Raw genomic sequence first — 113,199 nt, 5'->3', positions numbered from 1 at the left:
GTCCGTTCGTCCGGAAACGAAGCGGGCAAGGTCGCCATAGGGCGCCTGGTCTTTTCGAACTACGAAAGCAGCATCTGACTTGAACCGGATACAGGAAGGCCAGATGGGCACCTGGCTACGAGGCTGCATTAACCATACCAACGCGGCAAGCTTGGCATATCCAGCCGAAAGTTAGCATATCTGATCGGCTTCGCAGCAAGCGCGAAGCGGATAAGCGGCTGCCGTCCGGTGCTGGAACACCAAACGACAGCCTGACCACAACCGACTAATGGAGAGTCGTTCATGGCTACCAGCCACTATAGCGCCGATTCGGCATCCTTGCCCCAAACCTACCTGCGGCCTGGGCCGCTACCTTCTGCCGTTGACAAGAGTGAACGCTTCCCGGACGGCGGCCTTGTGCCGGTGTTCGCGACGGTCTTCGAGAATTTCAACTCGTCGTTCACGGATTAGCGATCGTCAATTCGACGTCGCGCATCGCAAGGGGTGGCGAAAGGCCACCTCCTCGTTGGGACCGGCTGCTCTGCCTTCCATCCAAACGACCAACCTTTGCGATGCCTGGGTCTCCGTTGCTTCGGCTCACCTGGCGGCAACAACGATACTCAGTTCACGACGTCGGCCGGCGATCTCTCGCAACAGAGGGATTTCAGTCATGTCATTGTCATTCGACCTGCCATCGTCGCGGACCACCTGCACGTCCAAGATCTTCCGTCCCGGGGATGGCATCACCAGCCCTCGGCTGGTGCATCACGGCGCGAGCCGTGTTGGGGTCTGGGTCATCCCCCTCGCTGATCGCAACAGCACCGATCTGGCGCTGGCCGTCGGCCCCGCCGCCTACGTGCTGATGAACCGCGAGACGGCCTACTTCGGCGAGACCAAAAACATCAATATGCGTTTCTCGAAGCATTTTGCCGATCCGGCAAAGGCGTTTGCCCGCGTAGCCTACGTTGTCGTCGGATATCCCGAGCCCTGGTCCAACAAGGACCCAGCATTCTATCTTCAATATCACCTCTGGAGCATTGCTCAAGCAGCGCGCCACGTCGTCATCACCAACGAGTGGACCCCGACAATTCCCAGGGTCCGCGCCGATGAACGCGCCGAAATGGAGCGCATCCTCGAGGACGCGCGTCAGCAACTGTTTGACGCGGGTTGTCTGGCACTGGATTCCTACTTCGATCGCGTTCCCGTAGTTAGTTCAACTGAACGAGACGACGATCCGATCGGGCCGAACGACATGGAGCCGATGCTGATCGACATCGTCGCCACACCTCCCGCCGGAGGTGAGCTTGAGCTGAATTATGTAGGCCTCTGGGCACGGGGCTATCCCACATCCGATCGCGGGTTCGTGGTCATGCCCGGCGCCGAATTCCGTTGGCCCATCAACGGTAGCGCCCAGGGGATCGTCGACACCCGCCGCAGCGAATTGGAAGCGAAGCACGCCCTGGCCACGATCCCCGGGGCTGCCGACCGAAAGCGCCTTCTGGTCGCCGTCTGGTTTCCATCCGCCGCTATCGCGGCGAAGGTCATCACGGGCGCCCATATTGGTTCGAGAGTGTGGGTCCCCCGCCGCTACCCGCAACCGATCATCATTGCGAACTGAGGGGGCCGCGAATGTCTGCTTCGAACAATCCCACGAGCGATATCTGGCCGCTCTCCACGGACGACGGCCCTCCGCTGGCGTGGTGGCGGATGCTCTCGGTGCATCAGTTCCGATACACCGAACAGTCAATCATCGGTACCATGTTGCAACGAATCGCCGTCCTTCATGGCGGCGACAAACTCCGGGCCGCCCTGAGTGGCGATCCGGCAGCTGCGATCGCTGCCGCCCTCTCCTTGATGCCGATCCGCGACATTTCGCTGACCGTCGACATCACGATGACCGCCCTGCTTCACTCGGCCCTCAGCGATGACCCCGCGGCCATGCTCGTGCTGTCGCACGTTCTTGGTCGCCTCGAGTTCGATCTTCCTTTTAAGGTCGAACTCGCCACCCTGTGGCTTACCCATCACATCCGTTACGCTAAGGCTACCGGTCAGTCTGCCCGGACGGAGGCAATGGTCTCGCTGGCTCTTTGCGAGGAGGATCTCGCTTGAGCGCGAATGATGACGATGACAATTCCGATCATCTGGATCTACCGACAGCGGAGGACGCCGCCTCGACCGGCGCCGCTGCCGATTCGGCCGATTGGGACGAACGCCTCAAGGGCCTGCCCAGGCTTTTGCGCTATGCAATGCTGATTGTCGATGGCGCCGATCACGTTGAGGAGCGGCTCATCGCTGAAGTCGAAGAGCTCTGCCCGCAGTTGTCCCATAATCTCGCATGGGCTAAAGGCAGGTCGTTAGAGGGCGCAATGGCGCTGGCGGCTGAACTCGATCGCCGCGCGGTCGCTCATAGTGAGCCAGCTCTCAGGAGCCTTGCTGATAGTGTCCGGCTCGTGAGCTTGCCGACGCCACGTGATGACGAACACTTCCAGCAGCATCGCAGGGTCGCCAAGGCACTGGTCAAGGCCTTTCAGCTGAATTCGCTGATCGTCGAACAGAAGGTTCGCTGCGACCTTGAACGGTTCACCTATGGCTGGGCCGCGCTACAGGCCTGCACGCATTTTGTGCCAAAGAAGTTCTCTGCGGCAATGAACGCCTCCCTGGTCGGGCACCGCACGGCCGAGCATCGCATCTCCGCAGCCAAAGCGGCGTTGCGACTTCAGTTCAGGGAGGAGAATGACCGCCGAAAGCAACGGGAAGCCGACCGGACCGAAGCCGTCGAGCGACAAGCCGCCCCGATCCTCGAGGTCATTCCCGATCATCATCTCGTCGTTGCGCGTCTGTCCGAAAACGAGATGAAGAGCCCCAAGCTCAAGGAGATCATCGGGCCGCTGAAGGACGTCGTCAACGTCGCCTTACCGCTCGTTCAGGCACCGGCGTTGTACGAAGCGCGCAACACCCTGCTGTTCGAGTTCCCGTACGCCAGCGAGGTCGTCGACTTCGCCTTGGCAGATCTCGTTGGACGCGAGACAGTGCATTTGCGCCCCCTCCTGATCGTTGGCGAGCCCGGCGGTGGTAAGAGCCGGTTCGCCCGCCGACTGGGCGAGGTCTTGGGTGTCGCCGTATGGCGGAGCGATGCAAGCCGCTCCGATAGTGCTTCCTTCGGGGGCACGGACCGGCGCTGGTACTCAGCCGAGCCGTGTCACGCCTTCCTCGCAATTGCGCAGGCACGCATTGCCAATCCGCTCGTGCTGGTCGACGAGATCGAGAAGGCTGCGACGCGAAGCGACAATGGCCGACTTTGGGACGTGCTGCTCGCATTTCTCGAAGCGGAGACGAGCTCGCGCTATCCCGATCCCGCGCTTCAGACAAATCTTGATCTGTCGCAGGTAAGTTACGTCGCTACCGCAAACCGTCTCGATCCCCTGCCCGGTCCGATCCGGGACCGGTTCCGGGTCGTGAGCTTTCCCAAACCGACCTCCAAGGATCTCGACGCCCTGCTGCCGGCCGTGTTGACCGATCTCGCGAGGGAGCGCGGCCTCGATCAGAGTTGGGTGACGCCGCTCGATGGCATTGAGCACGAGGCGGTCGCGAGAAACTGGGCCGGTGGCTCGGTGCGCCGCCTGCGTCGTGTTGTCGAAGCCGTCCTGCGCGAGCGCGACATCCACGCATCGAGGAACTGATCATGGAGGAGAACGGCTCAGGAAGACCACGGCCGCTATTGCCTCGGCCGCCGCATTTGCGCGGGATAACCCGTCCCCAGGGCTTAAGTGGCGCACGCCCACCCGATACTATCACGGTCAATTCTCAGAGGACCGATGCCGTGACCGATCCCCAGATCGTCTGCCCCAACTGCCACACCGAAATCAAGCTGACGGAATCGCTCGCCGCTCCCCTCATCGCAGAGACGCGCCGCAAGTTCGATCAACAGCTTACTGCAAAGGAGGAAGACTTTGGCCGGCGCGAAGCGCTACTCAAGCAGGCCAGAGAAGAAATCGCGAAAGCTCGCGAGGCCGTTGACGAGCAGGTGGCGGCCAAGCTGAAGGCGGAGCGGGCGAACATCGCCGAAGCTGAAGCCAAGAGAGCGCGTCTGGCGGTCGCCGACGAGCTCAGCACCCGCGACTAGCAATTGGCCGATTTGCAGCAGATGCTCACGACCAATGGCGAAAAGCTGGCTGCAGCCCAAAAGATCCAGGCGGGCATGCTTCGCAAGGAGCGCGAGCTCGACGATGCCAGGCGGGAAGTCGAGCTCACGGTCGAGACGAAGGTGGCGTTTGCTGCCGTACGCGACAAGGCCAAGCTTGATGTCGAGGACTCGTTCAAGGCGGAGGTCGCCGAGAGCAGTTGTCATCTACTAGGATGACACTCTTCCGGAGCACAGGACGCAACTGCTGCACTAACTTCTCAACCTCGTAATGCCAGGCCGCGGCGAATACGAACACAAAATCATAAAGGCTTGCGCCAACAAGGACGTTCCGCAGGAATCCCCGTCGCTGCATAGCAAACGACGTTCCGGATCCTTGCGACATCATCGCGTCCAAGATCAATGCGCGCCGCGCTTCGGGAAGGCGAACAATGAAGCTCCGCTTCATCGGTGTGGTCAAAAGCCATCCAAACTCGTCTTCATCAGCGCGCGCGAGCACGACCTCGCCTCGCCTGCAGATGTTGCGGATCTCGAGTTCCCGGGCGACACGGTCTAATGACGAAGTCGAGTGTGCTCCACCCGGCCGCTTGGCACTCTTCCTGCATTTTTTCAGGAGCTCCCGAAGCTCCATAATCGTCAGCTTGCCCTCGCTGACATCTTCGAGCAATTTTCGACGGCGCTCCGGTTGCCTTGCGGCAATTCGAGCGACCCGCTCGACAGCAGCCACTGGCATCCTGACATCAGGTGCCAGCTCGGTGATGCCTTCTGCCTCCAGGAATTGTGCCGCAGCGATAAAGCGGCGGAGCGTGTTGTCGCTGAGCCTCACTTTCTTCGACAGCTTGGCGATGTAGTCGCCGCGTTCGCCGTGCTCTAAAGCTTCAAAGGGACGCAGATGCGGCCTGATATAGGCAAGCCAATCGTTTGCGATACGTCCGGGGCGCGCAGCCATAAAAAATCGTCGATTCGCGAAGGTCGTTTATTATAAGCCAGAGCTGTGGCTTTCCAAGCGAATGATGATGTTGACGGCAGGACGACTTCAGCTGACACTAAAGCTGGCAGACGAGATAGGCTGTCGTGCAATAGGATGCGATGAACGTGATTGTTGTGGGCGAAAAGCTGACTGAGAAAGGGGCCTGTCCTGCTCTGCGTTACATTCGGAGTAACGGGGGGGAAGCCGACCTTTGCTTCGGCAGCGCGCATCAATCGAACGTCATCCAAGCTGACAGAGATCGGTCTCCTGGAATGAAGCTGGACGGCATGAATGTCGGGCAGGAAGCGGGCCCCAGGTTGAGTAGCGCGCATCGCGCGGTCGCTAACCGAGTGGAAAGCAGCGGGGCATCCGGCATTGGACCGGACGGCATCAATGTCTGCGGTGAGGTTTCCAGCGCCACGGAGCGCCTTCGTGGAAATCTCGTGGAAATCATCTTTTCGCCGGCCAGCCGCAAGGCGGCTAAACCCTTGAAGAAGATGGTGGGCACGACAGGGATCGAACCTGTGACCCCTACCATGTCAAGGTAGTGCTCTCCCGCTGAGCTACGTGCCCTAGAGGTCATTTCATCGGTGGGGTCCCTATAACGGCTCAGGGGACCCGGCGCAAGGACGGAAGGAGGCCGATTTAGGCCGCCAGCATCTTGTTCACTTCGCTGACCAATTCGCGCAGATGCACGGGCTTGGACAGCACCTTGGCGTTCTTGGGGGCGTCCGAATCCGAGTTCAGGGCGACCGCGGCGAAGCCGGTGATGAACATGATCTTGATGTCGGGGTCGAGTTCCGAGGCCCGGCGGGCGAGCTCGATCCCGTCCATCTCCGGCATCACGATGTCGGTCAGCAGCATCTCGAACGGCTCTTCGCGGAGCCGCTGGTAGGCGGCCATGCCGTTGTCATGGGACGAGACCTGAAAACCGGCGTTTTCCAGCGCCTTGACCAGGAAACGGCGCATGTCGTTGTCGTCTTCGGCGAGCAGGATCTTTGGCATGGCAGGAAACGTCGAATCCCCAGAGGATATCAGCAGAGGTCACTAAGCCCGACAGAGGGTAAATTTGGGGTGAAAATCTTTACCCTGGACGGATCGCGCTGCCGGCTCCTTGTGAACCGGAATGCGGATCGAATCAATCGAAGCCGACCGGATGATCCCCGCCTCGCTGCCTGCACGGTTAAGACATGTTCCAGCGCAGATCACATCTTTTCGCTTGGCAGAATGGTTGCGATTCCGGACAATGACGACACATGAGAGCCGCTCGACCGGCCGAATCAATCCGTTCAAGCCTTTGCCGGGCCCTACAGGATCCCGCGGGGCCGGATCTTGTGGCGTGAAGGGACGAAGCCTGGGAATAAGGGACGAAGCCTGAGAAGATGACCCGGTTTGACGGCGAGATGTCGCCAGCATTCGAGATCGTCGAGCCCGCCGAATGGCGCGCGCCGGTCATCTTCAACTCGCCCCACTCCGGCTCGACCTATCCGGACGAATTCCTCAGCGCCTCCAGGATCGACCTGCCGACGCTGCGGCGGTCGGAAGATTCCTTCATGGACGAGCTGATCGGCCATCTCAGCGCCCGCGGCTTTCCGACCGTGCGGGTTAACTTTCCCCGCTCCTATGTCGACGTCAACCGCGAGCCCTACGAGCTCGACCCCCGCATGTTCACCGGCCGCCTGCCGAGCTTTGCCAATACCCGCTCGATGCGGGTCGCCGGCGGCCTCGGCACCATCCCGCGCGTGGTCGGCGATGGCCAGGAGATCTATCGCGACCGTATTCTGGTCGACGATGCGTTGGCGCGGATCGAGACGCTCTACAAGCCCTATCACCGCGCGCTGCGCCGGCTGATCAACAAGGTGCACCAGATGTTCGGCACGGTAGTGCTGGTCGACTGCCACTCGATGCCCTCGGTCGGCGTCAGCAGGGACGAGCCGCGCCGGCCCGACATCGTGATCGGCGACCGCTACGGTACGAGTTGCACCCCGCTGTTACCCGACCGGGTCGAAGAGACCATGGGCGGGCTCGGCTATTCGATCGGCCGCAACAAGCCCTATGCCGGCGGCTTCATCACCGAGCATTACGGCAACCCGGCGAGCGGGCTTCACGCGGTGCAGCTCGAGCTCAACCGCGCGATCTACATGGACGAGCGACGACGCGAGCGCAGTCCGCGCTTTGCGCAAGTGGCAACCGACTTCGGCGTGCTCGCCGACGTGCTGGCGGCCACGATCCCGTTCGGCGATCTCGGACCGTTCCAGGCCGCGGCGGAATAGGCGGCAAGCCTGCGACGCGCGACCACGTCGCGGATCAGGGACCAGACACAGCTGCGAGCGTATCGGGCGCCGGATCTTCACTTCGCGTTTTCGCACAGCCGAAGTGAAACAGGCGACCCAAAGAAAAAAGGGCCGCTCGCGAATGACGCAAGCGGCCCAAGTCTAGGGAGGAAACGCCCAAGGAGGGCAGCGGTAACGCAGAGCGCTACCGCACCGCAACAATATGCGGCCGCGCCGCACAAAGTGCAAGGGCTTTTGAGCCATTTCCCATGCAAAACACACATGGCTCTGTTGCTTCCAGAGAAACCCAGATTCAGTTCCTTTGATAAGGAAATTCAATGGGTTGATAGTCATTTGCATACGAACAAGGCATGTTCGGAACTAAGTTTTCAACTCAATGATCGATATTTGGCCAGCAGATGGCTCGGATGAGGCAACCGGCATCGGCATCCAAAATACCAGGGTGCAAATCAAGACAGCGCTGCACGCGAGAGGCGAATTGAGATAGGCAGATGCGAGCTTCACCCGACTTTCGTTTTGAGGATGCGCCGTGACGGTGATCGACTTCTCAGCCTTCATCGGAGGGCTCGCCACCGCCTCCGGCGAAACCATCCTGCCGTTCTTCCGCACCTCGCTGTCGATCGACGACAAGAGCAAGACCAAGGATTTCGATCCGGTGACCGAAGCCGACCGCGCCGCGGAGGCGGTGATGCGGCGGCTGATCAAGGCCAATTTCCCCCAGCACGGCATCGTCGGCGAGGAATTCGGCAATGAGCGCGAGGACGCCGACTATGTCTGGGTGCTCGATCCCATCGACGGCACGAAGTCCTTCATCGGCGGGTTCCCGATCTGGGGCACGCTGATCGCGCTGCTGCACAAGGGCGCGCCGGTGTTCGGCATGATGCACCAGCCCTTCATCGGCGAGCGTTTTTCCGGCGACAACGGCTCGGCCAACTATAAAGGCCCCTCCGGCGAGCGTCGGCTCCAGGTCCGCCGCTGCGCTTCGCTGTCGGAGGCGACGACCTACACCACGAGCCCGCTGCTCATGAACGAGCGCGACCGCGCCATTTTCGGCCGTATCGAGAAGGGCGCGCGGCTGTCGCGCTATGGCGGCGACTGCTACTCCTATTGCATGCTGGCGGCCGGCCACGTCGATCTCGTGGTCGAGACCGAGCTGAAGCCCTACGACATCGCGGCCCTGATCCCGATCGTGACCGGCGCCGGCGGCGTCGTCACCACCTGGGAAGGCAAGCCGGCCCAGGGCGGCGGCCGCATCATCGCGGCGGGCGATGCCAGGGTCCACGAAGAAGCAATGAAACTGCTCAACGGATAGCCGCCCCAAGAGGCTTGTATGAAAAACTGGCGTAAGCTCTTCCTCGCAAGCCTGCTTCTGTTTCCCGCCCTCGCCTCCGCCCAGAATTTTCCGGCCAAGCCGATCAAGCTGATCGTGCCGTTCCCGGCCGGCGGCCCCAACGACATCATCGCGCGCGTGATCGGCCAGCGCATGTCCGAGCTCTCGGGCCAGCCGGTGCTGATCGACAATCGCGGTGGCCAAGGCGGCGTGCTCGGCACCGACGCGGTCTCGAAGGCCGCGCCCGACGGCTACACCATCGCGATCTCCTCAGCCGGCGCGCTCGCGATCAGCCCGAGCATGGAGCGGGTCGCCTACGACGCATTGTCCGACCTCACGCCGGTGACGCTGGTTGCAACCGTGCCGGAAATGCTTGTCGTCGCCACCAACGTGCCTGCCAAGGACATCGGCGAACTGATCGCGCTCGCCAAGGCCCAGCCCGGAAAGCTCAACTTCGCCTCCTCCGGCCCCGGCAGCCTGCCGCACCTCGCCGGCGAATTGTTCAAGCTGACCGCGAAGATCGACATCGTGCACGTGCCCTATCGCGGCGCCGCACCCGCGGTGAACGACCTGCTGGGCCAGCAGGTGCAGATGACGTTCCTCGATCTTCCGGTGCTGCTGCCGCAGGTCAAGGCCGGCGCCTTACGGCCGATCGCGGTCGGTTCAGTCGAGCGCGCACCGACCGCGCCTAAGGTACCGACCACGGCGGAAGCGGGCTTTCCTGATCTGCGCATCGAGAACTGGTACGGCATGGTCGCGCCCAAGGGCACGCCGAAGGAGATCGTCGCAGCGCTGCATGGCCTGGCGATCAAGGCGATGGCGGATCCGGCCGTGAAGGAAAAGCTCGCCGCGCAAGGCGCGACGCTTGTTGGTGATGAGCCGGAGCATTTCCGCCAATTCATCGCGGACGAGACGAAGAAGTGGACGAAGGTGATCAAGGACGCCGGGGTGGAGACGGCGAAGTAGCGCTCGGTAAGCGAACGGCCTCACACCGCCTCGGCCCGCAAATGCTCCACCAGCATCTTGGCCGGGCGCGGCAGCGTCTTGAAGCTTCGCGCGCAGATCACGAGTTTGCGGTTGGCGAAGGCATCGCGCAGGCGGACCATGGCGAGCGGCATCAGCTTGGCGCAGCGGCGGGCAGCGGCTTCGGGCACCAGGGCGACGCCGACATCGGCGGCGACCATCTGGCAGATCGCATCGAAGTCGCGCAGGCGCGCGCGGTAATGCGGCCGCATGCCAAGCCGGGCCGCGTGCTTCGAAATATGAACCTGGAGCGCGGTGGCGCTGGTGAGCCCGACGAAGTCGCACGCACCCGCCTCCTGGAAATCGATCTGGCGGCGGCCGGCGAACGGGCCGCGCCGTGACGTCACCAACGTCAGGTGATCCTCGCTGAAGACGAAGCGCTCGATATGGTCGGGCAGCGCGTGCTCCGCGGCGAAGCCGAGGTCGGCGGCACCGGCGGTGATCGCCGCCGCGATGTCGGTGCTCTCGCGCTCCTCGATGTCGATGGCGACGTCGCGATGCTCGCGCAGGAAGCCGGCCAGCGCCTTCGGCAGATGCTCCGACAGGCCGGAGGTGTTGGCGAGAAAATGCACGCTGGCGCGCACGCCGCTGGCAAAACCGGCGAGATCGCCGCGCATGGCGTCGATCTGGTGGATGACGAGACGGGCATGATCGAGCAGGCTCTCGCCGGCCGCAGTCAACTCAACGCCGCGGCGGCCGCGCTTGAGCAGCGCGACGCCGAGCGCATCCTCCAGCCCCTTGATGCGCGCACTTGCCGAGGCCAGCGCCAGATTCGACCGCTCGGCGCCGCGGGTGATGCTGCGCTGGTCGGCGACTGCGATGAACAGCTGGAGATCGACGAGATCGAAACGCATTTGGTCTCCTCCAACCAAGCCTTCGTCCATAGCGAAGGCTGTCTCCGTAACCTCCAGATTGTGCCCGGGCGCGGCTTCGGTCAATGTGCAGGTCATGATCGACCCTTTCCTCATTGTCATCGCCGCCGTCTTCCTGGTCGCCGGATTCGTCAAGGGCGTGGTCGGGCTCGGCCTGCCGACCGTCTCCATGGGCCTGCTCGCGGTGAGCATGGCCCCGAGCCGCGCGATCGCCATCGTCATCGTGCCCGCCATCATCACCAACATCTGGCAGACTTTCGTCGGACCGTACTTGCGCGACATCCTCAGGCGGCTGTGGCCGCTGATGATCGGCACCGTGATCGGCTGCTGGCTCAATGCCGGCGCGCTGACCGGCCCGCATGCGCGCTACGGCACGATCGTGCTCGGCGCCCTGCTGGTGATCTACGCGGTGATAGGCCTGAACAAATTCCAGTTCCGCGTCGCGCCGCAGAACGAGAAATGGGTCGGTGGCGTGGTCGGCGTGGTCACCGGCGTGATCTCCGCCTCGACCGGCGTGCAGGTGATCCCCTCGATGCCGTTCATGCAGGCGATCGGCATGGAGAAGGACGAGCTGGTGCAGGCACTCGGCGTGTTCTTCACGACCGCGACGCTGGCGCTCGCCTTCAACCTCACCGCCGGCGGATTGCTGACGCCGGCCAATGCGGTGCCGGGCGCCGTGGGCCTCGCCATGGCCTTTGCCGGCATGCTCATCGGCCAGTCGGTGCGGGCGCGGATGCCGGCGGAGGCGTTTCGCCGCTGGTTCCTGATCGCGATGATCCTGCTCGGCCTTTATCTGGCCGGCAGCGCGCTTCTGAAGGAATTCGCCTGAGAAGAGGCTCACGCCTTCGGCGCGTAGCCCGGCACCCATTTATCGTATTGAGGCAGATCGTCCTGGATCGTCCACCACGGCGCGCGCGACGAGGTGAAGACGTGGAGGCGGGGCCTGACGTCAGGATCGTCATCGAGCAGGCCGGCGGGAATGCTGACGGTCGGCAAATAACTCGCCTTGCCCGGCGTCAGGCAGCCGCAGGTCTTGCAGCGATGGCGAAAACTGCCCGGCGCGGACTCGTAAGCCACCGTCATGTCCTCGCCCGCGACAAAGCGAAACTTGTCGGCTTCAACATGGGCATAGGTGGCGAATGCCGCGCCGGTCAGCTTGCGGCAATTGACGCAATGACAATGCGTCAGCGTGCGAACCTCGTCGATCTCGAAACGCACGGCGCCGCACAGACAGCTTCCACGAATCATCGAAACCTCCCGCGCGCGGCCTCTATCGGGCCGATTGCATGCCACACCAGTCATTCGTTCGAACGAGTTACCGCGTCTCCAGCATGGCGACGCGGACGCCGAGATAGATGAACAGGCCGCCGAGCGCGCGGTTGACCCAGGCGATCGCGCCCTCGGAGGCCCGCAAGCGGTGCGCGGCCTTTGCCGCGAACGCCGCCAGCACCAGGCACCACAGCGTTCCCGTGCAGATGAAAATCAGGCCGAGGGTCAGGAAGGCGAGCGGCTTGTGCGGAGAATCGGCTGCGACGAATTGCGGCAGGAAGGCCAGGAAGAACAGCGCGACCTTGGGATTGAGCGCGTTGGTGAAGACGCCCTGGAGGAACACCCGCCGCAGCGAGCTCCGCGCCGGCTCGTCGATCGCCGATGCCAGCGTCGGGCGCGACCACAGCATCTGAAGTCCCGTGACGACCAGATAGGCCGCGCCAACCAGCTTCAGGATCGAAAAAGCGGTAGATGAGGCCATCAGCAGGGCCGAAAGGCCGATTGCCGCGCCTGCGACGTGGAAAAAGCAGCCGCAACTGATGCCCAAGGCGGCGGCAGCCCCGCCCCGCCAGCCCATCTGCATGCTGCGGCCGATGACGTAGACGGAGTCCGGTCCCGGCGTGATGTTGAGCAGCACGCCCGACAGGATGAAGAGCCAGATTTCGTGAATGCCCAGCATGTGAGGTGCCCCGCCGCCCCGTCCGTCTCAAGGGATCGGGCTTAGTCGGTTCGGCGGCCGCCGTCCACCGCCGGGACTGCGTAGGATTTACCTTGAATTTGCAATGCGGATCATACTTTCCCGCGGCCTCATCTGCTCTATAAAGGCAGGGTTCTTGAAATGCGGGATTCGAGGCGACTGCCACGCCGTGGCCAGTCCTCCATCCTTTGGAGCTCCGAGAATATGGAAAGACGTCTGGCTGCCATTGTTTGCGCCGATGTCGCCGGCTATTCGCGCATGATGGGCAGCGACGAGGCTGGCACCCATGCCGCCTTCAAGGCGCATCGCAGCGCGATTCACCCCATCATCCTCAATCACGGCGGCCGCGTCGTGAAGAACACCGGCGACGGCTTCCTGCTGGAGTTCCCCTCGATCGTCGGCGCCACCGAAGCCGCGATCGCGATGCAGACGCTGATGGCGGAGCGCAACCACCATCTGCCGGCTGACCGCGCCATGCAGTTCAGGCTCGGCATCCACATGGGCGACGTCATCGCCGACGAGGACGAGGTGTTCGGTGACGATGTCAACATTGCCGTCCGCCTGGAATCGGTGGCGAGCCCCGGCGGCTTCGCCATCTCGGCCAAGGCCTACAGCGAGGCGAACAAGCATCTCACCGTGCCGCTGGTCGATGGCGGCAACCATCGCTTCAAGAACATCAAGGATGCGGTCGGGGTCTGGACCTGGAAGCCCGAGGGCGCACGGGCGATCGCCCCCGAGCTGAGGGAGGCCTCCGCACTCTCGCAGCAGTACCGCACCGCGATCGTCGGCGTGCTGCCCTTCGCCAATCTCAGCGACGCCCAGGACGAATACTTCTCCGACGGCCTGACCGAGGATCTGATCCACGCGCTGTCGCTGCAATCCTTCTATCGGGTGCTGAGCCGCAACTCGACCTTCGCCTTCAAGGGCAAGAACACGAGCACTCGGCTGATCGCGCGCGAGATCGACGCCACCTATCTGATCCAGGGCTCGGTGCGGCGCGCCGGAGCCAAGATCCGCGTCACCGCGGAGCTGATCGCGCCGGAGACCGGCGAGCAGCTCTGGACCGGGCGCTACGACCGCGACATCGGCGACTTCTTCGCGATGCAGGACGAGATCACCACCAACCTGTCCGCCGCCATCGCCACCGAGATCGTCCGCGCGGAGGCCTCGGCGCCCGCGCGGCTCTCGACCGACGTAACCGCGTGGGACCGCTTCCTCAAGGGGCTGTCGCATTACTACCGGCAGACCAAGGAGGACCTGGCCGCCGCCATCGACCTGTTCCGGGAGGCCATCGCGGTCGATCCCAAGCTGTCGATCGCGCACGCCTACCTTGCCACGATCCAGATCCAGAGCATCCAGTTCGGCTGGGTCAAGGGTACGCGGGAGATGTGGGCCGAGGCGATGAACCTCGCCGAAACCAGTGTCCGGCTCGACCCGCGCTCCTCCTTCGCGTTCTCGATCCTGTCCTGGGCCCATGCGATGGAAGGGCATTACGAGGCCGCGATGGACGCCGCCAAGCGCGCGGTCGCACTCAACCCCTACGACAACGGCGCGCGCGGCGTGCTCGGCATCTGCCATTTCGTGATCGGCGAGCACCGCGAGGCGATCGAGCTGTTTTCGATGGCCGCGCAGCGCGACAACAGCGACCCGCGCTACCAATGGGCCGCACTGAACGCGTTCAGCCATTATCTGTTGGGGCAGTATGACGCGACCCTGTCGTGGGCCCGCGAGCAGCTCTACATCAACCCGAACCACATGCAGGCGCTGGCGATCCGAGCCGCAGCGCTGGCGCAATTGGGGCGGACCGGCGAGGCCGTCGAGGCGACCCGCGTGCTCATGGGCAACTACCCGACCCTGAATGTCGACCGCCATTTGCGCAATTTCCACTGGAAGCGGCCCGAGGACCTCGCTCATTACCGCGAGGGGCTTCTGAAGGCGGGCGTGCCGCTCGGCAAGCTGACGCTGGTCCAGAGCGACGTCAAACGCGCCGCCGAGTCCTGACAGGCGGACTGCGGCCGCGCGACGATCTCTCGTCCGCTCTTGTTGACAGCACAGTGAATTCAGCCACACTTTGTCACACGCTGAAGTAGTATAGTCGGCGGCGGCCGCGCTGGCTGTTTGTTAGGACTTTCCGCGCTTGATCGGCGCGTCTGATTTTCACGATTCGCCGTTTTCAGGAATTGGGCCATGCATCACCCCGCCTCGAAGCCCCCCTTCGACCCCTCGATCGGGGTCTCGCCGAACAATCCCTGTCCATTCCTGCGCGGCCTCGTCGGCGAAGGCTTCGTCGACGGCGGGACCGTCCCGCTCAACACGCTGTCGCAGACCATCGCGAATGCGAGCGGCGAGACGGGGCTGATGAAGAGCTGGGCCCGGATCCAGGTCCGCGGCGTTGCGCTCATCGCCAACGGATTTAGCCACATCCTGAAAAGCATCCGGTCGGGCCCGCAGCTCGACGAACTGCGCGGTGGCCCTCTGGACAAGCGCGGCGCCGGCTCGCGCGTCCTCGGCGTCGACGGCAAGGTCAACGAGGACGAGATCGCGCGGCTCCAGAGCTTCGGCCGGACCTACACCGATCCGGACACCGGCAGCAGCGAGCCCGGCCTCAACGCTGCGGAAATCAAGACCTTCATGCACGAGAACCTCAAGCGCGCAGGCAGCGCCGTGCGCTGGTACTACCCCGTGCTGATGCAGTTCGAATGGCCCGTCCTGCTGAAGATCATGGGCAAGGGCACGGGTAAGGAGGATCGCTATCTCAGCGTCGCCGACGTGCGCACGCTGCTGAACGCGCGCCAATTCCCCGACCGCATCAACCAGCGGATTTTATCGCAGCCGCTGCTGTCATCCTGCGCGCTCAGGTTTCGCTGGGCTCTCGGGATCATAGCGTTCCTGTTCGCGGCCGCTCTTGTCGCGCTCGTGGCGGTCGCCGAATTCCCCGACCAGGTCCGCGCCATGCTGCCGCAGAAGGGAGTCCTCGCACAGCTGCTGCCGCCGCCCTTGCCAAAACTCCCGGAGACGACGGCGGCCTTCTGGCTCGAGCAGAACTGGTCGCTGGAGGACCGGCACTGGTTCCACCACACCAGCCAGGGCACCGCGACCTTTCCGGTTCCCTACACCTGGTTCATGGCGCTGGAGCAGCCGCGTCTTCGCCTGTTCTCACGCCCCGGCATGGTGAAGGACAGCGCCTATCTCGAGCGCTTCGGCTTCATCCAGAGCCCGCAATCCATCAAGACCGACGCAACCACGCTGCGGAGCTTCGGCTACGCCAACGTCTACGACACGACGCAGCCGAAGAGCCTGTCGACCGATTGGTCGCCGGTCGAGAATGTCGACGGCCTGCCGGTCGGCTTCGCGCGGATGACGGGTGTCGTCGATCCCGCGACCGGCCGCCGCGAGGAAGACAAGATCGGGCTGACCTGCGCCGCCTGCCACACCGGGCACGTGCGCTACAAGGGCGTGGACGTGCGCTTCGACGGCGGCCCGGCCATGACCGACCTGAAGAAGCTCGAGAGCGTGACCGGGCTCTCGATCGCCTACACGCTCTACGTGCCGTTCCGCTTCAAGCGGTTCGCCGACCGCGTACTCGGCCCCGATGCGAGCGACGCCGACCGCAATGCGCTCAAGCAGAGCCTCAAGGCGACCCTCACATTCCTGCTCGACTGGCAAAAGGGTTACGACAAGACGATCGCCGGCAAGAAGACCTGGGACGGCAAGCAGCAAAAGGACACGGAAGAAGGCTTCGGCCGTCTCGATGCGCTCAATCGCATCGGCAACCAGGTGTTCTCCCAGGATTTCGCGCTGAGCGGGGTCAAGGGATTCGAGAAGAACCTGCATGCCCAGGACGCGCCGGTCAGCTTCCCTCCGATCTGGACCGTGCCGTGGCTCAAATTCGCGCAGTACGATGCCTCGATCGAGCAGCCGCTGATCCGCAATGCCGGCGAGGCGCTCGGCGTGACGGCGCTGCTCAACCTGTCCGACGCCTATCCCAAGGACAGGCTTTACCGGTCCTCGGCCGATGTCACCAACCTGCACTGGATCGAGAGTCTGCTGGCGGGCCCCGATCCCTACGCGCAGAAGAAGCTCGGCGGACTGACCTCGCCGAGATGGCCTTCGCAGATTCTCGGCGACGACTGGAAGATCAATCCGGACCGCGTCAAGAGCGGCCGCAAGCTCTACGCCAAGATCTGCGTGGAGTGCCACCTCGGTCCCGTCAACGATCCCGAGTTCGACAAGGAGTTTCCGCAGGAGAGCGTGTGGTCGTCGTCGCGCTGGGAGCGCATCGGCGACGAGATGGTGCTCAACCCGATCCAGAAGAGCGTCACGGGCATGGGGACGGATTCCGCCCAGGCCAGAGTCCTGGAGAAGCGGACGGTCTCGGTGCCGGGCTTCCTCGATCTGAATCCGACACGCATCCTCGGCGACCAATGGAAATGCACCAACCTGCCGGAGACGACCTCGACCGAAATGCCCTATTCGGTTGGGCTGATGGCGATCGTCGACATCGTCAGCCGAAAGGCGATGAATGACGCTCAAATCCCGCCCGACGCGCAGAAGCGCTGGTGGGGCGCCCGCGCCAATTGTCCCAATCCCGGGCCGCAGCCGCCGGATCCCAAGGAGCCCGGTCCCTGGTATCGCGCGCGCCCGCTGAACGGGGTGTGGGCCACCGCGCCCTATCTCCACAACGGTTCAGTGCCCTCGCTGGACTGGATGCTGCGGCCTGCTGCCGAGCGACCCAAGAAATTCTGCATGGGCCAGCGCGACTACGATCCGAAGCTGGTCGGCTTCGCCGTCGTCGAGGGCGAGCGCTGCAAGACCGGAGAAACGCAGTTCTCGACCACCTGGCCCGACGGCACCGAGATCAACGGCAACAGCAATCTCGGCCATTCGTTCGAGGGCAAGGGGCCGCCGCACAAGGACGGCGTCGTCGGCCGCCTGCTGGAAGAAGAAGAGCGCAAGGACCTGATCGAGTATCTGAAGACGCTGTAGCGCGGTCCTTTCACCTCTCCCCGCATCCGCCTTCGTTGAAGCTTCAGCGGACAAGAGCGGGGCGAGGGAGCGCACCGTCACTGCCGCTCACTTGAACAGCGGCGTGCCCGGCACGAAGGCGTCGAAGGCGGCCCAGAACTGGGAGCGGTAGCGGTCCTGCTCCTGGAGGATCTCGTGCTTCGAGCCGGCGATCACGAGATGGGAGCCGGCGCGCAAATGGTAGGCGAACTCCTCGATCGCGGCGGTCGAAACCACGGTGTCGCTGGAGGCCGCCAGCATCAGGATCGGCTGGCGGATCTCGGAGGGGTAGTTCATGCCCTTGAAGGTGTGCATGGCGCGGAAGGCGCTATCGGCCCAGGCGACCGTCGGTGACGCCAGCCCGAGCGTCGGATCCTCCTCCAGGATCGCGGCGTTGCGCGCATAACGCACGGGATCGCTGGTCAGGGGATTGTTGATGAAGGGATCGAGCCCGGTGATGCGGTCGCTGCCGCCGGGAACATAGCGGCCGCCCATCCCCATCAGGCGCATCGTCTTCAGAAGCGCCCGCGACGGAAACGAGGTGGTGCGGCCTGGCAGGTCGATCATCGGCGCCGACAGCACCATGCGGTCGAACCAGCGCTTGCCCGCATGCGCAACGCGCAGCAACACCGTACCGCCCATGGAGTGGGCGAGCGCGAAGAAGGGCGGCGGGCAATCCGGCAGCACCACCTGCTGCACGAAGGTCTCGACGTCGATTTCGAAATCGGCGAAGTCGCGCACATAGCCCTTGCGCGGATCGCGCAGGCGGCGCGAGGAGTGGCCCTGCCCGCGCCAGTCGATCATCGCCACCGCAAAGCCGCGGTCGCGCAGGTCGCGCACGGTCTCGAAATATTTCTCGATCTGCTCGCTGCGTCCGGTGAAGACGCAGACCGTGCCCTTGCGGTTCGCCGGCGGCGCCCAGCGCGCAAAGCGCAGCTCGGCGCCATCGGGTGTCTTGATGGTGCCGCTGACGACGTCTTCGGGAACGGGATTGGACGGAATCGAGATCAGCGTCATTGGGCGAGAAATGCTGAAAATCAAGGGCGGGAGCGCCGAAAAGGCGCAAGTTGCCGCCCTCTTGAACGCCGTTCCCTTGAACCCATATCACCATGGTGCAGGCCGCTACCAGTGTTTCGGAACCGGAACATCAGGCTGCACACAGACTAAAGCCCGGCCCGATTGGCGGGCGGGTTACCAAACAGTCGCTCAATGGAGGACTTGACCATGCGTACCTACGATCTCACCCCCTTCTATCGTTCCACCGTCGGCTTCGACCGCCTCTTCAACCTGCTCGACCAGGCCGGTTCGGACGGCAGCCCCGGTTATCCCCCCTACAACATCGAGCGCACCGGCGAGAACGCCTACCGCATCACCGTTGCGGTCTCGGGCTTTGCCAAGGATGAGCTTTCGATCGTCGCGAAGGAAAACACGCTGACGATCAAGGGCGAGAAAGTCGCAAACGAGAACTCGAAGTCCGAAGTGATTTACCGCGGCATCGCCGCGCGTGCCTTCGAGCGCGCCTTCCAGCTTGCCGATTTCGTGCAGGTGAAGGACGCCTCGCTCGAGAACGGGCTGCTTCACGTCGATCTCGTCCGCGAGATTCCCGAAGCCAAGAAGCCGCGCCAGATCGCGATCAACGCCGGCGCGCCCAAGGCGCAGGTGATCGAGAACTCGGCCGCGCAAGTCGCCGCGTAAAACACGCACGCCACTTCCAGGTTGCGAAAACGCCCCGGTGCCCCGGGGCGTTTTTTTCGTTTGCACCGCATCACAGACTGGTGAGCCTCGTAACAGCGCGGCCTCTCCCTCCGTCCTTTGGGCATCGAACCCAAAACAAGACGGAGAACGATCATGACACTTTGGCGCAGCCTTTTCGTCGCCGCGAGCCTGCTGGCGGCTCCCCTCAGCCTCGCTCACGCACAGAGCCCGCAAGCCGTGAAGGCCAAGAACGTCGTGCTGGTGCACGGCGCCTGGGCCGACGGATCGAGCTGGTCCGAGGTGATCCCGATCCTCCAGGCCGCCGGCCTTCACGTGACCGCCGTGCAGAATCCGCTGTCGTCGCTTGCGGACTCGGTCGAGGCGACCAAGCGCGCGCTGGCCGAGCAGGACGGGCCGACCGTGCTGGTCGCGCATTCCTGGGGCGGCACCGTGATCAGCCAGGTCGGCACCGACCCGAAGGTCACCGGCCTCGTCTATGTCGCCGCACGCGCGCCCGATGCCAACGAGGATTTCGTCGCGCTGTCGAAGCAATTCCCGACCGGCCCGGTGCGCGCCGGCATCATCGAGCGCGACGGCTACACCAAGCTCTCGGAAGACGCCTTCCTGAAATATTTCGCCAATGGCGTGAAGCCGGAACGGGCCAAGGAGCTCTATGCCGTGCAATGGCCGACCGCGGCCTCGATCTTCGCCGGCCGCACCACGGAAGCTGCATGGCACGCCAAGCCGAGCTGGTACGCGGTGTCGAAGAACGACGACACCATCAATCCGGACTTCGAGCGCTTCCTCGCCAAGCGCATGAACGCAACGACGATCGAGCTCGATGCCGGCCACCTCTCGCTGGTGTCGCATCCGAAGGACGTGGCGAACCTGATCCTGGAAGCTGCGGGGTATCCGCGGAGCTGAGAGGCGATTCTCACGATGCAAAAAAGGCGCCTGAAATCTCAGGCGCCATTTATCTTTGCTCCAACATCGTCCTGGCGAAAGCCAGGACGACACCGAAAATGTCGTGAGCGCCGTCGCGCCAAACGAACTGCGCGCTAATCCAGTCCCTGCGCGGCCGGCATGTCCTGCGTCGGCAGAATCGTCGCGGCGGGCTTCGTCTGACCCACTGTCGGCGCAGCGGCCTGCGGCGCGGCCTCGGCGGGCTTGGCCTGCACGGCAGCGGTCTGCTGCGCGGGCTGTGCCTGCGGTGCTTGAGCTTGCGGCGCCTGGGCCTGCTGTACCGCAGGCTCGGCCGGCTTCGCTGCCGCGACCGGCGTCTCGCCGCGCTGCGGAGCCGCCTTGGGCAGCGGCACCGTGCGCCTTGCGACATGCGGGATCGAGGCCGGCGGGCGCGGCGGGCCGCTGCGGACCACGGTCGGCGGCGGCAGCGCGCTTTGCGGGCCGTAGGGCGCGACCGTGGGCTGCTCATAGGCCGGTGCCATGCCGTAGGCATCGGCGGCGGGCATGAAGCGGATGATCCGGCCGTCGCGGGCGTCGATCACGAGCCGGCCGTCGTCGCCGCGGCGGTCGATCACCGAGATGGTGTAGACGCTGCCGCGCAGCCGCGGGATGCCGAGCGGCGAGAAGCCGTTGTCGCGCAGCACCGCATAGACCTCGGTGGCCGGCAGCAGCGCCGGGCCGCGTTCCTCGTAGCCATAGCCATAGCCGTATCGCGGCGGCGGAGGCGGCGCGGCATCCGGTGGCGCATAGGGCCGGTCGAAATCCGACACGGCGATCGTGGCCCCTCCCGCAATACCGTTGGCCGGAACTTGCGCCCCTGCCGCGGTCACAGCCAGCGCCAGCGCGGCGGCGGCCACACATCCTGTGAAAAACTTCATGGTCGACACGCTCCTGTCAGCCCCCGGATGGATCGCGCTCTTTCGCTTCTTGCGGCGTGGCGCGCCTTCCGAAGGGTCGATCCGAAGCTTCATTTGGGATTTCGGCGTCCACAGGGCCGGATCAGGGCGCGTTTGCTTCAAAACCAGGGCTGCGCAACTTTCGGAAAGCGATTGATTGACAGATCGGGAATCGGGACTTTCGCGCGCTTGTGTGATAGACAAAAATTTGGCAAGGTGATGGTTAGGACAGGAAAGCTGTCTCAATTTTGCTTGCGGTTCCGGCATAGGGATTGCAACGAAAGTCGGTGCTTCCGAGCACCAAGAAGGCAACAGGCAAAGCCGTTCACGGGGACGTAGAACGCCTTGGCCTGAATTTAAGAAAATGCGGCTCGCAGCGGACGAGCGGTGACCCAGAGGCGGGTGCCGCGGAACGCCCAAGGTGCGCCGAAGATGGCGGTGAGACAGCTTGCCGCATGGAGAGGACGAGGACATGAACGGGTCGCAATTCGAGCGCGCAAACATCGTGGCAGAAGAACTGTCGGCGACGGTCGCCTCGAAAACGACCGATCCGATTCAGGAACACAATTCGCGCCCGCCCGCCGAAGGCCTCTACGATCCGAGCCTGGAAAAGGATTCCTGCGGCGTCGGCTTCATCGCCAACATCAAGGGCAAGAGGTCGCACAAGATCGTCTCGGACGCGCTGAGCATCCTCTGCAACCTCGAGCATCGCGGCGCTGTCGGCGCCGATCCGCGCGCCGGTGACGGTGCCGGCATCCTGGTGCAGATCCCGCACGCCTTCTTCAGCCGCAAGGCCAAGGAGCTCGGCTTCACGCTGCCGCAGCCCGGCGAATACGCCATCGGCGCGCTGTTCATGCCGCGCGACACCGCCTGGCGCAACGTCATCAAGAGCATCATCGCCGACCAGATCAAGGAAGAGGGCCTGACCCTGCTCGGCTGGCGCGACGTGCCGACCGACAACTCCTCGCTCGGCGTCACCGTGAAGCCGACCGAGCCCGCCTGCATGCAGGTGTTCATCGGCCGCAACGGCACCGCCAAGACCGAGGACGATTTCGAGCGCCGGCTCTACATCCTGCGCAAGTCGATCTCGCAGGCGATCTACCAGCGCCGCGACCGCGGCCTTGCGGGCTATTACCCCTGCTCGATGTCCTGCCGCACCGTGATCTACAAGGGCATGTTCCTCGCCGACCAGCTCGGCAAGTACTATCCCGACCTGCACGAGGCGGACTTCGAGAGTGCGCTGGCGCTGGTGCATCAGCGCTTCTCGACCAACACCTTCCCGGCCTGGTCGCTGGCGCATCCCTACCGCATGATCGCGCATAACGGCGAGATCAACACGCTGCGCGGCAACACCAACTGGATGGCGGCGCGCCAGGCCTCGGTGAGCTCCGAGCTCTACGGCAAGGACATCAACCGGCTCTGGCCGATCTCCTATGAAGGCCAGTCCGACACCGCCTGCTTCGACAACGCGCTCGAATTCCTGGTGCAGGGCGGCTACTCGCTGCCGCACGCCGTCATGATGATGATCCCGGAGGCGTGGGCCGGCAATCCGCTGATGGATGAGAAGCGCCGCGCCTTCTACGAATATCATGCCGCGCTGATGGAGCCGTGGGACGGCCCCGCCGCGATCGCCTTCACCGACGGCCGCCAGATCGGCGCCACGCTGGACCGCAACGGGTTGCGGCCGGCGCGCTATCTCGTGACCAAGGACGACCGCATCGTGATGGCGTCCGAGATGGGCGTGCTGACGATCCCCGAGGACCAGATCATCACCAAGTGGCGGCTCCAGCCCGGCAAGATGCTGCTGGTCGACCTCGAGCAGGGCCGCCTGATCCCCGACGACGAGATCAAGGCCGAGCTCGCCAAGAGCCATCCCTACAAGGAGTGGCTGGAGCGGACCCAGATCGTGCTGGAAGAGCTGCCGAAGGTTCCGACCACCGGCGTGCGCTCCAACCTGTCGCTGCTCGATCGCCAGCAGGCGTTCGGCTACAGCCAGGAAGACATCACCATCCTGATGACGCCGATGGCGGCGACGGGCGAGGAAGCCGCGGGCTCGATGGGCAACGACACGCCGATCTCGGCGCTGTCGGACAAGGCCAAGCCGCTGTTCACCTACTTCAAGCAGAACTTCGCGCAGGTCACCAACCCGCCGATCGACCCGATCCGCGAAGAGCTGGTGATGAGCCTCGTCTCGATCATCGGACCGCGGCCGAACCTGTTCGACCTGCAGGGCATGGCCACCACCAAGCGCCTCGAAGTGCGCCAGCCGATCCTGACCGACGCGGATCTCGAGAAGATCCGCTCGATCACCGACGTGGCCGACACCCACTTCAAGTCGCGCACGCTGGACACCACCTTCCACGCCGGGCTCGGCGCAGCCGGCATGGACCAGGTGCTGGACGAGCTCTGCGCGCGCGCCGAAAGCGCGGTGCGCGAGGGCGTCAACATCATCATCCTGTCCGACCGCATGGTCGGCACCGACCGGGTTCCGATCCCGGCACTGCTGGCCTGCGCTGCCGTGCATCATCATCTGATCCGCGTCGGACTGCGCACCTCGGTCGGCCTTGTCGTCGAATCCGGTGAGCCGCGCGAAGTGCATCACTTCGCCTGCCTTGCCGGCTACGGCGCCGAAGCGATCAATCCCTACCTCGCGTTCGAGACCATCATCGCGATGAAGGACCGCCTGCCCGGCTCGCTCGACGACTACGAGATCGTCAAGCGCTACATCAAGTCGATCGGCAAGGGTCTCTTGAAGGTGATGTCCAAGATGGGCATCTCGACCTACCAGTCCTATTGCGGCGCGCAGATCTTCGACGCGGTCGGCCTCAAGGCGGACTTCGTCGGAAAGTTCTTCGCCGGCACGCATACCCGCGTCGAAGGCGTGGGTCTGGCCGAGATCGCGGAAGAAGCCGTGCGCCGCCATGCCGACGCGTTCGGCGAGGCGCTGGTCTATAAGACCTCGCTCGACGTCGGCGGCGAATATGCCTATCGCAGCCGCGGCGAGGACCATGCCTGGACCGCCGAGTCGGTCGGGCTGCTTCAGCACGCTGCGCGCGGCAATTCGCTGGAGCGCTATCGCGCCTTCGCCAAGATCCTGAACGAGCAGTCGGAGCGCCTGCTGACGCTGCGCGGCCTGTTCCGGATCAAGAGCGCCGAGGAAGAGAAGCGCAAGCCGGTGCCGCTCGACCAGGTCGAGCCGGCCAAGGACATCGTCAAGCGTTTCGCCACGGGTGCGATGAGCTTCGGCTCGATCTCGCGCGAGGCGCACACCACGCTCGCGATCGCCATGAACCGGATCGGCGGCAAGTCGAACACCGGTGAAGGCGGCGAGGAAGCCGACCGCTTCAAGCCGCTGCCGAACGGCGATTCCATGCGCTCAGCGATCAAGCAGGTTGCCTCGGGCCGCTTCGGCGTCACCACGGAGTATCTCGTCAACTCCGACATGATGCAGATCAAGATGGCGCAGGGTGCCAAGCCCGGCGAAGGCGGCCAGCTGCCCGGCCACAAGGTCGACGCGACCATCGCCAAGGTCCGGCACTCGACGCCGGGCGTCGGCCTGATCTCGCCGCCGCCGCATCACGACATCTACTCGATCGAGGATCTGGCGCAGCTCATCTACGACCTCAAGAACGTCAACCCGACGGGCGACGTCTCGGTCAAGCTCGTCTCCGAGATCGGCGTCGGCACGGTCGCCGCGGGCGTCGCCAAGGCGCGCGCCGACCATGTCACCATCGCGGGCTTCGAGGGCGGCACCGGTGCATCGCCCCTGACCTCGATCAAGCACGCCGGCTCACCGTGGGAGATCGGCCTTGCCGAAACCCACCAGACGCTGGTGCGCGAGCGGCTGCGCAGCCGCATCGTGGTCCAGGTCGATGGCGGCTTCCGCACCGGCCGTGACGTCGTGATCGGCGCGCTGCTCGGCGCCGACGAGTTCGGTTTCGCCACCGCGCCGCTGATCGCTGCCGGCTGCATCATGATGCGCAAGTGCCATCTCAACACCTGCCCGGTCGGCGTCGCGACCCAGGACCCCGTCCTGCGCAAGCGCTTCACCGGCCAGCCCGAGCACGTGATCAACTACTTCTTCTTCGTTGCGGAAGAGGTCCGCGAGATCATGGCCTCGCTCGGCTTCCGCACCTTCAACGAGATGATCGGCCAGGTTCAGCTGCTCGACCAGACCAAGCTGGTCGCGCACTGGAAGGCCAAGGGGCTCGACTTCTCCAAGCTGTTCGTCAAGCAGAAGGAAGAGAAGGGCCAGAAGATCTATCACTCCGAGCGCCAGAACCATCATCTGGAAGCTGTGCTCGACCGCACGCTGATCGAGCAGGCGACGCCCGCGCTCGATCGCGGCGCGCCGGTGAAGATCGACGCTACGATCAACAGCACCAACCGTTCCGCCGGCGCCATGCTGTCGGGCGCGGTCGCCAAGATCTACGGCCATGCCGGCCTGCCGCATGACACCATCCATGTCAGCCTCAAGGGCACTGCCGGCCAGGCCTTCGGCGCGTGGCTCGCCCATGGCGTCACCTTCGAGCTCGAGGGTGAAGGCAACGACTATGTCGGCAAGGGCCTCTCGGGCGGCAAGATCATCGTCAAGCCGCCGAAGAACTCCGCGATCGTGCCGGAAGAAAGCATCATCGTCGGCAACACCGTGATGTACGGCGCGATCCAGGGCGAGTGCTACTTCCGCGGCATCGCCGGCGAACGCTTCGCCGTGCGCAACTCGGGCGCGATCGCCGTGGTCGAGGGCGCGGGCGATCATTGCTGCGAATACATGACCGGCGGCATCGTGGTCGTGCTCGGCAAGACCGGGCGCAACTTCGCGGCCGGCATGTCGGGCGGCATCGCCTACGTGCTCGACGAGACCGGCGACTTCGACAAGCTGTGCAACCTCAGCATGGTCGAACTCGAACCGGTCCTGTCGGAGGAGCTGATCAACGCCGGCACCTACAATCACACCGGTGACCTCGAGGCGCATGGCCGGGTCGACGTGTTCAAGGGCCTACTCGACTCCGACGTCGAGCGGCTGCACGTCCTGATCACGCGCCATGCGAAAGCGACCGGCTCCAAGCGCGCCGCCGACATCCTTGCCAATTGGAAGGACTGGCTGCCAAAATTCCGCAAGGTGATGCCGGTCGAGTACCGGCGTGCGCTGCGCGAAATGGCGGCCAACGCGGACGCCGAGCCGAAGATCGCGATCGGGGCGTAATTCTCAACTCGCGTCATTCCGGGGCGCGCAAAGCGCGAACCCGGAATCTCGCAAACCAACCTCCAGGTTCCGGGTCTGCGCGCGGCGCGCGCATCCCGGAACGACGGCAAACAAACCTAAGCGGCAGGGACTTCGGGTTTAATGGGCAAGATCACGGGTTTTCTGGAAATCGAACGGCACGACCGCAAGTACACCCCGGTCGCCGAGCGCGTGAAGCATTTTCACGAGTTCGTCGTTCCCTTGACCGAGAGGGAAACGCGCGACCAGGCCGCGCGCTGTATGAACTGCGGCATTCCCTATTGCCACGGCACAGGCTCGGTCGCGCCCGGCACGCCGGGCTGCCCGGTCAACAACCAGATCCCCGATTTCAACGACCTCGTCTATCAGGGCAACTGGGAAGAGGCCTCGCGCAACCTGCACTCGACCAACAATTTCCCGGAGTTCACCGGGCGCATCTGCCCCGCGCCGTGCGAAGCGTCCTGCACGCTCAACATCGACGACAACCCGGTCACCATCAAGACGATCGAATGCGCGATCGTCGACCGCGCCTGGGACAATGGCTGGCTGAAGCCGGAAGTCGCCTCCGTCAAGACCGGCAAGAAGGTCGCAGTGATCGGCTCTGGACCCGCCGGCATGGCCTGCGCGCAGCAGCTCGCGCGCGCCGGCCACGACGTGCACCTGTTCGAGAAGTTCGCCAAGGCCGGCGGCTTGCTCCGTTACGGCATCCCCGACTTCAAGATGGAGAAGGGCATCATCGACCGCCGCGTCAAGCAGATGGAAGGCGAAGGCGTCACCTTCCACTACAACAGCCATGTCGGCGCTGACGGCAATGTCGATCCGCGCGAGATGCTCAACGAGTATGACGCCGTGGCGCTGACCGGCGGCGCGGAAGCCCCGCGCGACCTGCCGATCCCCGGCCGCGATCTCCAAGGCATCCACTACGCCATGGACTTCCTGCCGCAGCAGAATCGCCGCGTCTCCGAGGAGCCGCTGAACGGCGTCACCGAGATTTTGGCCGGCGGCAAGCATGTCGTCGTCATCGGCGGCGGCGACACCGGAAGCGACTGCATCGGCACCTCGCTGCGCCAGGGCGCGCTGTCCGTGACCCAGCTCGAGATCATGCCCGCCCCGCCCGAGCGCGAGAACAAGGGCCTGACCTGGCCGAACTGGCCGCTGAAGATGCGCACCTCCTCCAGCCAGGCCGAAGGCGCGATCCGCGAATTCGCCGTGCTGACCCAGAAGTTTTCCGGCGAGAACGGCCAGGTCAAGAAGCTGCACTGCGTGCGCGTCGACGACAAGTTCAAGCCGATTGCCGGCACCGAGTTCGAGCTGGATGCCGAGCTCGTCCTGCTCGCCATGGGTTTCGTCCACCCCGTGCATGAGGGCCTGCTCAAGCTGCTCTCGGTCGAGCTCGACCCCCGCGGCAACGTCAAGGCCAACACGCTCGACTACCAGACCTCGCGTCCGAACGTGTTCACCGCCGGCGACATGCGGCGTGGGCAATCGCTGGTGGTCTGGGCGATCCGTGAGGGCCGGCTGTGTGCAAGGTCGATTGATACGTTCTTGATGGGGAAGACGGATCTGCCGCGGTAGGTTCGCCGCTCGCCGGTCATTCCGGGGCGCGCGAAGCGCGAGCCCGGAATCCATTTATCCACGCCCCCTGACGCCCGATGGATTCCGGGTTCGCGCCAAATGGCGCGCCCCGGAATGACGAGCGGAGAGAGCCGTGCTCTCGCGCCTCATCTCACTCCAGACGCGTGCTGACAGGCGTCAATTCTGCAGCCTCACCCCCAGCATCACCACCGTGCCCTGCGAGCTCGAGGTCGGCTGGTTCGAATCCAGGATGTCGTGGCGCAGCGTGCCCTTGATCCAGATGTTGCGATTGAGCTTGTAGATCAGGTTGCCTTCGAGCGAGTAGGTTTTGTCGTTACGACCCTGGTTCTGGTAATCGTAGGTGCCGTAGGTGAACTTGCCGACCGCGGTGAGCCAGCGGCGGAAGTCGTGATCGACTTCGACCCCGTAGGTGTGCACCAGCACGCCGGAGGAGCCGGGGACCGTGGTCTCCGCGATCTGCGTGTCGGTGGCGAATTTCACCGTGGTCAGGCCGCTCGCGTTCCAGATCAGCGAGCCCGAGGTGAGGAAGCCCGAGAGCTGACTGAGGCGCGGGTCGACATAGTTGCGCGCAGAATAGCCGACCGAGACCTCGCCGGTGAGGATGCGCGAGAACTCGAAGGACGAGCCGACCTTGGCATAGCCGCCGTTTGAATCGCGGAAGTAGCCGTTGCGGTCGGCGGCCTGGTCGTGGACGCGGGTGTCGCCCTGGATCTCGACGAACGGCTTCAGGCCCGGCTTGAGCTCGTAGGAGAAGCGGCCGACCCCGCCGTACTGGTTGAAGTCGCGATCGTTGTTGCTGAAGGTCGAGCCGTCGGTGAGCTTTGAATCCGTGTAGGCGGTGCGATCCACGGTGGCGCCGGCGGCGACCTGGAAGCGGTTGAAGGTCTGGTCGAAGCCGATGGTCGTGCCATAGGTCGCATAGACCGGATATTTCTGGAGGCCGGCCTGCACGTTCGGGCTGCCGGGATTGTCGGTGGCGAGCCGCAGGCGCAGTTGCGAGGTCAGCTTGAGATCGCGGTCGACGTCGATGCGGCCGTCGACATGACCGGTGAAATCGGGCCGGTCGATCTCGACCGGCGAGGGCGAGGCGAAGCCGTCGATCGTCGCCGGCATGTTGTTGGTGTAGCCCGAGAACGAGCCGCGCAAATCGGCGACCAGCGCGTGGCGCTCCCAGTCGGACGCCACGAGGAGGTCGGGCGCGACGACGTAGACCGGCGAGCCGACCGGCTTGTTCAGACGCGCCGGGTTGGTGTCATAGCCGGCGGAGAGCTCGAGCCCGCCCTTGATCAGGAAGCTGCCGGCATAATCGCCGACCGCGCCGAACGCGTCGTCATCGGCCTTGAGGCGGCGGCGCAGCGGCTGGCCGGGCACGCTGCCGGCCATCGCCGGCGGCACCGGCACCTTGTGCGCGGTCTCCGACGGCGGCGGCGCGATGCGCGGCGGGCCGAGCGTCCTGTCCGGCGTTGCCGGCGGCACCGGCGAGCCGGGTCCGACCGGGCGCTTCGGTTTCGGCTGCCCGGGATAGAGCTTGGGCTGCTGCCGCTTGCGGTTGAGCGAGTCGTAACCCGAGCCGCTGGCGCCGTTGGCGGCCGGCAGGCCGTAGGTCGGCACCTGGCCGACGCGCGAGGTCGCCGGCGTCTGCTGGCGCTTGCGCGGGTCGGCATTGGGATCGGGCAGCGCCGGCAGCGCGTCCGAGGGCGCCTGCGGCACGCCCGCCGTGCGGCGCGTCGGCAGTGTCTCAGGCGCGGCGAAGCCGCCGCGGTTGGGATTGAACAGGTCAGGCGTGAGGCTCTGGGCGGCGACTGGGCCGCTTTGCAGGGCCGTCAGCGCAAGACACGGCAAAGCCGCGCGCAGGAAATGCGCGCGTTTGCTCCGGCCCATGCCTGGAGACGACCCCACGATGGAATTACCCCAACGAAATCAAATACTTTCGCGACGGTTCCCGCCGGCTGGCAGAAACCATCGTTAATGGAGTTAAAACAATTATGGTTAATGACCCGTTGAGGGTCGGGGCGGCCGCGTCGCCTCATACGCCGAGGCGTGCTAAGCAGGCACCAACGGGCCATCGCCCCTCCTCCCTGGACCTGAACATGCCGAGTTCGAAACCGCTGATGACCCAATCATCCGGCCCCATTCCCGCCAGCGTCGAATCCGCGCTCCGCACCCTGGAGACAGAGAGCGGCGGCATCAACGCGCTCGCCGCCGCCCTGCGCGGCCCGCTGGGTGCGACCTTCGCCAAGGCGGTCGACATGATCCGGCAGGCCAAGGGTCGCGTCATCGTCACCGGGCTCGGCAAGTCAGGTCATATGGGGCGCAAGATCGCCGCGACGCTGGCCTCGACCGGCACGCCCGCCTTCTTCGTTCACACCGCTGAAGCCGCCCATGGCGACCTCGGCATGATCACCGCGGACGACGTCATCATGGCGCTGTCCTGGTCCGGCGAGCAGCCGGAGATGAAGACCCTCGTGAACTATTCGGCGCGCTTTGCGATCCCCATGATCGCGGTGACGTCGAACGCGGCGTCCTCGTTGGGGCAAGCCGCCGACCTCGTGATCGAGCTGCCGAAGGCGCGCGAGGCCTGCCCGCACAATCTGGCGCCGACCACCTCGACGCTGATGCAGGCTGCGATCGGCGATGCGCTCGCGATCGCGCTGCTCGAAGGCCGCGGCTTCACCGCGCTGGAGTTCGCGCATTTCCATCCCGGCGGCAAGCTCGGCGCGATGCTGAAATTCGTCCGCGACTACATGCGCACCGGCGCGGAGATCCCGGTCAAGCCTGAAGGCACCAAGATGTCGGAGGCCGTGGTCGAGATGTCGGCCAAGGGACTGGGCTGCGTCTGCATCGTCAACGACGCGAATGAGGCCGTCGGCATCATCACCGACGGCGATCTGCGCCGTCACATGCGTCCCGACCTGCTGACAGTGTCGGTCGACGACATCATGACCAGGCAGCCCAAGTCCGTGCCGCCCTCGATGCTCGCCACCGAGATGATCGAGGTGCTGAACACCCGCAAAATCACGACGCTGCTGGTGACCGAGGCGGGCAAGGTCGTGGGCATCGTGCATTTGCACGATCTGCTGCGCGCGGGCGTGGCGTAGCTTCAAGCACAGTCATTCCGGGGCGATGCGAAGCATCGAACCCGGAATCTCGAGATTCCGGGTTCACGCTTCGCGTGCCCCGGAATGACAGCGAGGGCTACGCCGGAAACTGCGCCGCCTTTTCCTCCAGCGGCAGCCGCAAGCCGTTCGCCAGATACGACACCGTGCGATAGAAGCCGCACAGCAGCATGATCTCCAGAATCTGCGCCTCGTCGTAATGCGCCGCGAGCGCGGCGAATTCCGCGTCGGTGAACGTCGAGCGGTGATGCAGCGCATCGACGGCGGCAATCAGCGCCTGCTCGTCCAGTGACCAGCAGGCTGATGTCGCATCGCCCTCTACGGTCGCGCGGACCTCCTCCTCCGTGAGGCGCGCCGGCCCGGCAAAGACCGCGACATGCACACCCCATTCGTATTCGCATTTGCTCAGCGCGCAGGTGCGGTCGATCACGATCTCGCGCTGGCGCAGGGACAGCGGCCCGGGATCGAGCAGCCCGCCGGCGCGAAACTTGTCCCAGGCGCGGCCGTGGCCCGCCATCACCCGGAACAGCACCAGCGGCGGCGCGCCGCGCATGATGCGGTCGAACTGCGCCTGGATCTCCGGGGGATAAGGCGGCGCGAGCGGCGCAATGCGCGGTGTGGCCCGGGACATCGGCCGTCTCCGTTGCTACAATTATCGTAGCGATACGCTACACTATCTGTAGCGCGACGCAAGAGGACGACGATGGCGAAACAGGCCGGTTCGACAACACGCAACGTCCGCGGCTCGCGCACCGGACGGCCGATCATGGCGCTGCTCGACCTGCTCGGCCGGCGCTGGACCTTGCGTATCCTGTGGGAGTTGCGCGAGGAGCCCCTCACCTCCCGCGCATTGCGCATGGCGTGCGACGAGGCTTCGCCCACGGTGCTGCAAGCGCGGCTGGACGATTTGCGCGAGGCGGGGTTCGTGGAGCTCGGCGAAGGCGGAGGCTATGGGCTGACGCCGCTCGGGCGGGACTTGTGCGAGACGTTCATGCCGCTGCACAGATTCGCGGAGAGGTGGAGGAGGTAGAATCGGAACATCTGCCGCGCGCTCCAATCTTCCTTCTCCCCTTGTGGGAGAAGGTGGCGCGAAGCGCCGGATGAGGGGTTTTCTCCGCAAACTCAGCGCTGCGTTGGAGGAGGGAGACCCCTCACCCGTCTCGCCGCTACGCGGCGAGCCCCCTCTCCCACAAGGGGAGAGGGGAAGAGAAAACTACGCCACCGCTACCGTCAGATTCACGCCGTCCACCTGCACCACCTTCACGCGCGTCCCGGCCGGCGTATCGGGACCTGCGACGCGCCAGACCGTGTCGCCGATGCGCATGGTGCCGTTGCCGTCGACGATCGGCTTCTCCAGCGTGAACTCACGGCCGAGCAGCGCCTCGGTGCGCTTGTTGAGGAAGGGGCTTGCGCTTGCATCGGGCCTCGGCCGGGCGAGCCGCCGCCACACCGGCACGGCGGCGGCAGCGAAGATCGCGAACATCACGAGCTGAGTCTGCCAGGACAGATGAACGGCGAACGAGATCAGGCCCACCAGCAAAGCGGCGAGCCCGAGCCAGAACAGGAATACGCCCGGTGCGATCGTCTCCAGCGCCATCAGGATGAAGGCAAAGATCAGCCAGTTCCAGGTGCCGAGCGATACGAACGTGTCGGTCATGATACGACCTCTGAATATTGACGCATGCCGTTTTCAAAAGAACCGCGTCATGCGCCGGTGACTATCCCTGCCGCGGCGGCACCGCCGGCGGCGTACTGCCGGTCGGAGGCACAGAGCCCGGGCGGCGAGCAGCGGCAGCCGCAGACGCCGCGCTTTCGCCGAACGTTGCTTTCGCGATCTCGCCGATGCCGGCGAGCGAGCCGAGCATGCTGGTGGCTTCGATCGGCAGCATGATGATCTTCTGGTTCGGCGAGTCCGCGAACTGGCCGAACGCCTTGATATATTTGTCGGCGATAAAATAGTTCAACGCCGCGACGTCGCCCTTGGCGATGGCTTCACTGACCATCTGCGTCGCCTTGGCCTCGGCCTCCGCGGACCGCTCGCGGGCCTCGGCGTCGCGGAACGCGGCTTCCTTGCGGCCCTCGGCCTGGAGGATCTGGCCCTGCTTGGCGCCTTCCGCGCGCAGGATCTCCGACTGTCGCTGGCCTTCGGCGGCCAGAATGTCGGCGCGCTTGACGCGCTCCGCCTTCATCTGGCGGCCCATCGCCTCGACGAGATCGGCGGGCGGCACGATGTCCTTGATCTCGATGCGGTTGACCTTCAGGCCCCAGGGCGAGACCGCCGCATCGACGACGCGCAACAGGCGCTCGTTGATCTCGTCGCGATGCGACAGCACCTGGTCGAGATCCATCGCGCCCATCACCGAGCGGATGTTGGTCATGGTCAGGACCGTGATGGCCTGGGTCAGGTTGGAGACCTCGTAGCTCGCCTTGGCGGCGTCGAACACCTGGTAGAAGGCGACGCCGTCCACCGTCACGGTGGCGTTGTCCTTGGTGATCACCTCCTGCTCGGGAATGTCGATCACCTGCTCCATCATGTTGATCTTGCGCCCGACGCGATCGAAATAGGGCACGATCAGGTTGAGCCCGGGGCTCAGCGTCTGGGTGTACTTGCCGAACCGCTCGATGGTCCAGTCATAGCCCTGCGGGACGGTCTTCACGCCGGCAATCAGCGTGACGATGACGAGCAAAACCAGAACAATCGCGAAAATGTCGAAACCGCTCATATTTCCTCCAAGGCGGGAAAAAGCCCTTTCCCGCGCTGTCATTGGTCGGGAACGCGACCTTACTGGTTCAGCGGTTACGATTCACGTCGGCATTCGGACGATTCTGCACAAGACGAACTCGGGGGGAAACGGTCATGATATGTATTTCCGAAAGGCTCTTGAAAGCGTCCGGGCGCAGACCTAACGGCGAAAGTTAACGAATCCGGACATGTCGTCCGTCACGGACGACTTTATTCGATGACGTCGTTCGCGGTTGCGAGCAAGCCTGGGGGAATGGTGACGCCAAGCGCCTTGGCGGCCTTGAGGTTGACCGCGAGCTCGAACTTGGTGGGGTTCTGCACCGGCAGGTCGGCTGCCTGCGCGCCCTTCAGGATGCGATCGATGTAGCCCGCGGCACGGCGGAGCTGCTCGGCGCTGTCGGTGCTGTAGGACATCAGCCCGCCCTCGTCGACGAAGGTGCGGCTCCAGAACACCGCAGGCACGCGCGCCTCTCTGACCGCCGCGAGCAGATGCGCGCGGTTGGCCATGGTGAAGAAGTCCGGCAGGATCAGCAGGCCGCCGTCTTTGCGCGAGGCCAGCGCCGCGATCGAGGCTGCGTCATGGACCGGCGCGGGCTCGACCGTCACGTGAAGCGTCCGTGCGGCGTCCTCGATCGTGCGCAGCATGAGGGCAGCGAACGGCGCGGTGGCGGGATTGTAGACGACGAAGACGCGGGACACTTTCGGCGTCACTTGCGTCAGCATCTCCAGCCATTTGCCGGCCAGCGGGCCGTCGTAATCGGTGAAGCCGGTGATGTTGCCGCCGGGATGGGCGAGGTTCTGGACGAAGCCCTGGCTGACGGGATCGGTGACCACGGCGAACACGATCGGGATCATCGCGGTGCGCCGGCGCAGCTCTTCGACCGAGGGCGTGCCGACCGCGAGCAGGATGTCGGGCTTGAGCGCGATCAGCTCGTCGGCGAGCCCGGCGATCCGCGCCCGGTCGCCGGCGCCGCTGCGCCAGTCGATCCTGAGATTGCCGTGCTCTTTCCAGCCATGGGCGGCGAGCGCCTCGACCAGGATGGCGCTGCGCGTCTGCCCGATCGCATCGTCGGCGGCCGTGACCGAGAGCACGCCGAGCCGCCGCGTCGCATTCGCCTGCTGCGCCTGTGCCGAAGCCGGCAGCACGACGATCGTCCCAAGAAGCGCCAGACACGCGCGGCGGTTCAAGGGGCGAACCATCAGATCCAGGCTCACTATATCCAGCCCTGGAGCTCGCGCAGCACCAGGGTGCGGATCACGTCCATGCCGGGTTCGCTGTCGTTGAGGCAGGGGATCGCGGAAAACTGCTCGCCGCCATTGTGCTTGAAGATCTCGGCATTCTCCTGCGCGATCTCCTCCAGCGTCTCCAGGCAGTCAGCGGCAAAACCCGGCGTCACCACCGCGATGCGGCGCACGCCCTCTTTCGCGAGCCGCTCCATCGTCTTGTCGGTGTAGGGCTGGAGCCACTCGTCATTGCCGAAGCGCGACTGGAAGGTCAGCAGCAATTTTGATGCGTCCACGCCGAGCCGGCGGCGCAGCGCCTCGGTCGTGGCGATGCAATGCTCCTGATAGGGATCGCCCTTGTCGACATAGGATTTCGGCATGCCGTGGAAGGAGGCGACGATCAGCTCCGGCTTGAACGGCAGGGTTGCCAGATGCGTCTCGATCGAGACGGCGAGCGCCTCGATATAGGCCTCGTCCTCGTAGTACGGCGGCGTCACCCGCAGCGTCGGCTGCGCACGCAGGCGGGCGAGCACGCGGAACACCTCGTCGCAGACGGTCGCCGAGGTCGAGGCGGAATATTGCGGATAAAGCGGGACCGCGAGGATGCGGTCGCATCCCTCCGCGATCAGCGCGTCGATGCCCGACTTGATCGAGGGATTGCCGTAGCGCATCGCCCAGTCCACCACGACATGATCGCGATCCGACAGCGCGGCGGCGAGCTTGTCGCTTTGCGACCGCGTGATGGTCTTCAGTGGCGACTCGTTCTTCTCGTTGTTCCAGATCTTCTGGTAGTCGAGCGCCTTGGTGCGGGGACGGCTGCGCAGGATGATCCCGTTCAGCACCACCTTCCAGACCAGGCCCTGGTCCTCGATGACCCGGGCGTCCGAGAGGAATTCCTTGAGATAGACCCGCACCCCCGGCGCATCGGCCGTATCGGGCGTGCCGAGATTGACCAGGAGCACGCCGACCCGCTTCTGGCCGGACTGGACGGTTGGCTGTGTGGTCTCGTTGGGAGCGGCGGTCGACATGATCAGTTGCGTCGCGCGTTGCACCGAACTTGTCAAGATGAGCCCGGTTTCGCTAGGGTCGCACCCAAGCGGGGGAGGGAAGATGACACTCGCGGAATGGTGCGTATTCGGAGCGCTGCTGCTCTACCTTGCGACGATCGCCTCGATCAAATGGATCCGGTTTCGCGGGTTCGACAATTCCCGGCCGCGCGATCCCGCCTTCTATGAGGACGCCATCGCGCAGCGCGCGCTCGGCGCCCACCAGAACGGCATCGAGACCTTTCCGTTCTTCGCCTTCGCGGTGCTGCTCGCCGAATTCAGGGACTCGCCGCAGCGGCTGATCGACGAGCTCGCGGTGCTGTTCCTGATCGTGCGGATCGCCTACGTGCTGACCTATCTCGGCAACCGCCCGACGCTGCGCTCGATCCTCTGGAGCATCGGCTTTGCGATCAATCTCGTGATCTTCTTCATGCCGATGCTGAAGCGGTTCTTGCCGGTGTGAGGGGCGCGCGCCCTTCAACCCGTCATCCTGAGGTGCGAGCCCCGCGGTGCAAAGCACCGTGAGGTGAGCCTCGAAGGATGACGGTGATAGTTGATCGTAGCCCGGATGGAGCGAAGTGCTCCGGTCAAAAACACGTCGTCCGTTCGGCGGCGATGTAGCCGAACAACAGGCCGACGCCGAACAGCAGCACGAGACCTGCGGCACCGAATTCGATGCCGCGCATGAACAGCGCGCCGCCGCCGTCACGCCCTGCGCTCAGGCGGGCGGCAATGTCCTTGGCGGAGACGGCGACGACGGCAATGGCCGCGACCGTGATCGCGGTGCCGAGCCCCATCAGGAAGGTCGCGGCGATGCCGGCCCAGAACAGGCCCTGGGCCAGCGCGAACACCAGCACCAGGATCGCACCCGAGCAAGGGCGGATGCCGACGGTCAGGATCGCGGCGAACCCGCGCCGCCAGCCACCGGGGCCGGCCAGCTCGCTCGGCGCCGGGCCGTGGGAATGGCCGCAATGCTCGTCGTGGACGTGGTCGTGCCCGTGATCGTGATGGGCGTGACCATGATCATGGTGATCGTGATCATGATGATCATGCGCCTCACGATGGTGGTGATGGCCGTGATCATGGTGCTGCGGCACGCCTGCGATCGCCGGCACCGGCTGGGTCGCCTGAAGCGCGCGGATGAAGGCGCCGCCTTTGACCCAGACCAGCCGCAGGCCGAACAGCGCGATCAGGCCATAGCTCGCGATCTCGATCATGCCTTCGGCCTTGCACATGGTCTTGGCCGTCGCATTCAGGATCCAGGCCGAGATGCCGACGATCAGGATCGCGACCACCGACTGCATCAGGGCCGAGGCAAACGAGAGCGCGATCCCGCGCCGCGCGGTCTCGCGGTTGGCGACGAGATAGGAGGCGATCACCGCCTTGCCGTGGCCGGGGCCGGCGGCATGGAAGATGCCATAGGCAAATGAGATGAAGAGCAGCGTCCACACCGCCGAACCGTCGGACTTGGCGGCGCGGATGGTCGCCGACATCTGGCGATAGAATTCCGACTGTTTTGCCAATAGCCAGCCTATGAGGCCGCTGGCCTCGGGCTCGGCCGCCGGCGCGGGTTTCGGTGCGCCGAACGGATTTTGCGCGAGGAGATCGTGAAGCGCGGCATCGGCCACGCCGAGCACGAGGACAACCGCAGCACCGGCGAGCAGCCCGCGGGCAAGCGGCGAATGCAGGCTACCGGTCAAGGGCAATCCACCGTGATCTTGTTGGCGAACATCATGCCGAAATTGCTGTTCTCGCCGTTCAGGAAGGTCTGCTCGTTGAGCTTCTGGGCGGTGGCCGAGCCGTCGTTCGGCCGGTCCAGCTTCATCTGGCAGCCGGCGGGCGCGCCGACCAGCTTGACCGGATTGTCCTTGGCCATCTGGAAGTCGATGAAGAAGGAACGGTCGAACACTTCGAGCACCAGTTGCTTGGGCTTGACCGGGTTCTTCAGCGGCAGCGTGAAGTGCAGGGTCAGCACCGTATCCTTGTAGTCGAGGAAGTAGTCGACCGGCTCCTGGAATCGCTCCTTCTTGCCGTCCGCTCGCGCGAAGGTGAAGTAGGCATATTCCTTCAGCGACTCGACATTGGTCTGCGCCAGCGGCCCGAGCTCCTCGCGCGTATAGGCGCCCTTGGTCTTGCTCTCGAGCCCCTGCACCGCATAGGCCGAGAACATGTCGTCGAAGGTCCAGGCGTGGCGCACGCCGGTGATGCTGCCGTCCGCGGCGTAAAGCAGCTCGCTGGTCGCGGTGATCCAGACATGCGGATGCGCGCGCGCCGCACCCGCCGCGAGCGTGAGGACGGCGGCGAGCAACAGGCCGAGCAGGGCGCGCATACCCATCAGGCCGCCCTGGCGTCGTCGAGCAGGCCGCGGCGGCGGAGCAGTGCGTCGGGCTCCGGCGGGCGGCCGCGGAAGGCCTCATAGGCGGCCTCCGGATCGACCGATCCGCCCGAGGAGTAGATGTCGTCATGCAGACGTTTTGCGACGGCTGGATCGAAGATGTCGCCGGCCTCCTCGAACGCGCCGAAGGCGTCGGCGTCCATCACCTCCGACCACATATAGCTGTAATATCCGGCGGCATAGTGGTCGCCGGTGAAGATGTGACCGAACTGCGTGGGCCGATGACGCAGCGCGATCTCCTCGGGCATGCCGATCTTCTCCAGCTCCTTCTTCTCGAAGGCCCGTACATCGCTGGCCGCCGCGGCCGGCTGGGTGTGGAATTCGAGGTCCACCAGCGCCGAGGAGACGAACTCGACCGTGGCAAAGCCCTGGTTGAATTTTCGCGCGGCGAGGAAGCGCTGGAGCAGGTCGTCCGGCAGCGGCTCGCCGGTCTGGTAGTGGCGGGCGAATTGCTGGAGCACCTCGGGCCGTTCCTGCCAGTGCTCGTAGAGCTGCGACGGCAGCTCGACGAAGTCGGTGAACACGGAGGTGCCCGACAGCGATGGATAGGTCACGTTGGACAGCATGCCGTGCAGGCCGTGGCCGAACTCGTGGAACAGGGTGCGGGCGTCGTCAGGCGACAGCAGCGAGGGCTCGCCGCCGGCCCCCTTGGCAAAATTGCAGATATTGAGAACGAGCGGCGCGACGTCGCCGTCGAGCTTCTGCTGGTCGCGCAGCGAGGTCATCCAGGCGCCGGAGCGCTTCGACGGCCGGGCGAAGTAGTCGCCATAGAACAGCGCCTTGTGCTTGCCGTCCCGCCCCTTCACCTCCCAGACCCGGACGTCCGGGTGCCAGACCGGCACGTCCTTGCGCTCCTCGAAGGTGATGCCGAACAGGCGCGTGGCGCAGTCGAAGGCGGCGGCGATCATGTGGTCGAGCGCGAGATACGGCTTGATCGCAGCGTCGTCGAAATTGGCCCGCTGAAGACGGAGCTTTTCGGCGTAGAAGCGCCAGTCCCACGGCGCGAGCTTGAAATTGCCGCCCTCTTCCGTGATCAGCGTCTGCATCTCGTCGCGATCGGCGAGCGCCCGGGCGCGCGCCGGCTTCCAGACCCGCTCGAGCAGCCCCCGCACCGCTTCCGGCGTCTTGGCCATGGAGTCCTCGAGCCGGTAGGCGGCGTAGGTCGGATAGCCCAGCAGGTTCGCGCTCTCCTCGCGCAGCTTCAGGATCTCGACGATGGTCGTATTGTTGTCGTTGGCGTTGCCGTTGTCGCCGCGCGCAGTGAAGGCCTTGTAGACCTTCTCGCGCAGGTCGCGCCGGGCCGAACTCTTCAGGAACGATTCGACCGAGGAACGTGACAGCGTGACGATAGCCTTGCCGGCGATGCCGCGCTCTTCCGCCGCAGCCTTGGCACTGGCGACGAAGCTCTCCGGCAGGCCCTGGCGGTCGGCTTCCCCTAACTCCATGAACCATTCCTGCTCGTCGCCGAGCAGATGATGGCTGAAGCCGGTGCCGAGCTGGGCGAGCCTCTCGTTGATCTCGGCCATCCGCGTCTTGGCCTCCTCGGAGAGGCCGGCGCCGGCGCGGTGGAAGCGGGTATAGGTGCGCTCCAGCAGGCGGAGCTGTTCGGGCGAAAGACCCAGATTGGCGCGGTTCTCGTGCAGCTGGGCGATGCGACCAAACAGCACGGCGTTCATCATGATCGGATTCCAGTGCCGCGCCATCCGCAAGGAAACCTCCTTGTCGATCTCCAGGATGGCCGGGTTGGAATGCGCCGAGACGAGGTCATAGAACACCGCCGCCACCTTGCTCAGCAGCTTGCCCGAGCGCTCCAGCGCCGTGATGGTGTTGGCGAAGTCGGGCGCGGCCGGGTCGTTGGTGATCGCCGCGATCTCGGCGGAATGGTCGGCGAAGGCCTGCTCGAAGGCCGGCAGGAAGTGCTCCGGCGTGATCTCGTCGAAGGGCGGGGTCGCGAACGGCGTCACCCAGGCCTTCAGCAGCGGGTTGGTCTCTGGGTCCGTAGTTTGGCGGGTTTCTGACATCGCAAGTCCCGGTTTTCGAGCTGGTTTGTTGCGGCCAGCTATAGCACGCGATCGGGCTTTTTTGGGCCATTTGGCCTTGCTCCCGCCCGCCTTTTCGGAGAGATTGCGGCCCTCGAAGACTAGGGATCCCTGAGCCCCATGAACGCGCCTTCCTCTTCCCGCCAGATCGTCTGGCCCAGCGTCATCACCGTCATCAGCGCCGCCATCCTGATCGGCGCGGAGGTGTTCGGCGCGGCCTTTGCCGGCGGCTGGGCGCTCGCGATCCTGTTCGGTTTAGGCGATCAGGGCGCGCACATCCTCCAGGCCGTGCTGTTCGCACTCGGCGTGCTGGTGATGACCGCGTTCGTCCGCGCCGCGCAGCGCGTCGAGCCCTTCACGAAGCGCGGCTGACGCTCGCTCGCGCGCGCGAGACACGCGCGCAGGCTTGAAAACTTAACGCACGTTCATCTTCCGCGTCGCTCGCGCAACACTGCGCAAGCAGATGTTAGGCAAATCTGTTCTCAGCCTAAAAAAATTGTTGCGAAGCAGAGTCAAAACGCTTATGTGCGCTCTTGCCCAATTTCGCACGTGCCTGTGGTCGTGTGTCAGTCGGTAGGTATCCGGACAAGAGGCCGGACAGCCGCCAAGGGGTGAAGAAGCCGAGGGGCTCTTCGGAAGTGCGGAAGTCAAAAGACCGAAAGGTCGGACGACGAAGCAAACCCGGAGCGTCCAGCATCTCTCTCAAGAGATGCCATGTCGAAGGTGACTTCACTCTTTGCAACCGTGACTGGCAGCCGGAGGCGAACCGGCGCACCCCGCTCTCAACGGGGGACGCGACTTAAAGCAACGACGGATCGGGCTTTTTTGGTCTCTACCGGCAGTCCAACGCCGGCGCGGGCTACTGAAAAGGCTTGTCCTTCATTGCCAGGTGTGCGGGCGGGAAATTCCCAACCAATCCACGGCAGCACAGTCTGGTTTGAGTCTTTTGGCTTCGTTGCGCCTCCATCGCGCAATCCGGCCAGAGCGCTCTTATCCGACGTCATTTTTTGAACGGATCCCCGTCGCTGGGCCGTTTGGGAGAGTGCTATGACCGAACGTATTCAGGAATTCCTGCGCAATCGCCGCAGCGAGGGCCGGGACACCGAGCCGTGCCTCGTCGTCGACCTCGAGGTCGTGCGCGACAATTACCAGACCTTTTCCAAGGCGCTGCCCGACAGCCGCGTGTTCTATGCCGTCAAGGCGAACCCGGCGCCGGAAGTGCTGGCCCTGCTCGCCTCCATGGGCTCCTGCTTCGACACCGCGACCGTCGCCGAGATCGAGATGGCGCTGGCCGCTGGCGCTACGCCCGACCGCATCTCCTTCGGCAACACGATCAAGAAGGAGCGCGACATCGCGCGCGCCTTCGCGCTCGGCATTCGGCTGTTCGCGGTCGATTGCGCCGCCGAGGTCGAGAAGATCGCCCGTGCCGCTCCCGGCGCGAAGGTGTTCTGCCGCATCCTCTATGACTGCGCCGGCGCCGAGTGGCCGCTGTCGCGCAAGTTCGGCTGCGACCCGGAGATGGCCGTCGACGTGCTGGACGTCGCCAAGCGCCTGGGCCTGGAGCCGTGCGGCATCTCCTTCCATGTCGGCTCGCAGCAGCGCAAGGTGAAGGCGTGGGACCGTGCGCTGGCGATGGCCTCGCAGGTGTTCCGCGACTGTGCCGAGCGCGGCATCAACCTCTCCATGGTCAACATGGGCGGCGGCTTCCCGACCAAGTACCTGAAGGACGTGCCGCCGGTGGTGACCTACGGCCGCTCGATCTTCCGCGCGCTGCGCAAGCACTTCGGCAACCAGATCCCGGAGACCATCATCGAGCCGGGCCGCGGCATGGTGGGCAACGCCGGCATCATCGAGTCCGAGGTCGTGCTCATCTCGAAGAAGAGCGACGAGGACGAGGTGCGCTGGGTCTATCTCGACATCGGCAAGTTCGGCGGCCTGGCCGAGACCATGGACGAGTCGATCCGCTACGCCATCCGTACCGCCCATGACGGCGCGGACATGACGCCGTGCGTGCTCGCGGGACCCACCTGCGACAGCGCCGACGTGCTGTACGAGAAGAACCCGTATCCGCTACCGGTGACGCTCGAGATCGGCGACAAGGTGCTGATCGAAGGCACCGGGGCCTATACGTCGACCTACTCGTCGGTGGCGTTCAACGGCATCCCGCCGCTGAAGACCTACCACATCTGATCCGCCTCTCTGTCTGAGGCCTGACGAACCCGGGAGCCGGCTTGCCGGCTCCTCCCTCACATTTCTGATTTCTGACGACGTCTTGAGCCGGCGTGCTGATCGCATGTCGGTTCAAGCGGGGACTGACGCGCCATGACTGCTTTTCGGAAGCCACAAGTCGCCCTCACTTCGAAAGCCGCTCCGTTCGCGATCCGTGCGGAGCGTGCTGCCGACGTCGCCGCCCGTGAAGCGCTGCTCGATGCCAGCTTTGGCGAGAACCGCCATGGCCGCACCTGCCAGCGCCTGCGCGACGGACGTGCACCTGCCTCAGGCCTTGCCCTGTCGGCTGTGCGCGAGGGGACACTCGTGGGAACCGTGCGGCTGTGGCACGTCAGCGCCGGAGGCAGGCCCGCTCTGGTCCTCGGACCGCTGGCGGTGGACCCTGCCTGCCGCGAGCTCGGGATCGGCGCCGCGCTGATGCAACAAGCGCTGGCCGCCGCCCGGGCGCGCGGGCATGCCGCCGTGATCCTGCTTGGCGATGCCCCCTACTATGCGCGTTTCGGCTTCTCGGCCGAGAGGACCGGCGCACTGATGCTGCCCGGCCCGTTCGAGCGAGACCGCCTGCTGGCGATCGAATTCCAGGCCGGTGCGCTGGATGGCGCCGAGGGGATGATCGTCCCGACCGGCGCGGCCCTGGCCAAACGGAGGGTGGTTCGCCCCCTCCAGGCGCACGCGGCCTAAGGGATTGCCATGATGGCGACGACCGAAGCTGCAGTGAGCAGCAACGCCCGGTCGCGCCCGCGCCAAGCTCACTTCCTTTGGGGTTGCGCAGGCCCCGGAAACACCCTTTAACCCCGCGAAACACCTCTTTCAGTCGAGACCGAACATGTCCCGTCGCCTGATCTCCACCGGCTCCCCGTTCGAGAAGACCGCCGGCTACAGCCGCGCCGTGGTCGACGGCGACTTCGCCTTCGTCGCGGGAACCACCGGCTATGACTACACCACGATGACGATGCCGGCCGATGTCACGAGCCAGTCACGCAACTGCTTCAAGACCATCGAAGCTGCCCTGAAGGAGGGCGGTTTCGAGATGGCCGACATCGTCCGCGTGACCTACTACCTCACCGACATCAAGGATGCAGACGCGCACTTTGCCGTTTGCGGCGAAGTCCTCGGCGACATCCGCCCAGCGGCAACGCTCCTCGTCGTCTCGGCGCTCTACAAGCCCGAGATGAAGGTCGAGATCGAAGCGACCGCCAAGCGCCGCAGCGCCTGATCCACCCCTCACCCTTTGTCCGTCAGCACGTTCCGGAGAAACCATCCCATGAGCCCCGCCTCGCAGATCTACGCGAAGATCACTGGTCCCATCGTCATGGTCGGCTTCGGCTCCATCGGCAAAGGCACGCTGCCGCTGATCGAGCGGCATCTCGACTACGACAAGTCGCGCGTCACCGTGATCGATCCCAAGGACGAGGGCCGCAAGGCACATTGCGAGAAGCACAATGTCCGCTTCATCCAGAAGGGCGTGACCAAGGACAATTACCGCGAGTTGCTGACCCCGCTGCTCACCGAGGGCGGCGGCCAGGGCTTTTGCGTCAATCTCTCGGTCGATACCGGCTCGACCGACATCATGGAGCTCTGCAACGAGCTCGGCGCTCTTTATATCGATACCGTCAACGAGCCCTGGCTCGGCTTCTATTTCGATTCGTCGAAGGGCCCGGAAGCGCGCTCCAACTACGCCCTGCGCGAAGTGACGCTGGCCGCCAAGAAGGCGCGCCCGGCGGGCTCGACCACGGCCGTCTCCTGCTGCGGCGCCAATCCCGGCATGGTGTCCTTCTTCGTCAAGCAGGCGCTGCTCAATGTCGCCGCCGACCTGAAGCTCAATGCCCCCAAGCCGAAGACCAAGGCCGAATGGGCGGACCTGATGCGGCAGGCCGGCATCAAGGGCATCCACATCGCCGAACGCGACACCCAGCGCTCCAAGAAGCCGAAAGAGCCTGACGTCTTCGTCAACACCTGGTCGGTGGAAGGCTTCCTGTCGGAAGGCGTGCAGCCGTCCGAGCTCGGCTGGGGCACCCATGAAAAATGGATGCCCGAGAATGCGCGGACCCACGAAGCCGGCTGCGGCGCCGCCATCTATCTGATGCAGCCCGGCGCCAACACGCGCGTGCGCACCTGGTGCCCGACCCGCGGCGCGCAGTACGGCTTCCTCGTCACCCACAACGAGTCGATCTCGATCGCCGATTACTTCACGGTGCGTGACGCCTCGGGCAAGGCGGTCTATCGGCCGACCTGCCACTACGCCTATCATCCGGCTGACGATGCCGTGCTGTCGCTGCATGAGATGTTCGGCCGCGCCGCGAAGATGCAGGAAAAGCACCACATCCTCGATGAGAACGAAATCGTCGACGGCATCGACGAGCTCGGCGTGCTGCTGTTCGGCCATGACAACAATGCCTACTGGTACGGCTCGCAGCTCTCCATCGAGGAGACCCGCAAACTGGCGCCCTATCAGAACGCCACCGGCCTGCAAGTGACCTCCGCCGTGCTCGGCGGCATGGTGTGGGCGCTGGAAAACCCGAACGAGGGCATCGTCGAAGCCGACGAGATGGATTTCGATCGCCTGCTGGAAATCCAGCTGCCCTATCTCGGCCCGGTGAAGGGTTTCTACACCGACTGGACGCCGCTGACGGACCGTCCAGGACTGTTTCCGGAAGATATCGATACCAGCGATCCCTGGCAGTTCCGGAATATTCTGGTGCGTTGACCCCGAAGGGGTCATCCCGGGATGCGCGCCAGGCGCGCAGACCCGGGATCTCGAAGTTCCTAGCAAGAGATTCTCAGGTGCGCGAGTGCGCACCATAGTTCATCGCTGGCGCGATGCCCCGGAATGACGTTCGTTACTTGGCCATGTAATCGAACGCCACGCTGCCGAGCCCGAGCGTCAGGTCCGCTTTGAAATGCAGCGCCGAGATCACCTCGCGCACCGGCAGGCGGGCGACGTCGCAGAGTGCGTGGGGAAACAGGCCGAGTGCGGCAGGGCCAGTCCACGCTTCCTTCAGCACGACGTCATCGAGATGAAAGCGCACCAGCTCGCAGATCCGCGGGCTGCCGTCGACATGCGGGATGATCTTCAGGATGAAGTTCGGCGACGCCATCGACTTCAGCACCGTGTCGTGGTCGACCTTGTGGTGCTTGTAACCCATCGTGGCCGAAGCGCAGAGTACCGAGCCGTAATGCAGCGAGCCGACCAGGACGTCGCTCTCGACCTCGATCTTGGGCCTCGCGAGCTTCTTCGGAAAGCCCCACAACTCGCGGCCGCCGGCGATCGGGGCCTCGTCGTCCAGATACATCGCGTGGGTGTAGCCGCCCTCCTCGCCCTTGAAGCGGACCGGGATCACCTGCCCGGTTTCGGTGTAGTCGCCGAATCCGGTCGAGTCTGGCATGCGAATGAATTCGTATTTCACCAACGGCTCCGCCACCTCAAGCGGCTCGGGCACGATGGTGGCGAGGGCTTCGGGATCGGTCCTGTAGGTGATGATGAAATACTCGCGGTCGAAGAAGCGATATGGCCCCGGCGGAAATGCCGGATTGGTGAGCGGCATCGAATAAGCGGTGCGGCGGACGTCTTCGATCTTCATGGGAGGCCCCATCTGTCGTTGGCGTGACGGATTATGGATCGGGCCGCCTGCCGATGCGAGATCGTATAATTAGCATCGGTCGTCAAATGCGCGTCACAATATGCCGGCCGTCGGGCTACTTCTCCCTGATCGGCGGCGCGATCTTCTCCGCGGGCGCCGCCGGCAGTGCCGGCTTGGTGGCTGCGCCTTGCGTCTTCGGATCGGGGCGCGCGGGCTCGGGCGCCGGTGTGGTCGGCCGGTCTCCGCCGGGCTTTGATTCAGCCGGAGTCTTGCTCTGATCGTCGGACGGCGTGCCCTGGAGCGGCCCTGTCGCCTGCGCCGTCTGCATCCGGCTCTCGGCGCGGATTTGCGCCAGCGACAGGCCTGACACCACGACGCCGGCAGCAAACAGCGAACAGGCGATCATCAGGTCGATTTTCAGTCTGCGCTTGTCATATTGGCCGGGCATGTCGATCACCGCCTTTGTCCGCGGGATCAACGAAATTGGAGCGCACCGGTTCCGCCGCGGCTAGCGAGCCGCCGGGAACTGAAACTGACGGGGAACCCCAAGCGGATCTTCGATTGTGAGCGTGGCGTTAGTCCCGTCGTCAGCGATGGCGATCTTCGGCGCGGGCTCTTTGTACCAGTAAATCCAATTTGACGCGCTCCATCTTACTCCCGGCCAATCCGCGCTGACCATGTCCCGTTCAAGCAAGCGATCGCCCGACTTGGAAAAAACAACGAGTTGGCACGGATTCCAAAGCATGATGTGCGAAAGCCCGACAACGTATTTCAGATTGGGCGAAATCCAGATGTATGTCAGTGCCGGAACGGGGCGGCGAAATAACTCTGTACCGGTCGTGGTGTCGTGCAAGCGCAGATAGGAATAGTCATTGTCCGCGGTGAAGGGGTCTCTTGTCGAAGAGATCATCTTCCAGCGTGATTTTTCGCTACTATAGCCCCAATCGTGATGATGTTCGGCGCGAAGCGTCCCCGCCTCAGCCGAGATATCGACGACGCCCTCATAGCCGATTCTGTCGGCATGCGCCGGAGCGATGAACGGCACAACTGACGAGAGCGCAATCCGCAGGATTGCTAGGCGGCACAATCGCATAAACAGTCCGCGAGCCTGTTCGGCCATGCCCTCAGTCCGTTGTGCTGACTTCCCAGGTGGCGTGGCGCACGCCCGGCAGGTGCTGAAGATCGGTCGCCACCGCGTTCAGCTCGTTCGGATCGACCGCGGTCGCGACCAGCTTTGCGACGATCTCGATCAGATCGTCCCCGGTCTCGACCACGTCGATATCGGCCACCGGATATTTTGCGCCCTCGAGCTTCTCGACCAGCCGGTCGCGCATGTCGGGCAAGGCATCCGCCGCCACCGCGAGCTTGAAATAGTAGGTCGCCTCCGAAGTCTTCTCGTTCAGCGGAATGCGGTTGATGGCGTTGACCAGCGGGCGCAGCATGGTGTTGCCGGCGATGACGAACACGGTCAGCGCGGCCGCCTGCGCGACCATGTCGGCGCCGGCGCAGGAGCCGACCGCGGCCGAGGCCCACAGCGTCGCCGCGGTGTTGAGCCCGCGCACGTCCATGCCCTGCTTCATGATAACGCCGGCGCCGAGGAAGCCGATGCCGGAGACGACGTAGGAGATCACGCGCACCGCGCCGTCGGCCCCGGTCAGGTGCATGGCGAGATCGACGAAGGCGGCCGCACCCACCGCGACCAGCACGTTGGTGCGCAGGCCCGCGGTGCGCTGGCGATACTGCCGCTCGGCGCCGATCAGCGTGCCCAGCACGAAGGCCGTGAACAGGCTGACCAGCGTGTCGGCGAAATCAGCAATCTGGAACGTCGTCAGAAACCGCATGGCCCCCTATACGGCCGGAACGATGACAGTTCAAAGCTCCAGCAGGCCGCCGTCCCCATTTTCATCCGCAAACGCCAGCAGCGTGCCCTTGGCGTTCCAGGCGAGCGCCGCCACCGGCGGTGTGCCATTGCGGCGGACCAGGATCTCGGCGCCGTCCTCCAGCCGCACCATCAGCACGGTGCCGTCGCTGTAACCGGCGGCGAGGATGTCGTTCTTGGGATGGCAGGCGACGACCGAGACGCGCGCCTGCAGCGGCGCGAGCATCGCGGGCTCCTTGCCCATCGGGCCGTCCTTGCTGCCGAACGGCCACAGGATGACGGTATCGGCGCCCGAGGTCGCAAGCGCCTTGCCGCCCGCGCTCCAGGACATCGAGCGAACGCGGCCGGGATAGCCGGTCATGCGCATGTGGCGGTTATCGGCCAGCCGCCAGCCGTGCAGCGCCGGTTCGTGCATCGCGGTGACCAGGAATTTGTTGTCCGGGCTGAAGGTCACCGCGTGATGCGAGCCGGCCCAGGGCAGGAATTCGGCTGATGCCGCCATGTTCGGAAACCACAGCGTCGCGCCGTTGTAATGCGCAATCGCGAGCCGAAGGCCCTTCGGCGCGAACGCAAGCCCGCCGACGGTCGAGGGCACCTCGAGCGACTTCTCCTCGGTCTTGCCGCTCTTGACGGTCGCCGTCTTGCCGGCGGACCAGGCGAAGGCCCCGTCCGCGTGCAGCGCCACCGCGTCGATCCAGCGGCGCTTGGGGTCGGTGGCGAGCAACGTCACCTCGCCCTTGGCATCGAGCGACACGACCTTGCCGTCGTCGCCGCCCATGACGAGGCGCTTGCCGTCGGACGCGGTCGAGAGAATGCCGCCGCCGTGGACGGCGACGGTGGTGATCTCGCCCTGGCTATCGACGAACGCGACGTTCTCCTCGCCGCCGACGAAGGCGGCGCGGTCACCGAGGAAATGCACCGACGTCACGCCCATGCCGAGCGCGACCGGCTTGACGCGGTCGGTGACGGAGACGATCGAGGCGGAATCGGGGGCGGGCGTAAACTCTTTCATCACGAGACGATGCAGCTCTCAAAACCCTTGCGGATGGCCTCTTCCGGCAATTCGCGGCCGATGAAGACGAGGCGGCTCTCGCGCGGCTCGCCGTCCTTCCATTTCCGCTGGTGGTTACCCTCCAGCATCATATGGACGCCCTGGAAGACGTAGCGGTCATCGTCGTCGTGGAAGGCGAGTATGCCCTTGGAGCGCAGGATCTTGCCGCCCTCGACCTGCACCAGGTTCTGGAGCCAGGGCATGAACATGTTCGGGTCGAGCGGCTTGTCGGTCTTGAGCGACAGCGATTGCATGTCCTCGTCGTGATAGTGCTTCAGGCCGTGGCCGTGATCGTGGTGATGATGGTCGTGGCCGTGGTGGTGATGATCATGGTCGTGGTCGTGATCGTCGGCCTCCAAAAAGTCCGGCTCGATGTCGAGGATGCGGTCGAGGTCGAACGCGCCGCGGTCGAGCACGTCGGCCAGCGCCACCGAGCAGCGCTCGGTGCGGTGGAGTTTCGCATAGGGGTTGATGGCGCGGATGCGGGCCTCGACCTCGGCGAGCTCACCCTTGGTGACGAGATCGGTCTTGTTCAGCACGATGACGTCGGCAAAGGCGATCTGGTTCTTGGCCTCGGGCGCGTCCTTCAGACGGTCGGACAGCCATTTGGCGTCGGCAACCGTCACCACCGCGTCGAGGCGCGCGTTCTTCTGCACGTCCTCGTCGACAAAGAAGGTCTGGGCCACCGGCGCCGGATCGGCAAGGCCCGTGGTCTCGACGATGATGGCGTCGAACTTGCCCTTGCGCTTCATCAGCCCGTCCATGATGCGCACGAGGTCGCCGCGCACGGTGCAGCAGATGCAGCCATTGTTCATCTCGAACACTTCCTCATCGGCGCCGATGATGAGGTCGTTGTCGATGCCTATCTCGCCGAACTCGTTGACGATGACGGCGTATTTCTTGCCGTGGTTTTCCGAAAGGATGCGGTTCAAAAGCGTTGTCTTGCCGGCGCCGAGATAGCCGGTCAGGACGGTCACGGGAATTTTCTGGGAGGTCGCTTCAGACATAACTACTCCGGGGTCGGGCTCTTTCGCGCGACGCGAGGCGGGGTGGCCCCTGCCCTAGTGGTCAAGCGCGCTGGTCAGGGCCTTTATATTGTGCCTGACCATGTCAATGTAAGTGGGTGCGGACCCCTTTTCACCCGTCAAACCGTCCGAAATCAAGGTCCCGCCGACCTTTGCCCCGGTCTCGGCCGCGATCCGCCGGATCAGGCGGTCGTCGCTGATATTCTCCAAGAATACCGCCGGGATCTTCTGGCCTTTGATCTGGCCAATGATGGCGGCGATGTCCCGCGCGCTGGGCTCGGTTTCGGTGGAGACGCCGAGCGGCGCGATGAACTGGATACCGTATTCGGCAGCGAAATAGCCGAAGGCGTCATGGGTGGAGATCACCTTGCGCCGCTCGGGCGGAATTTTCGCAACGGCCTCGCGCACCTCGCGGTCGAGCGTTTCGAGCTTTTCCAGATAGGCCTTGGCCTGGGCGCGGAAGAACTCCGCGTCCTCGGGATCGGCCGCGGCCAGCGCGTTGGCGATATCCGTCACGTAAACCTTGGCGTTGGGGACGGACTGCCAGGCATGCGGATCGGCAGCCGAGCCAAGCTTCAGGGGCGCGATGCCGGCGCTGGCGGTGACGACCGTTGCCTTGCTGCCGGAGGATTGCACGAGGCGCGGCAGCCAGCCCTCGAGGCCGAGCCCATTGACGACAACGAACTTTGCGTCCGCGATCCGCTTCGCATCGCTTGGCGCCGGTGTGTAGACATGGACGTCGCTGTCGGGGCCGACCAGCGTGGTGACGCTGACCCGGTCTCCACCGACGTTGCGGACGAAGTCGCCGAGGATCGAGAAGCTGGCGACGACGTTGAGCCGTTCCGCGGCATGCAGCGGCGAGGCGGTCAGCAGCAAGGCAAGGAGCAGAAGGAAGCGCATTGCGGTCACGCTTCCAGATGCCGGCCGGGAAACAGTTGCCGGACGATACCGCCGACACGGCCGAACAGCACCGAGACGATGTAGAGCACGGTCGCGACCAGAATGATAGCAGGGCCCGACGGCACGCGGGTCTGGAACGACAGCACGAGGCCGGCATAGCCCGAGACTGCGGCGGCGACGACCGCGATGCAGATCATCGCCGTGAGATCGCGCGACCAGAACCGCGCGATGCCGGCCGGCAGGATCATCAGCCCCACCGCGAGCAGCGTGCCGAGCGCCTGAAAGCCGTTGACGAGGTTGATCACGACGAGCGCGAGGAAAGCGAGATGCGCAGGCCCCCCGGCCCGGCTGACAGTGCGCAGGAACAGCGGATCGACACTCTCGATCACCAGCGGGCGGTAGATCACGGCGAGCACCAGCAGCGTCACCGTGGCGTTGAAGGCGACCACCAGCAGCGTCTGGTCGTCCATCGCGAGGATGTTGCCGAACAGCACGTGCAGCAGGTCGATATTGGTGCCCTTGATCGAGACGATGGTCACCCCCAGCGCCAGCGAGGCCAGGTAGAAGGTCGCGAGCGACGCGTCCTCCTTCAGCCCGGTCGAGCGCGCGACCACACCGGCGAGGATCGCGACCGCAAAGCCCGCGAACAGGCCGCCGGCCGTCATTGCAAACAGATTGAGACCGGAGAGCAGGAAGCCGACCGCCGCGCCCGGCAGGATCGCATGCGCCATGGCATCGCCGACGAGGCTCATCCGTCGCAGCATCAGGAATACGCCGATCGGCGCGCCCGCGAGCGACAGCGCGATCACGGCGGCAAGCGCGCGCCGCATGAACTCAAATTCGGTGAACGGACCGATCAGCGCGTCATGGAGCATTTGCGGTCACGCCGCCCGCGAGCGGGCATCGTCGGCCGCGCAGGCCGCGGCGCTGTCGTCGAACGCCTCGCACATCCGCATCGCGACCATGAGGTTCTCCGGCGTCAGCACCTCCGCCGTCGGGCCCCATGCCACAGGGCCGCGCGCCAGCACCAGGGTCTCGGTGAAATGGCTGCGCACCATCTCCATGTCATGCAGCGCGGCGAGCACCGTGCGGCCCTCGCCGTGCCAGCGCTTCACCAGCGCGAGCAGGTCGGTCGTGGTCTTGCTGTCGATGGCGTTGAAGGGCTCGTCGAGCACGATCAACCGCGCGTCCTGGAGCAACACGCGCGCGAACAGCACGCGCTGCATCTGACCGCCGGAGAGCGTGCCGATCGGGCGGTTCTCGAAGCCATTCAGCCCAACGGCGCCGATCGCGCGGAGGATTTTTTCGCGCGCGGCTTTGCCGATTCCGCCGAACAGGCCGGTGCCGCGCCACAGGCCGGTGCCGACGAAGTCGAACACCGAAATGGGGAAGCTGCGGTCGATCTCCGCGCTCTGCGGCAGATAGGCGATATCGCGGGAGTCGAGCCCGCCGAGATGGATGCTGCCGTCGAGCGGCCTGAGGATGCCGACGATGCCGCGCAGCAGGGTCGACTTGCCGGCGCCGTTCGGGCCGATCACGGCGACCAGCGCACCCGGCGCAACCTCGCCGTTGAGATGGTGCACGGCCGGATGCCGGTCGTAGCCCAGCGTGACGTTGTGGAAATGCAGCGCCGCCATCGTCACCTCATTGCCAGAAAGACGATGCCCCAGAGCACGGCGCAGACGGCAACGGCGGCCGAGAGGCGGCCCGCCATGGTCATGCGCAGGATCGACCAGGGCGCCGCTTGGGCCGGATGCGGCGAGGTCGCGTCATGGACGTGGGCATGGGTGTGGTCGTGCCCGTGCGAATGCGCGTCGCCATGAGAATGGCCGTGGGCATGGTCGTGATGGTGGGCGTGGGACGCGGCGGGAACCATGTCTGGACGTTATATTATAACATTACGCCTGTCCACGCCGGGCTCAGGGCTTGCCGATCACCATCGCGATGGCGGCCGCCACAAACGGGAACGGCACCGAAACGGCGCAACGGAACCAGACGAAACGGGCCGGCATGAACGGGATTTCCCACAAAATCACCCGCTGGAAGGCAAACAGCGCCCAGGCGACGACATAGGCGACCACTTGCGGCACCCCGCCGCCCGACTTCAGCGCCACGGTCCCGATGGAGAAGCCGATCACGGGGCCGCCGGGCGTGGCGGCACCGGCGACCACGGCGGTCGCGACCCCCAGCCAGCCGCTGTCCGGTCCGAGCCAGCCGGTGATCACCTCCTGGGGGATGATGGCGGCGATGTAGCCGGAGCCGATCACCCCCAACGCGATCCGCGGCACGATGTTGATGAAGTCCATCGAGCCTTCGCGCAGCGAGGCCTTGAACACCGGAGGGCCGCGACGGAAGGCGATCAGGCCGACGCCGAAGACCGAGCCCCATAGCAGAATGTCGATGAGGAGCGCCGCGCTCAACTCGCCTCCTCATCGCTGTCACGCTTCGGATAGAGCCGGACATAGACGAAGCGGCCGAGGCCGCCTGCGAGCACCGGCAGCGGCAGCGAGATGACGATCCGCCACAGCGTGAAATCGGTGCCCATGATCGGGATTTCCCAGGCGACCGCCCGGCCGTAGCCGATCAGGGTCCAGCTCACGACCATGGCGATGGTGGCGCCGAAATCGGCGCCGACCGCCAGCAGCGCGCTCGCCACGGGATAGGCGGTGAAGGGACCGCCCGGCAGGATCGCGCCGAAGGCGGTACCGATCAGAAGGCCCTTTAGGCCGGATTGCGGCCCGAGCGAGCGCGAGACTTTCTCGTGCGGCAGGATCTCGGAGATGAAGGCGCCGAGCAGGCAGCCGGCCAGCACGCGCGGCAGGATGCCGCCGAACAGCGAGAGGTCGTGGGTGAGAATGTCCAGAACGCCGTCGGTGCCGTCACGCCGCCACACCAGCGCCGCGCTGACCGCCACCAGGACCGCGATGATGATCGTCGACCAGCCGATCGGCTTGCGCACACGGCCCGGCCGCGGCTCGGACTCCGCGTCCTCGGCAGGCGCCGGGTCTTTCGGGGAAGGGTCTGACAACGGGTGTGGGGCGGCTCGATGGTGATGCCCGTCCTGATTAAGGGCGCCGTCCATGCGATGCAAACGGTACGATCACAGACCGATGCGCGCATGGCGCAGGACTGGTTCAATCAATTCCGCACAGCAAAAAGGCGGCCGCGCATGCGACCGCCTTGTCTGTCATTCCGGGGCGGCGAAGCCGAACCCGGAATCTCGAGATTCCGGGTTCGATGCTACGCATCGCCCCGGAATGACGGAGTAAAGCCTTACGCCTTGTCGAACAGGGACTCGACGTATTCCCAGTTCACGAGGTTCTCGACGAACGCCTTGAGATAGTCCGGACGGCGGTTGCGATAGTCGATGTAGTAGGAGTGCTCCCAGACGTCGCAGCCGAGGATCGGGGTGGCGCCGTGCACCAGCGGATTCTCGCCGTTCGGGGTCTTGGAGATCTCGAGCTTGCCGTTCTTGACCTGGAGCCAGCACCAGCCGGAGCCGAACTGGCCGACGCCGGCCGCCTGGAAGTCGGTCTTGAACTTCTCGAAGCCGCCGAGGTCCTCGTTGATCTTCTTCTCGAGCTTGCCGGGCAGCTTGGTGCCGCCGCCATTGGGCTTCATCCAGCTCCAGAAGTGGATGTGGTTGTAGTGCTGGCCGGCATTGTTGAACACCGCGGGGTTCTTGCCGAACGAGCCCTTGACGATCTCCTCAAGGGACTTGCCTTCCCATTCGGTGCCCTTGAGCGCGTTGTTGCCGTTGGTGACGTAGGCCTGATGATGCTTGTCGTGGTGGAATTCGAGCGTCTCCTTCGACATGAACTGGCCGAGGGCGTCATAGGCGTAAGGGAGAGGGGGCAGCGTAAAGGTCATGGGTTCTTGTCCGCAACTGGGTGGGGAACGTGTTCTAACGGTCATCCCTTATAGAAGGTTCCGCGGCCGTTAAATACCTCAGAATTTGCGAAAACGCGTGATGGGTGCCGCTTGGCTGGATTGCATAAAATCGTCGCAGCACGCGCTGGTCATCAGCCGTGCGGTTCGCCATAAAATATCGTTGCCTTTGAAGCGCTTATGACAGAACGAATGCGCCACGAAGCGGAGCTGCGAAGGACGAAGCCATGACCATCGAGATCGACATCTTGAACGGCGACGCCTCGTGGCCGATCACCGAGCCGCTGCATCAGGCGGTCTGGGGACCGCATGTGGTCGCGGACAAGCCCTGGGCTCACGTCAAATGGGACAACGCCCATCTTCGCGTGCTGCTCGAGACGCCCGAGGACGGCCTCGTCTGCCACGTCGGCGTCTACTTTCGCACCGTCACCTGGAACGGGCAGAAGGTTCACGCCGGCGGCATCGGCGGCGTCTGCACGCGCGAGGACCGGCGCGGTCGCGGCTACGCCACCATGGCTATCGACGCGGCGGTGCACACCATGCGCGCCAACGAGGCGGTCCGCTTCGCGCTGCTGTTCTGCGAGCCGCACAATTTTGCGTTCTACGAATCCCGCAGCTGGCTGCCCTTCAAGGGCGAGGTCTATTGCGAGCAGCCGGAGGGGCGGATCCGCTTCGACTACATGGCGCCGTACGTCTTCAACATCGTCCGCGCGCCGACGCTGGGCACCATCGACCTATGCGGCTTGCCCTGGTGAGCCCTGCGTGACCGGAGGGCTGGTGCCAGAGAGCCACGCCCTGTAATATGTCGGTCATCATCCAATATTCCGCACCGTGGACATGACGATCGACGCCCCCATAGACGCCGCCCCGCCGCGTGCACCGGTCGCCTCCCCCATCGCCAGCCTGCTGACGGCGCCGATCCTGCCGATGCTGCTGCGGCTCGCGATCCCCAACATGATCGCGATGGTCGGCAGCACGCTGGTTGCGATCGCCGAGACCTCCTATATCGGCCGGCTCGGCACCATCCCGCTCGCGGCGATCGCGCTGGTGTTCCCGTTCGCGATGCTGACGCAGATGATGAGCGCGGGCGCGATGGGCGGCGGCGTCTCATCCGCGATCAGCCGCGCGCTCGGCGCCGGGGATCGCGACCGCGCCGCGACGCTGGCGCTGCATGCCGCCATCATCGGCCTCTGCGGCGGGCTGTTCTTCACGGTAACGATGCTGGTCTTCGGCCGCTCGTTCTTCACGCTGCTCGGCGGCCGCGAGCGCGTGCTCGAGGAAGCCTGCGGTTATTCGCAGGTGCTGTTCTCCGGCGCGGTCGCGATCTGGCTCGTCAACACGCTGGCCTCGGTGATCCGCGGCACCGGCGACATGCGCCTGCCCTCGATGACACTGATCGGGGCAAGCGTGCTCCAGATCGCGCTCGGCGGCACGCTGGGGCTCGGCCTGTTCGGCGTGAAGCAATTCGGCATGCCGGGCGTCGCCGCCGGCCAGTTGATCGCATTCACCTGCGCCGCGGTCTTCTTCCTCTGGTATCTCTTGTCAGGCCGCAGCCGGCTGCCGCTGGATTTCCGCGCGTTTTATTTTGAGCGCGCGATGTTCCTGGACATCCTCAAGGTGGGCGCGGTCGCCTGCCTCTCGCCGCTGCAGACCGTGCTCACCATTCTGATCTTCACCAGGATCCTGGCGACGTTCGGCACCGAGATGCTGGCCGGTTACGGCATCGGCTCGCGGCTGGAATTTCTGCTGATCCCGATCACCTTCGCCTTCGGCATCGCCTCGGTGCCGATGGTCGGCATGGCGATCGGCGCCGGACAAGTGAAGCGCGCACGGCGCGTGGCCTGGACCGCAGCCGCGGCGTCCGCCCTCACCGTCGGCCTGATCGGACTCGTCATCGCGCTCGATCCCGCGTTGTGGGCCTCGCTCTTCACCGCCGACCCCGGCGTCACCGCCGCCGCGCACAGCTATTTCCACTGGGCCGGCCCGGCCTTCGCGTTCTTCGGCATGGGCGTGTCGCTGTACTTCTCCTCACAGGGCGCCGCGCGCGTCGGCGGACCGGTGCTGGCCTCCACCGCGCGGCTTCTGATCGTCGCGATCGGCGGCGGCGTCCTCATGATGGCGCAAGCGCCGGCCTGGACCTTGTTCGCGCTGGTCGGCGGCGCGATGGTGGTGTTCGGACTGTCGACCGCGGTCTCCGTCGCTTTCGCGCGCTGGGGCAAATGAGCGCAGGCAAGTAAGCGCGGGAATGTGATTCCATCCAGCGTTGCACTATCCTGCTGGGCTGCTATGGAGGCGCTCCACTTCGGGGCCTCTCCATGATTTCCAGATTCGCTACTCTCGTCGTCCTTCTGGCTGCGCTGCTTGGCGCGACCGCCGCCCAAGCGCAGAGCGCCGACGGGACCTGGCTCACGCAGGCCGGCGACGCCCGCGTCAAGATCAGCAAGTGCGGCGGCGGCCTCTGCGGCGTTATCGTCTGGCTGCGCGAACCCATGGACACCGCGACCGGCCAGCCCGCCACCGACAGCAAGAATCCCAATCCCGCGCTGGCGAGACGGCCGATGATCGGCCTGCCGTTGTTCAGCGGCATGCAGCCGTCCGGCCCGAACAAATGGTCGGGCCAGATCTACAATGCCGACGACGGCAGCACCTATGCGAGCAGCGTCTCGGTCACGGGTGCAGACTCGCTGCGGGTCGAAGGCTGCGTCGGCGCGCTTTGCGGGGGCGAAACCTGGACGCGCGCGGGACGCTAGCGCTTCAAGCCATCATCGCCTTCAGCGCCGTCGCCGCCGAGGCGTAGCCGCCCCGCGCGCCGTCGATGAAGTGCACGTGGTCGCTGCGCAGCGCCGACGGCGTGAAGCAGGTCATCATCGCGGCGTCCTGCGGGTAGAGGCCGTAGCGCACGACGCCCTCGCGCGCGGCAGCCGCAAGACGATCGCTGAGGGCGCGTTCGAGCTCGGGTGTACAGTCGAGGATCATGCGCAGGCCGTCGTCATATTTCCTGAAGTCCGAGTTCTCGACCACCTGACGTTTGTAGAGGTTGGGCACGAAGCCGCCGACCTTGATGTCGAAGCGCATGATCAGATAGGCGAACAGCGTGTAGGCCAGCACGCCGGCGCGGCGCGCGAGCAGCGGGCCGCCGCGCTTGGTGCGGGCTTCGTAGTCCAGCCCCTGCGGCGGCCATTTCAGCGGCGGCCCCTGTGGCGGCACCGGGCGGGCGCCGTCCGGGCTGCGTTCGACGAGGTGGATGATGTCCTCGATCACCTTGCGGAACGCCGGCGGGTCCGCGCCGCGTGCCGGCATCACCAGAACGGACAGGATCAGGCCGCGCGAGGCCGGAATCACCTCGAAGCGGCAGGACAGGCCGGACAGATCCGGCTGCGTGCTGGCCGGCGCCTCAGCGACGGCGAACTCACCGCGCTTCATCGCGGCGTCGGCCCAGGCGAGCCCGCCGCCGGAGAACATCGCATAGGACAGGTTCGCCGACGGACCGAAGCGCGCGACGCGCACGTCGAGACCTTGCGCCCGGATCGCACTCACCGGCACCAGCGCAACACGCATCGTCAGATCGAGATCCTCCCGTACCCAGGTCGCGGTCGCAGCCAGCGCGTCCCGGGCGCGATCGAGATCGCCGGGCGCGACCGCAAAGCTCGCGCCGTCACCGCCGAACACGAAGGGGAATTCCCGTCCCTCAAGCGCATTGGTCACCGCCGCGATCACGGCAGCGCCGGCCATGTTGACCGCCTTGTAGCGCTGCGCCGCGATCGCCTTGGTGGAATCGACGATGTCGGCGACACCGATGCTCCAGTCATCCGGCAGCGACGCATAGAGCGCGGGGTCCATCAGGCTGGTGAAGCCGCGGAAGACGGGGATGCCGCCATAGAAGGATTCGCCTGATGTCATCGGATGATGCCGAATGGTTGGACGCGTCCAGGAGAAGTACGTGGCAGGACCGATCCGGGTTCGCCGGCTGGCGCCCCCTCGAAGTCCCGATCATTGGCCGAAATGGCGGCGGACAACAAGATCGCACCGCGCCGCAATGCCGCAGCTTGTCATTGATCAGCATCAAACAGCCGGCCGAAAATGACGTTTACGGTTGAGCCATCTGAAATGGTTGCGCGGGATGATCGGGGTGTCTGATTTTGGTAGCAAGGACTCCACCTCGCCGGTACGCCGACGCACGGGGCTGGACGTGATCAGTGCGGTGAAAATGCCGGAGCTGCTGACCGCCACCGTCGATGCCTGGGCGGAGGCCCATCAACTGTCGCGCTCGGATGCGATCTGCAAGCTGGTCGAGTTCGGCCTGAGGATCGCGCCTCCCACACCGGCATCGGGGTCCACGGTCGTCTCGGACGCGACCAGGCTCGAGGAGCTCGCGGTGCATGAGATCGAGGGACTGCTCGATCCCGCATTGCCGGAGGACGAACGCGAGCGTCGCATCCGCCGCCTCACCGAAGGGCCGCCGGAATTCTCACACGAACGGATTGACCTGCCTAAGCCTCGGACGTGAGCGACTAGTGCAGCTTCTCATCCTCACGGTTGCGCAAGGCGTCGTGAGACGCGTCATGGCAGCCGACCAAGCGCACGAATTGCTGCGGGTACATCTCGTGACCGTGATCGCCGGAATTCTGGTGCGTCATCGGCGGACAACGGACGTCGTCCAGCTTCGCGCGCGATTGCTCCGTCCGGCCCTGATTTGAAGCGGTCATGTTTCGCATGGTCATGCACTGCTCCCTGTCGATTGGGGCAGATCGATTGACGTAACCCAATCGATTGCGGGGGCATCTTACGACCAAATCCGGTCGAATGTCATTGCGCCGAATCAATGCAATTGTGGCGGTGAAGTTCCGCCTTACGCCGTGTTCCCGGCGTCGACCGTGAACACGGTGCCCGTGACGTTGCGGCCGCCATCGCCGAGCAGATATTCCACCATCCGTGCGACGTCTTCCGTCTCCGGCAGCCGGCGCAATGCACTTCGGCCCGCGATGCGTTTGCGTCCTTCGTCGGAGAGATTGTGAGTCAGCTCGGTGTCGATGAAACCAGGCGCAATCGCGTTCACGGTGATGCCGAGCTTGCCGACTTCACGCGCGAGCGAGCGGGTAAAGCCGGTGGCGGCCGCCTTGGTCGCGCCATAGACGGACAGGCCGTTATAGCCGGTCGTCGCGATGATCGAGGAGATGTTGATGATGCGGCCGGCACCATCGGCCATCATCTGCCGTGCGACATATTTGGTGAGAATGATCGGCGACAGCACGTTGAGCTGCACCAGCGCCTCGATCTCGGAATTGTGCATGGTCGCGAGCAGGCCTTCGGTGCCGAGGCCGGCATTGTTGACGAGGCCGTAGATCGGGCCGAATTCGTCGCGCACGAGCTTTGCGAAAGCGGGAATCGCGTCGATCACCGCGAGATCGCAGGCTCGGAAATGCAGACGACCCTCGGACTCGCCAATGGCGGCCCTGAGCTCGTCGCTCTCGCGGCGCGCCGCGGCAATCACGTTGTAGCCGGCGCCAGCCAGACGCTTGCCAATCGCAAGGCCGATACCGCGGCTGCCGCCGGTGACGAGGACATTATGCATCGGTGCGCGCCAGTTTGCCGGCCGGGGTGACGTCGAGCGTCTCGACGAAGCGGATCACCGCCGGCACCTTGTGGGAAGCGAGCTGCGCGCGGCATTGATCCAGGATCTGGTCGCGAATCTCCTTCGCGCGCGCCTGGTCGGTGCCGTCGGCGAGGATCACGTCGGCGACCACGATGCCGCCGGTGATCGGACTCTTCCGCGACTTGGCCCGCGACATCCGGACGTCGGAATGGCGATTGATGACAGCCTCGATCTCCTCGGGGTGGACCTTCAGCCCACCGATATTGATGATGCCGCCGCGGCGGCCGACGAAATAATAGCGGTCCCCGCGCAGCTCGACAATATCGCCGCTGTCGACAAATCCGTCATCATCGGTGAGCGCGGCGGCGTCGCGGCCGATATAGGCATGTGCGGTGCGCGTCGAGCGGATGCGCAGCGAGCCGTCCACGACCTTCATCTCGACGCCGTTGCGGTTGCCGAGATAGTCGGCCGGAAAGCCTTCGAGCCCGTCATTCACGGCGAAGCCGACACCGGCCTCGGTCGAGGCGTAGGCATGGCCGACCGAGGAATTCGGGAATGCCGCCTTCAGGCCGTCGAGCACCGCCTGGTCGGCGATCTCGCCGGAGAGACGGACGTAAGCCGGCGCGAATTGCGCGGCCGAGCCGCTCATCAGAAGCTTGCGCCAGTGCGAGGGCGTGCCGGAGATGTGGGAGACCGCGCGCGCGTTCAGCCGAGCGACGTGATCGGCGAGGGCCTCATGCGGATCCGACAGCACCATGGAGCCGCCGGAGAGGATGGCGCGGAGGAAGATCTGGAGGCCGCCATAGCGGCGAATGTCGTAGAACGTCGCCCACACCGGCGCCGGTCCGCGCGCGGGGCCTTCGGCGACGATCGCGCCGGTCAGCGCTTCCAGCGTATGGCCGGCGATCTTCGGCACGCCTGACGTGCCCGAGGTCAGCATCAGCCATTCGGTGGCGCGCTCGGTCTGCGCGGGCGCGGTGGCTTGAAGCGGCAATTGTGCGGTGACGACCAGCGGCACGCCGGTCTCAGCCCAGCGATCGGGCTCGTCGGTGACGACGGCATCGATCCCGGCATCCGCGATCAGCGCGTCCAGATACGCCGGATTGAGATCGGGCGGACACAGCAGCATGCGGCGGGCGACGCCGTCGAGCTCGATCATGGCAAGGCCCGACCGGAGCTGGTCGGACAATTTGAGCAGCACCGCGCGGCCGGACAGCTCGCGCAGGCGGCCGCCCAGGACCGTCTGCGACAGGATGTCGGTCAGCGACACGACATCGTGCGCATCCGACAGCGTACGGCCCTTCAGCTCCGCGCCGAGATGATCGCGAAGCGCAAAGATCTCACGCGGGGACATTTTCGTAGGCCCGCACGAAATCGCCGACCGTGGCGGGGAACGCTGCGTCCTCGGAAATGGTGAACGGATCGACACCGGTCTCGTCCTCGAGCCGAGCGACAAGGATCGCGAAGGCGAGCGAGTCGAAACCCGTCTCGTGCAGGGACAGATCGTCCGAGAGCGCGGGAAGCGCGACGTGCTGTTCCTTGGCGATCTGCTGGATCGCTTCAATGACCTTGGACCTTACCGACATGGCTGGCTTGCCTCTTGCTTTGTTGATCGATCGTATGTCTTGCGGCGGCTCTTGATGACCGCCTCCCCATGGCCGTCTGTTTACTCGACAGAAGTAAATGGCTTCTTGGACAATTCAGATAAAATTGGACCTATCTGGCGGATTTTGGTTGGGCTACAGCCGGATCGCGCCCTCCGAGATTGCCGCATACGCCTCCCCGTCCAGCGCCACATAGGCACCTGACTTCGGATCGAGCATGAAGAGCGGACCGGAGATCGCGCCCGGGTCAAAGCCCTCGCGGGCGAGCTCACCCTTCTTCTGCTTGAAGGTCTCGGTGGCATCGAGCTCGCGCGAGATGCGGATGAAAACCGGGCGGGCGTAAGCTGGCAGGCGCTGCGCAAGGTGGGCAGACAGTGCGGTGACGTCAAAACCCTCGTTCACGACGATTGCGCTCATGCCGGCGCGGCCGTCGGTGCCGGGGATGCTGACGCCGTAAGTGGTGGCGTCGATGACGCCGGTAAAATCGCGCACGGCGTCGTTGACCTCCGAGGTCGCGACGTTCTCGCCCTTCCAGCGAAAGGTGTCGCCGATGCGATCGACGAAATGGAAGAAGCCCTTGTCGTCGAGCCGCATCAGATCGCCGGTGCGGAACCAGGCATCGCCCCTGGCGAAGACATCGCGCAGGATCTTCTTCTCGGTCTCCCCGGCGTCCGTGTAGCCCTCGAAGTGGCCGCCGCCCTGGTCCGCCGTGCCGATGCGGCCGATGGCCTCGCCCGCCTCGCCACGGGCGGAGGCGATGCAAAGACCCTCTTCATTGCGCAACGGCGCGCCGCTGTCAGGGTCGAGCTTGACGAGGCTCGCGGGGAAACGATGCGCGAGCAGCGGCGGGATACGGCCGATCGCGCCGGGCTGGCCCTCGACGTTGAACAGCGAGAAATTGCCTTCGGTCGCCGCATAGAATTCGAGGATGCGAGGAATGGCGAAGCGGGTCTGAAAGTCCTCCCAGATGTCGCCGCGCAGGCCGTTGCCGCAGACGAGCCGCAGCCGATGGCGGTTCTCGTATTCCGACGGCGGCGCCTTGAGCAGATAGCGGCAGAGCTCGCCGATATACTGAAACAGCGTGCAGTCGTGCCGCACGATGTCGGACCAGAAATTCGACGCCGAGAATTTGTCCGCGATCACCACCGAGCCGCCGGCGGCCAGCATGCTGCACGGCGCGACGATGCCGCCGACCGAGTGGAACAGCGGCAGACAATCGTAGAGCCGGTCCTGTGGGCCGGCGCCGGTGAGGCCGGCGAACCAAAAGCCCCAGTTGAGGATGCGGCGATGGCTGATGCTGGCGGCCTTGGGCAGGCCTGTCGTGCCGGACGTGTAGATCAGCAGCGCGCGATCATCGATGGTGACGTCGCCGTGCTCTCCGGGACAAAGCGGGCCGTCGTCGAGCGCGGCAAGCGCGACGTCGATGGCCCGCTCGCTGCGGGCATCGCCATGAGTCCAGACCTCGGCCTCGGTCTTCAGATGTGGCTTCGCACTCTCCAGCGTCTCCACCAGGTCGTGCGCGACGATGATGTGCAGGGGCCTCGCGACATCGAGGCAATGCGCGAGCGATTGCCCGACAAGCTTTGTATTGATCAGCGCGACCACACCGCCGATCCGGCTAATGCCGAGCCAGGCGGCAACATAGTCGAGGCCGTTCGGCATGATCAGGCCGACAGTTTCGCCCTTGCTCACACCGACCGAGCGCGCCCAGCGCGCATAGCGGTTGATGCGTTTCGACAAACCTTCGTAGTCGAGCGCTGCGTCATCCGTGATCAGCGCGACGCGGTCGGGCTGACGCTGCGCCCAATCGTCGACGACGTCGGCAAACAGCCGGCCCGGCAGCGTCTCGATCCGCGCGGTCAGCTCGATCGCCTTCAGCCAGATCTTTGACGCCGATGGCGCGCGCGCGGCCTTCGGTTGCTCGATGACGCCGGTGGTCATGCCGTTCATGCTTTCGGAACGTGTCTGCTGGTTCCCCCAGCTTAGCCCGCGCGCCCTGCCCAGGTGTTAAGAGACAAGGTAAAAGCCGGTTAGTGCGCGATTAACTCTAGTCATCCTTTACCAAGCCGATGGGATCGGCGTGCGCCGCAGCGCAATTCTTGCGATAGCAAAACGAGTCATTTGGGCGCGCTGCGCGTGTCCTCGCCTCGGCTGCGGGGACAGGGGAACTGGAGACGACCATGATCACCAAGCGACATTTCCTCCACACCGCCGCCTGTGCCGTCGCTGCGCTCGTTGCGCCGCGCGCCTTTGCGATCGGCACCCCCTCCTATCCATCGCGCAGCGTGAAATGGGTGGTGCCTTATGCCCCGGGCGGCGCCACCGACGTGCTGTCGCGGCTGCTCTGCCAGCGCCTGTCCGAACGGCTCGGCCAGACCTTCGTCGTCGAGAACAAGCCGGGCGCCGGCAGCAATATCGGGACGCAGGCGGTCATCACGTCCGCCCCTGACGGCTACACGCTGCTGCTGACCTCGACCGCGAACGCGATCAACGCCTCGTTCGATCCTTCGCTGCCGTATGATTTCGCCAAGAGCATCGCGCCGATCGCGGGCGTCGCGCGGATTCCGCTGGTGCTGGTCGTCAACAACGACCTGCCGGTGAAGACCGTCGCCGACTTCATCGCCTACGCCAAGGCCAATCCCGGCAAGATGTCGATCGCTTCCTCCGGGATCGGCACCTCGCTGCATCTGTCCGGCGAGCTGTTCAAGTCGCTGGCCGGCGTGCGGTTCACCCACGTCCCCTATCGCGGCTCGGCGCCGGGCCTGACCGACGTGATGAGCGGCCAGATCCAGGGCATGTTCGACAACGTCACCTCGTCCTTCGAGCTGGTGCGCGCCGGAAAGCTGCGCGCGCTCGGCGTCACCACGCGCGAGCGTTCAGAGATCCTGCCGGACGCGCCGCCGATCGCGGAGACGCTGCCCGGCTACGAGACGAGCTCATTCTACGGCGTCGGCGCCCCGCACGACACGCCGCGCGAGATCGTCGATCTTCTCAATCGCGAGATCGACACCGCGCTCTCCGACGCCGAGATCAAGGTCCGCATCGCCGAACTCGGCGCGATCCCGCTGCACGGCAATGCCGGCGAGTTCGGCGGCATGCTGACGGCGGAGACCGAGCGCTGGCGCAAGGTGGTCGAGCTTTCGGGGATCAAGAAGGAATAGCGTTTCCCGAGGTGCAAGCCACGCCTCCGCAGCGGCGTCAGTCTGCCGTGAATTCGAGGTTGAACCGGATTGGATTGACGGGAGTGGTGACGAACTTGACGCTTTTGCCGCTCAACCCGGCGAACGGACCCGAACCGAATTTGACGATCCCCTTGCCCGAGGACTCGACGCCAATGGGCTTGCCGTCCTTCATGACCGCCTGAGCGGAGCCTTCGATCAGTTGCGTGACGAGACGTCCACCGGGAATCCGGTGCACGCCACCACCGAATACGATGGTCGCTTTTGGGCCGTCCCATTCCACCGCATTGGAGGCGGAATAGACCGCGCCCTTCAGCAGGCCATCGACACCGACGCAGACGTAGTCCTGAGTCACCAAATTGTGGTCGGGGCGGTCGCCGATCGGCTCCTGGCTATAGAAACCGGCGGTGCTGCATTCGTAACGCGCGATCATGTCCGCGCGGGCCGGCTGGGAAACGGCGATCAAACCAAAGGTCGCGCCGATGAGCGTGATAACGGTGCGCTTGTTCATGCAGATGTCCTCGCCTCAAGCGCCCGATCTAACAGGCCGGCGTGATGCCGGGCTCCTGATGCCGAGCTTCGGGACGAGGGTGACGAGGATTGCAATTCCGCGCGTTGATCTGGGTCAACCGCAGGAGGCGCTGGCGACTGGTGAAAGCACAGGGATTGGTGGCCGCGGAGTGAGCGCTAGCCGCTTCGCCTGTGACGCTGGCGCGGCGACGGCACGCTGACCGGATAATACGGATTGAGATCGCAGGTCGCGGCGCGGCCCGCCGCGGTGGCGCGACACTGCGGCAGCGAGGTGAAGGAGCAGTCATACCACTCCCCGCCGCCGCCGCTCGAGCCGGAATAGACGTGCATGCAGACGGGATAGCGGGGATCGAAGGTTTGCGCATGCGACGGCGCGGCCGCGACCACCGCACCGATGCTTACGACCAGGCCGAACGAGAAACGCATGAGCAGTGCTCCAGCGTGCCGCATCGCGGATCGCTATTGTTGCACCTTCTTGTGACGCCGGCGCGGCGGCGGCGGAGGCTCGTCAAAAGCGTAATAGGGATTGAGGTCGCAGCTCGCGGAGCGGCCCGACGCCGTGGCGCGACACTGCGGCAGCGAGGTGAAGGAGCAGTCGTAATAGTCGCCGCCGCCGCCCCAACCGCCGGGCGTGTAGACGTGCATGCACACCGGATAGCGCGGATCATAGGTCTGGGCGCGCGCATCTGCCGCAGCAAACAGCGTGACAATCGCGGTGAGGGTCAGGATCGGCAAACGCATGGAGACATCCTCGAATCGGTAGCGTCGGCGGATCGGATGCCGACGGCCTGATATGGCATAACACCACGCCGGAGGCGACTGTTCCGAAGTACAGATGACGGCAAGGTGAGGCGGTGCGCCGCGGCGCTATCCGCCGAGCCCCTGCAACACGAGCCGGTTCAACCTCGCCGCAAACGCCGCCGGGTCCTCCGGCAACTCGCCGTCCAGGATCTGTGCCTGCTCGAGCAGGAGCAAGCTGAGATCGTCGACCGCCTTGGAGCCGGCCTGAGCCTTGGTGATCGCCCCCACCATCGGATGGCGCAGATTGATCTCGAGGACCGGCTTGGCGCGCATGCCGCGGTTCTGCTGCGACAGGATACGCTCGAGTTCGCGGCTCGGACCCTGGCTGTCGGCAACGAGGCAGGAGGCCGAGCTGGTGAGGCGCGTGGACGCCTTGACGTCGCTGACGCGCTCGCCGAGGGCGGCCTTGATGACCGCGATGGTGGCGGCCTCGTCCGCCTCCGGCTCGTCCTTCTTCGCCTCGTCCGTCGCGTCGACGCGCGGGATCAGGTCGAGATTGAGATCGCCCTGGCTCAGCGACTTCAGCGGCTTGCCCTCGAACTCCGTCGGCATCGAGGTCCAGAAGGCATCGACCGGATCGGACAGCAGCAGCACCTCGATGCCGCGCGCGGTCGCCGCCTCGAGCCGCGGGTTGGACTTCAGCCGTTCGATGCTGTCACCGACGAGATAATAGATCTCGGTCTGGTTCGGCTTGAAATCGGCGACAACCTGCTTCAGCGACCGCTTCTCGCCCGTCGTGGTGGTGAAGCGCGACAGCGCCAGCAGCTTTTCGCGACGCTCGAAATCCTCGTAGATGCCCTCTTTCAGCACCGCGCCGAAAGCATCCCAGATCTTCGCGAAGTTCTCCGCGTCCTTCTCGGCGAGGCCCTCGAGCTCGGACACGACACGGGTCGCCACGGCCTTGCGGATCTGCACGAGCTGCGGATTGTTCTGGAGCATCTCGCGCGAGATGTTGAGCGGAAGATCCTCGCTGTCGACGACGCCGCGGATGAAGCGCAGATAGCCCGGGAGCAGATCGGCATCATCGGTGATGAAGACGCGGCGGACATAGAGCCTGACGCGCCCCTTGCGCGAGGGCTCGAACAGGTCGAACGGCTTTGTCGACGGCGCAAACAGCAGCACGGCGTAGGAGTAGCGGCCCTCGGCGCGGTAGTGCAGCGTCATCGCAGGGTCGTCGAAGGCGGAGGCGATCTGCTGATAGGCCTTCTTGTAGTCCTCGGCTGAAAGCTCCGATTTCGATCGCTGCCACAGCGCGCTCGCCGAGTTGATCTGGCGCGGCTCGCCCTCTTCCGGCACCAGCTCGATGGGAAACAGGATGTTGTCGGAATAGGCACCGACGATGCGCTCGATCTCGTAGGTCTCGAGATATTTCTTGGCGTCGTCCTTCAGGTGCAGGACGATCTCGGTGCCGCGTGTCACGCGCGCCGCGTCTTCCTCGCTGGCCCGCGCGATCTCGAAGCCGGAGCCGCCGGAGGACGTCCAGCTCCAGACGTCGCTCTCGCCGGCGCGGCGGCTGACCACGATGATCTTGTCGGCGACCATGAAGGCGGAATAGAAGCCGACGCCGAACTGGCCGATCAGGCCGAGGCCGTCCTTGGCCTCCTTCAGCTTCGAGACGAACGCCTTGGTGCCGGAGCGGGCGATGGTGCCGAGATGGTCGATCAGCTCCTGCCGCTCCATGCCGATGCCGTTATCGGCGATCGTGAGCGTTCCGGCCGTCTTGTTCGGGATGATGCGGATCTTGAGCGCGTCGCCCTCGCCCAGCAGCGCGGGACTTTCGATCGCCTCGTAGCGGAGCTTGTCACAGGCATCCGAGGCGTTGGAGACGAGCTCGCGCAGGAAGATGTCGGTCTCCGAATAGACGGAGTGCACCATGAGGTGCAGCAGCTCGGAAACCTCGGCCTGGAAGGGCTGCGTATGCACAGCTGAATCTGACGTCGTCATGCGTTTACCCGGTCAATCAAAAGGGGAAAACCGGGATATAACGCGATGGGACGGCGGATCAAGAGGACGTGAGCAGCCGTCCCTGCCCGCGGCAGAGGCAGCCTGTCCCTTGACCTGTCCCTTGGCCTGGGGCGATCAGGTCACGCAGCGGCCCGGCTGGAGCAGCTTGGCGACCTCGGTCAGGGAGCTGACCATCGGCTCGCAGGCGATGGTCGGCTTGTTGCGGCCCTGCTTCTGATTCTGGTTCTGGTTCTGGAGCGTCACCGGCGGCTTGGCATTGCCGGTCTCGATCACTGCGGGGACCCGCAGCAGCACCGAGGTATCGGCAAGGTCGTTCAGCCGCATCGACACGGTGCGGGTGGGAACCGCCGCCGACTTGATCTCGGCGAGCCGGTCGGCCTTGCCTGTCCGATTGACGTCATGGCCGGGCTTGTCGGCGACCGCCTGCCAGCGGTCGGCCAGATCATGGCCGGAGGCCAGTTGCACGTGCGCCGCGCCGAGCATCGCGGCAATCGCGGCGGCGCCCAAAAATACCTTTTGAATCTGTGACATGGCTGTCGACCCCTCGCCCCATGGCGATCGCGGGAACAACGCAGCCGGAGGAGCGGGGGTTCTCGGCCGTCACGATCACTTAACCGTGTGCGAAAAAGGTCGCGCCGCGAAAAATATTTCGGGAGCCTTGGAACGACTTCCGCGCCTGGGAGTCGTATCAACAGCCGGCTATTCCCCCCTGCCCCATAAGCCGGCGACGTAGGGCGCGACTGTGGTGATGCCAGTCGCGCCTTACTTTTTTTCTTATTTGGGCGAGAGAATTTTGGCACCCTCTCGGCCGCCTCTGCCCCATGGCAGAAGCTCTTTCCAAGCCGAATTTTCCTCGTCCCTGAAGTTCGCGGCGGGCAAGGGGGCCTTCAATAGGCTCGACGTATTTGCCGAATTCGGGATCAACCTTCGCCGCGGGCCGGCAGCTCGAGCGGATTGCGAGCGCGAAGGCGCGGAGAAAAGAGCAGGTCGGATTTCGGAAACGCCCGCTAGATCAGCCGTAGCGGCTGAAAAATTGCGACTTGGACCCACTATCATTTTGACCCCCTGCCTCCGCGTGGGCATGATGGAAACGAGAACAGCGCGTTCGGCACTTCTCTGATCCGCCACCAGCGACAGTGGGTTGGAATATTGCCATGGAGCAGGAGCGGCCGGTTCGTCTTGAACGCAGGCTATCAGCGATAATGGCCGCTGACGTGGCGGGCTATTCGCGGCTAATGCACCATGACGAAGAAGCAACCCACTCTAAATTGACAAGTCTCCTTGCCGAAGGGGTCGCGCCTGCCATCTCCGAACACGGAGGCCGGATCGTGAAGAACACCGGCGATGGGTTCTTGGCAGAGTTTCCAAGCGCGGTCGAAGCGGTTCGCGCCGCAGTGCAGTTTCAGACTCGCATCAGGGAGCTTACCGCCGCCGATGCGGAAGAACGACGAATTGCCTTTCGCGTCGGCATCAATGTAGGCGATGTGATTGTCGAACCGCATGATGTTTTTGGTGACGGCGTCAATATCGCGGCACGGCTAGAGAGTATCGCTGACCCCGGCGGAATCTGCATTTCCTCGTCTGCCTACGATCACATCAGGGGCAAGGTCGGCATTGAGTTTGCAAATTGTGGAGAGCAGACTTTCAAGAATATTGATCTTCCGATCCAAACCTATGCCGCCCTCCTAGATGGCCTCTACCCCCAAAGACCCGTTGGCGCGAAGGTGCCCCGCTCACCGCCCCGCCTCTCCATTGTCGTGCTGCCTTTCGCCAATCTTAGCGGCGACCCCTTGCAGGATTATTTCGTCGATGGCGTGACCGAGAGCCTGACCACCGACCTGTCGCGCATCAGTGGATCGCTCGTGATCGGCCGCCACACTGCATATACCTACAAAGGCAAGCCGATCGACCTGAAGCAGATTGGCCGCGACCTTGACGTTCGCTACGTGCTCGAAGGGTCCGTACAGCGCAGCGGAGACCGCTTTCGAGTGAATGTCCAACTGGTCGACACTGAAACAGGAAGCCACCTCTGGGCGGACCGCTTTGACAAACCCCTAGCCGATCTCTTCGAGATGCAGGACGAAATTGTGTCGAGATTGGCCAACGCGCTTAATGCCCAACTCATCGCTGCGGAGGCACGGCGGGCGGAACGCTCATTGCAACCGAGCGCGTTGGACTTTTATTTCCAAGGAATGGCCCTTTGGAACAAGAGTTGGACTTCTCCTCACCTGAGGCAGGCTCGAAGCTTCTTTGAGCGGGCCTTGGGACTTGAGCCGGACAACGTTGAGGCATTGGTAGGGATCGCGCTGGTCGATGCGGCAATGGCTGGCGTTGTTTTCGCTGATGACCCTTGCCGATATTTCGCGGCGTCAGAGGCGGCTTCAATGAAAGCGCTTTCGTTAGACCCGCAACACGCTCTCGCTCACATGGCTTTAGGCGTCGTGCAAGTATGTACGCAGCGCGCGGAGAAAGGAGTTGCCGAATGCGAGCGCGCACTGGCTCTGAACCGAAATTTGGCGGAGGCTCATGCTCTCTTTGGCGTCGCAAAAATGCTTCTCGGTCACCCAGAAGAAATGGAGGGATACGTACGAGATGCATTGCGCCTGTCCCCACGTGACGACGGCGCACATCGGTGGCTGTGCTGCGTTGGCTTAGCCAAATTATGCCTCGGAGCCGAGGCCGAGGCGATTGAGTGGTTACGGCGAAGCATAAAGGCCAACCCAAACTACCCCGTTGCCCATTTTGTATCAGCAGCGGTTCTAGCCCTCATCGGAAAGATGGATGATGCGGTGGCAGCCAAGCGAGACGGACTTGCACTGGATCCCGCTTTCGCCATTCGTCGCTTGAAGAATGTTTGGCTTTCGGACGATCCTACATTCCGCGCAGGAAGCAGGCGCCTCGTAAAGGGCCTGCACATGGCTGGAGTTCCGGAATAGTTGTGATGCCGGTCGCGCCTCTCGAGCAGCCGAGGCCGCCGCGATCAGGGCGGGCCGAAAGGCCATACCAAGCAGATCAAGCTGGCATCAGCGGCGGGTGCGTATCCTGAGCCTCTACACGATCATGAAATTCGATGCGTGCAATTGGCTGATCGCGGTATCAACGAAGTCAATGGACCCTGCGTTAGAACCGCTCCCCAGCGCGAGCAGGGTCCCGCCGTGTCCATCGCTCCTAAGCGCGCTCATGATGTCGGCGACGGAGTGATAATCGCCCACACCGTTCGCAAGAGCGACGATTCCGAGCGTGTCATTGCCAAATCCGGAGATCGTATCGACCTGGCTGCTGGAATTGACGGAGACGGTCAGACCCGTGCCGTGATCGATGATGTCGACATGGGCCGGGCCATTGATGATCGCCTGATTGCCAAACCCGACAAAGTTAAACTGGTCTGACCCGCCATTGACCGTAACGACGTCCTGGCCGATTTGGTTTGTCACATTTGCCTGGGACCCGTTGAGCACCACGTGATTGGCAGCTCCGCCAAGCATGATTGTATCGTGGCCCGCGCCAGCAACGACGTTGTCCGATCCGCTGCCGGCTATGATCGCGTTCGTTCCCGAGCCGACGGTGATCTGGTTTCCCATCCCGCCGAGATTCACGGTGTTGTTGCCATCACCGAGAGTAACGCTGTTGGCGCCATCTCGACCCGCAACGACATCATTGCCATTCCCCAGCATGACCGTGTTGCCATATCCGGAGAGCGTCACCAGGTCGTTGCCGTTGCCGGCGGTCGTTTGGCTTGCACCGTCACCGGGATGGACAATATCGTTGCCGTTACCCAGCGTGATGACGTTCCCGTATCCGCTGGCGTCGATGGTGTCATTGCCGTTACCGAGCGCAATCGTCGTGGCGCCTGTCGATCCCGTCACCGTAACATTGCCGTAGCCGCCGGTGACGTGGTTGACGATCCCCTGCAGATAGACGGCGCTGTCGCCGCTCGGCACATCAACCGTACCGTATAATCCGGCGTAGATCGTGTCGCTGCCGCCATTGCCGTGGATGGTATTGAACATGCCATAGGCGTGGATGATGTCGTTGCCCGTCGTACCCTGAATGATCGCATAACCGGAGGCCGGGCCGTCGATCGTCGTGGTACCGGCTTGATGCGTGTCCGTGACAGAGGTATTGGTGTCGCTGACGGTCAAGCCGACACTGCTTGTGTCGCTCAGAGTGAACGTGGTCGTTACGCTGCCATCTCCGTGCGGCGAGGCTACAAACGTGAGGGCGTGCAACTCGGCGGTCAGGTTGGCAGCGCTGGTTGCCGCCAGCTCGTAGGTTCCGTTTCCAAGCGAGATCAGTCCTGACCCGGACAGGATGCCAGCCGCACCTGCGAGCGTGATGATCAGGCTGTCCGTTGCCGCTGCGTTTGGATCCGTGATCGTTACGGTCGCGAATGGATTGATAGAAGCTTGGTTGCTGGTCGCTTGTCCCGATACGGCTCCAGCGATGGCCGGCAAGGCCGCGGCTGTCAGCAGAATGCCGCCGGAGCTGTCTTTCGCGATGCCGAAGCGCGTGACCGAAGTATCCGCCAGTGTAAAGGTCTCGCTGGCCGCACCGTTGCTGACCGTGAGCTTCGAGCCGGATACAGTCACCGTTGCGCCGCTCGTATAGGACAGCCCGGACAGGTCGATCTGGTCACCGAGCGCAATGCCCTTGATCTGGCTTGCAAAGGCCGATGAGCCCGAAACCAGCTTCTGCTCGATCTTGAGCGTGCCTTGGCCGGAGAAGGTGATCGCGTCATCGGAAATCGCGCCGGCCTTGAGATCAAGCATGCCGCCGGCGATCGTGGTCGCGCCGGCAATGCCACCGGCTTCGACGAGTTCTGTGGCTCCACGAAGAACCGTCGAAGCGTTCGCGGTGCCCTGATCGAGCACATCAAGCGTGCCGCCGTTCAGGATAGTGGAGGTGACGATGCCGCCGTCCGAGACGGAGAGGCTTCCTGAGTTGAGGACTGTCCCGCTCGCCGCGCTGGCGTCGACCGCGGGCGCGCTCGGGTCGTTCGTAGGGTCTGCAACGGATCCCGAAACCGTCATCACACCACCATTGATGATGGCTTTCTTGGCGATCCCCGCCCCGAACAGGTGCAATTGGCCGCCGCTGCCGACAACGGCAAAATCGACTTCGCTTCTGAAGACGATGCCGTACGGGCCTCCGGGAGGATAATAGATCGTCTCTCCCGAAGCGTTGATGACACCGCCCGAGTTGACGACAGTGCCGCTGGCAAAGCCCCCGTTGGTGAGATTCTGGACACCCCCGCCATTGACGGTGGTTGATGTCACGATGCCGGTATCGACGTCCTGCTCGGCGCCATTGTTGACAGTGGTGTGATCGGCCCGCCCTGGACCCGGCGCATCGTGCAGGTAAATGCCGGCGACACGTTGAATACCGCCCGTGTTGATTGTGGTGTAGCTCGCGGTGGATGCAAGCCCGACATCCTGCTCGCCGCCATTGATGACCGTGTTGCTGGCGGTGGCCCCTAAGTCGTAGTTGCCCAGGATCTGCTTACCGCCCGCTGATATCGTCGTGTTCGTGGCCGTACCGAACACCTTGAACAAGATGCCGTCCGATACGGTGAAGCCGTTTTCCGTGTAGCCATAGTCGGCAACAAACGTTGCGCCACTCTGGAAGGTCGTGTTGGACAGCGTCGCGCCAGCTTCAGCGATGAGCGTTGCGCCCGCGGAAATGACGCTGTTACTGAGCACGCCACCGTCCAGGACGGCCAGCGTCACGCTCTTCGGGACAGTGAATCCGTTTTCAATCGTGCCGTCGCCGATCTGCAATGTGCTGCCGGCGTTGAAGACCGTGCCCGAAAAATCGGCGTTACCAAGCACGACAAGCCCGCCGTACTGATTGACGGTCGTGTTGATCGCCGTCGCGCCCGCGGACAGCACCATCGTTCCGTAATTGATCGTCGTGCCCGTTGCCGTGCCACCTGCATCGACATTCAGCGTGCCGAAGTTCTGGAGTATCGTGCCCGACACCAACGCTCCGTCCGACACCGTTAGTGTTCCAAAACCTTCAACGATGGTGCCGGTCGCCATGCTGGCGTCGACGGCCGGCTGGCCGGGGACATTGGCGAACGGATCCGGGATCGATCCCGAGACAGTCATGACGCCGCCGTTGACGATGGCGTTCACTGCGGTCCCGCCGCCAGTGACGTCGAGCTCGCCCTGGTAGTTGATGGTTGCAGCGGTCGCCACGCTTCGGATCACCGGCTCCGGGTACACGGGCGCCGTTTCCACAGTTTCACCCGAAACCCTGAGAACACCGCCAGAATTGACGATGGTGCCGCTGGCGCTGCCGCCATTCGTCACGTTCTGAACGCCACCGGAATTGACGGTCGTCGTCGTTGCGATGCCCGTGTCGACGTCCTGCTCGCCGCCGCCATTGATCGTGGTGTGATCGACCTCGCCCGGGGTTGGACCTTCATGGATATATTCGCCCGTGACACGCTGGACGCCGCCCGCGTTGATGGTCGTGTAGCTGGCGACGCCGTCAAAGACGACGTCCTGTTCTCCGCCGTTGATGACAGTGTGGGTTGCCGTGCTCGTTGCGAAGGATCCGCCGACCGTCTGCAAGGCGCCGGCCAGGATCGTCGTGCTATCGACGGAGATGCCGCCACTGACATCCATCGTGTCGCCGTCATGGAGCGTCATGCCACTGGCGGGAGGAATAACCGTCATACGAATGCTCCGCGTTCGGTGCTTGGAAAATCAAACGAGCAAAGCAAAATCATGCGACGACCATTCAACCTAAAACTGCGCTAGCTGAGAATGCCTGTCAAGCAGACCCTATTTTTCAATGAAGATTTTGAACGGCGTCTTGCGCGTTCTCTGCTGACAATGCCGTGACGCGCGCGCGCGCGAGTATTGCCGGATGAATTTATCAGCAGCGTGACGAAAATTACGGCGACCACGCGCATTCAAGATTTGCGCGAGGCATCCGCGTGAGAAGCCGATCATAGCGCATCGAAAGTTCCGTTATCGTTCCGCGCTACGCTGGCCACTCTCGGAGCCTCTACGCAGCGGCAACAGGCTATCATCGCGATGCGTGGCGGCATCTGCCGCAATGTTTCCCTCGCACCGGCTCTGCCGCAACGATGATCGGCAACCCAAGCTTCCTGGAGAGCTCATCGGCAACGATGCGCAACAAGATATCGACAGGAGCCGCCCGGCACAAAGCCAGTCGCGCTTGCTCTGGTCTGGGGCTTACTTCGCCTTCCCCGCCAGCCACTCCCGCCCCTCGCCGTAGAGCTTCTCGACCTCGGCACCGGTGAGGCCCGGCATGTCGCGCTTCACCTTGTAGCCGATCAGCTCCTGCATGTAGGCGAGATGGCGGTAGCCTTCGGGCAGCGCGGCGAGCGCTTGCTGGTCGAGGCGGAGCGTCGCGGCGGGATCGACCGGGTCGATCCGGTCCTTCTCGTAGATCGGCTGGCGTCGGACGATGCCCCATTTTCCCTGCCGCTTCTCCAGGAAATCGTAGAAGCGTCCGGTGCAGACGACGTCGCAGAGCACGTCGTGCACGCCCGCGCGCTGCGAGATCGTCATCTTCGTCTGCGCAATGGCGCGCTCGCCGGACAAATCGATGCTGGTGCCGCCGAGGAAATGCAGGATGCGCACGCCCTTTGCGAACCCCTCCTGGCTGACGCGCATGAAGTCCCGCGCCGGCCCCTGAAACCAGGTGGCGGACATCCAGCCCTCCTCGTGCCAGACCGTGGCAAAGCGCTCCCAGTCGCCGGCATCGCGCCAGACCGCCCAGTTTTCGACGAGGTCGCGGATGGCGAGACGATCGAGGAGGTGCGGGTCCATGGTACGTCTCTCCGGGCGGCTTGAGGCTGCGATGGATGTCATCGGCCCGACGTATCAACGGGGCAATTGGGTTGCCGTCAAGCGCCCGATGCTTCACCGCCGTTCGAATTGCCCACAGCGAGAGAAACGCGATACGAGCAACGAGTCTTGCAATCAACCTGGCCGCGACTAATATCCGCACCGATGCAGATGAAATTCCCTTTGTTAGCCGCGTTTCTCGGATTACTCGCGGTTTCCCCCACACACGCGCAAACAGATTTGCAGACCGAACGCGCGACGGCCTGGAAGGCAAGACTGTCGGCGCACATAGCCGGCTACCGTCAATTTCCGGCTGAAGCACTGGGCCAAACCGGCGAGGCCAGGGTCACATTCGTCATCGACCGGTCCGGCAGGTTGATCTCACAGGCTCTGGCCGTGAGCACCGGCTCTCGGCCACTCGACGTTGCCGCGCTGCAGATCGTCGCTCGTGCCCAACCGTTTCCGGCGCCGCCTTCGGAGCTCAACGATGAGTCACTCACGTTGACAGTGCCGATTGTCTTCAATGGCCGTCAATTCCAGCTGCAACCTTCCGGGCTAGTGCTGAGCAGGCCCGGTCCTGTGCTCACGGAGGAGGATGCCATGGCCGCCTGGCGGAAGGTGGCCACCGAACATGTCTGGCGTCACAGGGTGTTTCCTTCGGAGGCGATGGGTCAGATAGGCAATGCTGGCGTCACATTCGTGATCGACCGCTCGGGCAAATTGATCTCGCACGCTTTGGTGGAAAGCACAGGCTCCCCGCCCCTGGATGCAGCAGCTCTCAAAATGGTGGAGCGAAGCGAACCATTTCCGAAGCCGCCTCCCGAGGCCAAGGACGACCTCCAGCGGATTACCATCTTCATGACTCTCGACGGCGTGCAACGCTTGGTCGAGCCCGGGCCGTGGGCGGACGAGGCCAAATTGAAGGCCAAGATCAACAGCGTCTGCCGAGGTTGTTGAACAGGGTATCGGCAAACAAAAAACGGCGCGCCTTGCGACGCGCCGTCTTCTTGTTCGATACAGCTCTTCTTACGCCGCGGGCGCCTTGGGCGTGCGGTTGCGCGAGTTGCGCTGGAAGAACAGCGCCTGGCTTGCCACCGCCGACACCATCGCCGGCTGGAACGGCTTCGAGATCAGGAACGCGGGCTCCGGGCGCTCGCCGGTGAGGAAGCGCTCCGGGTAGGCGGTGATGAACACCACCGGCACCTCGAAGGTGCGCAGCAATTCGTTGACCGCGTCGAGCCCCGACGAGCCGTCAGCGAGCTGGATGTCGGCGAGGATCAGGCCGGGCCGCCTGTTCTTGGCCAGCGCCACGGCATCGGCATGCGTGCGCGCGACGCCGACGACGTTGTGGCCGAGATTCTTCACCAGGCTCTCGAGGTCCATGGCGATGAAGGTCTCGTCCTCGATGATCAGCACGTCGGTGGCGATCTCCGCCGCCATCTCGCGCCCCGCTGCGTCCGCAAGCCGCCGCGTCTCGGCGACATCGGTGCTGAGGATGAAGGCGACCTCCTCTTCCGAAAATCCCTCGAGCGAAAGCAGCAGGAAGGCCTGCCGCGGCAGCGGCGTGATGTTCGACAGCCGCCGCTCCGGCGGCATCGGCAGGGTGGTCACCTCGGAGTCGTCGTTGACGGAGACGGAATTCCAGATCTGGGTGAACAGCCGGAACAGGCCCGCGCGCGGGCCATGGCTTTCGTCGAGCACGGCGGGATCACCGAGCATGGCTTCCAACATGGCTGCGACATAGGCGTCGCCGGAAGCCTGGCTGCCCGTCAGGGCGCGTGCATACCGGCGCAACAACGGCAAGTGTTCAGCGACAAGCTGTGAACGGGACATCCCCACTCCATTCATCTTCGGACCGACCTTAGAGAAGACTTTAGAGACATCACGAGGGGAGGCCCGGGTTCCCCTGCTGGGGCTGACTACGCCTCAGGGCAAGAAAAGTTCCGCAGCCGGCGGAACTTTTTCTCGAACCTGGAATTGTGCCTATCCAGGGAACGGCTCCCGGTTGAGGAAACTTCTCGAATTTACAGTCACTTAACTCGGGGAAACGTGGAACAGGTCATGAAAGATCTCAAGTCTCAAGCCAGCAAAAGCACGACCCCCGGCAAGGGAGGGCTCACTCCGGAGATCCAATCCCGGATCGGGCATCAGCTCCGCGCCATGTACGACGACGTCGTACGGCAGGGGGTTCCAGATCGGTTCGCAGAACTGATCAAGAAGCTTGATGCGCCGGGAGCGACATCCCAAGTGGGAAATGAGGGCGGATCCAACGACAACAACAATGGGAGGGATTAATGCCTCTCACGGACTCCCTGCGTAACGACATCCTCGCGGCCGTGCCAAGTCTGCGCGCGTTCGCGATCTCGCTCAGCGGCAACGCCGACCGCGCCGACGATCTGGTGCAGGAAACGCTGTTGCGCGCGCTTGCCAACATCGACTCGTTCCAGCCCGGCTCCAACCTGCCGGCCTGGCTGTTCACGATCCTGCGCAATCTGTTCCGCTCCGACTATCGCAAGCGGCGGCGCGAGGTCGAGGACGCCGAGGGCAATTATGCGAAGACGCTGAAGACTCAGCCCTCGCAGAACGCGCATCTCGAGTTCGAGGAGTTTCGCACCGCGCTCGAGAAGCTTCCGCAGGACCAGCGCGAAGCGCTGATCCTGGTCGGTGCCTCCGGCTTCTCCTATGAGGACGCGGCCTCGATCTGCGGCTGTGCGGTCGGCACGATCAAGAGCCGGGTCAACCGTGCGCGCTCGAAACTCGCCGCGCTGCTCTATGTCGACGGCGCCGAGGATTTCGGGCCCGACGAGACCGTGCGCGCCGTGATCGGCGGCAGCGGCGGGTAGCGGCACGCGTCAACCGGACTGAGACGACAAGCATGAAGGCGGCCGTTTCCGCGCCCGCCTTCATGCGCGCGTGAGTATCGGGCGTGCCGCTCGATCACTCGTCCACGAATGTCACGGTGTCAGCGACGCTCGCCCGCGAGGTGCGGTAGCTGTTGACCTTGTGGGCGTGGTCGGCATAGCCGAACGAGATGCCGCAGACGACGCGGCGGTCATCGGGCAGATTGAAGTGACGGCGGATCAGGCCGGAGTGGCGCGCCAGCGCGGCCTGCGGAATCGTGCCGAGCCCGAGCGCCTGGGCGGCCAGCATGAAATTGGAGACATAGGCCCCGCAATCGATCGCGCCGTAGATGCCGAGCGGCTCGTTGGTGTGGATCACAGCCACATGCGGCGCGCCGAAGAAATTGTAGTTCTCCAGCGCCTGCCTGGCGTAGCCGCTTCTGTCGCCGCGGGGAATCCCGAGCGTGTTGTAGAGCTGAAAGCCGCTCTCACGGCGGCGATCGAGATAGACGCCGACATATTCGCGCGGCGGGGTGAAATCGTAATCGTCGCCGAGTCCGCTGGAGGCTTCCTTGTAGATCAGCCGGCGAAAGCGCTCCTTGGCCTCGCCGCTGGCGATGATGACCTGCCAGGGCTGGCTGTTGCACCAGGACGCGGTGCGCTGCGCGGTGGTCAGCACGTGCTCGATGGTGGCGCGATCGACCTCTTTGGGAAGGAAAGCGCGGACGGAGTAGCGCTCGTTGAGCAGCTCTTCGAGCACGCCGATGCGGTTATTCTGATTCACTTTTGCGTCCATTGATCAGCTCGCATTGTTCTCTTCGTAGGGTGGGCAAAGGCGCCATAGCGCCGCGCCCACCAACAGACCTACCTCGGCGCACCTGCATATGGTGGGCACGCTTCGCTTTGCCCACCCTACGATACTAGCGTCCCTTGGTCGGGATCTTGTTATACGGCACGTCCTTGTCGACGCGGATGTCGCCCGGCAGGCCCAGCACGCGCTCCGCGATGATGTTGCGCAGGATCTCGTCAGTGCCGCCGGCAATGCGCATCGAGGGCGAGGACAGCAGCATCTGCTGGAACTGGCCCTGCACCGTCTCCTCATCGCTGCCCGTGAGAACGCCGGCCGCACCCTGGAGGTCCATGGCGTAGGTCGCGATGTCCTGGAGCATCATGCCCGAGACCAGCTTGCCGATCGAGTTCTCCGGACCCGGCTGCTCGCCTTTCGACAGCGCCGAGATCGCGCGGTAGCTCGTATATTTCAGCCCGCTCGACTTCACCGCCCAGCTGGCAAGCTTCGAGCGCACCGCGGGATCGTCGATGGCAAGCCCGTCCTCCAGCATCAGGTTCGCGCAGAACTCGAACATCTCAGGCACGCCGGTCGCGAGCCGCGAGCCGATCGACATGCGCTCGTTCATCAGCGTGGTCAGCGACACGCTCCAGCCCTCGCCGACGGCGCCGAGCCGCTGGCTGTCTGATATCACCACGTCGGTGAAATAGACCTCGTTGAACTCCTGCATGCCGTTGGCCTGCTTGATCGGCCGCACCTCGACGCCCGGGCTCTTCATGTCCAGGAAGAACATGGTGAGGCCCTTGTGCTTGGGTACGCTCGGATCGGTGCGCGCGATCAGAAGACCGAAGTCGGAATAATGCGCGCCCGAGGTCCAGATCTTCTGGCCGTTGACGACCCAATTGTCGCCCTTCTTCTCCGCACGCGTGCGCAAGCCCGCAACGTCAGAGCCGGCCGAGGGTTCAGAGAACAGCTGGCACCAGATCTCCTCGCCCGAGGCGAGCTTCGGCAGATGGCGACGCTTGGCGTCCTCGCTGCCCCAGGCCATCACGGTTGGCCCGCACATGCCTTCGCCGATCTGGAACGGCTGCGTCAGCTTGCCGTAGACGCCCTCCTCCTGCTGCCAGATCACGCGCTCGATCGGCGTGGCGCCGCGGCCGCCATATTCCTTCGGCCAGTGCAGGCAGGCCCAATTGCCCTCGAACTTCTTCTTCTGCCAGGCCTTGCCGACATCGACGATGTCGTGCTTCGCAAGCCGGATGCGACCGAGCGAGGATTTTGACAGCTCGGCATGCAGCTCCTTCGGCGCGTTGGCCTCGACCCATTGGCGCGCAGTCTCGCGGAATGCGGCTTCCTGCGGGGTATCGTCGAAATTCATGGCGGCTTCCTTTTCCTAGTCATTCCGGGGCGCGCAACGCGCGAACCCGGAATCCAGAGGTTACTTACGCATCTCGAGATTCTCAGATGTACAATTGCACATCGTAGTTCGGCTCTTCGAGCCGCCCCGGAATGACGGCTAATTCCTTCCCTTGGTCGGGATCTTGTTGAACGGCACGTCCTTGTCGACCCGGATATCGCCCGGCAGGCCCAGCACCCGCTCGGCGATGATGTTGCGCATGATCTCGTCGGTGCCGCCTTCGACACGGGTGCCCGGCGCACGCAGCAGCATGGCCTGGAAACGGCCGGCGAGTTCGGCATCCTCGGGGCCGCTGATGACCCCGCTCGCGCCCTGCAAGTCCAGCGCGTAGGCCGCGACGTCCTGGATCATCGAGCCCGCCACCAGCTTGCCGATCGAATTTTCCGGCCCCGGCCGCTCGCCCTTCGACAGCGCCGAGATCGCGCGCATGCTGGTGTAGCGCAGCCCGCTCGCCTTCACCGCCCAGTTCGCCAGCTTCGAGCGCACCGCGCGATCCTCGATCGCCGGACCGTTGTCCAGCATCAGGCCGGAGCAATAGTCGAACAACTCAGGGAAACCGGTCGAGACGCCCGCGCCGATCGACATGCGCTCGTTCATCAGCGTGGTCAGCGAGACGTTCCATCCGTCATTGACCTCGCCGAGGCGCTGATGGTCGGGAATCCGCACGTTGGTGAAATAGACCTCGTTGAAATCGGAGGCGCCGCTCGCCTGCTTGATCGGCCGCACCTCGACGCCGGGGCTCTTCATGTCCAGGAAGAACATGGTAAGACCCTTGTGCTTGGGCACGGTCGGATCGGTGCGGGTAAGCAGGATGCCGTAATCGGAATAATGCGCGCCTGATGTCCAGATCTTCTGGCCGTTGATGACCCATTCATCGCCGTCCTTCTCCGCCCGCGTGCGCAGGCCCGCGACGTCGGAGCCGCCGGCGGGCTCGGAGAACAGCTGGCACCAGACCTTTTCGCCGGAGGCGAGCGGCGGCAGATAGCTGCGCTTATGCTCCTCGCGCGCGAACGCCATCATGGTCGGCCCGCACATGCCGTGGCCGATGATGAACATATGGGAGAGTTTTCCGAACGGCCCCTCTTCCTGCTGCCAGATCACGCGCTCGATCGGAGAGGCGCCGCGGCCGCCATACTCCTTCGGCCAGTGCAGGCAGGCCCAGCCGGCATCGGCCTTCTTCTTCTGCCAGGCCTTCGCGACCTCGAGAATGTTGGCGTTCTTGAGCTGGGTGCGGCCGAGCGAGGATTTGCGCAGCTCTTCCTCGTACTGCTTCGGCGCATTCGCCGATATCCAGGCACGCGCGGTGGCGCGGAATTCGGCTTCCTGTGGGGTGTCGTCGAAGTTCATGGTGCTGTTCTCTCCGTCATTCCGGGACGCGCGCAGCGCGAACCCGGAATCTAGATGTTATTCACTCATCTCCGGATTCCGGGTTCGCCGCGTTGCGGCGCCCCGGAATGACGACAACATCAAGCCGCGTTCTTCTTGCGCATGCGGTCGATCAGTTGGTCTTCCCAATAGGACAGGCTGCCGAGGGCCAGCGCCATCGCGTTCGCCCGGCGGTAGTACATGTGGCAGTCGAACTCCCAGGTGAAACCCATGCCGCCGTGCACCTGGATGTTGTTCTTGGCGCAGTGCTGGAACGCCTGCGTGGCGCTGATGCGCGCGGCGGCGGCGGCTTCCGGCAATTCGGATGCATTGGTCGAAAGCGCCCAGGCGCCGTAATAGCTGTTGGAGCGCGCCAGCGTCGCCGAGACGTACATGTCGGCGAGCATGTGCTTCACCGCCTGGAACGAGCCGATCTGGCGGCCGAAGGCGATGCGGTCGAGAGCGTAGTCGCGGCCCATCTCCAGCGCGCGGTCGGAGCCGCCAACCTGCTCGAAGGCGCACAGCACGGCGGCACGGTCGAGCACCTGGGTGAGGATGCTCCAGCCCTCGCCGGCAGCGCCCAGCGGCTCGGCCTTGCAGTCCTTGAAAGTGATCTCCGCCTGGCCACGCGTCGGATCGAGGTTGGTCAGGCCTTTCACCTCGACGCCGCCGCCCTTGAGATCGACCAGGAATAGCGAGATGTCGCTCTCACGCCCGCTCGAACCCGTGCGAGCTGCAACGACGGCGAAGTCGGCGATCGCGCCATCGGCCACAGGCTTCTTGACGCCGTTAAGCACGCCATTCGCAGCAGCGAGCTTGATGGCCTTCGGCGACGGATTGCCCTTGCCCTCGAACAGCGCCAGCGTCCCGATCGCCTCGCCCGAGGCAATTGCCGGCAGCCATTTTTTCTTCTGCGCGTCGCTGCCGGCGATCAGCAGCGCTTCGGCGGCGAGATAGACGGTCGAGGAGAACGGCACCGGCGCGTTGGCCCGGCCCATCTCTTCCGCGATCACGCAAAGCTCGAGATGGCCGGCGCCGGCACCGCCGAATTCCTCGGGGATTGCGACGCCGAGAAATCCCATTTCGGCGAGCCCCTTCCACAGCTCCTTGTCGTAGGGCGCCTTGCCGTCGAGCACGACGCGCACCGCCTTGGGCGGGCATTTTTCGGTGAGGAATTTGCGCGCCTGATCGCGAAGCTGCTTCTGGTCGTCGGAGAAGTCGAAGTTCATGGCGGGCTACCTTTGTTTATTCGTTGTCATTTATTGCCGTCATTCCGGGGCGCGCGGAGCGCGAGCCCGGAATCCATATCCACCAGCCGGGGTTATGGATTCCGGGCCTGCGCCTCTCGGCGCATCCCGGAATGACGAATGGAGAGAGGAGTGTTTCATCGCAGCACGACCACATCCTGATCCGGCTTGTCCGCATAGAGCCGCTCCACCAGCGCGGCGCGGCGCTCCAGGCCGGCGCGCTGGTTGATGTAGCCCTTGTCGGTCAGCTCATTGCCGTCGATCGAAGGCGGCTCGACCATCAGCATGGCGCGCGCGATGATGCGGCTGCTGGCGCCTTCGCACTCCTTATTGTGCGTCTCCAGACCGCGCCTGAAGCAGGCGATCACCTCGGGATGCTTCACGGCATCCTCAAAGCTGAGATCGGGATTGCCGACGAGCTGGCGGCAGGCATGCAGGTTCGGCCAGGCGAGCAGGCCGATGAAGGCGCGATCCTGCCCCGCGACCAGCGCGTCATGCACGACAGGCGTCGTGGCTGCGATGGTGTCGGTGCGGAGCGAGCCGACATGGACGAAGGTCCCAGTCGTGAGCTTGAAGTCTTCGACGACGCGCCCGGCAAAGATGATGCCCTTCACCGGATCGGCATCGTCGACAAAAATGCCGGCATCGCCGATGCAGTAGAAGCCTTCCTCGTCGAACATCTTCCTGGTCAGCTCCGGCTGGCCGAAATAGCCGGGCGTGACGTTGACACCGCGCAGACGCAGCTCGTATTTCGAGCCGCACGGCACCATCTTCAATTCGACGCCGGGGAACGGCAGGCCGATCAGGCCAACGCGCTCGGTGTCCCAATAGGTGCCGGTCGAGGTCGGCGCAGTCTCGGTCGAGCCCCAGCCGGTGTAGAACACGATCCGTTCGCCGGTGGTCTTCACCGCGAGGTCCTGCATGCGGTCGTAGAGATCATCAGGCAGCCGCGCGCCGCCATAGGCCATGATCGACAGGTTCTTGAAGAAGGAGCGGCAGAGCGCATCGTCCTTCTCCATGGCAGCGGCAAGCGCGGCGTAGCCGGCCGGCACGTTGGCGTAATAGGTCGGCGAGATCTCGCGCAGATTGCGCAGCGTCTCCTCGAACTGGCCCGGCATCGGCCGGCCGTCGTCGATATAGAGCGTCCCGCCGTCGACCAGGATGGGATGGAACGCCGCATTGCCGCCCATCGTGTGGTTCCACGGCATCCAGTCCAGCATGGTCGAGATCGGACCGCCCGGATCGCGCGGCCGCACCTGCATCATCATCGCCGCATTGGCGCACATCATCGCTTGCGTGTTGATGACAGCTTTTGGCATGCCGGTCGAACCTGACGTGAACAGCAGCTTGCCGACGGTGTCGGGCGTGATCCTGGCAATCGACTCCTCGACGGCGCCGGTCACCGGCGTTGCCGCAAGCTCGGCAAAGCTGACGCTCTTGATACCCTCGCAGGGCCGCAAGACGTGAACGACGGTGACGCCGGTGAGGTCGATCGCCTTGAGCGCCTTCTCGAAGGTCGGGCCGTCCTGCACCATCACCACGGCCGGCTTGATCAGGTCGAACAAATATTTCAGCTTGACGTGATCGTGGCTCATCAACGAGTAGGCCGGCGACACGGGAGCCGCCGGAACGCGCGCCTGCATCGCGGCCTGTGTCATCAGCGCATGCTCGATCGAGTTGCCGGACACGATCGTGACCGGGCGGCCATCGAGACCGAGATCGAGCAGGCCTTGCGTCAGTGCATCCACGGTGCGCTTGGCTTCGCCGTAAGAGACCTTCCGCCATTCGCGGTTCGGTCCGCCGCGCTGGGCGAGCCAGATGCGCTCGGGTGCTTGCGTCGCCCATTTCGCCAGCGAGGCCGGGATGTGCTTCTCGTAAGGTTGCAGCGGAATGCGCGACTTCAGCACCACCGTGCCGTCGCCGCGGCGCTCGACGTCGATGTCGCGTGCCAGCCACTCGACCTTGCGAAAGGCGGGCTTCGTCATCACCGCCGCCGCGCTGCCACTCATTTTGCGTCTCCCGGAATTACTGTCCTTTGCGGATCTTCGTCGTTCAGCGCCTGATATAGACAGGCTTTCGCTTCTCAAGGAAGGCCCTGATGCCTTCCGAAAATTCCTCGGAGCGGCTGCACAGGACCTGATTGCGGTCCTCCATCGCGATCGCGGCTTCCAGCGATCCGGCATCGACGCTCATGTTGAGACATTCTTTCGAGAGGCGAAGCCCCACGGGCGAGGCCGTGATCATCGCATCGATGTAAGGCTCGGCAGCGTCATCGAGCTTGTCTTCGTCGACGACCTCGGAGACGAGACCGACCGCGAGCGCCCGCTCGGCGCCGATGAAGCGTCCCGTGAGGATCAGCTCGGAGGCGACGGAGACACCGACGAGGCGCGGCAGGAAATAGCTGGTGCCGATGTCGCAGCCGCCAAGGCCGAGCTTGATGAAGGCGCAGTTCATCCGCGCCGATTTCGTCGCGATCCGGATGTCGGAGGCGAGCGCCAGCGCAAAGCCGCCGCCCGCCGCCGCGCCCTGCACCAGCGCCAGGATCGGCTGCGGACAGCGCCGCATCAGCATCACGATGTCGGCAATGCGGCGCTGCGAGTCCAGCGACTCGGTGACGCCGGGCGGCTCCTGCTGCCCGGCACGGCGCGCCATCGCGGCCTTGAGATCGAGGCCCGCGCAAAAATTCTTGCCGGCGCCCTTCAGCACCACCACGCGCGTATCGCGGTTGCGCTGCAGCCCCTGGAAGTAGGCGTTGAGCGCATCGATCAGCGCGGGATCGAGCGCGTTGAGGCTGTCAGGACGATTGAGCGTCACCCGGTCGACGCCGTCGTTGTGCTCGATCAGCAGCGGTTGGGACATGCGTGATCTCCTTCATCCGCAACGATGGTGCCGATTGCTGCGCCCTCTCCCCTTGTGGGAGAGGGCATGTACGTCGCTCGACGCGCATTCGCTCGGGTGAGGGGTCTGCCTCCACAGATGAGATCGCGGAGCGAACCCCTCATCCGTCGCGCTACGCGCGCCACCTTCTCCCACAAGGGGAGAAGGGAAGAGAGCTCTACCGCGGCGCCATGCGGATCGCGCCGTCGAGGCGGATGGTCTCGCCGTTGAGCATCGGGTTCTCGACGATGTGCACCGCGAGCATGCCGTATTCATTGGCGTCGCCGAGACGCGCGGGATGCGGCACCTGGGCGCCCAGGCTCTTGCGGGCCTCTTCGTTCAGGCCCATCAGCAGCGGCGTCAGGAACAGGCCGGGCGCGATGGTGTTGACGCGGATCTTCTGGCTGGCGAGGTCGCGCGCGGCAGGCAGCGTGAGGCCGACGACGCCGCCCTTGGAGGCCGCATAGGCGATCTGGCCGATCTGGCCTTCATAGGCGGCAACAGAAGCGGTGTTGACGATGACGCCGCGCTCTTCGCCGATCGGCTCGGCGGTGACGAGGCGCTCGGCGAACAGCCGCAGGCAGTTGAAGGTGCCGATCAGGTTGACGTTGATGATGCGCGCGAACTTTTCCAAGGGATAAACGCCGTCGCGACCGACGATGCGCTGCGAGCCGCCGATACCGGCGCAGTTCATCAGCACGCGGGCGATGCCATGGGCGGCTTCCGCCTTCGCGATCGCCGCCTTGATCTGCTCCTCGCTGGTGACGTCGGCATGCAGCGCGACGCCCTTCACCTCGGCCGCGACCTTCTCGGCGTTTTCCTTGCTCTGGTCGATCACGCCGATCTTGGCGCCCTTGGCGGCCATGGCGCGGGCGGTCGCGGCACCCAGGCCCGAACCACCGCCGGTGATGAGAACGGCTACGTCTTTCAGCTGCATCGCAAATACCTTTCCTTGGGCGTTTCTTCTCTAGACTTGAAGAGTTCGGCCGGATCATCCGGCCGCGGCGGCGTCCCCGGCTTGCGTGAGGATGCCGCCGCAGATCAGCGTTTCCATGTGCTTGATGTATTGCCGGCAGACTTCATCGGTGACCGGGCCGACGCCGGTCGCGCGGGACATCGCGTGCCGGCCGAAGAACAGATGATCGCAGGCGCCGATCAGGCTGGTGTAGAACAGCACCGGATCGGTCTGGCGGAATTCGCCGCTGCTGACGCCTTCGGCGAGCAGGCGGCGATGAAAATCCAGCAGCGGCGCGACGAAGAATTTCGAGACTTCGTCGGCAGAGCCGGCAACGCTCTCGTGCAGGAGATAGTGGATCAGCCGATTCATGTAGGGGAACCGGTGATAGGCGCGGATGATGCCGCCGATATGCAGCTTCAGCTTCGCGGTCGGCGTGATCGGCTGCGCCAGCAGATATTCGAGATTGGACAGCTCCGTCCCCGCATCGCGCTCGAGCAGCGCCAGCAGCAGGCCGTCCTTGTTGCCGAAGTGATATTTGACCAGCGCGGCGTTGGCGCCCGACTTCTGGGCGATGTCGGAGAGCGAAATCTCGATCGAGGAACGTTCGATCATCAGCTCGCTTGCGGCCACGAGCAATTTCTCTGCCGTGGAATTCTTTCCGCTGGGGAGCTTGGTCGGTACGCTGGTAGCCACGGAGTTCCCTGTTCTCGCCGCTTGAGGCGGGGCGCAGATAAGCCCAAGCAGCGCCTCATCACAAGAGTTAATTGATCGATTGACTAAATGATGTCGCACCCTTTTAATCCGCCCCGACAACCCAACCCGATCCAGAAAAATCCAGGGAGAAACCGAAATGGCCGAGGCTTACATCGTCGCCGCTGCGCGTACCGCGGGCGGGCGCAAGGGGGGCCGCCTCGCCGGCTGGCATCCGGCCGATCTCGCCGCAAAAGTGCTGGACGAGCTGGTCGATCGCGCCAAGATCGACCCGGCCTTGGTCGAGGACGTGATCATGGGCTGCGTGATGCAGGTCGGCGAACAGTCCAACAATGTCGCGCGCAATGCGATCATGGCCTCGAAGCTGCCGGAGAGCGTGCCGGGCACCTCGATCGACCGCCAGTGCGGCTCCTCGCAGCAGGCGTTGCACTTCGCAGCCCAAGCCGTGATGTCCGGCACGATGGACGTCGTGATCGCGGCCGGCGTGGAATCGATGACGCGCGTGCCGATGGGCCTGTCATCGCAGCTCCCGGCCAAGAACGGCTTTGGCAATTACAAGAGCCCGGGCATCGAGGCGAGGTATCCGAACATCGTGTTCAGCCAGTTCACCGGCGCCGAGATGATGGCCGAGAAGTACGGCTTGTCGAAGAATGAGCTCGACGAATACTCCTTCAACAGCCACCAGCGCGCGATCGCGGCGACGCAAGCCGGTCACTTCAAGAAGGAGATCGTGCCGCTCGAGATCACCCGCGCCGACGGCTCCAAGGATACCCACCACATCGACGAGGGCATCCGCTTCGACGCCACGCTCGAAGGCATCAAGGGCGTCAAACTGATCGCCGAGAACGGCAAGCTTTCCGCGGCCAGCGCCAGCCAGATCTGCGACGGCGCTTCCGGCGTCATGGTGGTGAACGAGCGCGGCCTGAAGCAGCTTGGCGTCAAGCCGCTTGCGCGCATCCATCACATGACCATGATGGGCGGCGATCCCGTGATCATGCTCGACGCTCCGCTGCACGCCACCAAGCGCGCGCTGGAGAAGGCCGGCATGACGATCGGCGACATCGACCTGTTCGAGGTCAACGAGGCCTTCGCGTCGGTGCCGACCGCCTGGCTCAAGACCACCGGCGCCGATCCGGAGCGCCTCAACGTCAATGGGGGGGCCATCGCGCTCGGCCATCCGCTCGGCGGCTCCGGCACCAAGCTGATGACCACGCTGATCCACGCGCTGCACCAGCGAGGCAAGCGCTATGGCCTGCAGACCATGTGCGAAGGCGGCGGCATGGCCAATGTGACGATCGTGGAGCGGCTGTAAGCTGCTTCGACACAGACGGTGTCGTCCCGGACAAGCGCGCCTAAAGCGCGCGCCGATCCGGGATCCATAACCACAGAAGGCTGTGGTTATGCCGCGCTGGAGCTCCATCTCGTTTCAACAACCGAGGCCTGTGGTTATGGATCCCGGCCTTCGCCGGGATGACACCTTTCTTGTTGAGAGACCTACGCTCATGACCCACCCCTCCATCCACGCCCGCGCCACGCCGAACAAGATCGCTTACCAGATGGCGGGCACCGGCAAGGCGATCACCTATCGCGAACTCGACGAGCTCTCGAACCAGGGCGCACACCTGTTCCGCTCGCTCGGCCTGAAGGCCGGCGATCACATCGCACTGTTGATGGAGAACCGGCTTGCCTTCATGGAGCTCTGCTGGGCCGCGCAGCGCAGCGGGCTCTATTACACCGCGATCAGCCGCTATCTGAAGCAGGACGAGATCGACTACATCATCGCCGATTGCGGCGCCAAGGTCGTGATCACCACGCCGAAATGCGCCGACCAGATCAAGGCCCTGATCAAGGGCACGCCCGGCGAGCCGGTCTTCTACATGATGGACGAACCGCTGCCCGGCTTCCGCTCCTACGACAAGGAAGCCGCCGCGCAGCCGACGACGCCGATCTCCGACGAGGTCGCCGGCTACGACATGCTGTATTCGTCCGGCACCACCGGCCGGCCCAAGGGAATCAAGAAGGCGTTCGAGGGCAACAAGATCGACGTGCCGAACGCCTTCCTGCGCGTGCTCTGCGCCGACATGTGCGGCATGAATGCGGCGAGCACGTACCTCTCGCCGGCGCCGCTCTATCACGCGGCGCCCCTGCGCTTCAACATGATGGCGATCGTGCTCGGCGGCACCTCCATCATCATGGAGCATTTCGACGCCGAAGAATTCTTGAAGCTGGTCGAAAAGTATGAGGTCACGCAGTCGCAGCTCGTGCCGACCATGTTCGTGCGGATGCTCAAGCTGCCGGACGAGGTGCGCTACCGGTACAACGTCTCGACGCTCAAGGGCGCAATCCACGCCGCAGCCCCCTGCCCGGTCGACGTCAAAGCCAAAATGATCGAATGGTGGGGACCGATCCTGATCGAGTATTACGCCGGCTCGGAAGGCAACGGCGTCACCGTCTGCAACTCGCAGCAATGGCTGGAGCATCGCGGCAGCGTCGGCCGCGCCGTGGTCGGCAAGATCAAGATTCTCGACGAAAACGACGAGGAGCAACCGACCGGCGAAATCGGCACGGTCTATTTCGCCGACGCGCCTGCTTTCGCCTATCACAACGACCCCGAGAAGACGAAGAAGGCCTACAACGCCAAGGGCTGGTCGACGCTCGGTGACGTCGGCTATCTCGACAAGGACGGCTTCCTGTTTCTCACCGACCGCAAGTCCTACATGATCATTTCCGGCGGGGTGAACATCTACCCGCAGGAGACCGAGGACGTGCTCATCACCCACCCCGATGTCGCCGACGTCGCCGTATTCGGCGTGCCGAACGAGGAGATGGGCGAGGAGGTGAAGGCGGTGGTGCAGCCGCACGACATGACGCGTGCGGGCAAGGCGCTGGAAGCCGACCTGATCGCGTTCTGCAAGGGTCGCCTCTCCGCGATCAAGTGCCCGCGTTCGATCGATTTCGAGGCGGAGCTGCCGCGCACGCCGACGGGCAAGCTGGTGAAGCGGCATTTGCGCGACAGGTATTGGCCGAAGACAACAGCGAAGATCTAGCGCTCTCTCTTACCCTCCCCCTCCCGGGAGGGTGGCGGCATCCTCAATCAAACAGGCTCGGCGTGTGGTTCACCAGCGCGCCTTCGATCTCGAGCATCTTCAGTTTGGTGACGACGCCGCCATTGGCCGAGAAGCCGCCGGGCTTGTTGCCGGCCGCCAGCACCCGATGGCAGGGCACGACGATCGGGCACGGGTTGCGGCCGAGCGCCTGGCCGACGTCGCGCGACAGCTGGACGCCACCGAGCTGCTTGGCAATGTCGCCATAGGTGATGGTCTTGCCGGGCGGGATGGTACGGGCGATCTCGTAGACGCCGCGGTTGAAATCGGGCACGCCGTCGAGATCGAGCGGGATGTCGGTGAGGTCATCCGGCTCGCCTGCGAGCAGATTCGTGATGCGGTCGATCGCCTGCTGCACCTCGGCGGTCGGCTCGGCTTCGCTGGCATCAGCGTGGCGCTGACTGATGCGGGTGCGGATCTTCTGCTCGCCGCCCATCGGCAGCTGCGTGCCGTTGATGCCGCGCGGGCCCCAGGCGACGGCGCAAAGGCCGATCCTGGTATCGAACAGGGCAAAATGCTGGTCGGTCATGGCTCGGTTTCTGGCTGCGTCCTCATCGCATGCCCCCAATGTGATCTCAGGCCAAATCTAGGCTTGGAAATAGTTGCGATCCACCCGGTTTCCGGGAATCTTGCACAGGAGTTCCAATTTCTCGCGAGCCCGGAATGCAACGCCTCCACGTCAACGGATACGACATGGCCTATATAGACGTGGGTGAAGACCGAGGCCGACCCCCGTTGGTCTGCGTGCATGGCTCGCTCAATGATTTCCGCGTCTGGGGCTGCGTGCTCGGGCCGCTGATGCAGCGGCATCGGGTGATCGCCGTCAGCCTGCGCCATTTCTTCCCCGACCGCTGGGACGGCGTCGGCGATACCTATTCGATCGCCCAGCATGTCCAGGACGTCATCGCCTTCATCGAGAAGCTCGACGTCGGCCCGGTCGATCTGATGGGCCATTCCCGCGGTGGACACATCTGCTTTCGCGTGGCGCAGGCGCGCCCCGATCTGTTGCGGCGGCTGATCCTGGCCGAGCCCGGCGGAGAGCTCGATGCGAGCCTCGATCCCGATTATGCCGGCGGTCCCTCGCCGCTCTTGGCGCGATTCACGGCCTCGGCGGAGAAGATCGCGGCGGGCGATGTCGACGGCGGCCTCGCCGTGTTCGTCGACACGCTGGAGGGCGCCGGCACCTGGCCGCGGCTGCCGGCGATGGTGAAGCAGAATCTGCGCGACAACGCCATGACGTTGATCGGCCAGGTCCGCGACAACCGCCCGCCCTTCTCGAAGGCGGATGCGGAATCGATTCTGATGCCGACGCTGTTCATCCTGGGTGCGCGGACCAAGGGCCTGCTGCCGAAGGTGCTGCATGCGCTCGCAGCGCATGTGCCCTATTCCAAGACGGCGATCATCCCGAACGCGACGCATCCGATGTTCGAGCAGGCGCCGCAAAAATACTCCGAAGTGGTTCTGGATTTCCTGGCGAGCTGATCATGCAGAGCTTTCGCGTCAACGGTTACGACATGGCCTATCTCGAAGTCGGGGATGGTCCGCCGCTGGTCTGCGTGCACGGCACACTCGGGGATTTCCGCACCTGGTATTCGGTGCTCGGCCCGCTGTCGAAGAGCCATCGGGTGATCTCGGTCAGCCTGCGGCATTTCTTTCCCGAGCACTGGGACGCCGTCGGCGACGACTACAGGGTGGCGCAGCACGTCGCCGATATGATCGCCTTCATCGAGCAGGTCAGGCCCGCACCCGTCGACCTGATGGGCCATTCGCGCGGCGGCCACATCGCGTTCCGCGTCGCGCAAGCGCGGCCTGATCTGTTGCGCAAGCTGGTGCTGGCCGAGCCCGGCGGCGATCTGGATGCCAGCCTGCCGGTGCCCGAAGGCACGCCCGCGTACCCGCCGCTCGCGGCGCGCACGGCGCGCTCGGTCGAGATGATCCGCGCCGGCGACATCGAGGGCGCGCTGCAGAATTTCTACGAGGGCATCGAAGGCGACGGCTCCTGGCGCCGCGTGCCGGCGGCGGCCAAGCAGCAATTGCGCGACAATACGCTCACCTTCCTCGGCCAGATCAACGAGCAGCGCCGGCCCTACACGCTCGCGGATGCGCAGGCGATCAGGACGCCGACGCTCCTGATCGGCGGCGGCGCGACGACGGGAAGCCTGTCGGTGATGTGGCGCGTGCTGGCGGAGCACATCGCAGGAGCCAGGACGGCGGTGATCGCGAATGCCGGCCACTGGATGTTCGAGCAGGCGCCGCTGGAGTATGGCGAGGAGGTGAACAGGTTCCTGGCGGAGTAGCTGCTTGTTCGCCTCTCCCCGCAAGCGGGGCGAGGGAGTGCACGGCTGGTGCCTCCCTCACTTGCACTCACGCCACCTTCCACACGCCGACCGGCATCTTGATCGTCGCGTTGAGGCGGTTCCAGACGTTGATGGTCGCGATCGAGAGGATCAGCGTTGCAAGCTCGCGCTCGTCGAAATGCTTGGCGGCCTCATTCCAGATCGTGTCGGACACCGGATCCTCACGGTCGGCGAGACGGGTGACCGCCTCGGTCAGAGCCAGCGCGGCGCGCTCGGCTTCGCTGAAATAAGGCGCGTCGCGCCAGGCCGAGACGGCGAACAGGCGCTCGTCGGTCTCGCCGGCCTTGCGGGCGATCTTCGGGTGCATGTCGACGCAGACGCTGCAACCATTGATCTGGCTGGCGCGCAGGTGCACCAGTTCCAGGAGCTTTTCCGGCAGGCCTTGTTTGGTCAAATTGCCGAGAGATTGCAGAACATTCATGGCCTCGGGCAGGACCATGACGGGGTGATTCATGCGGGCGTGCATCGTTGTCGTCTCCATCTGTCGAATTTCGAAGGTTCCGGTCACATTGGCCGGATTGGCTTCGTCATGGGCATGACGGATCGCGATGAGGGAATGTGACTGATGACCCAAAAAAACTTTGAAGAAGATTTTCTCAGCCAGCAGTTCGAGGCCAACAGGGATCATTTGCGCGCGGTCGCCTACCGGATGCTGGGTTCCCGCGGCGAGATCGACGATGCCGTGCAGGAGGCCTGGCTGCGGCTCAGCCGGAGCGATACGTCCGATGTCGCGAATCTGCGGGGCTGGCTGACCACCGTGGTCGCGCGCATCTGCCTCGACATGCTGCGCGCACGAAAGTCGCGCCGGGAGGACCCGATGGGCCCGCATGTGCCGGAGCCGGTCGATGAGACGCGGGAGCGCGAAGCGGAGATGGCCGATTCCGTCGGCGCGGCACTCCTGATCGTGCTGGAAACATTGCAGCCGGCCGAGCGGCTCGCCTTCGTGCTGCATGACATGTTCGCGGTGCCCTTCGAGGAGATCGCGCCGATCGTCGGGCGCTCCGTCGATGCCTCGCGCCAGCTTGCCAGCCGCGCGCGGCGGCGCGTGCAGGGCGCGCCGGTGCCCGAGACGGACCTGTCGCGTCAACGCAAGATCGTCGATGCCTTCCTCGCGGCTTCGCGCGAAGGCAATTTCGAGGGGCTGCTCGCCGTGCTCGATCCCGACGTCGTCTTTCGCGCCGACCAGGCCGCGGTGCGGCTCGGTACGCTGCCGGAGATCCGCGGCGCGGATGCGGTCGCGAAGCTCTACAAGGGCCGCGCCCAGGCCGCGCGCACGGCACTGGTCGATGGCGAGATCGGTGTTGCGGTCATCCTCGGCGGGCAATTGCGCATCGCGCTGCGCGTGACCTTCAGCGGCGACCGGATCGCGGCGATCGAGGCGGTGGCCGATGCAGAAGCGATCGCGTCGCTCGAGGTGGAGGTGCTCGAACGCTAGGCCGGCCGGATGCTGATCGAGCAGGGCAAGAAGAAGTAGGCGCCCAACCGGGCAAAAACCGTTAGCGCGAAGACAACCCCATGCACAGTAAATGGCCCTAATGATATCAATCGTTTAGCAGCCCCCCACAACGGCGGCTGACGCCGCGTCGGGACGCGCTTGACGCCTTCCGCCCCCCGACGTACCTTCGAATACGGAATTCCGTATTCCATCTAAGTGCTGTTGGAGCTGCCGGCGTGATCCCTCTCGACCCGCTCCCGAACCTGATCGACCAGGTCTATGGTCGGATCCTGGAGGCGATCTCCGATCGCACGTTGCAGCCCGGCCAGCGCATCCGGCAGAACGAGCTCGCCGACAAGCTCGGCGTGTCGCGCCAGCCGGTGTCGCATGCGCTGCATCTGCTGCATCGGCAGGGCCTCGTCGCCGAAAGCGGCCGGCGCGGCTTTGAGGTCACCCAGCTCGATCCCGCGCGTATCCGCCAGCTCTACGAGGTGCGCGGCGCCATTGATGCGCTGGCCGCGCGGCTCGCCGCGATGCGCGCCGCAAGCGACGCGGCAGGACGCGCGCGGCTCGAGGTGGCGCTCGCCGCCGGGCGCCGCATCGATCGCAAGACGCCGCTTGCCGAGCTCATCGTGCTCGACGTCGATTTTCATCGCGCGATCTATCAGCTCGCCGGCAATCCCGTGATCGAGGAGACCATCGCGCCGCAATGGCCGCATATGCGCCGCTCGATGGCGACCGTGCTGTCGGAGCTCGATTATCGCGACAGCGCCTGGGCCGAGCATGCCGACATCGCAGCTCACATTCTCGCAGGCGATGCGAAGGCCGCCGAACGCGCCGCACTCGCGCATGCGCAGACGGCGGGACGGATGACCGAGGAGAGGTTGCGGGCGACGGACGAGGCGGCGGCGTAGCTAAACGCTGTCATTCCGGGGCACGCGAAGCGTGAACCCGGAATCCATTGGGCCACAGAGACTGCGGATCAATAGATTCCGGGTTCGATGCTGCGCATCGCCCCGGAATGACAAGAACAAAACAACGGGAGGACGACCCATGAGACTGTCTCAGGAGCAATTGGAGTTCTTCCACCGCGAGGGCTGGCTGTTCCTGCCCGAATTGTTCAGCCAGGAGGAGGTCGATCTGCTCGCGCGCGAGGCGGTCGGCATTTACGACGCCAACCGGCCGGAGGTCTGGCGCGAGAAGAGCGGCGCGCCGCGCACGGCGTTTGCCGCGCATCTCTACAACGAGGCCTTCCGCATTCTGGGCGCGCATCCGCGCATGATCGACCCGGTCGAGCAATTGTTCGGCGAGCCTGTCTACATGCACCAGTTCAAGATCAACGCGAAATCGGCCTTCACCGGCGACGTCTGGCAATGGCACCAGGATTACGGCACCTGGAAGCGCGACGACGGCATGCCGGAGCCGCGCGCGATGAACATCGCGATCTTCCTCGACGAGGTGATGCCGATCAACGGCCCCCTGATGCTGGTGCCGCGCAGCCAGAATGCCGGCGATCTCGAAGCCTCGCATGACCTTGCCACCACGTCCTACCCGCTGTGGACGCTGGACGAGGACACCGTGACGCGCCTCGTCAAGCAGGGCGGCATCGTGGCGCCCACGGGCAAGCCCGGCGGCATGCTGATGTTCCACGGCAATCTCGTGCACGGCTCGGCCGGCAACATCACGCCCTACCCGCGCAAGATCGTGTACCTGACGCTGAACGCGGTCTCGAACTATATCCGCACCCCCACGCGGCCCGAATACATCGCCCACCGCGATTTCGCGCCGATCAAGACGGTGGACGACGACGCCCTGCTGCGCCTTGCCCGTGCGCCGCGGCAGGCGGCGGAGTAAGCTGTCATTCCGGGGCGCGACGAAGTCGCGAGCCCGGAATCCATTTATCCGCGTCCTTTGCGGCCCGATGGATTCCAGGCTCGACGCTCCCGGGGCGCGCTTCGCGCGGTCCCGTCGCGTCGCCCCGGAATGACTGAACCTGATCGTTCGCGTCGTCCCGACCGCGATAGCACTCTTGGATGTCTCCCATGAACCTCTTCCGCCTCCTCCAGGCCCGCGCGTCCGCCGGCAAGCCTGTCCGTGTCGCGCTGATCGGTGCGGGCAAATTCGGCTCGATGTTTCTCGCGCAGGTGCCGCACACGCCGGGGCTGGAGGTGCCCATCATCGTCGACATCGACCGCGACCGCGCGCGCGAGGCCTGCCGCACAGTCGGCTGGGATGCGGCGCGCATCGCCGCGACCGTGTTCACCGATGACGGCGCACGCGCCATCGCCGGCGGCGCAATGGACGTGGTGGTGGAAGCGACCGGCAACCCGGCCGTCGGCATCAGGCACGCGCGCGCGGCGATCGCGGCGGGCAAGCATATCGTGATGGTCAATGTCGAGGCCGACGTGCTGGCGGGCCCGCTGCTCGCCGAGGAGGCGCGCAAGGCGGGCGTGGTCTATTCGCTCGCCTATGGCGACCAGCCGGCATTGACGGCGGAGATGGTCGACTGGGCCCGCGCCACCGGCTTTCGCGTCGTCGCCGCCGGCAAGGGTACGAAATATCTGCCGGCCTATCACGACGTGACGCCGGACGGCGTCTGGCAGCATTACGGCCTGACCGCCGGCGAAGCACAGTCGGCCGGCATGAACCCGCAGATGTTCAACTCCTTCCTCGACGGCACCAAGTCGGCGATCGAGATGGCCGCGATCGCCAATGCCTGCGGCCTCGACGTGCCGGCGGAGGGACTGCTGTTTCCGCCCTGCGGCGTCGACGATCTGCCGCACATCATGCGGCCGCGTTCGCGTGGCGGCGTGCTGGAGCGCTCCGGCGTGGTGGAAGTCGTCTCCTCGCTCGAACGCGATGGACGGCCGGTGTTTCGCGACCTGCGCTGGGGTGTCTATGTCGTGCTGGAGGCTCCGAACGACTATGCCGCCGACTGCTTCAAGCAGTACGGCCTCAAGACCGATTCCAGCGGACGCTTTGCTGCGATGTACAAGCCCTATCACCTGATCGGGCTCGAGCTGAACATCTCGGTGCTGTCGGCCGCGTTGCGGGGCGAGCCGACCGGCCAGCCCCACGGCTTCCGCGGCGACGTCGCAGCGGTGGCCAAGCGGGCCTTGCGCGCCGGCGAAATGCTCGACGGCGAAGGCGGCTACACCGTGTGGGGCAAGCTGGTGCCGGCGGCCGCGAGCCTCAAGGCCGGCGCGCTGCCGATCGGGCTCGCCCATCGCGTGAAGCTGAAACATGACGTTGCGCATGGCACGGTGGTGCGCTGGGACGACGTCGAGTTCGACGCCGGCAACGAGACGATCAGGACGCGAAAGGCGATGGAAGCGGCGTTCGCGAAAGAGGGTTAAGGCGTGTTGGATTGAAGGACTTGCGCCGCTAGCTCCCTCAACTCTCCCGCTCGCGGGAGAGGTATAGGCCGCCTGCTTCGCCGGCGTTCGCACTTGCGAGGGCGGCACGAGGCTTGATTCTCGCGAGCCTCCCGGTCATCCTCGCTAGCGGAACCGCAACGCACGGGATCCACAAAGAGCCCTCAAGGGCCAGCGGAAACACCCACATCGTCACAACACCCCGTCGGTTATCGGCGAAGCAAGGACGACAGAAGATCGTTCCCCTTGTCGAGGAATCGGCGCAATGGAGGGCTACGCATGAAACGTCGTGATTTCTTGAAAGTGACAGGCGCTGGGCTAGCGGCAAGCACGGCCGTTGCCGCACCGGCGATCGCTCAGTCGGCGCCGGAGGTGAAATGGCGGCTCGCCGCGAGCTGGCCCAAGGCGCTCGACACGCTCTATGGCGGCTGCGAATATTTCTGCAAGCGCGTCGCCGAAGTCACCGACAACAAATTCCAGATCCAACCGTTCGCAGCCGGCGAGATCGTCCCGGGCCTGCAGGTGCTCGACGCCGTGTCGAACGGCACCGTCGAGATGGGCAACACGGCGTTGTATTACTATTGGGGCAAGAATCCCGCCTTCACCTTCGGCACGTCGCTGCCGTTCGGGCTGAACACGCGCGCGCATATTTCCTGGCTGCTGTTCGGCGGCGGCACCGAGTTGCTCAACGGCCTCCTGAAGGAATACAACACGGTCGGCATTCCAACCGGCTCGACCGGCGCCCAGATGGGCGGATGGTTCCGGAAGGAGATCAAGTCGATGGAGGATTTCAAGGGATTGAAATTCCGCGTCGGCGGCTTCGCCGGCACGATCATCGCCAAGGTCGGCGGCGTGCCGCAGCAGATCGCGGGCGGCGACATCTATCCGGCGCTGGAGAAGGGAACGATCGACGCGGCCGAATGGGTCGGGCCCTATGACGACGAGAAGCTCGGCTTCGTCAAGGTCGCGAAATTCTACTACTATCCGGGCTGGTGGGAAGGCACCGGCCAGGGCCACAACATCATGAATCTCGACAAGTGGAACGCGCTGCCCAAGCACTACCAGGCCGCGATCGAGATGGCCTCGCGCGATACCTTCACGTGGGTCACCGGGAAATACGACTACGTCAACCCGCCCGCGCTGAAGCGCCTGCTGGTGGCCGGTGCGATCCTGAAGCCGTTCCCGCAGGAGGTGCTGGAGGCCTGCTACGCCGCCGCGAACGAGATCTACGCGGATCTGTCCAAGACCAACCCGCACTTCGCCAAGATGTACACGAGCCTTTCCGCGTTCCGGAACGAATCGCTCGCCTGGATGCAGGTCGCCGAGCTCAGCTACGACAGCTTCATGATGCGGATGCGCACGCGGACGTGAGGCGCCGAACGGCGAAAGACGTCAGGAACGACGAAAGCCCCGGAGATGTCTCCGGGGCTTTCGGTTTTCGATGCATCCACGCGCGACGTGGCGGCTAGACCAACCCGCCCGCATCCGCGACGCGGCGCTGGTGATAGTCGGTGTCGCCGAAGGTGTTCTCGATCATGGTCAGGCGCTTGAAGTAGTGGCCGATCTTCGCCTCCATGGTCATGCCGATGCCGCCGTGGAGCTGGATCGACTGCTGGCCGACGAATTTCAGCGACTTGCCGATCTGCACCTTGGCCGCGGCGATCGCGTTGGAGCGCTCTTTGGCGTTCTCGAAGTCGTTCGCCATGGTTGCGAACATCGACATCGAGCGTGCCTGCTCGGCGGCGACGAACATGTCGGACGCACGGTGCTGGAGCGACTGGAACGAGCCGATCGCGACGCCGAACTGCTTGCGCGTCTTGATGTACTCGACCGTGGTCTTGAGCGACTCGTCCATCAGGCCGACCGCCTCGGCGCAAAGCGCGACGCGAGCTTCGTCAACGACGCGTTCGATCAGCGCGAGTGCATCCTCGGGATTGCCGATCGCGGCATCCGCGCCCACCTCGACACCGGTGAAGGTGATGTCGGCCGCGTGCAGGCCGTCCTGGGTCGGGTACGATTTCTTCGTCACGCCCTTGGCATTCGCCGGGACCAGGAACACGCCGATCCCGGTCTTGTCGCGGCGGTCACCCTTGGTGCGGGCGGTCACGAGAAGCGTGGCGGCGTTCTCGCCGTTGAGCACGACGAACTTTTCGCCGTCGATGATCCAGCCGTCGGCCTTCTTCTTCGCGGTCGTCGAGACGTCGAACAGATCGTAGCGGGAGTTCTTCTCGAGCTGGGCAAACGCAAGGGTCTTGCTGCCGTCGATGATCCCGGGCACGTACGCGGCCTTCTGCGCATCCGAGCCGGCGTGACGCAGGAAGCCGCCGCAGATCACGACGGTTGCCAGATAGGGCTCGAGCACCAGCGCCTTGCCGAGCGCTTCCATCACGATCATGGTCTCGACGCCGCCGCCGCCGAAGCCGCCATCGGCTTCGCTGAACGGCAGGCCGAGCAGGCCCTGCTCGGCGAGCTTGCCCCAGACGGCCTGGCTCCAGCCGCCCTTCTCCTTCATGTACTTCTTGCGGCTCTCGAAATCGTAGGAATCGGTCAGCAGGCCGTCGATGCTTTCCTTGAGAAGCCGCTGCTCCTCGGACAGATCAAAATCCATTTCTTTGGTTCCTCGTACCCGGAATTTTTGCTTCGTCATTCCGGGACACGCGCGATAGCGCGGGGACCCGGAATCCAGAGATTGTGGCGCGAGATTCCGGGTTCGCGCTGGCGCGCGCCCCGGAATGACGTTTAGAGCCCCAGCACCGCCTTGGCGATGATGTTGCGCTGGATCTCGTTGGAGCCGCCGTAGATCGAGACCTTGCGGTTGTTGAAGTAGCTCGGCGCGATCTGGGCGGTCCACTCCATCGCTTCGTTGGAGCCGTCGTCGCCGTGCACGTCGTAGGGCGCGGCGAACGGACCGATCACTTCCATGAGCAGCTCGGTGGTGGTCTGCTGGATCTCGGAGCCCTTGATCTTCAGCACCGAGGAGGCCGGATTGGGCTTGCCCTTGCCGTGCTTGCCCTCGTCGGCGACGACGCGGAGCTGGGTCAGCTCGAGCGCCTTCAGCTCGATCTCGCAGGCCGCCAGCTTCTCGCGGAAGGCCGCGTCCTGGATGATCGGCTTGCCGCCGGATTCGACCTTGGAAGCGAGATCGCGGATGCGGCGCAGCCGCTCCTTGGAGACGCCGACGCGCGCGATGCCGGTACGCTCATTGCCGAGCAGGAATTTCGCGTAATCCCAGCCCTTGTTCTCCTCGCCGATCAGGTTCTCGTAGGGCACCTCGACGTCGTCGAAGAACACCTCGTTGACCTCGACGCCGCCGTCGATGGTCTGGATCGGGCGCACGGTGACGCCCTTCGACTTCATCGAGAACACGATGAAGGAGATGCCCATCTGCTTCTTGGCGGTCGCGTCGGTGCGGCAGAGGCAGAAAATCATGTCGGCGTGCTGGGCCAGCGTCGTCCAGGTCTTCTGGCCGTTGATGATCCATTTGTCGCCCTTGCGCTCGGCCTTCGTCTTCAGCGAGGCGAGATCGGAGCCGGAGCCGGGCTCGGAGAAGCCCTGGCACCACCAATCGTCAACGTTGGCGATGCGCGGCAGGTACTTTTTCTTCTGCTCCTCGTTGCCGAAGGTGTAGATGACGGGGCCGACCATGCTGACGCCGAAGGCGAGCGGCTGCGGCGCCGGATAGGACTGCAGCTCCTCGTTGAAGATGTAGTGCTGCACGGACGTCCACCCCGTGCCGCCATATTGCTTCGGCCAGTGGCTGACGCCCCAGCCCTTCTTGTTGAGGATGCGCCACCACGTCACCATCTCGTCCTTCGAGAGGTGACGGCCCTCGACCAGCTTGCGCCGCGTATCCGGCGGCACGTTGTCGCGGAAGAATGACCGCACTTCCTCGCGAAACGCCTGCTCTTCTTTCGTGAATGCGAGATCCATCGGATCCTCCTGTTTCCCCGTCGTCCTGGCGAAAGCCAGGACCCATTACCACCGGCCTTCGTTTTGCGAAGGCAACTGCTGTCTGTCCGCCAAACTCCTGCTGCGGAGTATGGGTCCTGGCTTTCGCCAGGACGACAGAAAATTACTGCAACACCTCGAACAACCCGGCCGCGCCCATGCCGCCGCCGACGCACATGGTGACGACCGCATACTTGGCCTTGCGGCGGCGGCCTTCGATCAGGGCGTGGCCGGTCAGGCGCGCGCCGGACATGCCGTAGGGATGGCCGACCGCGATCGCACCGCCATTGACGTTGATCTTCTCGGGGTCGATGCCGAGCTTGTCGCGGCAATACAGCACCTGCACCGCGAAGGCTTCGTTGAGCTCCCAGAGGCCGATGTCGTCGACGGTGAGGCCGTGGCGCTTCAGCAGGCGCGGCACGGCGAAGACCGGGCCGATGCCCATCTCGTCCGGCTCGCAGCCGGCCGAGACGAAGCCGCGGAAGATGCCGAGCGGCTTGAGGCCGCGCTTTGAGGCTTCCTTGTCGCTCATGATGACGGTGGCGCTGGCGCCATCCGAGAGCTGGCTGGCGTTGCCGGCGGTGACGGAAAAGCCTTCGCCGCGCACCGGCTTGAGGCCGGCGAGACCTTCAGCCGTGGTCTCGGGGCGCGGGCCTTCGTCCTGCGACAAGGTCACCTCCTTGAACGAGACCGCGCCGGTCGCCTTGTCGGTGACCGCCATCTGCGTGGTGATCGGCGCGAGCTCGTCCTTGAACTTGCCGCCCTGCTGCGCGGCCGCGGTGCGGCGCTGGCTCTCCAGCGAATATTCGTCCTGCTTCTCGCGCGAGATGCCGTAGCGCTTGGCGACGATTTCGGCCGTGTCGATCATGGGCATGTAGACCTCGCCCTTGATCTTGAGCAGCGCCGGGTCCTGGGCGTGGAAGCCGTTCATCTTGTCGTTCTGCACGAGGCTGATCGACTCGCCGCCGCCGCCGACCGCGATCTCGACGCCGTCGAAGATCACCGAGCGTGCGGCGAGCGCGATGGCCTGGAGGCCCGAGGCGCACTGCCGGTCGATGGTGGTGCCGGCGACGGTGACGGGCAGGCCGGCGCGGAGCAGCGCCTTGCGCGCGATGTTGCCGCCGGTCGCGCCCTGCTGGAGGGCGGCGCCCATCACCACGTCCTCGACCTCCTTCGGATCGACCTTGGCGCGGGCAACGGCTTCGCCGATGGCGTGGCCGAGCAGCGTGGCGCCCTCGGTGGCGTTGAGCATGCCGCGATAGGCCTTGCCGATCGGCGTGCGGGCGGTGGAAACGATGACGGCGTCGGTCAAGAACGACCTCCTGATGCGGGTTGGGTGGATTGTGACGGTTTCTGCTGCTGGCGCAATTCGTGGCGCGACAGTTTTCCGACCGGCGTGCGCGGCAAATCGTCGACGAACTCGACCTCTACAGGCATTTCGTGCTTGCCGACCTTGCCGGCGAGCTGCGCCCGCAGCTCGTCGAGCGAGAACGGTTTTGCACCGGGCTTCAGCTTGATGAAGGCCTTGGCGGCCTCGCCGCGATACTGGTCGGGGATGCCGAGCACGATCACCTCGTGCACGCCGGGAAGGGTGTAGATCGCCTGCTCGATCATCTGCGGATAGACGTTGAAGCCGCCGGAGATGATCATGTCCTTCTTGCGGTCGACCAGGAAGAAATAGCCGTCGGTATCGACATAGCCGATGTCGCCGGTAAGGAAGCGGCCGTCGATGAAAGCCTCCGCGGATCCCTCGGGCTTGTTCCAATAGCCCCTGGTGACGTTCGGGCCCTTGATGCGGATCTCGCCGACCTCGCCCGGCGGCAGCACTTTCGTCGGATCGTCCAGCGACACGACGTCGAGCTCGATGCCGGGCAGCATCAGCCCGATCGAGCCGGGCTTGTCGGGGCCCGTGGGCGGATGGCCGGTGCCGGGCGAGCAGGTCTCGGTCATGCCCCAGCCGCTGCGCAGCTTCTTGCCGACCTTGCGCTCGAAAAAGTTCGCGATCTCCACCGGCAGCGGCGCGCCGCCGGAGCCGATCGTCGCAAGCGAGGAGAAATCGCGCTTGTCCAGATCAGGCAGCGCTGCGATCGCGATCCACATCGTCGGCACGCCCGGGAAATAGGTGGCGCGCTTGACCTCGATGTCGCGCATGACAGCTTCGACGTCGAAGCGCTGGTGGATCGAGATCAGATTGCCGCGGCGGAGCGAGGACAACAGCACGACGGTGAGCGCGTAGATGTGGAACAGCGGCAGCACGCAGATCACGCGCTCGACGACGTCACCACGGGTCGCGCGCGATGGCTTGCCCCAGACGTCGTAGATCGACACCGCCGACGTCAGATTACCGTGCGTGAGCATCGCGCCCTTGGGCAGGCCGGTGGTGCCGCCGGTATATTGCAGCAGGGCGACGTCGTCGGCGGTGACTTGCGGCCACTCTGCCGGCGCGGCGGCGCCTTCGACGAAGGTCTTGAAGGTGACGATGCGGGGATCAGCGGGGATCGCGGCCTGGGGCGTGCCGACCTTGCCCCAATTGTCGTCTTCGCAGACGACGAGGCGGTCGATCAGGCCCTTCTCCAAAAATTTCAGCGCCGTCGGCAGCAGCGCGGCGAGGTTGGAGGTGACGAGCAGGCGCGAGCCGGAGTCGGACACCTTGTGCGTCAGCGCGATCTCGCCGTCGAGCGGCGACAGATGCGCGACGCGGGCGCCGGCCTTCAGCGCGCCGAAGAAATTGACGGGGTGATCGGGCGTGTTGCCGAGGAACAGCGCGACGGAGGCGCTCTTGCCGCAGCCGGCGCGGAGGAACGCCGCCGCGGCACGCTCGGCCATCGCGGCGAGCTCGGTGTAGGTGATCGGACGTTCGCGAAATTCCAGCGCGGTGCGCGGGCCGTAATCGGCGGCGGCTTTCGACAGCAGGTCGGGGAGCGTGCCCTGGACGATGGTGTCGTCCCAACGCACGCCCTCGGGATAAAACTGTTCGCCGGGATGGGTCATTTACTACATCACACTCAGTGGTCATTCCGGGGCGCGACAAAGTCGCGAACCCGGAATCCATCGAGCAGCATACTCGAAGGCGAAATGGATTCCGGGTCTGGCCCTTCGGGCCATCCCGGAATGACGAGAGGATAGCCAGCGGCCATCACGCCGCCTTCGACGCCGCCGCAAGCGAGGCGAAGGTCTTGCCCTCCGCCGCGAGCTTCTTCAGCAGCGGCGCGGGCTCGAGGCTGGGGTCGTTGGTTTCCTTGGCGTAGAACGAGAGGCGATCGGCGATGTGCTTGAGGCCGACGGTGTCGGCCCAGAACATCGGGCCGCCGCGATAGATCGGCCAGCCATAGCCATAGAGCCAGACCACGTCGATGTCGGAGGGGCGCGCCGCGATGCCTTCTTCGAGGATCTTTGCGCCCTCGTTGATCATCGGATACATCATGCGCTCGAGGATCTCCTCGTCGCTGACGGCGCGCTTCTTGCGGCCGAGGCGGGCAAGCGTCTCGTCGATCAGCTTCTCGACCTCAGGGTCGGGCAGCGCCGAGCGGGAGCCGGCTTCGTACTTGTAGTAGCCCTTGCCGGTCTTCTGGCCGAAGCGGCCGGCTTCGCAGAGCGCGTCCGCGATCTCGGACTTGATGCCGCGGTCTTTCCGCGAGCGCCAGCCGATGTCGAGGCCGGCGAGATCGCCCATCGCGAACGGCCCCATCGGCATGCCGAACTTGGTGACGACCGCGTCGACCTGTTGCGGCAAGGCACCTTCGAACAGCAGCTTCTCGGACTGCTTGCCGCGCTGCGCCAGCATGCGGTTGCCGACGAAGCCGTCGCAGACGCCGACCACGGCCGGCACCTTCGCGATCTTGCGCGCGATGGTGACGGCGGTCACCAGCGCATCCGGCGCGGTCTTGTCGGCGCGCACGATTTCGCACAGCTTCATGACGTTGGCCGGCGAGAAGAAGTGCATGCCGAGCACGTCCTGCGGACGCTTGGTCGACTTCGCGATCTCGTCGATGTTGAGATACGAGGTGTTGGAGGCGAGCACGGCGCCGGGCTTCGCAAACTGGTCGAGCTTGCCGAACACTTCCTTCTTGACCGCCATGGTCTCGAACACGGCCTCGATGACGAGGTCGGCATCGCCGACATTCTCGATGCCGACGACGCCGGTGATCAGCGCCATGCGCTTGGCGGGCGCGTCCGCCGGGATGCCGCCGCGCGCGGCGGTCGCTTCCCAGTTCTTCTGCATGATGCCGAGGCCGCGCTTGAGCTGCTCCTCGCCGGTCTCGATCAGGGTGACGGGAACCCCGGCATTGGCAAACGACATCGCGATGCCGCCGCCCATGGTGCCGGCGCCGAGAATGGCAACACGGTTGACGGGGCGCGACTTGGTGCCCTCGGGCACGCCGGCGATCTTGGCGGCCTCACGCTCGGCGAAGAAGGCGTAGCGCTGCGCCTTGGACTGGTCGCTGGCGACCAGCTTGAGGAAGCCCTCGCGTTCCTTCTTCAGGCCCTCGTCGAACGGAAAATCGATGGCGTAGCCGACCGCGTCGGCGGCCGCGAACGGCGCCTCCAGCCCGCGCGACTTCTTGGTCATGGCGGCGACCGCATTGGTGAAGATCGAGCGGTCGGCCTTGGCGGCCGCGAGCTTGGAATCGTCGTCGCGCAGGCGGCGCAGCGGACGCTTCTCGGCCAGCAATTTGCGGACGAAGGCTTCGCCGCCGGAGGCCGGACCCTCGACGATCTCCTCGATCAGGCCGTTCTTGAGCGCTTCCGCCGCACCGATCGGATCGCCGCCGACGATCATCTTGACGGCGAGTTCGGGGCCGACCGCGCGCGGCAGGCGCTGGGTGCCGCCGGCGCCCGGCAGCAGGCCGAGCTTCACCTCGGGCAGGCCGAGCTTGGCCTCCTTCACCGCAACGCGGAAATGACAGGCCAGCGCGACCTCGAGGCCGCCGCCGAGCGCGGTGCCGTGAATTGCGGCAACGACCGGCTTCGGCGAGTTCTCGATCTCGGACAGCACGTCGTTGAGGGCGGGCGCCTTCGGCGGCTTGCCGAATTCGGTGATATCGGCACCGGCGATGAAGGTGCGGCCGGCGCAGGTCAGCACGATGCCCTTGATCGCGGGATCGGCGACCGCGGCCTTGATGCACTCCAAAATGCCACCGCGGACTGCGGCACTCAGCGCATTGACCGGAGGGCTGTTGACCGTGACGATCCCGACTTCGTCATGACGCTCAAGCTTGACCACTTCGCTCACGGTTTCCCTCCTTGGTGGGGATTTACTTTTGTTCGATTTCGCGGTGCGGAATTTAATTCCGCATCTTGACGGCAGGGTTATTTTGAAGCACGGACGTTGTCAACGACTCCGCGCAAGAAGCAGATCAGGGATGAAGCGTACAGGAAAGAAGACTGCGACCGATCGGAATTTCGTCGTCGCGCTTTCCCGCGGACTTGATGTATTGCGCGCATTCCAACCCAGCGACGGACTTCTCGGCAACCAGGAGATCGCGGCCCGCACCAATCTGCCCAAGCCGACCGTTTCGCGCCTGACCTACACATTGACGAAGCTCGGTTATCTGACGCCGGTTCCCCGTTTCGAGAAGTACCAGCTCGCGCCGGCCGCGATGGCGCTCGGCTACGCGGCGTTATCTAATCTCGGCGTTCGGCATTTGTCCGAACCGTTTCGCGAGGAAGTGATGCGCGCGACCGGCGGCGCGGTCGCGATCGGGGGCCGCGACCGTCACAGCATGATCTATTTCGGGCAGAGCCGCGGCAGCGAGACGGTCGGCGTTCAACTTGACGTCGGCTCCCGCGTGCCGATTGCAACCAGCGCCATGGGCCGCGCCTATTTCTGGGCGCTGGCTGACGAAGATCGCGCCGAGCTGTCGCGCGTCCTGCGCGAACATTACGGCAGCCGCTGGCCGAAGATGCGCGATGGCCTCGAACGTTCCGGCGAGACCGTCGCGAAATACGGCTTTGCGATTTCCGTCGGCGACTGGCACGACGACATCGGCGCCGCCGGCGTCGCGCTCAAGCTCAACGATGGAACCGGACCTTACGCATTCAATTGCGGCGCGCCCGCATTCCGCTTCACGGAAGAGCGTTTGATCAACGACATTGGACCGCGTCTGCTTGCGATGGTAAGGAACATCGAAGCGGCACTCGGGGGTCTGATGCCGCATTCCAAAAAAGAAGTCAGCAAAAAGCTGAAATCAGGAGGAAAAGTTGCGCGTGTGGCCGAGGGGTTCAGATAGCCTTTGTCATGATCGGGAGCGGTTCGCATCGCCCCGTCGCCCACTGAAATTTGTGGGCGAGACGAGATGACGCAGGCACAGCTCGCGCAGGGGACATCGCCCCTGCTCGCGGTTCGCGACGTCAGCGTCGTGTTCGGCGGCATCATCGCGCTCAACGGTGTGTCCTTCGACATGCACAAGGGCCAGATCCTCGGATTGATCGGCCCCAACGGCGCCGGCAAGACGACGCTCTTCAACTGCCTCTCGCGGCTCTACCAGCCGTCGTCCGGCGACATCCTGATGGAGGGCGCGAGCATCCTGTCGCGGCCGCCGCACCGGATCGCCGAGATCGGCATCGGCCGCACCTTCCAGAACGTGGCGCTGTTTCCGAACCTCTCGGTGATGGACAACGTCCGCGTCGGCGCCCATTCGAAGACCTCCAGCGACATCATCAGCGACTCCCTGAGACTGGCCTGGGTCCGGCGCAGCGAGAACGACGTGAACAAGAAGGTGTACGAGATCCTCGCCTATCTCGACCTCGAGGAGGTCGCGCACACCGTCGTGTCCGGCCTGCCCTTCGGCACGCAGAAGCGCGTCGAGCTGGCGCGCGCACTGGCGGCCGATCCGAAGATCCTGCTGCTCGACGAGCCGGCCGGCGGCCTCAATCACGAGGAAGTCTACGTGCTTGGCGACCTCATCCGCCGCATCCGCGACGACCGCCACATGACCGTGCTGCTGGTCGAGCACCACATGGGCCTCGTGATGTCGATCGCCGACCACGTCGTCGCGCTCAATTTCGGCAAGAAGCTCGCGGAAGGCACCCCCGCCCAGGTGCAGGCGGACCCCGACGTCATCAAGGCCTATCTCGGGAGCAAGGACCAATGACGACACTGCTCAACGTCAAGGACCTGCGCGCCTATTACGGCCAGGTCCAGGCGCTCCATGGCCTGTCCTTCTCGCTCAACGAGGGCTCGCTGACGACGCTGCTGGGCGCCAACGGCGCCGGCAAGACCACCACGTTGCGCGCGATCTGCAACATGGTGCGCTCGACCGGCGGAATCGAGTTCGACGGCAAGCCGCTCAACAACCGCTCCACCGAGAGCATCGTGCGGTTCGGCATCGCCCATGTGCCGCAGGGCCGCGGCACCTTCACCAACATGACGGTGGAGGAGAACCTCCAGCTGGGAGCGATCACCCGCAAGGACGGCGCCGGCATCGTCTCCGACATCGAGCGCATGTATGCGCATTTCCCGGTGCTCAAGCAGCGCCACACCCAGCAGGCCGGCACCCTCTCGGGCGGCGAGCAGCAGATGCTCGCGGTCGCCCGCGCCCTGATGCTGCGGCCGCGCCTGATGCTGCTGGACGAGCCGTCCTTCGGCCTCGCCCCTCTCGTCGTGCGCGACCTGTTCGGCATCCTCGGCAAGATCAACCGCGAGGACAAGGTGTCGATCCTGGTGGTCGAGCAGAACGCCCAGCTCGCGCTCGAGCTCGCCGACCAGGCCTACGTGATCGAGACCGGTCGCATCGTGATGTCGGGCAACGCCAAGGACATCGCGAACAACGAAGAAATCCGCAAATCCTATCTGGGTTACTGAGGAGCCGGCACGATGGAGCTTTTCACCAATCAAGTGCTGGCCGGCATCGCCACGGGCGCGATCTATGCCTGCATGGCGCTCGCCGTGGTCATGATCTACCAGGCCATCGACCATCTCAACTTCGCGCAGGGCGAGATGGCGATGTTCTCGACCTTCATCTCCTGGCAGCTGATGCAGTGGGGCATCCCCTACTGGGCCGCTTTCGTCATCACGCTGGCGCTCTCCTTCGTCGGCGGCATCGCGATCGAGCGCATCCTGTTCAAGCCGCTGGCGAAGGCGCCCGTGCTGACCAACGTCGCCGGCTTCATCGCGCTGTTCGCGATCATCAACTCCTCGGCCGGCCTGATCTGGGACTTCACCATCAAGCAATATCCGACCCCGTTCGGCTCTTCGCCGTTCCTCGGCAGCCAGCTGATCTCGACCCACCAGGCCGGCATGATCGGCGTCACCGTGCTGCTGCTGCTCGGCCTGTATTTCTTCTTCCAGTACACGCGGATCGGCCTTGCCATGCGCGCGGCCGCCTCGGTGCCTGAATCGGCGCGCCTCGTCGGCATCAACACGAGCTGGATGATCGCGCTCGGCTGGGGCATGGCGTCCGCGATCGGCTCGATCGCCGGCATGCTGATCGCGCCCGTGGTGTTCCTCGAGCCCAACATGATGGGCGGCGTGTTGATCTACGGCTTTGCCGCCGCGGTGCTGGGCGGACTGACCAGCCCGTTCGGCGCCGTGGTCGGCGGCTTCCTGGTCGGCATCTTCGAGAATCTCGCCGGCACCTACATCCCCGGCGTCGGCAACGAGCTGAAACTCCCGATCGCGCTCGCGCTGATCATCTCCGTCCTGGTCGTCAAACCCGCTGGTCTGTTCGGCCGGCACATCGTCAAGCGAGTTTGATCATGAGCGCAGCAGAAGAAGTCGTCGCCGAAGGCCATCAGGCGGTCGAGGCCGTTCCGAAGCGCGCCATGACGCTGGGCACCGGCACCTCGCTGGTGGTGCTGGCTGCGCTGCTGATCGCACCCGTCTTCGTCAAGAACTTCATCATCTTCCAGATGACGATGCTTCTGATCTACGGGCTCGCGGTGCTGGCGCTGAACATCCTGACCGGCGGGTCGGGCCAGTTCTCGCTCGGCCAGAGCGCCTTCTACGCCGTCGGCGCCTATACGACGGCGGTGCTGATGGAGCACTTCAACATCAACTATGCGCTGACGCTGCCGGTCGCCGGCGTGGTCTGCTTCGGCTTCGGCTTCCTGTTCGGACAGCCGGCGCTGCGGCTCTCCGGCGTCTATCTGGCGCTCGCGACCTTCGCGCTCGCCACCGCCATGCCGCAGCTTCTGAAGCTGAACTTCCTCGAGCACTGGACCGGCGGCGTGCAGGGCCTCGTCGTCACCAAGCCCGACGCGCCGTTCGGCCTGCCGATGTCGCAGGACATGTGGCTGTACTACTTCACGCTGGTCGTCGTGATCGCGATCTACATCTTCTCGGTGAACCTGCTGCGCTCCCGTTCGGGCCGCGCCTTCATGGCGATCCGCGACAACGAGATCGCGGCCTCCGCCATGGGCGTGGACGTCGCGCTGTACAAGACCCTGGCCTTCGGCGTCTCCGCGGCCATCACCGGTATCGCCGGCTCGCTCGGCGCCATCGCGGTGCAGTTCGTGGCGCCCGACAGCTACACCATCACGCTCGCGATCTCGCTGTTCCTCGGCATGGTCGTCGGCGGCGTCGGCTGGCTGCCCGGCTCGATCGTCGGCGCCGCCTTCATCATCTTCGTGCCGAACATCGCGGAAGGCATCTCCAAGGGCCTCTCCGGCGCCGTGTTCGGCGTGCTCCTGTTCGCCGTCATCTACCTCGTGCCGCATGGCGCAAGGCAAATCGCAATCCTGGGCCAGCAACTCGCCGGAAGGCTCAGAAAGAACTGAAACCCTCTTAAGGAAGGAGACCAAATTGTTTCTTGGAAGAATAGTGCGAACCACCGCGCTCGTAACGGCGGTCGCGACCCTCAGCTCCGGCGCAGCACTTGCTCAGAAGAAATACGACACCGGCGCGTCCGATACCGAGATCAAGATCGGCAACATCATGCCGTACAGCGGTCCGGCGTCGGCCTATGGCATCATCGGCAAGACCGAAGAAGCCTATTTCAAGATGATCAACGACAAGGGCGGCATCAACGGCCGCAAGATCAACTTCGTCACCTATGACGACGGCTATTCGCCGCCGAAGGCCGTGGAGCAGGTCCGCAAGCTGGTCGAGAGCGACGAGGTGCTGGCCGTGTTCAACCCGCTCGGCACGCCCTCGAACAGCGCGATCCAGAAATACCTGAACGCCAAGAAGATCCCGCAGCTGTTCGTCGCCACCGGCGCCACCAAGTGGAACGACCCGAAGAACTTCCCCTGGACCATGGGCTGGCAGCCCTCCT

At 64.6% G+C, this 113,199-nt stretch carries 106 protein-coding genes and 1 tRNA gene (1 of these 107 cut by a window edge); 48 read left to right on the top strand and 59 right to left on the bottom strand.

What is annotated here, in order from left to right:
- The first annotated feature begins 282 nt into the window (after window positions 1-282).
- The 6 genes from AB5K84_RS07020 (at window position 283) to AB5K84_RS06995 (ending at window position 4,339) form a co-directional block, all read left to right on the top strand.
- Window positions 283-450: a hypothetical protein gene (locus tag AB5K84_RS07020; RefSeq protein ID WP_162494163.1), complete on the top strand. Its 168-nt coding sequence runs from the start codon at window positions 283-285 to the stop codon at window positions 448-450.
- Between the two features lie 199 nt (window positions 451-649).
- Window positions 650-1,597, top strand: coding sequence for a hypothetical protein (locus tag AB5K84_RS07015; RefSeq protein WP_051000295.1), 948 nt, complete (start codon window positions 650-652; stop codon window positions 1,595-1,597).
- A gap of 11 nt (window positions 1,598-1,608) precedes the next feature.
- Window positions 1,609-2,088, top strand: a complete 480-nt coding sequence (locus AB5K84_RS07010; protein ID WP_063921553.1) for a hypothetical protein — start codon at window positions 1,609-1,611, stop codon at window positions 2,086-2,088.
- Window positions 2,085-3,659: an AAA family ATPase gene (locus AB5K84_RS07005; protein WP_236842146.1), complete on the top strand. Its 1,575-nt coding sequence runs from the start codon at window positions 2,085-2,087 to the stop codon at window positions 3,657-3,659. The genes AB5K84_RS07010 and AB5K84_RS07005 overlap by 4 nt, the downstream gene beginning before the upstream one ends.
- A 140-nt stretch (window positions 3,660-3,799) precedes the next feature.
- Window positions 3,800-4,102, top strand: a complete 303-nt coding sequence (locus AB5K84_RS07000; protein ID WP_051000294.1) for a hypothetical protein — start codon at window positions 3,800-3,802, stop codon at window positions 4,100-4,102.
- Between the two features lie 3 nt (window positions 4,103-4,105).
- Window positions 4,106-4,339: a hypothetical protein gene (locus AB5K84_RS06995; RefSeq protein ID WP_236842147.1), complete on the top strand. Its 234-nt coding sequence runs from the start codon at window positions 4,106-4,108 to the stop codon at window positions 4,337-4,339.
- On the opposite strand, the gene AB5K84_RS06990 is transcribed toward AB5K84_RS06995, so the two are convergent.
- The 3 genes from AB5K84_RS06990 to cpdR all read right to left on the bottom strand — a co-directional run bounded on the left by AB5K84_RS06990 (window position 4,296) and on the right by cpdR (window position 6,095).
- Window positions 4,296-5,069 (bottom strand): hypothetical protein, encoded by a 774-nt coding sequence (locus AB5K84_RS06990; protein ID WP_038966175.1) that lies wholly within the window; start codon window positions 5,067-5,069, stop codon window positions 4,296-4,298. The two genes, AB5K84_RS06995 and AB5K84_RS06990, sit on opposite strands and share 44 nt — an antisense overlap.
- A gap of 519 nt (window positions 5,070-5,588) precedes the next feature.
- A tRNA-Val gene (locus tag AB5K84_RS06985) sits at window positions 5,589-5,663 on the bottom strand.
- A gap of 72 nt (window positions 5,664-5,735) precedes the next feature.
- Complete coding sequence (cpdR, locus tag AB5K84_RS06980) at window positions 5,736-6,095, bottom strand: cell cycle two-component system response regulator CpdR (RefSeq protein WP_007597092.1); 360 nt, start codon at window positions 6,093-6,095, stop codon at window positions 5,736-5,738.
- Between the two features lie 377 nt (window positions 6,096-6,472).
- Between cpdR and AB5K84_RS06975 the strand changes: the two genes are divergently transcribed.
- The 3 genes from AB5K84_RS06975 (at window position 6,473) to AB5K84_RS06965 (ending at window position 9,680) form a co-directional block, all read left to right on the top strand.
- Entirely contained in the window at window positions 6,473-7,363 is an 891-nt protein-coding gene (locus AB5K84_RS06975; protein ID WP_011090455.1) for an N-formylglutamate amidohydrolase, read from the top strand.
- A 550-nt stretch (window positions 7,364-7,913) separates the two neighbouring features.
- Window positions 7,914-8,696, top strand: coding sequence for a histidinol-phosphatase (hisN, locus tag AB5K84_RS06970; protein ID WP_011090456.1), 783 nt, complete (start codon window positions 7,914-7,916; stop codon window positions 8,694-8,696).
- Between the two features lie 18 nt (window positions 8,697-8,714).
- Window positions 8,715-9,680, top strand: coding sequence for a Bug family tripartite tricarboxylate transporter substrate binding protein (locus AB5K84_RS06965; protein WP_011090457.1), 966 nt, complete (start codon window positions 8,715-8,717; stop codon window positions 9,678-9,680).
- A gap of 20 nt (window positions 9,681-9,700) precedes the next feature.
- On the opposite strand, the gene AB5K84_RS06960 is transcribed toward AB5K84_RS06965, so the two are convergent.
- Complete coding sequence (locus tag AB5K84_RS06960) at window positions 9,701-10,591, bottom strand: LysR substrate-binding domain-containing protein (protein ID WP_011090458.1); 891 nt, start codon at window positions 10,589-10,591, stop codon at window positions 9,701-9,703.
- Window positions 10,592-10,685: 94 nt separating this feature from the next.
- Between AB5K84_RS06960 and AB5K84_RS06955 the strand changes: the two genes are divergently transcribed.
- Window positions 10,686-11,438 (top strand): sulfite exporter TauE/SafE family protein, encoded by a 753-nt coding sequence (locus tag AB5K84_RS06955; RefSeq protein WP_028173869.1) that lies wholly within the window; start codon window positions 10,686-10,688, stop codon window positions 11,436-11,438.
- A gap of 8 nt (window positions 11,439-11,446) precedes the next feature.
- Here AB5K84_RS06955 and AB5K84_RS06950 read toward each other — a convergent pair whose 3' ends face one another.
- Window positions 11,447-11,857 (bottom strand): GFA family protein, encoded by a 411-nt coding sequence (locus tag AB5K84_RS06950; protein ID WP_028173868.1) that lies wholly within the window; start codon window positions 11,855-11,857, stop codon window positions 11,447-11,449.
- Window positions 11,858-11,924: 67 nt separating this feature from the next.
- Window positions 11,925-12,557 (bottom strand): LysE family translocator, encoded by a 633-nt coding sequence (locus AB5K84_RS06945; RefSeq protein ID WP_011090461.1) that lies wholly within the window; start codon window positions 12,555-12,557, stop codon window positions 11,925-11,927.
- A gap of 222 nt (window positions 12,558-12,779) precedes the next feature.
- On the opposite strand from AB5K84_RS06945, the gene AB5K84_RS06940 reads away from it, so the two are divergent.
- Window positions 12,780-14,576: an adenylate/guanylate cyclase domain-containing protein gene (locus AB5K84_RS06940; RefSeq protein ID WP_038966174.1), complete on the top strand. Its 1,797-nt coding sequence runs from the start codon at window positions 12,780-12,782 to the stop codon at window positions 14,574-14,576.
- A gap of 186 nt (window positions 14,577-14,762) precedes the next feature.
- Complete coding sequence (locus AB5K84_RS06935) at window positions 14,763-17,561, top strand: di-heme-cytochrome C peroxidase (RefSeq protein WP_011090463.1); 2,799 nt, start codon at window positions 14,763-14,765, stop codon at window positions 17,559-17,561.
- Between the two features lie 87 nt (window positions 17,562-17,648).
- Here AB5K84_RS06935 and AB5K84_RS06930 read toward each other — a convergent pair whose 3' ends face one another.
- Window positions 17,649-18,596, bottom strand: a complete 948-nt coding sequence (locus AB5K84_RS06930) for an alpha/beta fold hydrolase (protein ID WP_011090464.1) — start codon at window positions 18,594-18,596, stop codon at window positions 17,649-17,651.
- Window positions 18,597-18,803: 207 nt separating this feature from the next.
- Between AB5K84_RS06930 and AB5K84_RS06925 the strand changes: the two genes are divergently transcribed.
- Window positions 18,804-19,274, top strand: a complete 471-nt coding sequence (locus tag AB5K84_RS06925) for an Hsp20 family protein (protein ID WP_028173863.1) — start codon at window positions 18,804-18,806, stop codon at window positions 19,272-19,274.
- Window positions 19,275-19,427: 153 nt separating this feature from the next.
- Window positions 19,428-20,198: an alpha/beta fold hydrolase gene (locus AB5K84_RS06920; protein WP_011090466.1), complete on the top strand. Its 771-nt coding sequence runs from the start codon at window positions 19,428-19,430 to the stop codon at window positions 20,196-20,198.
- Window positions 20,199-20,332: 134 nt separating this feature from the next.
- On the opposite strand, the gene AB5K84_RS06915 is transcribed toward AB5K84_RS06920, so the two are convergent.
- Window positions 20,333-21,115, bottom strand: a complete 783-nt coding sequence (locus AB5K84_RS06915) for a hypothetical protein (protein ID WP_038966172.1) — start codon at window positions 21,113-21,115, stop codon at window positions 20,333-20,335.
- A 490-nt stretch (window positions 21,116-21,605) separates the two neighbouring features.
- On the opposite strand from AB5K84_RS06915, the gene gltB reads away from it, so the two are divergent.
- Together gltB and AB5K84_RS06905 are read left to right on the top strand one after the other, a co-directional pair.
- Window positions 21,606-26,339 carry a glutamate synthase large subunit gene (gltB, locus tag AB5K84_RS06910; RefSeq protein ID WP_011090468.1) on the top strand — a complete coding sequence of 1,578 codons (4,734 nt, stop codon included), beginning with the start codon at window positions 21,606-21,608 and terminating at the stop codon, window positions 26,337-26,339.
- Between the two features lie 141 nt (window positions 26,340-26,480).
- Window positions 26,481-27,932: a glutamate synthase subunit beta gene (locus tag AB5K84_RS06905; protein WP_011090469.1), complete on the top strand. Its 1,452-nt coding sequence runs from the start codon at window positions 26,481-26,483 to the stop codon at window positions 27,930-27,932.
- A gap of 177 nt (window positions 27,933-28,109) precedes the next feature.
- On the opposite strand, the gene AB5K84_RS06900 is transcribed toward AB5K84_RS06905, so the two are convergent.
- Complete coding sequence (locus tag AB5K84_RS06900; RefSeq protein WP_011090470.1) at window positions 28,110-29,852, bottom strand: outer membrane beta-barrel protein; 1,743 nt, start codon at window positions 29,850-29,852, stop codon at window positions 28,110-28,112.
- A 191-nt stretch (window positions 29,853-30,043) separates the two neighbouring features.
- Here AB5K84_RS06900 and AB5K84_RS06895 point away from each other — a divergent pair, with 191 nt between their 5' ends.
- Entirely contained in the window at window positions 30,044-31,051 is a 1,008-nt protein-coding gene (locus AB5K84_RS06895) for a KpsF/GutQ family sugar-phosphate isomerase (RefSeq protein WP_038966168.1), read from the top strand.
- Window positions 31,052-31,148: 97 nt separating this feature from the next.
- Here the strand turns inward: AB5K84_RS06895 and AB5K84_RS06890 are convergent, their stop codons facing one another.
- On the bottom strand, window positions 31,149-31,700 hold the full coding sequence (locus AB5K84_RS06890) for a carboxymuconolactone decarboxylase family protein (RefSeq protein WP_011090472.1): 552 nt from the start codon (window positions 31,698-31,700) through the stop codon (window positions 31,149-31,151).
- A 72-nt stretch (window positions 31,701-31,772) separates the two neighbouring features.
- On the opposite strand from AB5K84_RS06890, the gene AB5K84_RS06885 reads away from it, so the two are divergent.
- Window positions 31,773-32,099, top strand: a complete 327-nt coding sequence (locus AB5K84_RS06885; RefSeq protein WP_441232381.1) for a winged helix-turn-helix transcriptional regulator — start codon at window positions 31,773-31,775, stop codon at window positions 32,097-32,099.
- Between the two features lie 183 nt (window positions 32,100-32,282).
- Here AB5K84_RS06885 and AB5K84_RS06880 read toward each other — a convergent pair whose 3' ends face one another.
- The 4 genes from AB5K84_RS06880 to hemH form a co-directional block, all read right to left on the bottom strand.
- Window positions 32,283-32,726 (bottom strand): NfeD family protein, encoded by a 444-nt coding sequence (locus tag AB5K84_RS06880; RefSeq protein WP_011090474.1) that lies wholly within the window; start codon window positions 32,724-32,726, stop codon window positions 32,283-32,285.
- A gap of 61 nt (window positions 32,727-32,787) precedes the next feature.
- Window positions 32,788-33,792 carry an SPFH domain-containing protein gene (locus AB5K84_RS06875; RefSeq protein ID WP_011090475.1) on the bottom strand — a complete coding sequence of 335 codons (1,005 nt, stop codon included), beginning with the start codon at window positions 33,790-33,792 and terminating at the stop codon, window positions 32,788-32,790.
- 230 nt (window positions 33,793-34,022) lie between these two features.
- Entirely contained in the window at window positions 34,023-35,000 is a 978-nt protein-coding gene (locus AB5K84_RS06870; protein ID WP_038966164.1) for an ABC transporter substrate-binding protein, read from the bottom strand.
- A 26-nt stretch (window positions 35,001-35,026) separates the two neighbouring features.
- Window positions 35,027-36,064, bottom strand: a complete 1,038-nt coding sequence (gene hemH / locus AB5K84_RS06865) for a ferrochelatase (protein WP_011090477.1) — start codon at window positions 36,062-36,064, stop codon at window positions 35,027-35,029.
- An 82-nt stretch (window positions 36,065-36,146) separates the two neighbouring features.
- Here hemH and AB5K84_RS06860 point away from each other — a divergent pair, with 82 nt between their 5' ends.
- The gene (locus AB5K84_RS06860) at window positions 36,147-36,545 is read left to right on the top strand and encodes an MAPEG family protein (protein WP_011090478.1); all 399 of its coding nucleotides are present in this window, start codon (window positions 36,147-36,149) and stop codon (window positions 36,543-36,545) included.
- A gap of 124 nt (window positions 36,546-36,669) precedes the next feature.
- On the opposite strand, the gene AB5K84_RS06855 is transcribed toward AB5K84_RS06860, so the two are convergent.
- The 3 genes from AB5K84_RS06855 to AB5K84_RS06845 are packed head-to-tail and all read right to left on the bottom strand — an operon-like array spanning window position 36,670 to window position 40,498.
- Window positions 36,670-37,788 carry a nickel/cobalt transporter gene (locus AB5K84_RS06855; RefSeq protein WP_011090479.1) on the bottom strand — a complete coding sequence of 373 codons (1,119 nt, stop codon included), beginning with the start codon at window positions 37,786-37,788 and terminating at the stop codon, window positions 36,670-36,672.
- A complete protein-coding gene (locus AB5K84_RS06850; protein ID WP_011090480.1) occupies window positions 37,779-38,417 on the bottom strand; it encodes a DUF1007 family protein in 639 nt (212 codons plus the stop codon). Before AB5K84_RS06850 ends, AB5K84_RS06855 begins: the two co-directional genes overlap by 10 nt.
- Window positions 38,417-40,498: a M3 family metallopeptidase gene (locus tag AB5K84_RS06845; RefSeq protein WP_011090481.1), complete on the bottom strand. Its 2,082-nt coding sequence runs from the start codon at window positions 40,496-40,498 to the stop codon at window positions 38,417-38,419. Before AB5K84_RS06845 ends, AB5K84_RS06850 begins: the two co-directional genes overlap by 1 nt.
- A gap of 138 nt (window positions 40,499-40,636) precedes the next feature.
- On the opposite strand from AB5K84_RS06845, the gene AB5K84_RS06840 reads away from it, so the two are divergent.
- The 5 genes from AB5K84_RS06840 (at window position 40,637) to AB5K84_RS06820 (ending at window position 45,452) form a co-directional block, all read left to right on the top strand.
- Window positions 40,637-40,888, top strand: coding sequence for a hypothetical protein (locus AB5K84_RS06840; RefSeq protein ID WP_011090482.1), 252 nt, complete (start codon window positions 40,637-40,639; stop codon window positions 40,886-40,888).
- Window positions 40,889-41,563: 675 nt separating this feature from the next.
- Window positions 41,564-42,706: a type III PLP-dependent enzyme gene (locus AB5K84_RS06835; RefSeq protein WP_011090484.1), complete on the top strand. Its 1,143-nt coding sequence runs from the start codon at window positions 41,564-41,566 to the stop codon at window positions 42,704-42,706.
- Window positions 42,707-42,838: 132 nt separating this feature from the next.
- A complete protein-coding gene (locus AB5K84_RS06830) occupies window positions 42,839-43,426 on the top strand; it encodes a GNAT family N-acetyltransferase (RefSeq protein ID WP_011090485.1) in 588 nt (195 codons plus the stop codon).
- A 145-nt stretch (window positions 43,427-43,571) separates the two neighbouring features.
- Window positions 43,572-43,961: a RidA family protein gene (locus AB5K84_RS06825; RefSeq protein WP_011090486.1), complete on the top strand. Its 390-nt coding sequence runs from the start codon at window positions 43,572-43,574 to the stop codon at window positions 43,959-43,961.
- A gap of 48 nt (window positions 43,962-44,009) precedes the next feature.
- Window positions 44,010-45,452, top strand: a complete 1,443-nt coding sequence (locus AB5K84_RS06820) for a homospermidine synthase (RefSeq protein ID WP_011090487.1) — start codon at window positions 44,010-44,012, stop codon at window positions 45,450-45,452.
- A 133-nt stretch (window positions 45,453-45,585) separates the two neighbouring features.
- Here AB5K84_RS06820 and AB5K84_RS06815 read toward each other — a convergent pair whose 3' ends face one another.
- The 13 genes from AB5K84_RS06815 to AB5K84_RS06755 all read right to left on the bottom strand — a co-directional run bounded on the left by AB5K84_RS06815 (window position 45,586) and on the right by AB5K84_RS06755 (window position 55,051).
- Complete coding sequence (locus AB5K84_RS06815; protein WP_038966163.1) at window positions 45,586-46,326, bottom strand: acetoacetate decarboxylase; 741 nt, start codon at window positions 46,324-46,326, stop codon at window positions 45,586-45,588.
- A 115-nt stretch (window positions 46,327-46,441) separates the two neighbouring features.
- Entirely contained in the window at window positions 46,442-46,774 is a 333-nt protein-coding gene (locus AB5K84_RS06810; protein WP_038966167.1) for a hypothetical protein, read from the bottom strand.
- A 60-nt stretch (window positions 46,775-46,834) separates the two neighbouring features.
- Window positions 46,835-47,446 carry a hypothetical protein gene (locus AB5K84_RS06805; RefSeq protein WP_011090490.1) on the bottom strand — a complete coding sequence of 204 codons (612 nt, stop codon included), beginning with the start codon at window positions 47,444-47,446 and terminating at the stop codon, window positions 46,835-46,837.
- A gap of 4 nt (window positions 47,447-47,450) precedes the next feature.
- On the bottom strand, window positions 47,451-48,167 hold the full coding sequence (locus AB5K84_RS06800; RefSeq protein WP_011090491.1) for an MgtC/SapB family protein: 717 nt from the start codon (window positions 48,165-48,167) through the stop codon (window positions 47,451-47,453).
- A gap of 30 nt (window positions 48,168-48,197) precedes the next feature.
- Complete coding sequence (locus tag AB5K84_RS06795) at window positions 48,198-49,217, bottom strand: WD40 repeat domain-containing protein (RefSeq protein WP_063921554.1); 1,020 nt, start codon at window positions 49,215-49,217, stop codon at window positions 48,198-48,200.
- Window positions 49,217-50,263 (bottom strand): CobW family GTP-binding protein, encoded by a 1,047-nt coding sequence (locus AB5K84_RS06790; protein ID WP_011090493.1) that lies wholly within the window; start codon window positions 50,261-50,263, stop codon window positions 49,217-49,219. Before AB5K84_RS06790 ends, AB5K84_RS06795 begins: the two co-directional genes overlap by 1 nt.
- Before the next feature lie 54 nt (window positions 50,264-50,317).
- Window positions 50,318-51,181: a metal ABC transporter substrate-binding protein gene (locus tag AB5K84_RS06785; RefSeq protein WP_038966160.1), complete on the bottom strand. Its 864-nt coding sequence runs from the start codon at window positions 51,179-51,181 to the stop codon at window positions 50,318-50,320.
- Window positions 51,182-51,186: 5 nt separating this feature from the next.
- Complete coding sequence (locus AB5K84_RS06780; protein ID WP_011090495.1) at window positions 51,187-52,056, bottom strand: metal ABC transporter permease; 870 nt, start codon at window positions 52,054-52,056, stop codon at window positions 51,187-51,189.
- Window positions 52,057-52,062: 6 nt separating this feature from the next.
- Window positions 52,063-52,818: a metal ABC transporter ATP-binding protein gene (locus AB5K84_RS06775; RefSeq protein ID WP_028173843.1), complete on the bottom strand. Its 756-nt coding sequence runs from the start codon at window positions 52,816-52,818 to the stop codon at window positions 52,063-52,065.
- A gap of 2 nt (window positions 52,819-52,820) precedes the next feature.
- Complete coding sequence (locus AB5K84_RS06770; protein ID WP_028173842.1) at window positions 52,821-53,057, bottom strand: hypothetical protein; 237 nt, start codon at window positions 53,055-53,057, stop codon at window positions 52,821-52,823.
- Between the two features lie 43 nt (window positions 53,058-53,100).
- Window positions 53,101-53,601: a hypothetical protein gene (locus AB5K84_RS06765; RefSeq protein ID WP_008138982.1), complete on the bottom strand. Its 501-nt coding sequence runs from the start codon at window positions 53,599-53,601 to the stop codon at window positions 53,101-53,103.
- Window positions 53,598-54,209, bottom strand: a complete 612-nt coding sequence (locus tag AB5K84_RS06760) for a permease (protein WP_038966159.1) — start codon at window positions 54,207-54,209, stop codon at window positions 53,598-53,600. Before AB5K84_RS06760 ends, AB5K84_RS06765 begins: the two co-directional genes overlap by 4 nt.
- A 245-nt stretch (window positions 54,210-54,454) precedes the next feature.
- A complete protein-coding gene (locus tag AB5K84_RS06755) occupies window positions 54,455-55,051 on the bottom strand; it encodes a superoxide dismutase (protein WP_014491764.1) in 597 nt (198 codons plus the stop codon).
- Window positions 55,052-55,296: 245 nt separating this feature from the next.
- Between AB5K84_RS06755 and AB5K84_RS06750 the strand changes: the two genes are divergently transcribed.
- The 3 genes from AB5K84_RS06750 to AB5K84_RS06740 all read left to right on the top strand — a co-directional run bounded on the left by AB5K84_RS06750 (window position 55,297) and on the right by AB5K84_RS06740 (window position 57,819).
- Window positions 55,297-55,824 (top strand): GNAT family N-acetyltransferase, encoded by a 528-nt coding sequence (locus AB5K84_RS06750; RefSeq protein ID WP_011090500.1) that lies wholly within the window; start codon window positions 55,297-55,299, stop codon window positions 55,822-55,824.
- 82 nt (window positions 55,825-55,906) lie between these two features.
- A complete protein-coding gene (locus AB5K84_RS06745) occupies window positions 55,907-57,292 on the top strand; it encodes an MATE family efflux transporter (RefSeq protein WP_063921555.1) in 1,386 nt (461 codons plus the stop codon).
- A 92-nt stretch (window positions 57,293-57,384) separates the two neighbouring features.
- Window positions 57,385-57,819: a DUF2147 domain-containing protein gene (locus tag AB5K84_RS06740; protein ID WP_011090502.1), complete on the top strand. Its 435-nt coding sequence runs from the start codon at window positions 57,385-57,387 to the stop codon at window positions 57,817-57,819.
- Window positions 57,820-57,823: 4 nt separating this feature from the next.
- On the opposite strand, the gene AB5K84_RS06735 is transcribed toward AB5K84_RS06740, so the two are convergent.
- A complete protein-coding gene (locus AB5K84_RS06735; protein WP_011090503.1) occupies window positions 57,824-58,969 on the bottom strand; it encodes a DUF3095 domain-containing protein in 1,146 nt (381 codons plus the stop codon).
- A gap of 220 nt (window positions 58,970-59,189) precedes the next feature.
- Here AB5K84_RS06735 and AB5K84_RS06730 point away from each other — a divergent pair, with 220 nt between their 5' ends.
- Window positions 59,190-59,576, top strand: a complete 387-nt coding sequence (locus AB5K84_RS06730) for a hypothetical protein (RefSeq protein ID WP_011090505.1) — start codon at window positions 59,190-59,192, stop codon at window positions 59,574-59,576.
- A gap of 4 nt (window positions 59,577-59,580) precedes the next feature.
- Here AB5K84_RS06730 and AB5K84_RS06725 read toward each other — a convergent pair whose 3' ends face one another.
- The 5 genes from AB5K84_RS06725 to AB5K84_RS06705 all read right to left on the bottom strand — a co-directional run bounded on the left by AB5K84_RS06725 (window position 59,581) and on the right by AB5K84_RS06705 (window position 64,216).
- Window positions 59,581-59,790, bottom strand: coding sequence for a hypothetical protein (locus tag AB5K84_RS06725; protein ID WP_011090506.1), 210 nt, complete (start codon window positions 59,788-59,790; stop codon window positions 59,581-59,583).
- A 128-nt stretch (window positions 59,791-59,918) separates the two neighbouring features.
- Window positions 59,919-60,641: an SDR family NAD(P)-dependent oxidoreductase gene (locus tag AB5K84_RS06720; RefSeq protein WP_011090507.1), complete on the bottom strand. Its 723-nt coding sequence runs from the start codon at window positions 60,639-60,641 to the stop codon at window positions 59,919-59,921.
- Window positions 60,634-62,016, bottom strand: a complete 1,383-nt coding sequence (locus tag AB5K84_RS06715) for a class I adenylate-forming enzyme family protein (protein WP_038966155.1) — start codon at window positions 62,014-62,016, stop codon at window positions 60,634-60,636. The genes AB5K84_RS06720 and AB5K84_RS06715 overlap by 8 nt, the downstream gene beginning before the upstream one ends.
- The gene (locus tag AB5K84_RS06710) at window positions 62,003-62,248 is read right to left on the bottom strand and encodes an acyl carrier protein (RefSeq protein ID WP_007597226.1); all 246 of its coding nucleotides are present in this window, start codon (window positions 62,246-62,248) and stop codon (window positions 62,003-62,005) included. Before AB5K84_RS06710 ends, AB5K84_RS06715 begins: the two co-directional genes overlap by 14 nt.
- Before the next feature lie 153 nt (window positions 62,249-62,401).
- Window positions 62,402-64,216 carry a long-chain-acyl-CoA synthetase gene (locus AB5K84_RS06705; RefSeq protein ID WP_011090509.1) on the bottom strand — a complete coding sequence of 605 codons (1,815 nt, stop codon included), beginning with the start codon at window positions 64,214-64,216 and terminating at the stop codon, window positions 62,402-62,404.
- A gap of 230 nt (window positions 64,217-64,446) precedes the next feature.
- Between AB5K84_RS06705 and AB5K84_RS06700 the strand changes: the two genes are divergently transcribed.
- Window positions 64,447-65,427: a Bug family tripartite tricarboxylate transporter substrate binding protein gene (locus tag AB5K84_RS06700; protein ID WP_011090510.1), complete on the top strand. Its 981-nt coding sequence runs from the start codon at window positions 64,447-64,449 to the stop codon at window positions 65,425-65,427.
- Between the two features lie 37 nt (window positions 65,428-65,464).
- On the opposite strand, the gene AB5K84_RS06695 is transcribed toward AB5K84_RS06700, so the two are convergent.
- The 5 genes from AB5K84_RS06695 to AB5K84_RS06675 form a co-directional block, all read right to left on the bottom strand.
- Entirely contained in the window at window positions 65,465-65,956 is a 492-nt protein-coding gene (locus tag AB5K84_RS06695; RefSeq protein ID WP_011090511.1) for a hypothetical protein, read from the bottom strand.
- Between the two features lie 176 nt (window positions 65,957-66,132).
- Window positions 66,133-66,402 carry a DUF3551 domain-containing protein gene (locus AB5K84_RS06690; RefSeq protein WP_038966154.1) on the bottom strand — a complete coding sequence of 90 codons (270 nt, stop codon included), beginning with the start codon at window positions 66,400-66,402 and terminating at the stop codon, window positions 66,133-66,135.
- Between the two features lie 33 nt (window positions 66,403-66,435).
- Window positions 66,436-66,717, bottom strand: a complete 282-nt coding sequence (locus tag AB5K84_RS06685; protein ID WP_028173828.1) for a DUF3551 domain-containing protein — start codon at window positions 66,715-66,717, stop codon at window positions 66,436-66,438.
- Between the two features lie 126 nt (window positions 66,718-66,843).
- Entirely contained in the window at window positions 66,844-68,721 is a 1,878-nt protein-coding gene (gene htpG, locus AB5K84_RS06680; RefSeq protein WP_011090513.1) for a molecular chaperone HtpG, read from the bottom strand.
- Between the two features lie 135 nt (window positions 68,722-68,856).
- Window positions 68,857-69,273: a hypothetical protein gene (locus AB5K84_RS06675; RefSeq protein WP_011090514.1), complete on the bottom strand. Its 417-nt coding sequence runs from the start codon at window positions 69,271-69,273 to the stop codon at window positions 68,857-68,859.
- 623 nt (window positions 69,274-69,896) lie between these two features.
- Here AB5K84_RS06675 and AB5K84_RS06670 point away from each other — a divergent pair.
- A complete protein-coding gene (locus AB5K84_RS06670; RefSeq protein WP_038966153.1) occupies window positions 69,897-71,678 on the top strand; it encodes an adenylate/guanylate cyclase domain-containing protein in 1,782 nt (593 codons plus the stop codon).
- 114 nt (window positions 71,679-71,792) lie between these two features.
- Here the strand turns inward: AB5K84_RS06670 and AB5K84_RS06665 are convergent, their stop codons facing one another.
- Both AB5K84_RS06665 and AB5K84_RS06660 read right to left on the bottom strand, forming a co-directional pair.
- The gene (locus tag AB5K84_RS06665) at window positions 71,793-75,422 is read right to left on the bottom strand and encodes a hypothetical protein (protein WP_011090516.1); all 3,630 of its coding nucleotides are present in this window, start codon (window positions 75,420-75,422) and stop codon (window positions 71,793-71,795) included.
- Between the two features lie 525 nt (window positions 75,423-75,947).
- A complete protein-coding gene (locus AB5K84_RS06660; protein WP_038966152.1) occupies window positions 75,948-76,547 on the bottom strand; it encodes a nuclear transport factor 2 family protein in 600 nt (199 codons plus the stop codon).
- Between the two features lie 183 nt (window positions 76,548-76,730).
- Between AB5K84_RS06660 and AB5K84_RS06655 the strand changes: the two genes are divergently transcribed.
- On the top strand, window positions 76,731-77,522 hold the full coding sequence (locus AB5K84_RS06655; protein ID WP_011090518.1) for an energy transducer TonB family protein: 792 nt from the start codon (window positions 76,731-76,733) through the stop codon (window positions 77,520-77,522).
- Window positions 77,523-77,591: 69 nt separating this feature from the next.
- Here the strand turns inward: AB5K84_RS06655 and AB5K84_RS06650 are convergent, their stop codons facing one another.
- On the bottom strand, window positions 77,592-78,398 hold the full coding sequence (locus tag AB5K84_RS06650; RefSeq protein WP_038966151.1) for a response regulator: 807 nt from the start codon (window positions 78,396-78,398) through the stop codon (window positions 77,592-77,594).
- A gap of 228 nt (window positions 78,399-78,626) precedes the next feature.
- Here AB5K84_RS06650 and AB5K84_RS06645 point away from each other — a divergent pair, with 228 nt between their 5' ends.
- Both AB5K84_RS06645 and AB5K84_RS06640 read left to right on the top strand, forming a co-directional pair.
- Window positions 78,627-78,860 (top strand): NepR family anti-sigma factor, encoded by a 234-nt coding sequence (locus AB5K84_RS06645; protein ID WP_028173820.1) that lies wholly within the window; start codon window positions 78,627-78,629, stop codon window positions 78,858-78,860.
- Window positions 78,860-79,408, top strand: a complete 549-nt coding sequence (locus AB5K84_RS06640) for a sigma-70 family RNA polymerase sigma factor (protein WP_011090521.1) — start codon at window positions 78,860-78,862, stop codon at window positions 79,406-79,408. Before AB5K84_RS06645 ends, AB5K84_RS06640 begins: the two co-directional genes overlap by 1 nt.
- Window positions 79,409-79,502: 94 nt before the next feature.
- On the opposite strand, the gene AB5K84_RS06635 is transcribed toward AB5K84_RS06640, so the two are convergent.
- The 8 genes from AB5K84_RS06635 to AB5K84_RS06600 form a co-directional block, all read right to left on the bottom strand.
- Window positions 79,503-80,201 carry a nitroreductase gene (locus AB5K84_RS06635; RefSeq protein ID WP_011090522.1) on the bottom strand — a complete coding sequence of 233 codons (699 nt, stop codon included), beginning with the start codon at window positions 80,199-80,201 and terminating at the stop codon, window positions 79,503-79,505.
- A 124-nt stretch (window positions 80,202-80,325) separates the two neighbouring features.
- The gene (locus tag AB5K84_RS06630; protein ID WP_011090523.1) at window positions 80,326-81,570 is read right to left on the bottom strand and encodes an acyl-CoA dehydrogenase; all 1,245 of its coding nucleotides are present in this window, start codon (window positions 81,568-81,570) and stop codon (window positions 80,326-80,328) included.
- Window positions 81,571-81,708: 138 nt separating this feature from the next.
- Window positions 81,709-82,956 (bottom strand): acyl-CoA dehydrogenase, encoded by a 1,248-nt coding sequence (locus AB5K84_RS06625; protein ID WP_011090524.1) that lies wholly within the window; start codon window positions 82,954-82,956, stop codon window positions 81,709-81,711.
- A gap of 119 nt (window positions 82,957-83,075) precedes the next feature.
- Entirely contained in the window at window positions 83,076-84,203 is a 1,128-nt protein-coding gene (locus tag AB5K84_RS06620; protein WP_011090525.1) for an acyl-CoA dehydrogenase family protein, read from the bottom strand.
- Window positions 84,204-84,358: 155 nt separating this feature from the next.
- Window positions 84,359-86,230, bottom strand: a complete 1,872-nt coding sequence (locus AB5K84_RS06615) for an AMP-binding protein (RefSeq protein ID WP_011090526.1) — start codon at window positions 86,228-86,230, stop codon at window positions 84,359-84,361.
- A 43-nt stretch (window positions 86,231-86,273) separates the two neighbouring features.
- Entirely contained in the window at window positions 86,274-87,080 is an 807-nt protein-coding gene (locus AB5K84_RS06610) for an enoyl-CoA hydratase/isomerase family protein (protein ID WP_011090527.1), read from the bottom strand.
- 196 nt (window positions 87,081-87,276) lie between these two features.
- A complete protein-coding gene (locus AB5K84_RS06605) occupies window positions 87,277-88,035 on the bottom strand; it encodes an SDR family NAD(P)-dependent oxidoreductase (RefSeq protein ID WP_011090528.1) in 759 nt (252 codons plus the stop codon).
- 54 nt (window positions 88,036-88,089) lie between these two features.
- Window positions 88,090-88,692 carry a TetR family transcriptional regulator gene (locus tag AB5K84_RS06600; RefSeq protein WP_038966149.1) on the bottom strand — a complete coding sequence of 201 codons (603 nt, stop codon included), beginning with the start codon at window positions 88,690-88,692 and terminating at the stop codon, window positions 88,090-88,092.
- A 214-nt stretch (window positions 88,693-88,906) separates the two neighbouring features.
- Between AB5K84_RS06600 and AB5K84_RS06595 the strand changes: the two genes are divergently transcribed.
- Window positions 88,907-90,079: an acetyl-CoA C-acetyltransferase gene (locus AB5K84_RS06595; protein ID WP_011090530.1), complete on the top strand. Its 1,173-nt coding sequence runs from the start codon at window positions 88,907-88,909 to the stop codon at window positions 90,077-90,079.
- 190 nt (window positions 90,080-90,269) lie between these two features.
- Complete coding sequence (locus AB5K84_RS06590; protein WP_028173812.1) at window positions 90,270-91,814, top strand: acyl-CoA synthetase; 1,545 nt, start codon at window positions 90,270-90,272, stop codon at window positions 91,812-91,814.
- 43 nt (window positions 91,815-91,857) lie between these two features.
- Here the strand turns inward: AB5K84_RS06590 and AB5K84_RS06585 are convergent, their stop codons facing one another.
- Window positions 91,858-92,400 carry a methylated-DNA--[protein]-cysteine S-methyltransferase gene (locus AB5K84_RS06585; protein WP_011090532.1) on the bottom strand — a complete coding sequence of 181 codons (543 nt, stop codon included), beginning with the start codon at window positions 92,398-92,400 and terminating at the stop codon, window positions 91,858-91,860.
- A gap of 134 nt (window positions 92,401-92,534) precedes the next feature.
- Here AB5K84_RS06585 and AB5K84_RS06580 point away from each other — a divergent pair, with 134 nt between their 5' ends.
- Both AB5K84_RS06580 and AB5K84_RS06575 read left to right on the top strand, forming a co-directional pair.
- Window positions 92,535-93,353 (top strand): alpha/beta fold hydrolase, encoded by an 819-nt coding sequence (locus AB5K84_RS06580; RefSeq protein ID WP_011090533.1) that lies wholly within the window; start codon window positions 92,535-92,537, stop codon window positions 93,351-93,353.
- A 2-nt stretch (window positions 93,354-93,355) separates the two neighbouring features.
- Entirely contained in the window at window positions 93,356-94,168 is an 813-nt protein-coding gene (locus AB5K84_RS06575) for an alpha/beta fold hydrolase (RefSeq protein ID WP_011090534.1), read from the top strand.
- A 67-nt stretch (window positions 94,169-94,235) separates the two neighbouring features.
- Here AB5K84_RS06575 and AB5K84_RS06570 read toward each other — a convergent pair whose 3' ends face one another.
- A complete protein-coding gene (locus AB5K84_RS06570; RefSeq protein WP_011090535.1) occupies window positions 94,236-94,694 on the bottom strand; it encodes a carboxymuconolactone decarboxylase family protein in 459 nt (152 codons plus the stop codon).
- A gap of 99 nt (window positions 94,695-94,793) precedes the next feature.
- Here AB5K84_RS06570 and AB5K84_RS06565 point away from each other — a divergent pair, with 99 nt between their 5' ends.
- The 5 genes from AB5K84_RS06565 to AB5K84_RS06545 all read left to right on the top strand — a co-directional run bounded on the left by AB5K84_RS06565 (window position 94,794) and on the right by AB5K84_RS06545 (window position 100,408).
- Window positions 94,794-95,663 (top strand): sigma-70 family RNA polymerase sigma factor, encoded by an 870-nt coding sequence (locus AB5K84_RS06565; RefSeq protein ID WP_011090536.1) that lies wholly within the window; start codon window positions 94,794-94,796, stop codon window positions 95,661-95,663.
- Window positions 95,664-95,899: 236 nt separating this feature from the next.
- On the top strand, window positions 95,900-96,577 hold the full coding sequence (locus tag AB5K84_RS06560; RefSeq protein ID WP_011090537.1) for a GntR family transcriptional regulator: 678 nt from the start codon (window positions 95,900-95,902) through the stop codon (window positions 96,575-96,577).
- 139 nt (window positions 96,578-96,716) lie between these two features.
- Window positions 96,717-97,517 (top strand): phytanoyl-CoA dioxygenase family protein, encoded by an 801-nt coding sequence (locus AB5K84_RS06555; protein ID WP_028173807.1) that lies wholly within the window; start codon window positions 96,717-96,719, stop codon window positions 97,515-97,517.
- A 188-nt stretch (window positions 97,518-97,705) separates the two neighbouring features.
- Window positions 97,706-99,019 carry an NAD(P)H-dependent oxidoreductase gene (locus AB5K84_RS06550; protein ID WP_028173806.1) on the top strand — a complete coding sequence of 438 codons (1,314 nt, stop codon included), beginning with the start codon at window positions 97,706-97,708 and terminating at the stop codon, window positions 99,017-99,019.
- A gap of 297 nt (window positions 99,020-99,316) precedes the next feature.
- Window positions 99,317-100,408 carry a TRAP transporter substrate-binding protein gene (locus AB5K84_RS06545; protein ID WP_011090540.1) on the top strand — a complete coding sequence of 364 codons (1,092 nt, stop codon included), beginning with the start codon at window positions 99,317-99,319 and terminating at the stop codon, window positions 100,406-100,408.
- A gap of 94 nt (window positions 100,409-100,502) precedes the next feature.
- Here the strand turns inward: AB5K84_RS06545 and pimD are convergent, their stop codons facing one another.
- The 5 genes from pimD to AB5K84_RS06520 all read right to left on the bottom strand — a co-directional run bounded on the left by pimD (window position 100,503) and on the right by AB5K84_RS06520 (window position 108,218).
- Complete coding sequence (gene pimD / locus AB5K84_RS06540) at window positions 100,503-101,645, bottom strand: pimeloyl-CoA dehydrogenase small subunit (protein WP_011090541.1); 1,143 nt, start codon at window positions 101,643-101,645, stop codon at window positions 100,503-100,505.
- Window positions 101,646-101,776: 131 nt separating this feature from the next.
- Window positions 101,777-102,967 carry a pimeloyl-CoA dehydrogenase large subunit gene (pimC, locus tag AB5K84_RS06535; RefSeq protein WP_011090542.1) on the bottom strand — a complete coding sequence of 397 codons (1,191 nt, stop codon included), beginning with the start codon at window positions 102,965-102,967 and terminating at the stop codon, window positions 101,777-101,779.
- Window positions 102,968-103,109: 142 nt separating this feature from the next.
- Complete coding sequence (locus AB5K84_RS06530) at window positions 103,110-104,297, bottom strand: acetyl-CoA C-acyltransferase (protein ID WP_038966145.1); 1,188 nt, start codon at window positions 104,295-104,297, stop codon at window positions 103,110-103,112.
- Window positions 104,294-105,976 carry a dicarboxylate--CoA ligase PimA gene (gene pimA, locus AB5K84_RS06525; RefSeq protein ID WP_011090544.1) on the bottom strand — a complete coding sequence of 561 codons (1,683 nt, stop codon included), beginning with the start codon at window positions 105,974-105,976 and terminating at the stop codon, window positions 104,294-104,296. The genes AB5K84_RS06530 and pimA overlap by 4 nt, the downstream gene beginning before the upstream one ends.
- 145 nt (window positions 105,977-106,121) lie before the next feature.
- Window positions 106,122-108,218 carry a 3-hydroxyacyl-CoA dehydrogenase NAD-binding domain-containing protein gene (locus AB5K84_RS06520; RefSeq protein ID WP_011090545.1) on the bottom strand — a complete coding sequence of 699 codons (2,097 nt, stop codon included), beginning with the start codon at window positions 108,216-108,218 and terminating at the stop codon, window positions 106,122-106,124.
- A gap of 130 nt (window positions 108,219-108,348) precedes the next feature.
- Here AB5K84_RS06520 and AB5K84_RS06515 point away from each other — a divergent pair, with 130 nt between their 5' ends.
- The 6 genes from AB5K84_RS06515 to AB5K84_RS06490 form a co-directional block, all read left to right on the top strand.
- On the top strand, window positions 108,349-109,215 hold the full coding sequence (locus AB5K84_RS06515) for an IclR family transcriptional regulator (protein ID WP_028173799.1): 867 nt from the start codon (window positions 108,349-108,351) through the stop codon (window positions 109,213-109,215).
- A gap of 66 nt (window positions 109,216-109,281) precedes the next feature.
- On the top strand, window positions 109,282-110,079 hold the full coding sequence (locus tag AB5K84_RS06510; RefSeq protein ID WP_011090547.1) for an ABC transporter ATP-binding protein: 798 nt from the start codon (window positions 109,282-109,284) through the stop codon (window positions 110,077-110,079).
- Entirely contained in the window at window positions 110,076-110,789 is a 714-nt protein-coding gene (locus AB5K84_RS06505) for an ABC transporter ATP-binding protein (protein ID WP_011090548.1), read from the top strand. The genes AB5K84_RS06510 and AB5K84_RS06505 overlap by 4 nt, the downstream gene beginning before the upstream one ends.
- A gap of 12 nt (window positions 110,790-110,801) precedes the next feature.
- Window positions 110,802-111,680, top strand: a complete 879-nt coding sequence (locus AB5K84_RS06500; RefSeq protein ID WP_011090549.1) for a branched-chain amino acid ABC transporter permease — start codon at window positions 110,802-110,804, stop codon at window positions 111,678-111,680.
- 2 nt (window positions 111,681-111,682) lie between these two features.
- Window positions 111,683-112,702, top strand: coding sequence for a branched-chain amino acid ABC transporter permease (locus AB5K84_RS06495; RefSeq protein ID WP_011090550.1), 1,020 nt, complete (start codon window positions 111,683-111,685; stop codon window positions 112,700-112,702).
- 25 nt (window positions 112,703-112,727) lie between these two features.
- On the top strand, window positions 112,728-113,199 hold the start of the coding sequence (locus AB5K84_RS06490) for an ABC transporter substrate-binding protein (RefSeq protein ID WP_063921556.1). It continues 758 nt past the right edge of the window; 472 of the gene's 1,230 nt are visible here — the first part of the coding sequence; the start codon lies at window positions 112,728-112,730; the stop codon falls past the right edge of the window.

Origin of the sequence: Bradyrhizobium sp. 1200_D9_N1_1 (assembly GCF_052075915.1) — a bacterium.
Lineage (GTDB): Bacteria > Pseudomonadota > Alphaproteobacteria > Rhizobiales > Xanthobacteraceae > Bradyrhizobium > Bradyrhizobium diazoefficiens.
Note: the sequence above shows the minus strand (reverse complement) of the source record. Positions and strands in the feature narration are given on the sequence as shown.

Coding starts and splice junctions, on each gene's coding strand:
- AB5K84_RS07020 (WP_162494163.1), top strand. CDS start 283: ATGGCTACCAGCCACTATAGCGCCGATTCGGCATCCTTGCCCCAAACC.
- AB5K84_RS07015 (WP_051000295.1), top strand. CDS start 650: ATGTCATTGTCATTCGACCTGCCATCGTCGCGGACCACCTGCACGTCC.
- AB5K84_RS07010 (WP_063921553.1), top strand. CDS start 1,609: ATGTCTGCTTCGAACAATCCCACGAGCGATATCTGGCCGCTCTCCACG.
- AB5K84_RS06990 (WP_038966175.1), bottom strand. CDS start 5,069: ATGGCTGCGCGCCCCGGACGTATCGCAAACGATTGGCTTGCCTATATC.
- cpdR (WP_007597092.1), bottom strand. CDS start 6,095: ATGCCAAAGATCCTGCTCGCCGAAGACGACAACGACATGCGCCGTTTC.
- AB5K84_RS06975 (WP_011090455.1), top strand. CDS start 6,473: ATGACCCGGTTTGACGGCGAGATGTCGCCAGCATTCGAGATCGTCGAG.
- AB5K84_RS06965 (WP_011090457.1), top strand. CDS start 8,715: ATGAAAAACTGGCGTAAGCTCTTCCTCGCAAGCCTGCTTCTGTTTCCC.
- AB5K84_RS06960 (WP_011090458.1), bottom strand. CDS start 10,591: ATGCGTTTCGATCTCGTCGATCTCCAGCTGTTCATCGCAGTCGCCGAC.
- AB5K84_RS06955 (WP_028173869.1), top strand. CDS start 10,686: ATGATCGACCCTTTCCTCATTGTCATCGCCGCCGTCTTCCTGGTCGCC.
- AB5K84_RS06950 (WP_028173868.1), bottom strand. CDS start 11,857: ATGATTCGTGGAAGCTGTCTGTGCGGCGCCGTGCGTTTCGAGATCGAC.
- AB5K84_RS06945 (WP_011090461.1), bottom strand. CDS start 12,557: ATGCTGGGCATTCACGAAATCTGGCTCTTCATCCTGTCGGGCGTGCTG.
- AB5K84_RS06940 (WP_038966174.1), top strand. CDS start 12,780: ATGGAAAGACGTCTGGCTGCCATTGTTTGCGCCGATGTCGCCGGCTAT.
- AB5K84_RS06935 (WP_011090463.1), top strand. CDS start 14,763: ATGCATCACCCCGCCTCGAAGCCCCCCTTCGACCCCTCGATCGGGGTC.
- AB5K84_RS06930 (WP_011090464.1), bottom strand. CDS start 18,596: ATGACGCTGATCTCGATTCCGTCCAATCCCGTTCCCGAAGACGTCGTC.
- AB5K84_RS06925 (WP_028173863.1), top strand. CDS start 18,804: ATGCGTACCTACGATCTCACCCCCTTCTATCGTTCCACCGTCGGCTTC.
- AB5K84_RS06920 (WP_011090466.1), top strand. CDS start 19,428: ATGACACTTTGGCGCAGCCTTTTCGTCGCCGCGAGCCTGCTGGCGGCT.
- AB5K84_RS06915 (WP_038966172.1), bottom strand. CDS start 21,115: ATGAAGTTTTTCACAGGATGTGTGGCCGCCGCCGCGCTGGCGCTGGCT.
- gltB (WP_011090468.1), top strand. CDS start 21,606: ATGAACGGGTCGCAATTCGAGCGCGCAAACATCGTGGCAGAAGAACTG.
- AB5K84_RS06905 (WP_011090469.1), top strand. CDS start 26,481: ATGGGCAAGATCACGGGTTTTCTGGAAATCGAACGGCACGACCGCAAG.
- AB5K84_RS06895 (WP_038966168.1), top strand. CDS start 30,044: ATGCCGAGTTCGAAACCGCTGATGACCCAATCATCCGGCCCCATTCCC.
- AB5K84_RS06890 (WP_011090472.1), bottom strand. CDS start 31,700: ATGTCCCGGGCCACACCGCGCATTGCGCCGCTCGCGCCGCCTTATCCC.
- AB5K84_RS06885 (WP_441232381.1), top strand. CDS start 31,773: ATGGCGAAACAGGCCGGTTCGACAACACGCAACGTCCGCGGCTCGCGC.
- AB5K84_RS06880 (WP_011090474.1), bottom strand. CDS start 32,726: ATGACCGACACGTTCGTATCGCTCGGCACCTGGAACTGGCTGATCTTT.
- AB5K84_RS06875 (WP_011090475.1), bottom strand. CDS start 33,792: ATGAGCGGTTTCGACATTTTCGCGATTGTTCTGGTTTTGCTCGTCATC.
- hemH (WP_011090477.1), bottom strand. CDS start 36,064: ATGTCGACCGCCGCTCCCAACGAGACCACACAGCCAACCGTCCAGTCC.
- AB5K84_RS06860 (WP_011090478.1), top strand. CDS start 36,147: ATGACACTCGCGGAATGGTGCGTATTCGGAGCGCTGCTGCTCTACCTT.
- AB5K84_RS06850 (WP_011090480.1), bottom strand. CDS start 38,417: ATGGGTATGCGCGCCCTGCTCGGCCTGTTGCTCGCCGCCGTCCTCACG.
- AB5K84_RS06845 (WP_011090481.1), bottom strand. CDS start 40,498: ATGTCAGAAACCCGCCAAACTACGGACCCAGAGACCAACCCGCTGCTG.
- AB5K84_RS06840 (WP_011090482.1), top strand. CDS start 40,637: ATGAACGCGCCTTCCTCTTCCCGCCAGATCGTCTGGCCCAGCGTCATC.
- AB5K84_RS06835 (WP_011090484.1), top strand. CDS start 41,564: ATGACCGAACGTATTCAGGAATTCCTGCGCAATCGCCGCAGCGAGGGC.
- AB5K84_RS06830 (WP_011090485.1), top strand. CDS start 42,839: ATGACTGCTTTTCGGAAGCCACAAGTCGCCCTCACTTCGAAAGCCGCT.
- AB5K84_RS06825 (WP_011090486.1), top strand. CDS start 43,572: ATGTCCCGTCGCCTGATCTCCACCGGCTCCCCGTTCGAGAAGACCGCC.
- AB5K84_RS06820 (WP_011090487.1), top strand. CDS start 44,010: ATGAGCCCCGCCTCGCAGATCTACGCGAAGATCACTGGTCCCATCGTC.
- AB5K84_RS06815 (WP_038966163.1), bottom strand. CDS start 46,326: ATGAAGATCGAAGACGTCCGCCGCACCGCTTATTCGATGCCGCTCACC.
- AB5K84_RS06810 (WP_038966167.1), bottom strand. CDS start 46,774: ATGCCCGGCCAATATGACAAGCGCAGACTGAAAATCGACCTGATGATC.
- AB5K84_RS06805 (WP_011090490.1), bottom strand. CDS start 47,446: ATGGCCGAACAGGCTCGCGGACTGTTTATGCGATTGTGCCGCCTAGCA.
- AB5K84_RS06800 (WP_011090491.1), bottom strand. CDS start 48,167: ATGCGGTTTCTGACGACGTTCCAGATTGCTGATTTCGCCGACACGCTG.
- AB5K84_RS06795 (WP_063921554.1), bottom strand. CDS start 49,217: ATGAAAGAGTTTACGCCCGCCCCCGATTCCGCCTCGATCGTCTCCGTC.
- AB5K84_RS06790 (WP_011090493.1), bottom strand. CDS start 50,263: ATGTCTGAAGCGACCTCCCAGAAAATTCCCGTGACCGTCCTGACCGGC.
- AB5K84_RS06785 (WP_038966160.1), bottom strand. CDS start 51,181: ATGCGCTTCCTTCTGCTCCTTGCCTTGCTGCTGACCGCCTCGCCGCTG.
- AB5K84_RS06780 (WP_011090495.1), bottom strand. CDS start 52,056: ATGCTCCATGACGCGCTGATCGGTCCGTTCACCGAATTTGAGTTCATG.
- AB5K84_RS06775 (WP_028173843.1), bottom strand. CDS start 52,818: ATGGCGGCGCTGCATTTCCACAACGTCACGCTGGGCTACGACCGGCAT.
- AB5K84_RS06770 (WP_028173842.1), bottom strand. CDS start 53,057: ATGGTTCCCGCCGCGTCCCACGCCCACCATCACGACCATGCCCACGGC.
- AB5K84_RS06755 (WP_014491764.1), bottom strand. CDS start 55,051: ATGACCTTTACGCTGCCCCCTCTCCCTTACGCCTATGACGCCCTCGGC.
- AB5K84_RS06750 (WP_011090500.1), top strand. CDS start 55,297: ATGACCATCGAGATCGACATCTTGAACGGCGACGCCTCGTGGCCGATC.
- AB5K84_RS06745 (WP_063921555.1), top strand. CDS start 55,907: ATGACGATCGACGCCCCCATAGACGCCGCCCCGCCGCGTGCACCGGTC.
- AB5K84_RS06740 (WP_011090502.1), top strand. CDS start 57,385: ATGATTTCCAGATTCGCTACTCTCGTCGTCCTTCTGGCTGCGCTGCTT.
- AB5K84_RS06735 (WP_011090503.1), bottom strand. CDS start 58,969: ATGACATCAGGCGAATCCTTCTATGGCGGCATCCCCGTCTTCCGCGGC.
- AB5K84_RS06730 (WP_011090505.1), top strand. CDS start 59,190: ATGATCGGGGTGTCTGATTTTGGTAGCAAGGACTCCACCTCGCCGGTA.
- AB5K84_RS06725 (WP_011090506.1), bottom strand. CDS start 59,790: ATGACCATGCGAAACATGACCGCTTCAAATCAGGGCCGGACGGAGCAA.
- AB5K84_RS06720 (WP_011090507.1), bottom strand. CDS start 60,641: ATGCATAATGTCCTCGTCACCGGCGGCAGCCGCGGTATCGGCCTTGCG.
- AB5K84_RS06715 (WP_038966155.1), bottom strand. CDS start 62,016: ATGTCCCCGCGTGAGATCTTTGCGCTTCGCGATCATCTCGGCGCGGAG.
- AB5K84_RS06710 (WP_007597226.1), bottom strand. CDS start 62,248: ATGTCGGTAAGGTCCAAGGTCATTGAAGCGATCCAGCAGATCGCCAAG.
- AB5K84_RS06705 (WP_011090509.1), bottom strand. CDS start 64,216: ATGAACGGCATGACCACCGGCGTCATCGAGCAACCGAAGGCCGCGCGC.
- AB5K84_RS06700 (WP_011090510.1), top strand. CDS start 64,447: ATGATCACCAAGCGACATTTCCTCCACACCGCCGCCTGTGCCGTCGCT.
- AB5K84_RS06695 (WP_011090511.1), bottom strand. CDS start 65,956: ATGAACAAGCGCACCGTTATCACGCTCATCGGCGCGACCTTTGGTTTG.
- AB5K84_RS06690 (WP_038966154.1), bottom strand. CDS start 66,402: ATGCGTTTCTCGTTCGGCCTGGTCGTAAGCATCGGTGCGGTGGTCGCG.
- AB5K84_RS06685 (WP_028173828.1), bottom strand. CDS start 66,717: ATGCGTTTGCCGATCCTGACCCTCACCGCGATTGTCACGCTGTTTGCT.
- htpG (WP_011090513.1), bottom strand. CDS start 68,721: ATGACGACGTCAGATTCAGCTGTGCATACGCAGCCCTTCCAGGCCGAG.
- AB5K84_RS06675 (WP_011090514.1), bottom strand. CDS start 69,273: ATGTCACAGATTCAAAAGGTATTTTTGGGCGCCGCCGCGATTGCCGCG.
- AB5K84_RS06670 (WP_038966153.1), top strand. CDS start 69,897: ATGGAGCAGGAGCGGCCGGTTCGTCTTGAACGCAGGCTATCAGCGATA.
- AB5K84_RS06665 (WP_011090516.1), bottom strand. CDS start 75,422: ATGACGGTTATTCCTCCCGCCAGTGGCATGACGCTCCATGACGGCGAC.
- AB5K84_RS06660 (WP_038966152.1), bottom strand. CDS start 76,547: ATGGACCCGCACCTCCTCGATCGTCTCGCCATCCGCGACCTCGTCGAA.
- AB5K84_RS06655 (WP_011090518.1), top strand. CDS start 76,731: ATGCAGATGAAATTCCCTTTGTTAGCCGCGTTTCTCGGATTACTCGCG.
- AB5K84_RS06650 (WP_038966151.1), bottom strand. CDS start 78,398: ATGTCCCGTTCACAGCTTGTCGCTGAACACTTGCCGTTGTTGCGCCGG.
- AB5K84_RS06645 (WP_028173820.1), top strand. CDS start 78,627: ATGAAAGATCTCAAGTCTCAAGCCAGCAAAAGCACGACCCCCGGCAAG.
- AB5K84_RS06640 (WP_011090521.1), top strand. CDS start 78,860: ATGCCTCTCACGGACTCCCTGCGTAACGACATCCTCGCGGCCGTGCCA.
- AB5K84_RS06635 (WP_011090522.1), bottom strand. CDS start 80,201: ATGGACGCAAAAGTGAATCAGAATAACCGCATCGGCGTGCTCGAAGAG.
- AB5K84_RS06630 (WP_011090523.1), bottom strand. CDS start 81,570: ATGAATTTCGACGATACCCCGCAGGAAGCCGCATTCCGCGAGACTGCG.
- AB5K84_RS06625 (WP_011090524.1), bottom strand. CDS start 82,956: ATGAACTTCGACGACACCCCACAGGAAGCCGAATTCCGCGCCACCGCG.
- AB5K84_RS06620 (WP_011090525.1), bottom strand. CDS start 84,203: ATGAACTTCGACTTCTCCGACGACCAGAAGCAGCTTCGCGATCAGGCG.
- AB5K84_RS06615 (WP_011090526.1), bottom strand. CDS start 86,230: ATGAGTGGCAGCGCGGCGGCGGTGATGACGAAGCCCGCCTTTCGCAAG.
- AB5K84_RS06610 (WP_011090527.1), bottom strand. CDS start 87,080: ATGTCCCAACCGCTGCTGATCGAGCACAACGACGGCGTCGACCGGGTG.
- AB5K84_RS06605 (WP_011090528.1), bottom strand. CDS start 88,035: ATGCAGCTGAAAGACGTAGCCGTTCTCATCACCGGCGGTGGTTCGGGC.
- AB5K84_RS06595 (WP_011090530.1), top strand. CDS start 88,907: ATGGCCGAGGCTTACATCGTCGCCGCTGCGCGTACCGCGGGCGGGCGC.
- AB5K84_RS06590 (WP_028173812.1), top strand. CDS start 90,270: ATGACCCACCCCTCCATCCACGCCCGCGCCACGCCGAACAAGATCGCT.
- AB5K84_RS06585 (WP_011090532.1), bottom strand. CDS start 92,400: ATGACCGACCAGCATTTTGCCCTGTTCGATACCAGGATCGGCCTTTGC.
- AB5K84_RS06580 (WP_011090533.1), top strand. CDS start 92,535: ATGCAACGCCTCCACGTCAACGGATACGACATGGCCTATATAGACGTG.
- AB5K84_RS06575 (WP_011090534.1), top strand. CDS start 93,356: ATGCAGAGCTTTCGCGTCAACGGTTACGACATGGCCTATCTCGAAGTC.
- AB5K84_RS06570 (WP_011090535.1), bottom strand. CDS start 94,694: ATGCACGCCCGCATGAATCACCCCGTCATGGTCCTGCCCGAGGCCATG.
- AB5K84_RS06565 (WP_011090536.1), top strand. CDS start 94,794: ATGACCCAAAAAAACTTTGAAGAAGATTTTCTCAGCCAGCAGTTCGAG.
- AB5K84_RS06555 (WP_028173807.1), top strand. CDS start 96,717: ATGAGACTGTCTCAGGAGCAATTGGAGTTCTTCCACCGCGAGGGCTGG.
- AB5K84_RS06550 (WP_028173806.1), top strand. CDS start 97,706: ATGAACCTCTTCCGCCTCCTCCAGGCCCGCGCGTCCGCCGGCAAGCCT.
- AB5K84_RS06545 (WP_011090540.1), top strand. CDS start 99,317: ATGAAACGTCGTGATTTCTTGAAAGTGACAGGCGCTGGGCTAGCGGCA.
- pimD (WP_011090541.1), bottom strand. CDS start 101,645: ATGGATTTTGATCTGTCCGAGGAGCAGCGGCTTCTCAAGGAAAGCATC.
- pimC (WP_011090542.1), bottom strand. CDS start 102,967: ATGGATCTCGCATTCACGAAAGAAGAGCAGGCGTTTCGCGAGGAAGTG.
- pimA (WP_011090544.1), bottom strand. CDS start 105,976: ATGACCCATCCCGGCGAACAGTTTTATCCCGAGGGCGTGCGTTGGGAC.
- AB5K84_RS06515 (WP_028173799.1), top strand. CDS start 108,349: ATGAAGCGTACAGGAAAGAAGACTGCGACCGATCGGAATTTCGTCGTC.
- AB5K84_RS06510 (WP_011090547.1), top strand. CDS start 109,282: ATGACGCAGGCACAGCTCGCGCAGGGGACATCGCCCCTGCTCGCGGTT.
- AB5K84_RS06505 (WP_011090548.1), top strand. CDS start 110,076: ATGACGACACTGCTCAACGTCAAGGACCTGCGCGCCTATTACGGCCAG.
- AB5K84_RS06500 (WP_011090549.1), top strand. CDS start 110,802: ATGGAGCTTTTCACCAATCAAGTGCTGGCCGGCATCGCCACGGGCGCG.
- AB5K84_RS06495 (WP_011090550.1), top strand. CDS start 111,683: ATGAGCGCAGCAGAAGAAGTCGTCGCCGAAGGCCATCAGGCGGTCGAG.